Raw genomic sequence first — 104,222 nt, forward strand, 5'->3', positions numbered from 1 at the left:
CCGGAAACCAGGACCAGGCCTCTCACAGCCAGCCAAAACAACACCCCCTACCCGGCCAACAGGCACCAAAAGCCCGGAACCACCCAAAATACTTCAACCCCAGAAACCCCAACCCACAAAAGGAAGGCCTGGCCCGACAGCGAACGCCACGGACCAGCCCTACAAAGCACTTAGTTCAGCAGTCTCCTAGGCCATAACCGGCCTCATACCGTCGATGTCTTCATCGATTCCTACAAAGTCATTGTTGAATTTGATGGCTCTTACTCACATCGCGGCAAATCCCATGAACAACGTGACGCCGCAAAAACGAGAAAGCTTTGGGACGCAGGGTTCCGAGTGATTCGCATTCGGGAGGCGCCTCTTACTCTGATAGACGAGAAGCATGACATCGGCGTTATTCTCCAGCGGGTTCCGGACGCAAGAGGCATAACGATTGCGGTCCTCGAACACATGACCGGACTCGGCTGGATACGCCCAGAAATTACTACTGCCTATCTCAAGACACCGGCCGCTGACGTTGCCGAGAAGGCGAATCAAATCTATGACTCTCTTCCTGCATCCGAGAAGTTCGTGCCCTTGAGCGCTAGGGCCGCCAGGAAGCGCAAAGAAACTGGTGGCACTTACTCGCCGGCGCTGTTCTAACTCGAGAGACCAAATCACAAAACTGCTCGCATTTGGGCTCTTTTCATAACGAGGCCCCACCATGTGGGCGGCGACGACGCTCGGGCCAGCACGCCCTGAACCGAAGGCGGCACTAGTTGGGGCGGCTGAGCCTTAGCCAGCTCCTGCCACTCCTGACGGACCGCTCGACTCTTAAGGAAAGAACCGGCGGAGGTATTCGCGTAGTGCTTTGTCATGCACATACACGTAGGTCCCACGCATGCCCCTAGTCATGAGGACGGCATATATATTGGTTATGTACCTAAGCAAGTCGTTGTCGCTGTACACCAGCCCAAGTTTGGGGTTGTTTTCTTTGCCTTTCTTATCGTAGTAGCTCGCTCGATCGACAACGATAGATTGAGTGTCCAGATCAAAACGAAGATCAGGACCAATGATGACACCCGCGTAGTTCAGATCGTATCCCTGAACTGTATGAATAGAGCCAACCTCATCTAGAGATGTCTTTGAGTTGATCCAGTCAGTTTGGGTCTGGTTCCAGCGAAGACGATATCCGTCAATGTCAATATCAAAAGCACTGGGATCCGCTTTTGTTTTCCAGGGCCATGCAAAGCCTGCCACAAGTCGAGCAAGCTGGACCTCCGATTCCCTTCTACGTATGGCCTCATGCATGTCCTTGACATCATGAAAAAGTCTAAAATCGTAATTATCGATCCTCGTATCGAGCGGGGGATCTGATGAAAGAATTGTCCGAACGTACTTGATGTAGTCCGCGCCGCCTTGTACGCGCATCTGCGAATGCAACCGGTAAAACCTCTTCTCGGCTTGCGAGTTGACGATGAGGGATCGAAGCAAGTCCTCCGGCCTAACACTCTGTTCAGAATCCACTAGCAGGATCTGGTGCCTGCTGCTCGCACGGACCCAGTCAAGCTGGGTGATCGAAAGGTCATCTTTGCCAAATAGGGCTTCCGTGATCTCGCGATATTTCTTGTTCTGAGGACCGGATGGCTGGTTTGCGCGCTGGCTTAGCCTATGCGCTTCGTCCACTATTAGCAGATCGTATGGCTCCTCGGAGGGTGCGAGATCAAACGGACTTAAAACCATACCTGGTTGAAGGGAAGGCGTCTTGCTGAAGACTTTTCTAATGGTTGATCGTAGCGACTGCTGTGGGATTACTAGGCCAATCTTAATATCAGCAATGAGATCGCGATTTCCTTCTACAAAGTAATCCGCAAAGATTGAATCGCTATCAAAGCTTTCGCCTTCTTGGGAGAGCTGGATGTCACGCAGCAGCTTCATGAGGTAAACTGCGATAATGGACTTTCCGGTGCCGGGATCTCCTTGAATTACGCTAGTACTTAATTCCCCACTGTCGATATCCTCAAGAAGGCCGTCTAAGATCTCCCCTACCGCCCCCGCTTGGTCATGGTTCAGAGCTTTGAAAGGCGAAAACTTAAAGAGATCACTGTTTTCGATTTGAGGAATTGTGCGTTCAAACATTCCTTCGGCACGCAGTTCTTCAAATATTTTCTCAAATGAAGCTGCGTACTTTGCGCGGTCGTAATAATCCGAGTCGCTTACGCCGGCGTTCCCGTTTAGCACCTGATAGCGCCCTTCGCCCGCAAAGAGCCTAATCAGGAACGACTCGAGGTCCAGGCACGCAGACTTATGAAACGTACTGTCAATGACAAGGTGCATCCGGTGTAAGCCGGCTTTTTCAGGCGACTTCAAATGTTGTCGCATTCTAGAGGCGACGCTTCTCGACTCACCCACGTAGACATCGCTTGAATTATTTAGGGTATATACGACGGGCCAGTTAGTGAAGTGGTCACCGCTCTGGCTCAACAGCTCAATCTCCTGTGGCGAGAAGTTCCGTCGTTCGATCCTAAAGCTCGTCATACTTAGAACTCCGCCCGCGAGCCTTTTCAACCGGGTATTTCGTCCGAGACTCCTCGAGCTTCTCGGCTACGATCGCGTCCGGGTCAAGGCCCAGGCTGTCGGCCAAGAGGTAGGCATACGTCAAGACGTCAGCAAGTTCAGACTGAACCCTCAGGAGTTCCGCTTCGTCGTCCCACTGATAACATTCCAGGAGCTCGCCCGACTCGATCGATATAGATTTGGCCAAGTTGACCCCGCTGTGAAATTGTCCCCACTCTCGTTCGGCAACAAACTCACGAAGCGACTGTATTACGGCTCTATGCGACACGAAATCACCGTAACATGCACCAGGAAGAACAGGTCCAAACAACTACGTGTTCACAGGCGATGTTTGCTGCGGCGGAAGCCAGCACCTTCCTGGTGGGTAAGCAGCATTGGGTGACAGTTCCGGAATTTTCAATTCACCGCCCAAATAGGTTGATGCCCTGCATCTTTTCTCGGGCAGATGGCATTTGAGAACTTATTGAGTCCCCTGTGGCCGCAATATTGAACATGCAAATTGGGTCTGGCTTCCGTCAACACTATTGCGCCACCGCAGCAGCCGTCGCAAACACATCCGCCGGCATCGGACGGTGCAGCTTCCAGGTGATCGCAATGGGCTTCTCGCCCGAGTGCTGGACGTAGTCCACTTGGCCGAGGCAGGTGTACGGGACCGTCAACCCGGTCTCGTCGTCCGCTGTGTCCCTGGTGAAGATCAGAACCTTCGAACCGTGCGAAGTCCGGTCAAGATAGCGGCGACCCGTCGGGCTCGTCGGCGACGTTGAATTCTGAGATTCCCAGTGAAACAGCTCTGGACTGGTCGCGTAGTCCTTATACATTGTGGTCGCCGAGTGCTTCTTGTCGTCCTTGTTCAGGGTGACAAAGAAGGCGTCGGTAGAAGTTGCAGGACACCACGCGACGCCCTCGCGGTGCTGGACGTTCTTTCCCTGCTCCAATGAGCCGTACTGCAGCGCCGCCAGCGCCTCCTCGCGCCGGTACGTTGCGTGCGAAAGCAGCGGAATGTGCTGCAGTCCCGCACCTAGGCTCTTGGCTGCATGCTTGGACGTTGCCACTCCCAGCTTCACGACCTGGCGAATTTCGCGGCAGACAAACTGGTAGCCGCGCAGATGGTCCAGTCCGTCGTCGTACGTCATGAATCCGCCGCCGTCATCCCACAACGTGTAAAAGAGCATGCGCGCGAAAGCCTGCTCGCGCATACCAAGCTCCGCATAGCGGGGCGCGTCGGGAGCAACCAGCATGGAATAGGCCTCGGCGCGCTCCGGATCGTCCACGTGAATCAGCGCAGCCATGCGATTCTGCAGCTTCCTTTCCTCTGCGCCCGACAGCTCCTCGATCTTCCCGCGGAGCACGGTCTCCAGGGGCGAGTACCCTTCGATCAGCCCTGCCTGCCGGAGGTAACCGGTCCACGAGTCTTTTGTGGACCGGTAGATCGTCTTCACGTCGTTTCCCGACCGCTCCAGATAGGCCTCCAGCTCGGTCTCCGCGTACGAAGCGATGTCCCGGACCAGCTGTGCCCGGTTGAACCGCAACTGTGCCTTGATGTTGTCCAGCACCACTTTCTGCGCCACCCGGTCCAGCACGATCTGCGAGCCGGAGGGCAGGTACGGGAATTCGTCCTCGACAGCCTTCTCCAGCTCCTTGCGCCCGTAGCCGGTCAGCGCCCGGTAGCGCAGGTCAAAGCGGAACTCACGGCGCTGCTGGCCGATGAAGTCCAGGACCGTCAGCACCGCCTTGCCCTCCGCACGGCGCAGCCCGCGCCCCAGCTGCTGAAGGAAGACCGTGGCGCTCTGCGTGGGCCGGAGCAGCAGGATGGTGTCGACCTGCGGTAGGTCCAGGCCTTCATTGAATAGGTCGACGGCGAAGATGCAGTTGATCTCCCGCTGCCCCAGGCGCCTGAGGGCTTCCTCGCGGTCAGCATTGTCAGTGGTGCCGTCGACGGCAACGGAGGCAATGCCGGCCCTGTTGAACACTTCGGCCATGTAATGGGCATGCTGGACCGAGACGCAAAAGCCGATGGCCCGCATCTCATCGGTGCTGGTGACCTTGTCCCTGAGCTCGCGGATTATCTTAGCGGCCCGGGCGTCGTTTCCGGTGTAGAGGGCGCTGAGCTGCGTGGTGTCGTAGTTGCCGCGCTTCCACTCCAACTGGCTCAGGTCGACGTCGTCCGAGACGCCGAAATAGTGGAAGGGAACCAGCAGGTCGGCGTCGAGGGCATCCCAGAGCCGCAGTTCGCTGGCGGTGCGCCCGTCGAAGAACTGTTTGGCGACGTCGACGCCGTCGCCGCGCTCCGGTGTCGCCGTGAGTCCGAGGAGCTGCTGCGGTTTCAGATAGTCCAGCAGGCGGCGGTACGTGGACGCCATGGCATGGTGGAACTCATCGATGACCACGACATCGAAGAAGTCAGGCTCCAGCTGCTCGATGCCCAGGGAAGACAGCGACTGGACGGACGCGAAGATGTGCTTCCACTCCTGCGGCTTGTGCTCCCCCACGTAGAGCTCACCGAAGGCGCCGTCCTGCATGACGTCGCGGTAGGTGCGCATCGCCTGCTTAAGAATCTCCTGGCGATGGGCGACGAAGAGCAGCTTTAGGTCTTTCCCGGCAGCTTCGGTTAGCCGTTTGTAGTCCAAAGCGGCAATGACTGTTTTGCCGGTGCCCGTGGCGGCGACCAGAAGGTTGTGGTTGTAGCCCTTGAGTCGCTCCGCCTCCAGGTCTTCCAGCATCTCTTCCTGGTGAAGGAATGGCTGAACCTCAAGCCCTGTGGCGGCGTCCGGAGCCGCAGTGCGGCGGCCGCCATTGCGTTCCAGCGCAGCGTCCAGCTTCTCGCCGTCACGTTCTGGATCGTAACTTTGGAAGGCTCGCTGCTCCCAGTAGCTGTCAAAGGTGATCTCGAACTTCTGCAGGAGTGCGGGGGTGGCGACAGAACTGAGCCGGACGTTCCATTCAAGCCCATCGAGGAGGGCAGCCTGGCTCAGGTTCGAACTGCCGACGTAGGCGGTGTCGAAGCCGGTGTTCCGGCGGAACAGCCAGGCCTTGGCGTGCAACCTTGTGGCCTGGGTTTCGTAGCTGATCTTTACCTCGGCCCCGTATCGGTTGACGAGCTCGTCAATGGCTCTACGTTCGGTGGCACCCATATATGTGGTGGTAATGACCCGGAGCTTGGCACCGCGTTCTTTCAATTGTTCAAGGGCCGGCTCCAAGAGCCTCAGCCCGGTCCAGCGCACGAAGGCGCAGAGAAGGTCCACCGTGTCAGCGGACTCCATCTCGGCTCGAAGCTCCGCGGCGAGGTTGGGGTCGTCCTTGCTGTTGGTAAGCAAAGCGGAATCGCTCAGTTTGGTGTTGGGGCGGCGCAGGTTGCGACGTTTGAGCTTACCCGGGCGATAGAGAGACTGGAGCTGGGTTGGACCCGGTGTGATGCTGTCTCGCGTGTCTAGTTCCTGGAGGAGCCTGTTCGCGAGGGCGACGCGATCGGTTGGTTTGGCTGAGACGAGGGCTCGCCGGACGGCGTCGGCGATGTGGCGGGCGAGTATGTCCGGAGCGTCTTCGTCAGCTATGTTCCCGAAGATTGGCTCGAGATCTCGCTCTTGGCTCAGACGCTTACCGAGGATGTCCGTCTTCAGAAGTTCGTACAGTCCCTCGGGCAGCTCCTCCGCTGCCACTCCCCCAATAAAATTAGTCACCGCGTCAGGGTATGGGGCTAAGCCCCAAAGACGAAACTATCCGCGCTGGTCCATGAGTTATTGAGGTTAGCCACCTCCTTACACAACACCTTGCTTCGCGCTCTCGGACGGCGTACAAACGGCGGGCTGACGTGGTCTAACGTAGACAGGGAAAAGATATAGGTCATCCTTCACGACTAAGGAAACCTTCGGAGGATAGCCGGCGAAAAGGCGGAAGAGTTGAATCTGGACCAGGTAAACGGACTCATTTCAGCGATCGCCAGCCTCTTCGGCGCCACTCTCTGGCCGCTTACCATATTTGCCTTAGCAATGAAGTTCGGGCCGACTCTCGTGCGTAGACTTATTGAGTCCGACTCCGTGACTATCAAGACGTCAGTTCTGGAGGCCTCCTTCCAGAAGCGGCAGGTCGAAGTAGCTGCCGCCCTCGGTGCCGCTGTTAATGCCAAGGGAGACGGGGTTGTTGAAAATGACGCCGTGGACGCAGTGCAAATCGCAGATAGCGTTGAAAAGGCGCTGCCTGACGCAGAGGCGCTTGCTCGAGCCACGCAGTCTGCCGTTTTATGGGTTGATGATCGGCCGGACAACAATTTCTACGAACGGCGCGCTCTGGAGGCGATGGGGCTGAGTATTGATCTCGCAACATCAACTTCTGATGCACTCCAACAGGTCCAACACCATTCGTATGACCTCATCATTTCCGATATGGGCCGCCCAGGCGATAGTAGGGCTGGATATACCCTCTTAGCCGAGCTTCGCAGGTCGCATGTCGATACCCCATATCTCATATACGCGGGGTCACGGAGCAGTAAGCATGTCGAAGAGGCTATTGAACAAGGCGCGCTGGGCTGTACAAACTCCCCTCAGGAGCTGCTCTTGATGGTTGCCGCGGGACTCAGGAAAGAAAGCCCGAGACGTCTGCTTGATCAGCCATAGGCAAGCGAGGGGAAGTTGCTGTTAGCGTTGCCCGCTCATAACGTCGACTAGAGGAATTCCACTGAGGGGATCGATCTCGGACCTCGCGAACGGGATGAGTTCGGCATTTGCGAAAGCCAAGTAAGCAAGAGGTTCCTCCAGTATTTTCTCATTCTGCCCAGGTGCGAGAACATTTTTGACAGCTTCTAGCCCCTCCTTAGTCTCTGGCAAAACGAACTTCAGAAGGCTAAAAATAGGGGAACGAAACACCCTACGTGCGCCTGCTTCTTCTAAATACGCAGATGCTTGGTTTGTGCGCTCTTCAACCTCATATGCGAAGCCGTCCAAGGCGCGCTGGAGGCGAACAGGGTCATCTATTTCAGATATCGCTTGAAGACGGGCCTCCATCTCATGACGGAATCGCGGAAGGAGGTCTCCATGCTTACGGCGAAAACGCACTAGATCGTCGACATTCATGGAGCTATCCGGGACGGCCAGGACGTTTTCCAGCACTATAGAACGAACGTTTGCAAGCTCAGCTTCCCCTATAGCACGGCGAAAAGAAGCCGGATTAGCTGGATTGAGGCGAAGCGGGTTCAAACCCGACCATAGTGCTTGAGCGGACGAAACGTCATCCGTAATGGGAACCCAACGTTCGTTAGTCGGTCGGTTTCCCCGACTCCATCCGTCCGGGCCGGCAGACTCGCAAAGGCTCAGAGCTAGCGCAGCCATGAATTGGGCGGCAGTTGCCTCCTCTACGAGGATCCATTGACTGCCGTCAGCGCGGGCAAGCCCGTGCTCTATAAGTGACGATAGACCAAGCCCGTACAACATCATCTTGTCAGCGTGTATCCGGGTTTGATTACCCATCCAAAAGCTATGCTGTCGTCGGGCAAGCTCGTGCTCGTCTTGAAGAGTTATAAAGCGTTCGAACGTGCGTGCAAAGTTCTGCTCAGCCTCGCTGGGCGTCACCTGATACACAAGTCCGTTGCGTACGAGTTCAAGAGTTTTTGGATCATGAAGTTCTGGCTCATCAATGAAATTTGTTGGAGTAATCGTCGCAACTGAGTCCCAGTAAAGGAGCGTTCTGGTCCACCAAGCCGACTGGGGAACTGCGATGTAGGGGAAGTAGAGTGCACCGTCCATGGCCCAAGGGTATGTGACTACGCCTCAGCCACACCTCCCGGCTTGTCCTAAGTTTCCGACTCTGCCCGATGTCCAGTCCCCAGGAGCTACTTTTCGAGGTCAGTCGACGCCCTCACCGTGGTCTCGCCACGCCTGAACAACAGGGGGATGGACGCGCGGCAGATATCGACGACAGCATCCAGAGCGGCAGCCGAAGCGTGGTTATGACAGTGTGCGAGTCCATCACCCTGATAGCGGACTCCTTGTCCATGCACAGTGGCGCACATCCCCGGAAGGCCGGAATTCCGGGCAATCAGTGTGCCTACCTGGCACAACTGCAGAGAGGCGCGCCCGGCCAAAGCCGGAAGCGGCCTTCCGGTGGCCCATCTGGTTCAGTCGACGAGTACGGGGGACTCGGCATTGTTGGCAGATTCGGAAAGGGGCGCAGTATGCCGCCGGCGGTGATTCACCCAGCACCCCGCCGCCAAAACCGCCACGAGTCCAAATGTACTCAGCAACTGGGGATGGGAATCCTCGCCGATGAAGCCCACAGTGAAGATCGCCGCGAGGATCAGCAGCCCGACGGAAGTGAGCCACGGGAAGCCGGGCATCCGCAGGGGAAGCGCCGTTCCGTCCCGGTCCGCGCGGAGGCGCAGCGCGAGCTGCGCCAGGAGTGCCGACGTCCACACCAGCAGGCAGGTCGAGCCCACGATGTTCAGCAGGACGGGAAGGACCATCTCAGGGAACACCAGCTCCAACACAACCGTGACAACACCGAAGGCAACGCTGGCCAGGACCGCGACCACAGGCACCCGGGCCTTGGACACCGCGGCAAGCACGCGCGGCGCTTCACCGCGCTCCGCCAGGGAGAACGCCATCCGCGAGGCACCGTAAAGGTTGGCGTTGAGCGCCGAGAGCAGTGCTGCGACGGCCACCAGGGTGATGGCTGTGGCTGCGCCGGGCATACCGGCGGCGTCCAGCACCGCGGCGAACGGGCTCTTCAGCCCCGCCGACCCCACGGGAACCACGGCCGCGATCACGAAGATGGCACCGATGTAGAACACCAGGATGCGCCACAGCACCGTCCTGACTGCCTTCTTCACGCTGCGCGCCGGCTCCGTAGTTTCAGCTGCTGCCACGGAGACGATTTCGGTGCCGCCGAACGCGAACGCGACTACGAACAGTGCCGTGGCAATCCCAGCGAAACCGCTGGGCGCGAAGCCAGCTCCGGTGAAGTTGGCCAGGCCCGGCGACTGGACGCCCGGCAGCCAGCCGAACAGCAGCGCGAGGCCGACCAGCAGGAACCCGACAATCGCAACCACCTTGAGCAGGGCGAACCAGAACTCGAACTCACCGAAGTTCTTCACGCTGGTCAGGTTCACGGCGGTGAGCACCACGATGAACACAAAGGCCATCAGCCACACGGGCAGTGCCGGGAAGATGGTCGCCAGCAGGCCCGCCGCACCCAGCGCCTCGGCCGCGATGACCACCACCAGCTGCAGCCACCACAGCCAGCCCACGGTGGCACCGGCCACCGGACCGTACGCCTTGGCGGTGTAGACGGAGAAGGCACCGCTGTCCGGGTTGGCCGCGGCCATCTCGCCAAGCGCCCACATCACCAGGATGATGAGGGTTCCGGCCACGAGGTAGGAGATCAGCACCGCGGGGCCGGCGGCCTGGATGCCGGCACCCGAGCCGATAAACAGGCCCGCACCGATGGCGCTGCCCAGGCCCATCATGGTCAGCTGCCGCGGTTTGAGGGCCGCGCCGAGGGCGCGGGCAGACGTCTTCGTCTGGTGTTCCATGGGGATTCCTCTTAGTTGTAGGTGGAACTGTTGGGGATAAAAAGTTCAGGCCGCGTGGGCTGCGAGGAGCCGGAGCACGCGGTCATTGGAAGCGGGGTCGGCCACGGTGATCCGCACGCCGTCGCCCTGGTACGCCCTGACCAGAATCCCGGCGGCATCGAACGCATCCACGAGCAAGGCCAAAAGCGGGCCATCGGCGCGGATCCACAGGAAATTGCCCTGGCTCGGCTGCAGCTTCCAGCCCTGGGCGGCCAGCTCAGCGGCCATCCGGGCGCGCTCCTGCTTCACCAAGGAAACTCGCGCTGCCATCTCCTCCCCCGCGTCCAGCGACGCGACGGCTGCCTTCTGCGCCAGCGCGCTTACGGCGAACGGCAGGGCGGTGCGGCGCAGACCTTCGGCGATTGCCGCCGTCGTAATCGCATACCCGACGCGCAGGCCGGCGAGTCCGTAGGCCTTCGAGAAGGTGCGCAGGATGCAGACGTTCGGGTACCGGCGGTAGAGCGCCAGGGAATCGGGGCCGCTGCCGGCGTCGGCGTACTCCACGTAGGCCTCGTCGATCACCACCAGGACGTCGGAGCGGACGGCATCCAGGAAGGTCTCGAGTCGCTCGTGACTGATCGGCACGCCGGTGGGATTGTTGGGCGTGCACAGCAGGATCACCTTGGTGCGGTCGGTGACGGCCGCGGCCATGGCGTCCAGGTCATGGCCCTCAAGGTGATCCAGCGGGACTCGGACCGCCCGGGCGCCCGCCAGCTCCACCAGGATGGGATAGGCCTCGAAGGAGCGCCACGCGAACACCACTTCATCCCCGGCGTCGCACAGTCCGGTGATGATCTGCTGCAGGACGCCCACGCTGCCGGGCCCCACCGCGACCTCCCCGGCAGTGACGCCCAGGTGCCGGGCCAACTGTTCGCGGAGTTCGACGGCGGCGCTGTCCGGGTAGCGGTTCATGGCACCGGCCGCGTGGGCCACCGCAGCCACGGCTGCGGGCAGGGGGTCGTAATGGCTTTCGTTGCTGGCGAGGGCGGCGATGTCTGCACCGGCACCGCGCCTGCCGGGGACGTAGGCCGGAAGGCCGGCCACGGCGCCCCGAAGGGTGGGGAGCGCGGTGTCCGGAAGGACAGGGGCCGGGTTGGCCGCGATCTGGTCAAGGGTCATGAGCACCGATCATGATTGTGACCCCAACCACAATGCAAGATACCCTCAACCCATTGGGACTTCTGCTCAACTTCTAGTACCCCTGGTGAAAATATGACCATCGCAACCTCCCGCGCCCTCGATTCCCTGGACGGCAGGATCATCCTGGCCCTGGACAAGGACCCCGAAGCCAGCGCCCTGGCACTCTCCCGGACACTCGGCGTCGCCCGCAACACCGTCCACGCCCGGCTGGCGCGGCTGGAGCGCAGCGGCGCGCTCCGCACCTTCAGCCGCAGGCTGGACCCCGCCGCGCTGGGCTACGAACTCACGGCGTTCCTCTCCCTGCACATCAGCCAGACCCGCGCCGGCTCGGTGGAAAACGGCCTCGCCGCGATCCCGGAGGTCATCGAGGTGCACGCCACCGCCGGCGACGCGGACCTCATGGCCAAGGTGGTGGCCCGCGGCACCAGCGACCTCTACCGCATCACCAACCAGATCCTGGAGATCGACGGCATCCAACGCACCAGCACGGCCATCTCCGTCCTGGAACTCATGCCGCCACGCTTCGACGGCCTCCTGGCCCGGCTGACCGAGCAGGAATCCCGCGCCGCCGACTAAACCCGGGTGACCCGCACCACAACTGCGCAGATTCTCAGTTTCTCCTGCTTCTGCTGCCAAAAGTCCCAGCTGAATGTTCGGGTGTTGCCGATCTGAATGCCGGGGCGCACGATTCCTGCATGACTTCACTTACCGTCTCGGGCCGCGTGGCTCAGGTTCTCAGCAGCTATGTCAGCGATGTCTTCGGCGTCATGGGCAACGGCAACGTCTACTTCCTGGACGCCGCGGAGCAGCTGGGCCTGCGCTTCACCGCCGTCCGGCACGAAGGCGCCGCCATCGCCGCCGCCGACGCCTACTACCGGACCTCCGGACGGCTCGCCGCGGGCACCACCACCTACGGCCCCGGCTACACCAACGCGCTCACCGCCCTGGCCGAGGCCGTCCAGGCGCAGATCCCCGTGGTGCTGGTCACCGGCGACGCCCCCACCAGCGGCGCGCGGCCCTGGGACGTGGACCAGGCCGCCATCGCCGCCGGCCTCGGCGCGGCCACCTTCACCGTCACCCGCGACGCCGCGGGCGCCATCACCCGGCAGGCGGTGGAGTACGCACTCACCCGGCGCACCGCCGTCGTGCTTGCCATCCCCTACGACCTCGCCGCACTCGAGGCAGGGGACGAGGACCTTCCGGCGCCGGCAGCGTTGGAGGTGACGGACGACGGCGGCACGGACCTTGGGCAGGTGGCCCGCCTGCTCGCCGGGGCCAGGCGGCCGCTGATCCTGGCCGGACGCGGCGCGCACCTGGCCGGCGCCGGCCCGGAACTCCGCGAACTCGCCGACCGGCTCGGCGCACTGACCGCCGGAACCGCCCTGGCGCTCAACCTCCTCAATGGCGAGGGGTACCTGGGCGTGGCCGGCGGTTTCGGCACCGACACCGCGGCCGGGCTCATGGGCGAGGCGGACGTGGTCCTGGTGGCCGGGGCGAGCCTGAGCCCGTTCACCATCCGGTTCGGGCACCTGCTGGGGCCGGACAGCACGGTAATCCAGATCGATACCGCGGTGGAGCCGACCAATCCGCGGGTGGATGTGTTCGTACAGGGGGATGTGAAGGCTGCTGCTTCGCAGCTGTTGTCTCTGGTTGATGTGGAGGCTGCTGTGGGGGCGTGGCGGGCGGAAGCTGCCGGGCGTCTTGCTTCCGGACCGGGGCACGCTGCTGGTTCTGCCGACACTCCGGACGGCCGGCTGGACCCGCGCGCCCTCGCCACCGCACTCGACGCCGTGCTGCCGGAGCGCCGCACGGTGGTCCAGGACGGCGGCCACTTCATCGGCTGGGCACCCATGTACTGGAATATCCCGCGGCCGCAGGACCTGGTGATGGTGGGGACCGCCTTCCAGTCCATCGGGTTGGGACTCGCGAGCGCCGTCGGGGCAGCCCGTGCGGTGGAGGACGGCCGCACCTTGGTGCTGGCCTCCGGCGACGGCGGGTTCCTGATGGGCCTGGCCGACCTCGAATCACTGATCGGCGCCGCCAACAGCGCAATCGTGGTGATCTACAACGACGCCGCCTACGGGGCCGAGATCCACCAGTACGGCTCCCAAGGGCTGACCGAGAAGCCGATGCTGATCCCAGAGGTGGACTTCAGCGGCGTTGCCCTGGCTTTGGGAGCTGAGTCCGCTGTGATCCGCTCTCTGTCTGATCTGACTGCTTTGGAGGACTGGATCGACGTCGGCGCCCAGGGAACCTTCGTGGCGGACTGCCGGATCACCTCCACCGTCCGCGCCCCGTGGCTGAGCGAGTGGATGAACGCCACGCAGGCTGCGAAGGCGGCGGTGGCTGGTTAATCAACGGATCCCATCCGCGCATCCGATATCGGCACTCCTAGGCAGCGACTGCAGGAAATACCACGAGGGATCCGTCCCCGCTTCGTTCGATGTCGATTGCTACGTCAGATTGATTAGAGGGCATATTCAGCCCTTCGCCAAAAGCGCGAAGGCGATATACGGCCCTTAGTAAGTCATCGACCTCGCCCTGCATAAAGACCGGGCTGCGAAAACCCCCTTGGCGCTTCAGCTCCAAAGTCGACAGCCGATGCAGGACTGCACTGATACCCGACTCCAGCTCGTCGATGCTCCGTTCATCGTCACGCAAGGTACCAATAAAGCTCTTAAAAGTGTTGTTAGTATCCTGCTGGGCGTGGTCCACGGCCTGAAGCACGATCACCCTGCGTTTGAGTGCAATGGCCAAGCGGGCGAGCTCCAAGTGGGCACGGAAAGTGCCGCCATCCTCGTTGATTCCGGGGAAGGCCTTGGTCAACGCCCCAAGTTCAACCGGGCCGTCGGGCAGCGAAGCTAGAGCTTCTTTCCATTTATCGAGCCGACGCTGCGTTCGAGCTATGGCAGTGCTGATCGCGTACGAGGAAGAATCCAAGCCCAATGACAGACCGATTCTGCCCTGATCCAAGAGAACCGATGTCGCCTTGTTAATAGCGTCCCGGCAACCGTCCAGCTCGCTGCGTTCGGCCTCGAGGTTGTCTTCGTGAAGCTGCTCAAGCAGCTCGGTAATCCGTTCGATCGCCTCCTGCCTCTGGTGGTCGGCGTAGGCGCTAACACCGACGGCTACGGCCATCAGCACGAGTGGGGCAGCAACAGTCAGCGCTCCGGCCGATGCGACGGCCACGCCTGCAGTGGCAGCTGAGCCAGTCGCAGCGCCTGCAACTGCGGCCTGCCCAGCAACGGGTACGAACGTTGCTTGGGCGGCGATGCCGCTCGAATTGACCAAGGCGCCATAGATTCCTCCCGTAGCGCCTTTGGCCGCCATGGGCTTTACCAACCCTTTGCCGACCTCTGCGGCCACCTTGGCGGGCACCACCATTCTGTACAGAACCTCACCGGAGGCGGAGACATCTACTTTTGAGGAAGCTGACTTGGCCGTATCAGCTACAAGCTGCGACAACTGGCGGGCGAGGGGGCTAGCCGCATGAAGAGCAATTCCTCCTTCACGATCGCGCTTGGGTGATAGAGGATGTGCTTCGAGCGTGGCGATGGGCGCACCCGCGAGCGTAGCCAGGACTGTCCGGATTTCCGCAAGCCGCTCGGGTGTCATGCCCTCGTCAGCGAAAATTGCAGGCACACTTACGGGCTCTGTGGCAAGTGTCCACACTGGCACGACTGCCTGGGTATCAGCGGTCACGTTTTATCCCTCCACCAACTGAACGTCGAAATTTAGGCGCAGCAGCGGCGACACCCGGAACGAGCCATGATCCTCCCGAATCGTCGCGCTAGTTGGTTATCGTCCCATAGCTGACTCGACTTGTTTGTCTACGCCACCCACGGGAAGGCCTCTTGAGGAGCCCCAGCCCGGGGTCTCATTCTCGTGGAGTCTCTTTTGCCCAGTGCTAACCTCGCATGGACACATCTAGACGGAGGACATTCCCATGGCGGGCAACGGGGACAAGGCTTATAAACTCCTTAGGAACAGCGGGACCAAGGTGAAGGCCAGCGGAACAAAGCTTTATGCGCTGGCCAAAGACCCTGCCGTCCAAGCTAAAGCGAAACAGCTAGCTCAAGACGGCCAGAAGCTATATCGGCTTGCGACCAGCCCAGAGGCAAAGCGCGCTTACAGGCAAGCAGCCGACGTTCTCAAAAAGGCGCGAAGGAAGTAGCGGATGTGTGTCTGACAGCGGGAGTCGTCGTGGAGCGGTAGGCTCCAAAAGTACTGTTACTTTCACCGAAGGACACCATTGCCTCTAGAAATAGGCCTCTGGCGCGTGACCGACAAAGCTGTCGCATTGTCGCCGGCAAAGATGCCTCTAGAATCACGTCTCGAACAGCTCATCTTGGACGACCCTGCCATCCTTGAAACTGAGCTTCTGGTTATAGGCCACCAAGTTCTAACCGCTCATGGGAAATTCATCGACATCCTGGGAATCGACGTTGATGGAGTCGTCCACATCGTAGAGCTCAAGAGGGACAGAACTCCCCGCGATATCGTGGCACAGGCACTGGATTACGCCTCTTGGGTGCAGACACTTTCCAATGATGATGTGCGGGACATCTTCAGCAAGCACAATCCGGGCACTGATTTTGATATCGCTTTTGCCGAACGATTCGGTGGAACTCCCACTCCGGACGACATAAACGAGAGCCATTCGATCACAGTCGTAGCTAGCGACCTCGACGACAGCACCGAGCGTATCGTCCAATACCTCAGCGCCGCGTACTCGGTTCCCATCAACGTGATGCTGTTCCGCTACTTCTCCGATCAGGGCAATGATTACCTCGCACGTACATGGCTGATACCCGCGGGGCAGCAAACGACATCTTTAACGGGAGGAGTGAACCAGCGGTCCACCAAGGCAGCCTGGAACGGTTTGGACTGGTATGTCTCGTTTGGAATGGAAGATGCGACGCGCAGTTGGGACGACGCACGTAGGTATGGCTTCGTCTCGGCCGGCGGCGGGGAGTGGTACTCCCGATCTTTGCGTAAGCTTCCCGTCGGTGCCCGAATCTTCGTCTACGTTCCCGGCCACGGCTACGTTGGCGTCGGAACAGTGACCGGTACTGCGCAGCCAGCGTTCGAGGCTGTACTTACTGAGAACGGCGAAGCGCGTTCTTTCAGTCAACTGGACCTAACTGGCCACTACGGCCTGGGTCAGGCTGCCGTTGCGCAGGACGGAGCTGATATGAACGAATACATCATTCCGGTTTCATGGCAGCGCACAACGGACCTTCCGGCCGCATTTTGGCTCAAGGGACTTTTCGCCAACCAAAACAGCGCCTGCAAGCTCCGTCATGAACTCACAATTTCGGAAGTGTCAAAAGCGTTTAATTTGACGACGGAGTAGAGGCCGGAGGGAAAGATCAGACCGTTCCCGTGTACATGGGCAATGAAAGGAAGCCAGCATGCCAAACAGGAAGGACCCCGGAAAGATTTGGCACGATAGCCTACTAAAAGTAGATGCACGCAAGTTGCCGATTCCATCCCGCGAGGTGCCTGCTGAGCCCGGAGTGTACGTCTGGTTCCGGGAGGGTCAGCCTCTTTATGTAGGCAAAGCGTTAGGCACCAATGGGCTGCGAGGCCGACTGAGGTCCCATTTCGATCAGGGCACCGACTTCAGCCGCAGCACTCTCAGGGCAAGCATTGCTGCCGCTGAATTGGGTATTCCCCGATCTGTCGTGCGCCAGCGCCCGAGTGTGATGACCCCGGAGCAAACTGCCGTAGCCAACGAGTGGCTTGCGGGATGCGAAGTGGGATGGCTCGTCTGCGGTAGCGCCAGAGAAGCTCATGATTTAGAGGATGCGCTGCGCGCTGAATGGTTGCCACCGCTAAATCTCATCTGACAATGTTTGTTGGTTGGGCACTCCGCACGGCAGGGCTCAAGCATGCCAAGCGATCGCGTTCCGTATGAATGAAGCAACGCGCTGTACGGAAGCGTGGGCAGAATAGTGCCCCGCGTCGTACTTGACTGCCGCTTCGCGAACGCGTTCATCCAGGTCCGGCCAGGATATCCAGCAAAAGACCTCCTGAATCCGCTCCATAAGTTCCGATTCGGAAGGAAGCGCTGGGTCACCAAGGCGCTCTAGGACGGGGCCAAGGAACCGACCAACAGCTTCCGCAATTCCGAGTTGGCCATTCCCCTTGACACGGATGGGCGGTGCGACACCCAAAAGCAGGAGCAGTGGGACAGCACCTTCGGCTCGAGACATGAGAGTGATGTACTCGCGGGCCAGTTGTTCGGGCTGAAAACTGCCATATCGAATCCGTTTGGCTTCAACCAAGGTGTATGTGCTCGGAGTCTTGAAGATGGCGTCGGGCTGAACCACCAGCTTTGGCTTACCGCCGCTTGCACTGGGGCTGAAGTCACCCGGCAGGAAGTGCATTTGCAGTTCCTCCACCTCTGCGGCAAGTTTGCTGCGCGCGGCGTCGGCCCCGGACGCCGCGCCGACAACGGCAGCGAGGAATTCGGTTCTGGGCAAGAAATCCCGTCCGATCAGCACTTCCGCGGTGAGGACATTTTCGCGACCTTGCCCGCCGGCGCGATAGTCTTTGGCTTTCTCCCAAGATATTTCTTCGAGAAGCTTTCCCACGATTGAACTGGACGCGGTGGATGAAGTTTCCAAGAGTTCTCCTTCGAGGCCAAAGTGATGTTTCCGGAGACACGAAATCGGCCAGTCGCAGTAGCCGGACGGGAACGCTATTCGCAGACCTCAATTTGAGGGCAGTTTTCGGTGACCCATTTGGCCATCCGGCGTCCGCGCCCTGCGATGAAATTCAGCGAGGCCTCCCGGTACGTGACATATTCCGCCGTTGTCGCCGGAGTTCCTGGTCGCCTGAAGTTGTCGAACGGAAGGAAGAACTCGACCTCGTCGAAGCCAGGAGTAACCAGGTCCTGGAAATGGAAGAACTCCACAAACTCCTGAAACCCGTCGAAAAGTTCGAAAAAATCAGCGTAGGCAGCGATGACATCTGCGAGCGGGCTGTCCGACTCCCCCGCGTAGTGACGCCGAATGCATTCAAGGGTGAGGTCGATGCGGTCAGCGATGCGCGGGCGCAACCCCCGTGCCGTGTTCATCGTGGGAAGGTCCCTCGACCTGACAGGCCAAATCATCGCACTGCCGATGCTGTACTCCGGGTGCAGATAACGAGACTTCTGTTCCGAGTCCAGACCGGCGACAGCGCTAACCAGAGCCTTCGGACGTAGCCAGGTGCTGTAGGAGTTCGTGATGGCGTCGCTGCCGTACCAGTGGCTGACCCCGGAAGGATCGGTAAAGATTAGGTAGCCGTTCCGACGCACGGACGGTGCTATCGGGGCGAACAGGATGCCGGAGTTCAACTTCTTCGTCCACAGCAGCTGATGATGCATCCGGAGGCTAGGGCTATCCCTGTCGGCGTCCGGCTTGGTCTTCGCTGGCTTGTCGGATTTGTAGTCGAAGGAAGTGTCAAAGTGACCCATACTGGGAGTCCTCATCTAAGCAGCCGCTTGGCACGTGCTTCATCGAGCCACTCCGGGAACTCTTGCAACATCTTCTTGAACAGCAGGCTGTCGCTGATTGCATCAACGTCTCCGATGGGCTCGTAGTTGGCGTTATCCACGAAGCGTTGCTTCATGTCATCCAGTTTTTCGAGGAATGCGATCGACCTCCTGCCAATTGACAGGAACTTCCAAAAGATCGGTGCCGTGGAAACTTCCGTCAGGGCCTGGATGGCAGCATCCTTGCTGTCTGGGGCACCATCTGTCAGGAACAGCGCGAAGACAGGGATGTCGGAAGGTGAAGCTGTTGGGTTTCCTACCGCGGCCGGTCCTTTGAGCAGACCGAACAAACCCCTTTTCGGAAGGGGCTGGGGCGCGAAACCAAAATGCTCCCTGACAGTGAGGAACGCATGCGCGTAGTTGGTACTACCCATGCTCCGACCGCGGGTGAGGCGGTCAACCGAACCAGGAAAATCACCGATGCTGATCTCACCCAAGTAGGAGGCCTTGGTGTCGAAAACGAAGAAATCGATGGCCCCGTCGTCGTCGAACTGTGTGGCCAAGGCCAGCACTTTTTCTACCAGGCGTTGCATGGCACCGGACCTGTAAACCGCTGCCATTGAGCCCGAGAAGTCGAGAACTACCGCAACCTTTGCTTTCTGCCCGTTGAGACCGGAGGTATCGACAGCTTCATACGCTGTCTTAGCCAGAGAAAGAAGACCGGGCGCCTCGGTGCTGATTTTTTCGAGGGAAAGGGCCATGACAAATCCTTTTTTTGATTCGGAAACACCGCTGCGGTCATTCCCGGCATGATCAAAGCTTTATGAGTGGATGCAACCGGAATCTATCTCATCCGTGCAAGTAGCCAACTCAAGATGCACGTTCGTTCCCGGCAGCACGATTTGACATTACACGCTAAATATTCTCGTGGTCGCCCCAAACACAAATTTTTTTCGGCAACAGCGAGACTTAGTAAGTAGCCTGATATTGATCCTCAAGTTTCCATCAAGGACCACCAAAGATTGTCCCAGTTCTAACAAAGGAAGCGGAAATCAGCATGACTGGGAAGCGAACCGTTGGCTACGATCGTGATTCAAGTCGGGGGGACTTACTCACTCCCGTAAGTCCGTGGTCATTTCGCTAACGAATAGACCCACAAATGGGGAGTTAGACAACCTTGCTGGTACGTACTTTTGGATGGTCATTTGGGGTGACCGCAACCGCCTTGGTTGTAGCCTTCGTTTATGGAGGTCCCCACGCTCTTGTTCTCTGCCTGATCCTCGGCATTCTGGAAATCAGCCTTAGCTTCGACAACGCCGTCGTAAATGCACGGATTCTTGAGCGGATGAATCCTTTTTGGCAGCGGATGTTCCTGACCGTAGGTATCGTGATTGCAGTCTTCGGTATGCGGGTGCTTTTCCCTCTTCTGATTGTCGGTGTCACAGCGCACCTGAATCCCGTTGAAGCCGTAAACCTCGCCCTCCAGAAGGGTGATCCGCAGACGCCCGGCACTTACGGGTACCTGCTGCATGAGGCACACCCTCAAATCGCGGCTTTCGGAGGCCTGTTCCTGCTGATGATCTTCCTTGATTTCATTTTCGAGGAGCGGGACCTGAAATGGATCAAGGTGCTGGAAGTCCCCCTGGCGCGGTTCGGCAAGCTGGAGGGGGCATCGATGGTCACAGCACTGGCCGTCCTCACCATCGCCGGCTTCCTTGCTGGAGACAAACAAGGAATCGTGCTGCTGGCGGGACTTCTCGGCATCATCACCTACATGCTCGTGAACGGGCTTGGCAATCTCTTCGACGTCGACGAGGACGAAGCTGAGGATGCGTCAGCAGCGGCCCGGCCGCGTGGCGTCGCGGGACGGGTCGCCGGCAAGGCAGCGCTGATGCTCTTCCTATACCTCGAGGTCATCGACGCTTCCTTCTCCTTCGATGGCGTTATCGGTGCTTTTGCCATAACGGCCGACCCCGTAATCATTGCCCTCGGGCTGGGGCTCATCGGAGCAATGTTCGTGCGCTCGCTGACTGTGTACCTAGTCCGGGAAGGAACCTTGGACGAGTTTGAATTCCTGGATCATGGTGCGCACTGGGCAATCGGCGCCTTGGCCATCATTCTGATGGTTACCATTACCGCCCCGGTCAATGAAGTGATCACAGGTCTAATTGGGGTCGTCTTTATCGGAGCGGCTTTTGCCGGCTCGGTCCTTCGGAATCGAAAGGTCCCGACATCCGATTCCGCACCCGAAACACTTTCATCCACATCTGTTTAGAAGGAAATGACAGGAGTACAACAATGGGGTTGAGCTTGCAAAAGGGGCAGACACTGTCGCTCATCAAGCAAAATGGCGAGTCCCTAACTCATATCCGCCTTGGGCTTGGATGGGACGCGGCAGCACCTGCCAAACGCGGCTTTTTCGGTCGATCTAAAACCACGGAAATCGATTTGGACGCTTCAGCAATCCTTTACGACGCCGACAGGAAACCACTGGACGTGGTCTACTTCCAGCAACTCAAGAGCAAAGATGGCTCCATACAGCACACTGGGGACAACCTGACGGGTGAAGGCGAAGGAGACGACGAATCCATTCTCGTGAATCTTCCCGCGGTATCTCCGACTGTCCAACACATCGTGTTCGTCATTACCAGCTACAGTCAGCAGACCTTCGACATGATCCAGAATGCCTTCTGCAGGGTCATCGACGATTCGGTTGCCGGCAGCCCGGAAGTGGCTCACTACCGGCTCAACGAGTCTGGCCACTTCACCGCCATGGTCATGGCTAAAGTTTCCCGCTCCCAGGGCGCATGGGTTTTTCAGGCCATCGGTAGCCCAGCCAATGGCAAGACAGCATTCGACGTCGTTCGGCCCGCAGCCGCAACGCTTTAGTATCCGGAACAGATTAAGGAGACAAAATTGGCAACTCTGACCCTGAGTAAAGGAAGCAACCTCTCGCTAACCAAGGCCGACCCGCAGCTTCGCCGCGCAATGATCGGCCTCGGGTGGGACCCACGGACCACTGCTGGGGAGCAATTCGACCTGGACGCGTCGGCATTGCTGGTCACCGCGAGCGGGAAAGTCCGCTCAAACGATGACTTCATCTTCTACAACCAGCTGTCCTCAAAGGACGGCTCCGTTGTCCATCAAGGCGATAACCGCACCGGCGAGGGAGAAGGCGACGACGAGCAGATACTGATCGACCTGAGCCTGGTACCAGCCGAGATCGAAAAGATTGTCATCGTTGTGTCGATTGACCAAGCGGACGTTCGCCGCCAGAACTTTGGCCAGGTCCGGGACGCATTCTGCCGTGTGGTCAACGAGGACACGAATAGCGAGATCGTCCGCTACGACCTGACCGAGGATGCCGCAGCCGAGACGTGCATGATTTTTGCCGAGCTGTACCGCAACAGCGGCGATTGGAAGTTCAGGGCCGTGGGCCAGGGCTACGCCACAGGCCTTCGTGGAATCGCAACAGATTTCGGCATCGGTCTGGACTGAGTTTCTTGGGTTCCCCGGCAGCCGCTGTGGCTGTCGGGGAGCCACAGCACGTCATCTTTCATAGGCCTCTCCTTCGGCTTCTTCAACTCACAAAGGATCATCATGAGTATTCAACTCACCCCGCCGGACGCCGCAGACGATGCCCTTCTTCTGAAGGCTCCGAAGGAACCGGAAATAGTCAGGGAAGACGCCGCCGCGGCCATGATCCCGGTCGCACCCGAGCGGCAGGCTGAGATCAACATTCAGGCGAAGGCATTCATCGCCGAAGTTGCTGCGCTAAATCCAGCCAGCCCCGAATACACCAGCAAGATCGACGGAATCGACCGCCTTGGCGGACAGCAATTGGTCGCTTCCGCCAACACGTCCAATCGGCTTTTGGAACGTTCATCAACGTCTGTGGCGGGTGCCAAGAAGACAGGCAACAGCGCCCAACTGTATGTGGCGACCACATTGGGTGAGTTGCGGAGCACCGTAGAGGATCTGACGCCGAACCGAGCTGACCTCAGCACAGGTCGCAAGATCCTTGGAATCCTCCCCGGCGGAAACAAGTTGGTTAAGTACTTTCAGAGGTACCAATCCTCCCAGCAGCAGATCAACAACATCACAAAGGCCCTGCTGGCCGGGCAAGATGAACTTCGAAAGGACAACGCAAGCCTCGCCCAGGAGAAAACCCTTCTGTGGGAGACGATGCAAGGCCTCAGTGAATATGCTGTGTTCGCAAAAGCGTTGGACGACGCAACAGTGGCGAAGCTAGAAACCATGAGGAACAACGGCCAGGTCGAGGACTCCGTCAAACTGGAGTCCGACGTACTCTTCCCGATTCGTCAGCGTCACCAGGACATCCTGACCCAGCTGGCAGTTTCCGTTCAGGCCTACCTGGCGATCGACATGATCCGCAAGAACAACGCAGAACTCATCAAGGGCGTCGAACGAGCCCGGACTACTACTCTGTCCGCACTTCGCACTGCCGTTATCGTTGCGGAGGCGCTGGCGAATCAAAAGCTCGTACTGGACCAAATTGATGCCCTGAATACAACGACTAACAATATGATCCTGAGAACCAGCGAGATGCTAAAGGAACAGACCGGCCGGATTCACCAGCAGGCCGCCAGCTCCGGAGTCAGCGTCGAGACCCTTCAGCGGGCTTTTGACAATGTCTTCCAGACGATCGACGCAATCGACACCTTCCGCTCGGAGGCAAACAAGAGCATGGAAGGAACCGTACGCGCTCTTGAGTCCGGCATCGAACGGGCCAAGCCTTACCTCGAACGCGTAAGGCAGCAAGAGGGGAACTGATGCTCCAGTCCAGCAATACCTATCTCCAAAATGGCTAGCAGGCTCTTCGGTTCACTGTTCGGCTTTGGCTCCGCACAGGACCCGAGGCCGGAACACTTGCTCATCAGCGACGAGAAAGAGGACGAGTTGAGTGCCGCCGAGGAGGCGCTCAACTCGTTGGCCACCGAGCTGCGGAGAAGCGGTGCTGAGTTACCAACTGTGGCTTACTCGCAATTTGCCCAGATCACAGATCTACTGCGTGCACTCGTCGAGCATGCCGGGAAGATCGGATCCACAGTTGAACAGCGAGTCCTCTTGGCCGCGATGTTGACTGATTACTTGCCCACCTCCATGCGAACGTATCTAACCCTTCCGACTTTCAGCCGGGCTCTGGATTCCTCCGAAACCGGACTGCTGCTTGAACAATTGGCAACGTTGCATGCGGCAGCCTCCACTCTTGAAAGTGAGATACGCAGCGGTTCCTCTACCGAATTAGCAATTCATGGCCGGTTCCTGCAAGATAAATTCGATATAGGCAGTCTGCTCCTGGAGGGTGATTAGATGGCCTCCATGGCTCCCGGCAGTAACGCAGCACTGACTGCAGAAAATCCAAACGTTCAAAAGGCGCTGGTCGGATTCGGGTGGTCGTTGGTCCCGAGCCGCGGCCCGCAGCCGGAACTCGTCCCACTTGCGATAATGTGCGGCCCCGACGGACGAGCCATTTCGGACGAACACCTTGTGTTTTTCAACCAGCTGTCGACGCCGGACGACGGCCTCCACTTCGTCGGTTCTGATGACGTTGAACAAATCGACGTTGACCTCCAAAAGGTACCCGAGCCGGTGAGAAAGATTGTCTTCATCGTCTACGTCGATCCAGAGGTTAGAGGGCTCGGGACATTTGCCGCCGTGAAGAGCGCGTATATTCGAGTCGCGGACCAGGAAAGCCGAGAACTCGTACGCTTTGATATTCCTTTGGCTGACCAATCACAGGTCCGGGCGATGTTGTTCGGTGAGCTCTATCGGCATGGAGGCGGCTGGAAATTTCGTGCCGTTGGGCAGGGCTACCTGAATGGGCTGTCGGGCCTCGCGACGGACTTCAAAGTGACTCTTTAGCATGGCACCTCCGTCGAGGGCTCCTCGCCCGGACATCACCTACATCACTCGGCGCAAGCGGCGCATGCCGTCTGTACCGGCTGCAGGGACGAACCAAACTACTGCGCCAAGACCTGACAACAATATGGTTAGTCGCTCCTCTCTTCATTTGGAGAGGGAACCGCAGGGTGAACCGACAACCGAAGCCTCAAAGCATGCCGGCCAACCTCCCAAAACCCTGGCTTCTCGGCTGTTTTCTGCACCTGCCATCGAGGAAGTCGGCCATCTCTCGGCGAAAAACCCGGTGGTGCGGCTCAATTCACGCCAGTCCGGCATCGGAACGCTTCAGGTAGCTGGTGCAGGTGCCGTGGCCTGGGAAGACAATGACCTGATAACTGGCGCTGAGACTCTCCGCGGAGCTATTGTCGGGAGCCGTCTCGAAACAGCAGGAAACCGGCCCTTGGCTGGGTTCCATGGGGGCTCCGTAGCCATCGCCCTACGCCACGTTAGGCATCTCAGGCGTATCCTCGTCATACCTGCGGAGGGGCCCCTGGTTGTCACGACATTTGGAGGGTCCGGCATCGCAGTCCATCCCCTCAGCTCGACCGGACAACGAGGCCTCTTGTACATCTCGCAGATAGACGGCCTGCTTGAGCTACGCGCGGAGTACACGGCACACGAGAACCACGACGACATTTGGGCGGAGTTCGGTTTCCAGATGACGCTGCCAGTGTCCGCACCTGCAGGTGCCGGAGGCTACCCGCCAGGGCGCGGTACCTATTAGGGCGCATGGACGCCGACCTGCGCAGGTTATCTGCATGCACCTAGCCAAGCATCCTGCGCCGAGCTCTCCCCGCGAAGCCAAACGGGCCGCTTCCTAATCCCCGATCTTTTGTCGTAGGTCCGGCTTAGGATTTCTTCCATGAGGATTGCCGTTGCAGGGGGAACCGGTACAGTGGGCCGCCACGTTGTGGCCATCGCCAGGGAGCGTGGGCACCACGTGGTCAGCCTCAGCCGCGCGGAGGGCGTGGACCTGGTCAACGGGCGCGGCCTGGATCAGGCACTCCAAAATGTCGAGACCGTCATCGATGTCTCCGGCATCCAGGCCATGTCCACCAAGAAAGCCGTGGATTACTTCACCAACGCCACCCAGAACCTGCTGGCGGCCGGGAAGAAAGCTGGCGTAACGCACCATGTGGCGCTGTCCATTGTGGGCATCGACAAAGCCAATTCAGGACTGTACGCCGGGAAGCTGGTGCAGGAGGACGAAGTCAGGCACGGCGGCATTCCCTGGACCCTCCTCCGGTCCACCCAGTTCCACGAGTTCGTACCGATGTCCATCAAGACCGCATCAGTGGGCCCGCTGGTCTTCGTTCCCACGATGATTACACAGCCGGTGGCGGCAAAGGAGGTGGCCGCGGCCCTGGTGGACGCTGCCGAGGCCGGCCCGCAGGGACGCCTTCCGGACCTCGGCGGCCCGCGGACCGAACAGCTGAAAAGCCTGGTCGCGGCCTACCTCGCCAAGACGCAGCAGAAGAAACGAATCGTTCCGCTGCCCCTTCCCGGCCCCATGGGCAAGGCCATGCGCAACGGCTCCCTGATCCCGGCGCCGGGATCCGCCGTCGGACGCCAAACGTTTCTGGAGTGGCTCGACGCCATCGACGGCGCCTAAGAGCCGGCGCTCCCCCGGCCTACCCGTCCTCCAACTCCCAGTCCTTGACGTCCGCCAAAGGAGCGAAGACGGCGGGGTCGAGCTCCCCGAATTCCAGGTTGTTGCGGACAAGGTGCGGCCAGTTCCGGTTGGCCAAGGCCCCCTTGCCCAACGCCACAACGTCCGCTGAACCGTCCGCCAGCATGGACACCGCGGTATCCGGATCGTCGAGCTTGCCGTTGGCGATCACCGGCACCCCGGAGTACCGCTTGGCCAGCCCAGCCAGGGTCTCCTCCGCATCCGCGAACGCCGGCTCGGCGGCCCGGTACTCAGTGGTGTGGACAAAATCGATCCCCGTGGCGCCCAGGGTGCCGAAAATGACCTCCGCTTCCGCCACTCCCCCGCTCCACTTGTGCTCGGTGTCGCTGACCTTGGACTGGGAGACGCGGATCCCCACCGTCATGCCCGGGCCAACCGCCTCGCGGACGTCGTGGCAGATTTCAGCGGCAAGCCGCACCCTGTTTTCCGCTGACCCGCCGTAGCGGTCGTCGCGCTGGTTCAGGTAGTCCGTGAGGAACTGGTCCAGCAGGTAACCGTTGGCACCGTGGATCTCCACGCCGTCGAACCCGGCCTGCTGCGCCCGCAGCGCCGCCGTGACGAACCCGTCCCGGACCTCTTTCATCTGGGACAATGTGATCGCGGAAGGAACAGGATACGGACCTTCGCCGCGGTAAAACCCCAGCTGCTCCCCCTTCGGTGCCACCGCCGATGGCCCCACCGAGGAAGTCACATACCGGTTCCCCTGGCTCTGCGCCCCCGCATGCATCAGCTGCGCGAAGATCTTCGAGCCCGCCGCGTGCACGCCGTCCACCACGTCCGCCCAGGACCGGGCCTGCTCCTCCGTGGCGATGCCCGGCTGGAAGTGGTAGCCCTGGCTGTGGGCGGTGTCCGGGTAGATGCCTTCCGTGATCAGCAGCCCGAAACCCCCGCGGGCGAACGTCCGGTAGTAGGACGCCATCCTCTCCGTGGCATGCCCGTCCTCGGTGGCGCTGATCCGCGTCATGGGAGCCAACGCCACCCGGTTCTCAAGCTCGGTGGTACCGATCCGGATGGGTGACCAGAGCGGGGTGTATTCAGTCATGCAGAATCTCCTTGTGTTTGGGGTACGGCAGCAGCCCGGGCCGCCCGGGCGGGCAGGCCCGCGTTGGCCGGGTCCGCCGCGTACGCCTGCCGGCGCCTTCGCAGCCGGTCCAGAACGGACGCGTCGGTGAAACAGCCGAGCACGGCGCTCCACAGTTCTTCGACGGTCTGGCACTGTTTGGAGGCCCCGGCGGGGCCGGTCATCAGCCAGCCGTCCTTAAGTGCGGTGACTTTCGGGGCGCCCGGGAGGCCGGTGCAGACGGCGTTGACCGTGGCTGCCACGATCAGGTGTTGCCGCATGGTCCGCACCGGTCCCAGGGCAGGGTCCGCCACGGTGGTCCTTCCGCAGGCACCGCACATGTTGTTCCCTTTCCTTACGGCATCACGTCGCCGGAGTTAGGCCCCAGCGTCTGTCCGACGAACAGGTTTCCGCCGGGGTCGCTGGCGAGCAGGACGGCGGCGGGGGCGACTTCCGCCGGCGTCCCGAAGCGGCCCAGCGGAAGCTCGGCGCGCTTTGCGGCTTTCCAGCTTTCCGAGATGCCCTCCACCAGCGGCGTCTCGATGGGGCCCGGGGCGATGCAATTGACCAGCACGTTGTCCGCCGCCGTTTCCAGGGCAAGTGCTTTGGAAAGGCCCACGACGCCGGCTTTGGCCGCACTGTAATGCGTCAGCCCAACACCGCCCTTGATGGCCAGCTGGGAGGCGATGTTGATGATGCGGCCCCACTTGCGCTGCCGCATCTCCCCCACCACCTCCCGGCAGCACAGGAACACGCCGGTCAGGTCCACCGTGAGGGTCTCGTTCCACATGGCCAGGGACATGTCCTCCAGCGGCGACTCCGTCAGCAGGCCCGCACTGTTGACCAGGACGTCGATGCCGCCCAGCGTCTCGCGGGCCTCGGAGAAGGCCGCCCGCACGCTGGCTTCATCAGCCACGTCCACGCGGATGGCACCGTCCCCGCCGGCGCGGTCCAGCACCGCCACCCGGTCCCCGTTGGCCAGGAAGGCCTCGGCGATGGCTTTCCCGATCCCGCTGGAACCGCCGGTGACCACCACCCGGCGGCCGTCCCGGGCGCGGCCGTTCCCGGCTTGGGTGTTCCCGGGGCCCTGGTCAGCGGCTTGGGTCGATGTGTTCATGGTGTCTTTTCCTTCTTCAGGTGGGCTGTCAGGCGCGCATCTTCACGGTGAGGCCGCCGTCAACCACCAGCGCCTGCCCTGTGATGTACCGGGAGTCATCGGAGGTGAGGAACCCGATCACGCTGGCCACTTCCTCCGGTTTGCCCACCCGGCCCCAGGGGATGTCGTTCCCGGCCCGCTTCAGGCCCTCGGGCCCCAGCGAGTTCACCGGGTCCAGGGACTGCGGGGTTTCGATGAGGCCCGGGATCACGGCGTTGGCGCGGATCTGCCGCGGGCCGAGCTCCACGGCCACGCTGCGGACCAGGCCAAGCACGCCTGCCTTTGCGGCGGCATAGTGGGCGTGTTCCTCCCACCCGTACACCCCGCCGGCGATGGACGAGACCGCAACCAGTGCGCCGCCGTCGGTCATTCTCTCTGCCCCGGCACGCAGCGTGCGCAGCACGCCGGTGAGGTCCACGTTGAGCATGTCGTGCCAGCGCTCGTCCGTCATCTCCCCCAGCGGGGAATTCCGGAGAATCCCGGCGTTGGCGATGGCGTAGTCCAGCCGGCCGTACTCGTCCACGGCCCGCTGGGCCAGGGCATCCACGGAGGCGGTGGTGCGGACATCCACTTCATGGATCACCGCCTCGCCCCCGGCCTCCTTGACCAGCCGGAGGGTTTCCTCCGGATCGTGGGGGTCACCCGGGAAGGTGCCGATGACGGACACCACCCCCTGGCGGGCGTAGTGCACGGCGAGGGCACGGCCGATGCCGCTGGCGGCACCGGTGATGATGGCGGCTTTGTTAGGCGACGTCATGGGGGTGGTCCTCCATCAGGGCTTCAGCAGGGGGCTTGGCGGCGATCATCAGGAGCCCGGAGACCAGGGTGCCCAGGGCACCGACCCACAGGGCTGCAGTGCCGGTGCCGGCACCGGCGGCAATGGCCGTGAAGATGGCGCCGCCGATGATGGTTCCGGGCTGGCTCATGGCGCCGATGAACGCGGTTCCGGTGGCCCGGCAGCTGACCGGGTAGCACTCGGCCATGAAGTACTGGATGGCGGCGTACGGGCCCACCAGGAAGAACAGGCCGGCGCCGTAGGTCAGGATGATCATGAACGGGCTGGTGGCGATCGGGCTGAGCATGATGGAGAAGGAGATGCCGGAGAGGATCCAGCCGCCGATGATGGTGCGCTTCCGGCCGATCTTGTCACCGAGCCAGCCGTGGAAGACGTAGCCGAAGTAGGCAAGCAGGTTGATGACGATCAGCATCCAGAAGGCGTCCGAGAGTTCCACGCCCTTCGCGTTCTTCAGCACCGAGCTGCCCAGGACGCTGAAGATGGTGATGCCGAAGAAGTTCACAATCCAGGCGAGCGAGAAGACAAAGGTGTTCCGGCGCAGGTGCGGTTCCCAGATCCGCTTGAGCGGGGCCGCTGAGGAGTGCTCGACGCCGTAGGCGTGGGCGAGGGCGTGCGCGTCCTCCGGCTTTCCGTGCTTTTCGAGCTCTGTCAGCTTGTGGTGCAGTTCGAACTGGGGCGTTTCCTTGAGCTTGCGGGCGATGACCCACACGATGACGGCGGCCGGAATGGTGGCCATCAGGTACAGGGCGCGCCAGCCCAGGGAGGGCAGGAAGGCGAGGGCCAGTGCGCTGGCCAACAGGAACCCGAGCGGCCATCCGCCCTGGATGAAGGAGTAGTGGAACCCGGGGCGCTTGCGCTTATCGGCCACCTCCGTGACCTGGTAGACCTCGTTCATGTACGTCGCGTTCACGGCCTGCTCGGAGAATCCGAGGCCGCCGAAGGAACGGATCACCACCAGCATGGCATTGCTGAGGAACGGGATCCCCGTGGGGATCAGTGCCGTCAGGCCGGAGACGACGGCGGTCCCACCAATGGTGGTCATCATGCCTTTGCGCCGTCCCAGCCGGTCAATGACGGGGCCGATGCCGAAGCACACGATGGCGGTGCCAACGGCGATCCAGGTGTTGATGGCGTACGCCTCGGGGGCTGACCAGCCGAATTCCTGCTGCATCGCCGGCAGCAGGGTGCCGAACAGGCCGTAGTCGAAGACGGCCACGGTCCAGGCAAGCAGGGCAAGAACGGTAGCGGTGGTGGTGTGGCGCTTGGAAAAGACGGGGAAGCGGCGCTTCTCGTCCGGGCGGGGCTGCGTGAGGTCGACAGCCGGTTCTTGGATGGTCATGACTTGTCCTTACGGGGGCTGCGGGAAAGGAAGGAATCGGCGATCTGGTCGAAGGTGCACCAGCTGACGCCGTCATGGGAGTTGATGTGTTCGATCAGGCGCTCGAGCATGAGCAGCACCTGCGGGCGGCCGGAGACGTCCGGGTGGATGGTCATGGTGAAGACGGCCTGGTCCATTTCGCGGTAAACCCAGTCGAACTGGTCGCGCCACATCTCTTCGATGTCGCGGGGATTGACGAACCCGTGCGAGTTCGGCGAGGCCTTGATGAACATCATGGGAGGCAGGTCATCGAGGTACCAGTTGGCAGGGATCTCCACCAGGTCCGTTTCCTGCCCGCGCACCAGGGGCTCCATCCAGGTCTGGGCGTCCTTGGTGTAGTCGATCTTTTTCCACGAGTCGCCCACGCGGACGTAGTACGGCTCGAAGTCGCGGTGCATCAGGGAGTGGTCATACTTGATGCCCCGCTCAAGGAGAATCTCGTTGGTGACGGGCGAGAATTCCCACCACGGCGCAACGTAGCCGGTGGGCCTGCGGCCGGACACCTTTTCGATCAGTTCGATCGCGCGGTCAAGGATGGCTGTCTCCTGCTCCCGGGTCATGGCGATCGGGTTTTCGTGTGAATATCCGTGCACGCCGATCTCGTGCCCGGCATCCACGATCATCTGCGTCAGTTCGGGGAACGTTTCGATCGAGTGGCCCGGCACGAACCAGGTTGCCGGGAGATTGTATTTCTGGAACAAACGGATCAGCCGGGGTCCGCCGACTTCGCCGCTGAACAGGCCCCGGCTGATGTCGCACGGGGAGTCCTCGCCTCCATAGGAGCCGAGCATGCCCGCCACTGCGTCCACGTCCACGCCGAATGCGACTTGAATGTCCTTAGCCATGAGATTTTCCTTTCAATGTGTACAAACCGGGATGTTCTGGGGTGTCAGGCGGAAGGTTCAGGAGGCCTCCCCCGCTGCGTGAAGATGTCGGTGATCCGCGTCCGGTCGGGGTTGGTCCTGAGCAGGAGGCTGAGCAGGATCAACGATTGCGACGGCCGGAGGTGGCCTGAGCTGATGGCACCGGCCACGCGCAGGTCCTCGCCACCACCGCCGGCACCGTAGATCGGGACAACTGGACCCGCGTCCACGCGGGTGCTGGTGACCACCACGGCGCCGGACGCGACGGCGGCGGCGACCTCTGCGCAGAGGCTGGCATTTGCGTTGCCGCTTCCGGTTCCTTGCAGGACGATGCCTTCCGCTCCTGCTTCAAGGGCGGCATGCATCAGGGTGGCGTCGGCGCCGGGGTAGGCGGCAACGAGGTCCACCCGCGGGGAGCCGCCGCCCGGCTGGGGCAGGGGCAGGGCTTCGAGCCTGGTGCCGCCGCCGGCCAGGGCGACTTCTCCCTGGGCTGATACCTGGCCAAGTACCCCAAAATCGGGGTTTGCAAAGGCATCGAGCCGAAGAGTTTGGCTCTTCCGGACGCCGGCGGCGGGGAAGATCGTGCCCGCAAAGTGCACCATCACGCCCCTTCCCCGTCCCTCTTTCGAACCTGCGACGGCGATGGCCCGGGCCAGGTTGTCCGGCCCGTCAGGGGCGCCGGAGTCAGCCGCGCGTTGCGAGCCGGTGAAGACCACCGGCCGCTCGTCGCTGTGCGTCAGGTCGGCGAGGTACGCGGTCTCCTCCATGGTGTCCGTGCCGTGGGTTACCACCACGCCCAGGACGTTGGGGTCCATGAGGACCTCCTGGATGGTGGCGCAGATCCGAAGCATGTCGTCGAACGTCAGGAGGTAGGACCCCTTCTGGAAGACGTCCAGCACCCGCACGGGGTGGGAGACCCGCGAACCGAGGGCTTTGAACACCTGCTCGCCGGTATCGGAGGCGACCGCGCCGCCGGCCCGGGAAGAACGCGACGAGATGGTGCCTCCGGTAGCCAGCAGCACGACGTGGGAGTCGGTAACAGTCATTTCAGCTCCGGTGGTTTGCTGCGCAATCCGCAACCCAATCGATTGGGTAACTTTCCGCAGAACGGGCATTTGCGATGGAAACGAGGGGCGGCGCCGGGGGTGGAGGCGGCGGGGAACGTTTGGGTCGCGCACCTACCCAAACGTTTGGGTAGCGCTGATGAACGACTATAGGATGTGAAGCGGGTCACGTCAAGGGTTGCCTTGGCGCCCTTCCCGGCAGCGCGGGCGGACCTGGGCTACAGTGGCCCCGGTGGGCAGGAGAAGGACATGAAAGAAAAGGCCGACGGCGGCGGAACAGTCACGCTGAAGGATTTGGCTCGGGAGCTGGGCGTCCATCCGTCCACCGTCTCCAGGGTCCTGCACTCCGGTTCCGACGTGGCCAAGGGAGCGGCCTCGGCCGCCACCGCCGAGCGCGTCCGTGAGCTGGCCCGCAAGCTCGGCTACTCGCCCGATCCCCAGGCCGCCAGCCTCCGCACCCGCCGCACCAAACTGCTCGGCGTCATCGTCCCCCGCCTTTCGGACCTGGTCCTGGCCATCATGTACGAGGGTATCGACGAAGCCTCAGCCGAGGTGGGGTACTCCGCGTTCGTGATGAACTCGCGCGATAACCCGGACGAACAACGGCGCAAGATCGACCTCATGCTGGCCCGGCGGGTGGACGGCCTGATCATTGGCGACGCCCACCTTGACGGCGGCCTCCTGCAGGAACTGACCGACCGGAAGGTCCCGTTCGTGCTGATGAACCGCCGGGTGCCGGGCTACCCGTCCGCCACCTGCGACGACGTCGTCGGCGGCGAACTCGCGGCCAGCCACCTCTGGGAAATGGGCCACCGGCAGGTGGCAGTGATCGCAGGCGAGCCCTACGCAAGCACCGCCGTCGACCGCACCGCCGGCTTCCTGGACCGCTGGCGCTCCCTTGGCGGCACCATTTCCGACGACGACGTGGTGTGGTCCAAGTTCGATACCGCCGGCGGCCGGGAGGCCGGGGAAAAGATCCTCGCCAGCGGCAAGCCGCGCCCCACCGCCATCTTCGCGGTCAACGACTTCGCTGCCATCGGAGCGATGGGAGCCCTGCGCTCCCGCGGCCTCGCCGTAGGACAGGACGTGGCCGTGGTGGGCTACAACGACACCTCCCTGGCCGCCGAGCTTCCCATTCCACTGACCTCGGTCCACTCCCCGATGGCGGACATCGGACGGACGGCGGTGCAGCTCATCCAGGCCGTGCTCCGGGGCGAAAAGCCCGAAGCCGTACAGCTGGAACCCACCCTGTTCGTCCGCGAAAGCAGCGCCGCCAGGGCGCCCGCGGAAATGGCGGCCAACTAGGTTCCGGCGGCGACGATCCGCAGTGCCAGCAGGCAGGTTGCCCGCACTTCGCCGTCGTCCAGGTCCACCCGGAGAAGCTCCTCAATCTTGCGCAACCTGTACGTCAGGGTGTTGCGGTGGATGAAGAGCACCCTGCAGGTCTCGCGGGTATTCCCGCTGTACCGCAGGTACACCTCAAGCGTTTCGCGCAAGGCCGTACCGCCGTCGGACATCAACGGGGCCAGGAGCCGCCGGGACATGGCCACCAACCCGGCGCCGGGCAGGCCCTCCACTACGCCGGCCAGGTCGGCGACCGGCGCCTGATGGAGCCCCGGCTCGCCCACCCGGCGGCGGGCCAACTGGAGCACCAGCGGCAGTTCGTCCAGGTTCCCGCACCCGGAGACGACGGCGGACAGTTCCGGCCCGTCCTGGAAGGACTTTTGGACGGCGTCCATGAGCTCCATCCCCGCTTCCCCGCGCTGCACCAGCACCGTCGTCAGGCCGGCCTCCTCCATGAACCGCACGGTCCCGAATTCAGCCTGCAGGCCCACCCGCACCCGCCAGGCGATGGTCCGCAGCTTGGCCGGCGCAACCTCCCCCGCACCGCCGATCAGCACGACTCCCCACTCCCTGTCCGGCTCGAACCCGGCCTCCGCCGCGTAGCGCCGCAGGGCCGGCGCCGGAGTCCCCCGGGCCTCGTAGAGCGCCTCGATCAACCGGGCAGCTTCCCGCGAATGCAGGGGCGACCGGGACCCCAGGGTGTAGCTCAGCTGCATGGCAATCACCGCAGCCACCGGCCCCAGCAGCGGCTGCAGCACCAGGCTGCTCTTGATTCCCTCGATAGCCAGCCTGAACCGGAGGATTCCGCCGCTGGGCAGGCTCAGGATGGTCCGGGCCGTCCCGCCCCCGGCCGTACCTGCCGCCATGAGTTCAAACCCGTTGTGGTCCAGGACCGCCACCCGCGCCCGGATGGTGGTGGCCACCCGTTCCAGGACCTGCGCCAGCGAGTGGCCGCCCGCCGCCAGCCTGGTGCACTCATCCGCCAGGTCCCACCCCGCGCGCAGCTCGGCATAGCGTTCGGCGGCGATAAGTTGATCCACGTGCCGCATCACCTGGATGAACGGCACCTCCGGAGGCAGTTCAAGCAGCGGAAGGCCATGCGCTTCGCAGGCCTTCACCAGCCCCGGCGGCAGTTCCCGGTGCGCTGCGCCCAGGCCGAAGACCAGACCCGAGACGGGCACGGACATCAGCCGCTCCACGTAGGCATCCCAGATCCGGTAGTCCTTGACGTTCAGGCCCATCCCATTGGTCAGCAGCAGCGCGTTGACGCTGAGGAAGGGCGTGGGGTCCATGTGCTCCGTGGGGGCGCACCAGGCGATGGGCCGGGCCAGGCGTCCCGGACTTCCCGGCACGGCAAGGCGGATGTTCAGCGCGGAATCCGCGGCGAGATCGGCAACACGCATGGCAGGCCCTCCTGGTTAGTGCAAAAAGCATAATCCGCGTGGCCACATTCGGCGATCCGCCCAATTCCGGCCGGGTCCCCGCCTCTGTACCGTTGCCTGCATGCAAAAAAACGTGACGGAAACCACGCCTGCCCAGGTGCTCCTGAATTCGGACATGGGTGAAGGCTTCGGCTTGCACGAGTTCGGCAACGACGCCGCCCTCATGGAAATCATCGACGTCGCCAACGTCGCCTGCGGCTACCACGCCGGGGACCCGGACGTCATGAACCGGACGGTGGCCCTTGCCGCGGAACACGGCGTGGCCGTGGGCGCCCACCCCGGGCTCCCCGATCCCATGGGTTTTGGCCGCCGCCGCATGGTGCTCACCCCCGAGGAGGTCGAGTCCATCATCCTCTACCAGACCGGGGCGCTGACTGCCTTCCTGGCGAAGAACGGGCTGTCCCTGAACCACATCAAACCCCACGGCGCGCTCTACGGCATGCTCGCCGGCGACGAAGACCTCATGCAGGCAGCGGCCGGAACCGCCAAACAGTTCGGTGTTCCGTTCTACGGCCTGGCCGGGACCGCCCATGAATCCGTGTGCCGCGCCATGGGCGTGGACTTCGTTGCGGAGCTCTACGTGGACCTCAACTACGGCCCCGGCGGCGAGCTCCTCATCCAGCGACGCCCCGCACCCACCGACCCGGACGCCGCCGCGGAACGCGTCAGCCGGGCTGTGGCAGGCGGGCCCGTGCCCGCCGTCGACGGCACTCCGCTGAACATCGCCTTCCAGAGCATCTGCGTCCACTCGGATGCACCCAACGCCGTCGCCGTCGCCTCCGCCGTCCGCAAGGCACTCGACTCATCCCGATCCACCCACTCCTGAAAGCGAGCAGCACATGGCCACGATCGTTTCACCCCTTCCCGGAGTCTTCTACCGCAAGCCCGGGCCGGGCAAACCCCCGTTCGCCAACGAAGGCGACACCATCGAAGTCGGCCAGACCATCGGCATCGTGGAAATCATGAAGCAGTTCACCGAGATCCAGTCCGACGTCGCCGGGACCCTGGAATCCTTTGAAGTCAACGAAGGCGACATGGTCAACCCGGGCGACTCCATCGTCGTCATCCGGGAAGGATAAAGGCAGCCCATGAAACTGTTCATCGCAAACCGCGGCGAGATCGCCGTGCGGATCGCCCGGACCGCCCGCGAAATGGGCATCGAAACCGTCCTGGGGGTCAGCGAGCCCGACGCCGAATCGCTGGCTGCCCGGACAGCCGACCACTACGTGGTGGTGGGCCCCGCCCAGGCCGCCGCCAGCTACCTGAACCAGGACGCCCTGGTCGCCGCGGCCCTCGAGCAGGGGTGCGACGCCGTGCACCCGGGCTACGGTTTCCTCTCGGAGAACGCCGGCTTCGCCCGGAAGGTGGCCGAGGCCGGCCTAATCTGGGTGGGCCCGAACGCGGACACCATCGCCATGATGGGCAACAAATCCCTGGCCCGGGAAGCGGCAGCCAAGGCCGGCGTACCCGTGCTCAAGGGGTCTGACGGCCCGCTGGATCCGGAAGCCGACGCCGTCGACGTCGCGCGGGCCATCGGTTACCCGCTGGTCGTGAAGGCCTCCGCCGGCGGCGGCGGCCGGGGCATCCGGTTCGTGCACGACGAAAGCGAGCTCGTGGAAACCATCGAAATGGCCCGGGGCGAGGCCGCCGCCGTCTTCGGCGACCCCACCGTCTACCTGGAACGGTTCGTGGAGCATGCCCGCCACGTGGAGGTGCAGGTCCTGGGCGACGGGACCAACTTCATCCACCTCGGAGACCGCGACTGTTCCATGCAGCGCCGATCCCAGAAAGTACTCGAGGAAGCCCCCGCCCCCAACCTCCCGGACACCGTCCGCGCCACCATCAGGGAATCCTCCGTGGCCCTTGCCCGCCAGTGCGGCTACCACGGAGCGGGCACCGTGGAGTTCCTGTACGACCCCGTCAACCACGAAGCCGCATTCATTGAAATGAACACGCGCATCCAGGTGGAGCACCCCATCACCGAGCAGATTACCGGCGTGGACCTGGTCCGCGAGCAGCTCCTGATTGCCTCCACCGGAGCCATGACCCTTTCCCAGGACGACGTGCACTTCAGCGGCCACGCCATCGAATGCCGCATCAACGCGGAAGACCCCAACCACCACTTCTTCCCCAGCCCGGGAACCATCCGGTCCCTGGACTGGCCATCGGGTGAGGGCATCCGGGTGGACACCGGGGTGGAAGCAGGCTCGGTGGTGAGCCCCTACTACGACTCCCTCCTGGCCAAACTGGCAGTCCACGCACCGGACCGGGATGCCGCCATCGCGGCCACCGTGGCGGCTTTGGAGGCAACACACATCGAAGGGGTCAAGACCACGGTCCCCGTGCACCTGGCACTACTGGCCCGGCCCGAATTCGCCGAGGTCAGCCACCACTCCAAGTTCATTGAAACCGCAGCCGACCTCATGGGGGCAAAATGACCACCGAAGCCGCCGTCCTCCCGGGTGCGCGCTACACCTGGGGCGGGGACGAATTCCTGTTCGTGGAAGTCTCCGAGGCCATGAGCCTGCCCGCGAACTTCAAGGTCATGTCCATCGCCGGCAGGCTCTCCGACGCCGGGCTCCCGGGAATCGTGGACATCTGCCCGGCCAACGCATCCCTGCTGGTGCGCTTCGATCCGGACGTCCTGCCTCCTGAGCAGCTGGAAACTGCCGTGCGCGACATCGAGCGGGACCTGACGTCCCACCAGGAACGGGCACTGGAGACCCGGATCGTTGAAGTCCCCGTCTGGTACGAGGACCCGTTCACCGCGGAAGTGGCACAGCGGTTCCGCGAAGGGTTCCACCAGGAGCCCGAAGGCAGCGACATCGACTACGCGGCCAAGGTCAACCACCTCAAGGACGCCGCGGAGTTCATCCAGCGGCACCACGAACAGCCGTGGCTGGTGTCCATGGTCGGTTTCGTGGCCGGGCTGCCGTTCCTGTTCCAGCTGGTGGACCGCGAGAAGCAGCTGGAGGTCCCGAAGTACCTGAGCCCGCGGACTGACACCCCCAAGCTGACCGTGGGGCACGGCGGATGCTTCGGCTGCATCTATTCCGTCCGGGGTGCCGGCGGGTACCAGATGTTCGGCGTGGCCGCTGCGCCCATCTTCGACCCCGACCAGGCCCTGGCGGACTTCAAGGACTTCATGGTGTTCTTCCGCCCCGGGGACATCGTGAAGTTCAAACCGGTCACGGAGGCGGAATACAACGCCATCCAGGCGGAGATCGCCGCCGGCACCTTCCGCTACCGGCAGGCGCCGGTGACGTTCGAGCTGTCCAAGGCGCTGGCCGACCCGGAAGGCTACAACCGTGAACTCATGGAGGCCCTCAATGGCATTTGAAATTGGAAACCCGGGCCTGGCCACCACGGTCCAGGACCAGGGGCGCACGGGCCACTACAACGTGGGCATCCCGCAGAGCGGCTCCATGGACCAGTACTCCGCGGAGCTGGGAAACGCCCTGGTGGGCAACACGGCACGCGAAGCGGTTCTTGAGTGCACCTACCTGGGCCCGGTGCTGACCACCGACAGCGACGCCGTCATCGCCGTCACCGGAGCCCCTGTGGACGTGAAGGTCAACGGGGAGCCGCGGCCGCAGTGGAGCCGCCTGCTGCTGAAGGCCGGGGACCAGCTTTCCTTCGGCGTCATCCAGGGCGGCACCCGCTACTACATCGCTGTCCAGGGCGGCATCGACGTCCCGGAGGTGCTCGGCAGCCGGTCCACGTACAGCCTGGGCGCCATCGGCGGGTTCAAGGGCCGCAAGCTCGAGGCGGGCGACGTTGTCCCCGTGGGCGCTCCCCTCAATGGCGGAAAACTCCCCCAGGCCGAAAGCGTCCCGGATGAATTCCGGCCTGTTTTCGCCAAGGAGCAGGAAGTCCGGATCGTGCTGGGGTTGTACGACCACCGCCTGACCGAGGAAGGCCTGGGCAATCTCCTCGACGAGGAGTGGAAGGTGACTCCCGTGGCTGACCGGATGGGTCTTCGCTACTCCGGACCGGGGGTGAAATGGAAGGAGCGCGAACAGCCGTTCGGCGCAGGCTCGGACCCTTCCAACATCGTGGACGCGGGGTATGCCGTGGGATCCATCCAGATTCCCGGTGGCACCCAGCCGATCATCCTGCACCGCGATGCCGTCTCCGGCGGCGGCTACGCGATGGTGGGCACCGTGATCAGCGCGGACATGGACCTGGTGGCCCGGGCTGCGCCGGGAACGGCGACCCGGTTTGCCGCTGTCAGCCTGGCTGATGCACTGGCGGCCCGCCGGGACCTTGCCGAACGCCGGAACAAGGCCTGGGCGGCGCTGGGCGCAAACCGCTGACGGGCAGCGGCGGGTCCTCTGCAAGGGGGCCCGCCGCTCCTGGCTATTAGGAGCTGGGCCGCCCCTCCCGAACTGAGCACCCCTGGCGTCAGGCAGCTAAGGGGCAGGAGGCGGCGGGTCTGCAGGCTGGTCAGCGCGCCAGGGTGTCCGCCACTCCGCAGCATCCCAGCCGTCCATGATGTAGATGCGCTCATGCGCGAACCGGTTGTCCCGGAATTCCAGAAGGTTGACGGTGTACATCCAAGGACCACCGTCGTAGCTGATCAGGTTTTCGAAAACCACCAGGTCATCGCGATGGGTGATTCGTCGGGTATGGAACTTGAGTTTGGCCGGATACTGACGCCGCCATTCGCGGAAATTCTGCACCCCTTCGAACCGTTCTCCGGACTGCGGAAATTCAAGCACCGCGTCGTCGTGATAGATCTCGTGGGCCACATCCTCATCGATACCGGAGTGGTCCCAGTGACGCCGCAGCGCGTCCATAAGGTCTGCATCGTCGAGCATCTGCACCTCCCGGGCCGGAATCAGATGCTAACTCCGGACGCCGGGCATGACAATGGACCATTGGTCCCGGCGCCGGGATCCGCCGTCGGCCGCCAGACGTTCCAGGAGTGGCTCGAAGCCAACGACGCCGCCCAAAGCTGATACCCGCCGCCCCGGTAGGGTTTCCCGGCATCCGCCCTTGACTACCTAAAGTCCTCCCCCATTGGCTCCCCTTTCTGGCAACCCTGCAATCCTTGCGTGGCCTGCGGACGTATGGTGATCCCGCCGGGAGGCGTTGAAACGGCCCCGGTACCACTGACATAGGTCAAAGGGGACTGACTGTTATGCGCCCGCTCCGCCTCTTCATCGCCCTCCTCCTCGCCGCCACCAGCGCAGTGGCGCTGCCTGTCTCCGCCCAGGCAGCCGACGTCGGAATCCCGGGCCCCTCATTTGCTGCCGACGGCATCCGGACGCCGACGGCGGACAAGGCGCAGAGCAAGCTTTGGTTCCAGGATGGGAGTTGGTGGGGGCTGCTCTGGAGCGAGTCCGCACATGCGACAACGATCCACCGGCTTGATGCCGCTTCCCAGACGTGGCAGGAGACGGCGACAGTCGTCGACCCGCGGCAGACGGCGCGCGGTGACGTCCTCTGGGACGCAACGGAAGGCAAGCTCTACGTCGTGTCCAGCACTACGGTGCGCTCGGAATGGAACTCGCCACCGTCCCAGCAAGCCGTGACGTCCGGGTCCGCTGAGCTGCACCGGTTCAGCTATGACACCTCGGCCAAGACCTATTCAGAGGACGCAGGATTCCCCGTCACGCTGCACCGTGGCAGCACGGAATCGATAACGGTGGCCAAGGACTCCCTCGGCAAGCTGTGGGTCACCTACACCGCGGTGTCCGCCGACAACAGCAACCGCGTCTACGTCAACCACTCAACCACCGGCGACACGGCGTGGGGCACCCCGTTCGTCCTGCCGACCACCAACGCCCAGGTGCACTACGACGACATCTCCGCCGTCACGTCATTCCAGGGCGACAAGATGGGCATCATGTGGAGCAACCAGCGGCCGGGGCAAAAGAAGTTCTACTTCGCCATCCACCAGGACGGCCAGCCGGAGGACTCGTGGCAGACAGAGGTGGCCTACGGCGGGGGCAAGAACTGCACCGGAGGCTGCGCCAACGATCACCTCAATCTCAGGCAACTGGCCAGCGACGGCAGCGGCCGCCTCTTCGCGGCGATCAAGACCGCCAACAGGAAGGTGGGCCAAACGCTGGTGGCGCTCCTGGTACGCGATGCCCGGGGCAACTGGAGCAGCGCCGAGTTTGGCGCCGTGGACGACCTCCACACCAGGCCGATGGTCATGATTGATGAAGAGCACGGCGAAATCTGGATGTTTGCGGTGGCCCCCGAAGAGGGTGGAACCATCTATTACAAGAAGTCGCCGATCGACAACGTTTCCTTCGCACCCGGTGCCGGCACTCCCAATATCAGCAGCGGTACCGACACGGACATCAACGACCCGACGTCAACCAAACAAAACGTCAGCAGCCAGACGGGCCTGGTGGTTTTGGCCTCGTCGAGGCAGAACGCCAGGTATTGGCACGCCTACGTCGATCTTGCGCAGTAGCCCCGATCCCCTGCACTTAGGTAGCCAGGTCCCTCAGAGAAGGGTGGCGCGTTTCATCCTTTAGGTAGAGCGGTCGCAATCCGTTAGCAGTACCCTCTTCTCAAGGCGAGGACAGTCATTGGCGGGCATCAGAAAAGCCCGGATCGCCTGCCGCAAAGGGTGCGGGTTCTGGGCTGCACCACCGTACTGCGACCCAGCTCGTAACTACCGAAACGGGCCGTCATCTACCGACAACCCGACGTCCCGTGCACCAAAAAATGTGGGTATTCCGGTGGTGCGGATCTTGACCCCGGGTGGTCGGCTCGCCCATGTGGGCACCTATCGGACAAGCCCGGCCAGCCCGCGCCTCTCCGGTAGCCATTTGCAGCCCGAAGAGGCTGCCGCACCCCGGAGATTTTGATGAAAGTCTTGTCACGCATTGCCGCACTCGCAGTTGCCTTGATCGCTGGTTCTTCGTCAGCCGTTGCCGCTCCTCCACCGGTTCGTTCAGACCTCCTTCCGACCGTGATCAAGGCCGGGGAGGGCTGCGACTTCAAGTTAAGAGTTGAAGGAACTGACGCCAATGCGCGCGTCAAGACCTTCAAGAACGGCAGACAGATCACTTCCGGCAAGGGTTACCTTGTGACGTATACAAACGTGAAGTCAGGCGAGTCCCTGACTTTCGAAACGAACGGATCAGCCGAGATCATATCGGCCCCGGACGCGAACAATGTTGTCACTGTTACTGCCACCGGGAGTTACGGCCTGATCTTGTTTCCCAGTGACCTCCCCCAGGAACTGACTCCCTCCGCGATCCAGTACACGGGTCGGATTGTCTACACCGTCGACCTTGATACCGGCGTCTTTACCTTGATCAGCTCGTCCGGCCAGCAACAGGACATCTGCGCCGGGTTGTCGTAAGGCCGCGCCGAACCCTGGAAGAGTCCGAACTGGGCTTAGCTACCGGAAAGCTCAGGCGTGCCAGCTGATAGCGTTCAGTACGAAAGCGGCCATCCGCTGAACAGATGCATCCCCGGAAGAATCCGAAGCGGGGTAGGTGGCTACGGCGTCGCGGACACTATCGTCCAGCTCGGGCCAGGAAATCCAGCAAAAGACCTCCGGATGCGCTCCATGAGCTCGGGCTTCGAAGGAAGAAGTGGGTCAGCGACACGGTCCAGCACCGGACCCAGGAACCTGCCCACAGCTTCCTCGATCTCAAGTAGCCCCGTGCCTTTGAATCGGACGGGCGGGGCCAACCCAGAAGCAATAGCAGGGGCACAGCTGGGCCTGTCCTCGACATCAGGGGATGTATTCACGCGCCAGCTGTTCGGGCTGGAAACTGCCATACCTGATGCGTTTGGCCTCGACCAGGGTGTATGTGTTGGGAGTCTCGAATATGGCGTCGGGTTGGACTACCAGCCGGGATTTCACATCAACTCCACCGGAGCTGAAATCGCCGGGAAGAAATTGCATCTGCAACTCCTCAACTTTGCGTGCGAGGCTGCCACGGGCTTCGTTGGCACCGTGCGCCGCCCTTAGCACGCGTCCGAGGAAGGCCTCCCTGGGCAGAAAATCCAGGCCTATCAGCACCTCTGCCGTCAAAACATTTTCACGCCCCTGGCCTCCAGCCCGGTAGTCACGTGCTTTCTCCCAGGAGATCTCTTCCAGAAGCTTTCCCACGATGGAACTGGCAGCGGCGGTTGAGATGTCCAAAGGTTCTCCTTCGAGTTGCAGGACAATGTGGTGGCGACGGTAACTTGTTGGGCGCCTCCCGGCCGATTTTCGTGCGAGGGGACAGGACCTACTGCCGGACCTCTATTTCGGGGTGGCTGTCTGTAACCCACTTGGCCATGCGATGGCTTCGCCTCTCGATGAACTCCAGGGTCGCTTCACGGTATGTCACGTACTCCCCCGTTGTGGCCGGAACACCGGAACCTGTGAAGCCGGTGAAGGGCAGATGGAAGAGCACCTCGTCATAGGCGGGCGTGACGAGATCCTGAAGATGGAAGAAGTCCACAAACTCCACAAAACCGTCAAAGAGCGCGAAGAAGTCCGCGTAAGCGTTGATGACTCCGGTGAGGGGGCTTTCGAGCTCTCCTCCGTAGTGGCGCCGGATGCACTCAAGGGTCAGGTCCATTCGGTCGCCGATCAGCCACCCTGAAGGGCCAAACCCTCGTGCGGTGTTCATGGTGGGCCTGTCTTTCGTCCTGACGGGCCAAATCATTGAACTGCCGATGGTGTACGGCGGGTTGAGGTAGCGGGATTTCTGTTCGTCGGTCAGCCCTGAAATGGCTTGAACCAGAGTCATCGGACGGGACCAGCGCGTATAGGAGTTGGTGATGGCATCGCTGCCGTACCAGTGCCTGCTCCCGGTGGCGTCAGTGAAGATGAGGTAGCCGGTGCGCCGGGCAGGCGGCGCGGTTGGAGCGAAAAGGACGCCCGACCCAAGGGTCTTGGTCCACAGCAATTCGTGGTCTGAGCGAAGCCGTGGACTGTCCCTGTCCGCGTCGGGCCCGGTCTTTGCAGGTTTGTCGGACTTGTAGTCGTAGGTGGTGTCAAAGACGCGCATGGTGGGAGTGTATGTGCGGGTCGATGCCGAAATCCCCAGCGTTGCCACAGGATTCAAGAAATTCCGGCGCAGCTAACGCCAGCCCGCCGTCGCACCCGCCGTCCCTGAGGACCAGTGGATCCCCCACCCCCGCGTGGCCGCTCGGCAACGACGGCGACAGACGCCGTCGTCCCCCGTGCGCCACGCCACTTCCCGGCCCAATACGGAATAGCCCCGGGCGCCCAACGGGTTGTCGCAACCATGAAGGCAATCACTTACAGCGAATACGGAAACCCTGACGTCCTCGAATACGGCGAGCAGCCGATGCCGAAGGTCGGGCCCGGGATGGTCAAGGTCAAGGTCAAGGCCGCCGCGGTGAACCCGGTGGACTGGAAGATCATGGCCGGCGGACTGGACGCCGTCATGGACCTGCAGTTCCCCGCCGTCCCCGGGTGGGACGTCGCAGGCGTTGTCGAGTCGGTAGGCATCGACTCCCGGCAGTTCCAGCCCGGCGATGAGGTCATCGCCTACGGCCGCAAGGACTACGTCCACGGCGGCAGCTTCGCCGAATACATCGCACTGCCGGAGCGTGTCCTCGCCAAGAAGCCCGCCGCTCTTGACTGGAACGAAGCCTCCGGCCTGCCGCTGGCCGGCCTCACCGCCTACCAGGTGCTCAACCGGCTGGGCCTGGAGGCCGGCGAAACTGTCCTGATCCACGGCGGCTCCGGCGGCGTGGGCTCCCTCGGCATCCAGATCGCCGTGGCCCAGGGCGCCAGCGTCATTGCCACCGCTTCGGAGAAGAACCACGAATTCCTCCGCTCCCTCGGCGCCGAGCCGGTTACCTACGGCGACGGGCTCGCAGATCGCGTCCGCGCCCTGCGCCCCGACGGTGTGGAGGTTGTTGCAGACTTCGCCGGCGGAAACCTGCAAGCCGCGCTGGCCGCCCTGGCCGAAAACGGCCGGCACGCCTCCATCGCCGACAGCGACGTGGAAGAGCACGGCGGCCAGTGGATGTGGGTCACCCCGGTCGGTTCCGATTTGCAGGCGCTCGCTGACCTGGCGGACAACGGAAAGCTCCGCGTGGAAGTTGCCGAGGTGTTCCCGCTGGACAAGGCCGCCGACGCGTTCCGCTCAAACATGGAAGGCCACACCCGCGGCAAGATCGTAATCGCCGTGAACCAGGATTCCTGATCCGGCACTGATTCACGAAGGCTCCGTCCCCCAGGGACGAAGCCTTCGTCGTGCGGGCAGCATTCATGAGAGGCTGGGAAAAACTCACATTGGGGGAACACTGTGAACATTGGATGGATGCTGCTTAACGCAGCTGTGCTGATCGTGCCTATCGCCTTGGGCGCCACGCTGCTGTACTGGATCATCCGGCTGGGCGTAAAGCACGGCATGCGCTCGTACTACGCGGACCGAAACCGGGAAACGGCCGTTAATGTGCCCCGGGGCGTGGGATAGCCCGCACCCGCACCTGGCCGGAAGCAGCTGCGCATGCGCCGTCGTCGTAAAACCTGCTACTCCCCTTTCCGCCGCACCATCTCGCCGATCCATGCCGGGGCGAACGGCGACGTACACCCCGGGGGCGTCGGGTAATCCTTCAGCACTTCAAGCCGCTCACCGATCGCGGTGGCACGCTTCCGGTAGGCCGCGTGCTCGATCCCGATCTGCGCCAGGCACGTGTTCATTGCCCACTGCAGCCTGTCCGGGGCGTCCCTCATCTCCGCTTCGATGTTGTCCAGCAGGGCCGGAAGGTCCAGGCCCTCGGGTTTCCTGACCACGCGGTCCGAGGTCAATGCCCATCCGGCGGCAGCCACCACAGGATCCGTGTCAGCAAGCCACGCGGTGCGCAATTCCTCGCAGTGCGGGCTCTTCTTGACCACATAGTTCACCAGCCAGTCCTGCAGCTTGGGGGCGCGGGCGTCGCGCAGCATCGCATCCAGCTCATCCCGCCGGAACGCCTTGGGGCGGCAAACCAGCAGCGCCAAAAGCCGGGCTGCCGTATCGCCGGTCTCCCACAACCGGACCGACAGGTCCTGCTGGGTTTTCAGCCGCTTCGCGAGCGCGCGCAGCTGGCTGAGGTTCACCCCGTGGTCATCCCCGCGCTTTTCGTTCGCCCCGCGAACCTTTGCATCCTCGAGCTCAGCCAGTTGGGCCATCGCTTCGTCAACGGTCGTGTGCGCCGCAGTGTCCGCCACAACTTCCTCCCCTTGTTGCCTCTTGATTCAGGGTACGACGACGGCACGGCCTTCCATGGAAAAGGTTCAATCCAGCGCCTTGAAACAGGGCGCCGGCGCCGAACGGAGACCGGTGGCCGGGAGCCGCCCCGTGGACACCGGCAAACTAGGGCACTTCTCCCCTGTGCGCAGGCCGCCGACGGGTTTACCGTCGTGCGCATCAGCATCCATCACCGCCGAGGAGCCATCATGGCCGGATTTGTGCAGATCATCGAATTCACGTCCTCCCGCATCAAGGAGATCGAGGAACTGGGCCGCCCCTCCCGGACCGAGGGAACCACCCGGCCCACCTTCCGCCGCATCATGGCCACGGCGGACAGGGACCACCCGAACCACTACTTCACCATTGTGGACTTCGATTCCTTCGACTCGGCCATGGAAAATTCCGGCCGGCCGGAAACGTCCGAGTTCGCGGCCCGGATGGCCGAGCTGTGCGACGGGCCTGTGACCTTCCACAACCTGGATGTCCTGTGGCAGGACACCGGAGAAGGCGCGGACAACGCCTAGCCAACGGGACCGGGGTCGTCTTGGCTCAAGATTCCGGCAATTATTCTCCCTGATGGACAAAACCCCTTCCGTACGCCGGCGCGGCTTTCTACAGTGTCCACACACGCCGGACCGGGGGACATCATGAAAAGCCAGGACGCATCACCAGCCCGCACCAATGAACGGACGACGCCGGAGCCTCCGGGCGCCGCGCACCGGCCCGTTCCCGCTCCCCCACCAACACGCCGCGCGCCTTCCCAGGCGCCGGTCCCCCGGACCACAGGCCGCGAGCGCGAAGTCCAGCAACTGATCTACGATCTCGCTCTCCTCGCTGCCAGGCAGTGTCCGCAGTAAAGCACCCAAGCCGGGTACCCCCCGTCGTCATTCCCGACGGCGGGCTGCCGGCCAACGCACGCCACTCCCCTACTGTCCCGGTGCCCGGTAGGACGGGGTCTTCTTCACGGCTTCGTCCAGGTCCGCCACCGTCAGGAGCGGCTTCAGCCGGACGTTGACGGTCCCTGACGAGTTGATCAGCAGAGATAAGGCTGCGGCACTGGCGTCGTCCGGCGCGTCGAAGACGCCCAGGACGTCGTAGTAACCGAAGGCGTAGTAGAAGCTTTCCAGCGTCGCGCCCACCGACTTCAGGGCCTCCGTCAGGGCATCGCGCCGCGCGGTGCCGCCTTCCTGCATGAGCCCCTTGATGCCCTGGCCCACGTACGTTGCTTCGAACAGATACTTCGGCATGGTCTTCCTCCTGGCCTGTCTAAGGCGGCGCCCCACTCTCGGGATTGCGGGTCCTGGCGCCGTTAAGGCGGAAGCTATGCCCCTGCAAAACGGCAGTCAATATCCCGGGATACCCAATGCCGGAAGTAGGGGGACAGCACGCTGTCCCCCACCCGGCCCCCAAGGCCGTTCGGCCCTTGCGGCACCAGGGCGGCCGGGATCAGGCTGGAACAGGTAGGCGCGAGGGCCAACGCCCGCGGGTCCTGCGCCGCGCCCCTTGCTGGACCGCGGGCTCTGAGGACAACCGGACATGTCAGTTGCAGGAGGGCGGCTCCCCGAACACGGGCGCGCCCTGCCGTTCGAAGGGCGGCACACCGGCGCCCTGCGCACCACCCTGCTCGCCGCCGGGCCGTTGTCGTCACTTCTCTATGTCGTGTTCACCGACGGGATCGCGGCCTCCCAATGGGCCGGCTACCGCCGCACCGAACAGATGGTCAGCGAACTGTTCGCCGTGGGCTCCCCCGGCTACCAGGTCCTGGTCCCGTTCACGTGGCTCTACACGGTGCTGTTCACCGCGTTTGGGGTGGGCGCCTGGATCTCTGTCCGCGGGAACCGGGCCCTGCGCATCGGCGCCGGGCTGCTCACCGCCTACGGGCTTTGGAACATCATCGGCGCACTCTTCCCGCTGCGCCTGGGCGACGACTCCTCCATCCCCGCGCATATCGTGGCCACCAACGTGCAACTGGCCCTCATGGTCGCAGCAATGTGCTTCGTCGCGGCAGGATTCCACGGCCGGATGCGCGCCTACTCGATCGTCTCGCTCGCCCTGTCAGCCCTCATGGGTATGGTCGCGTTCATGGCAGCACCGGGACCGAACCTCGTCTTGGGCGTCGGCGAGCGCATCAGCATCGGGGCGTTCCTGCTCTGGGTTGCGGTCCTGGCGGCAGTGCTTTGGAAACGGCCGACGGCGGCGGACAGTATGTGGGCATCGTCATGACCTACGTCATGGACCTGGGCGACGTGGACCGGAGCGACATCGCAGGGGCGGGTGGCAAGGCCGTGGGCCTGGCCGGCCTCATCCGGGCCGGGCTGCCGGTCCCGCCGGGGGTGGTCCTCACCACCGCCGCATACGCGGACTTCGTCACCGAAAACAACCTTGGGGCAGCCATCCAGGAGTTGGCTGCGCTCCCACCCGAAGCGGCGGAGGACGACTATGAGCACGCCTCCGCGCTCATCAGGACCCTGTTCCGCAAGGGCTCCATGCCTGCCGCCATCCAAGCCGAACTTGAGTCAGCGTATGAACGCCTCAGCGGCGGGGACACCGCCGTGTCGGTCCGCTCCTCCGCCACCGCCGAGGACCTCGCGTCCGCCAGCTTCGCCGGGCAGCAGGAAAGCTACCTCAACGTCCGTGGCCTGGACGCCCTGGCCACGGCCGTCATCAACTGCTGGGCCTCCCTCTGGACGGCGCGTGCCATGGCGTACCGTGCCCGCGAAGGCGTGCTGCCCGGCCAGGTGCGTCTCGCCGTCGTGATCCAGCAGATGGTGGAGGCCGAGGCAGCCGGGGTGATGTTCACCGCCAACCCTTCGAACGGCCGCCGCGACCAGACGGTGATCAGCGCTGCGTGGGGCCTGGGCGAGTCCGTGGTCAGCGGGCAGGTGACCACCGACGACCTGACCGTGGACACCCGCACGGGCAAGATCCTCGCGCGGCAGACCGCCGACAAGGAGGTCATGACAGTCTTGGCGGAGGACGGCACGGCTGAGGAAAAGGTGGCGGAAGCCCGCCGTCGTGCGCCGGTCCTGGACGATGCCGCGGCGGCTGAGCTCGCCGCCCACGGCCAGCGGATCACCGAGCATTTCGGATCCCCGCAGGACATCGAGTGGGCGCGGGCAGACGCCAGGTTCTTCCTGCTCCAGTCCCGGCCCATCACCGCGCTGCCCGAACCCGCGGCGGACGTCCCCAAGGAATGGCCCGTCCCCTACCCCAAGGGCCTCTACTTCCGGGCGAGCATCGTGGAGCAGATGCCCGAGCCGCTCTCCCCGCTCTTCGCCGACCTCATCGACGGCTCAGTGTCCCGCTCGCTGTCCGCCCTGATGAACCAGGCGCTGGGGCCGGGCTCCCTCCGCGAGGGAGACGTCCGCTTCCCCACCGTCAACGGCTACGCGTATTACTACTACCGCACCTGGCCCATGCTGCGGATGACGGGCAGGACGGTGCCGGCCATGGGCGCACTGTTCGGCGGCAAGGCGCACATGGGCATCGCCGGATGGCGCGACTACTCGCATCCGCGCTACGAACGCATCATCAAGGACTGGTCCGCGAAGCCCCCGGCCGGGCTTTCGGGAGCGGAGCTGCTGGCCGGCGTGCAGGCGCTCCTGGATGCCGGAACCGTGTATTACACCGCTGTGCAGTCCATCATCCCGCTGGCCGACATGAGCGAACTCTCCTTCCGGGCCTGCTACAAGGCCGTTCGGCGCGACGCCGATCCACCGGCCCAGGAGTTCCTGCTGGGCTTCGACAGCGAACCCATCCGGGCCGAAAAGTCGCTGTGCGACCTCGCAGGCTGGGCGCGCAGCGACCCTTCGCTGGTGAAGGCATTGCTGGAACGGCCGACGCCGGAACTCGCCGAGTGCCTGCGGACAGGTTCCGCACCGGAGGGCGTGGAGGACGTCTTGTGGCAGGAATGGCGGTTCACCTTCCAGGAGCATCTGGACCTCTACGGGCACGCGGTCTACAACCTGGACTTCGCCACCCCGGTGCCGGCGGACAACCCGTCCGCGCAGCTGGAAACGGTGAAGTTCTACCTGCGCGGGCAGGGCACCGACCCGCATGAACGGCAGCGGCTGCTGACCGAGCGCCGGGAGGCACTGACCCGGGAGGTGGCGTCGCGCCTGGGCCCGCGGCGCCGGGCACTCTTTCTCCGGGTGCTGAAGTGGGCGCAGGAGACGGCCCCGGTGCGCGAGGACGCGCTGGCCGACGTCGGACTCGCCTGGCCCCTGCTGCGGCGGATACTGCGGGAACTCGGCCGGCGCCTGGTGCGGTCGGGTGTCATCGCCGTACCCGACGACGTGTTCTGGCTGCGCTTCCAGGAACTTCAGGGTGCGGTGGAGTTTGGGCTGGCGGACGGGGAGCCGGGTGTGGCCCTGGCCGGAGCGTCCCGGCCGGTCCGGGCGGCCGCCGTCGAGGAGCGCAGGATGCTGTGGCGCGGCCAGGCCAAGGCTGCCGCGCCGCAGATGCTCCCGCGAAAAGCGTGGATGGAGAAGGCGTTCGGCTCGATGATGCCGGGGGGCCCGCAACAACAGTCCGGCAGCGTTATCAAGGGCACCGGCGCAAGCTCCGGCCACGTGAAGGCGGCCGCCCGCGTCCTCCGGGGCCCCGAGGACTTCGGCCTGATGCAGCCCGGCGAGGTGCTGGTGGCCCGCATGACCACTCCCGCCTGGACGCCGCTGTTCGCCATGGCGTCCGCGGTGGTGACCGATGTGGGCGGCCCGCTGAGCCACAGCTCCATCGTGGCCCGCGAGTACGGCATCCCGGCCGTCCTGGGCACCGGGGTGGCGACCCAGCGGCTGGCCGGCGGGCAGAAAGTGCGCGTGGACGGCGACGCGGGCACGGTGACCATCATTTAGCGGACGGTCCTCTGCTAACGCCCGGTCCCCTGCGGCACCCGGCGCGCGTGCCGCCTTCAGGCGGGGTCGAGTTGTCCTCGGAGTTGTTTTAGGCCATCCCGGATCCGCGACTTGATGGTGGGCAGCGGTTTTGAAAGTCTTTCGGCGACCTCCCGGTAGGTGAGCGAGCCGAAGTATGCGAGGAGAATCGCTTCGCGTTGCAGCGGTGACAGTGCTGCCAGCGAGTCCCTCAGGTGCAGGGCATCCATCCGATCCAGGGCGGAAGTTGTGACCTCGTCGTAGGGACGGGACCAGGAGGCACTTGCCCATCGCGCGTCACGGTTGGTACTGCTTTGGTGTGAGCGGACCTTGTCCACTGCCTTGCGGTGGGCGATTGTCAACAACCAGGTGGTCGGGCTACCCAGTGCAGGATCGTAGGCGCCGGCGTCTCGCCAAACCACAATAAAGACTTCCTGGGTCACCTCCTCGCTGAGGCCGGGATCCACGACCACCCGGCGCACCATCCCGAACACCCGGCGTGAAGTACGCCGGTAGAACTCCTCAAAAGCCTGGTGACTTCCCTGACCGGTTTCCCGGAGCAACCCGGCCAGACCACCGGAATCAACGGCTGCAGGAATGGAACTCCCCGCCTCCGTGCCCATGGCCGGCGTTACGGGCTGCATGGAAGTTCCGCTGTGGGCCGCCCGTCCGCCCTGCGGCGCTGTGGTGCCGTCCAGGGTGGGTGGGGTGAGGCCTGCGTTGCCCTCCAAAAAATCGGTGCGCTGGCTCGGGATGACGGCGGCCAGGCGGGGATCAGGCGCTGACACTTCGGCGAAAGTAACCAAGAACTCACGACTCCATTAGGAAGCAACATAAGGAACATTCGTAAGCCTACATATAACTAGACTATCTAGCTAGCCTGTCTAGTGAAATGAATTCGTTAAGTTCCGGACAGCTGCCTCGAAAACACCACGATCAGCAAAGTTCGCACTTCAGCCGTTGGCTAGAGTGAGCCAGGTGACGCCCGAGAAGAAGCTGTCCTTGAGCCGATCGTTGGTATGGCTGGCCTGCATGGCCGGTACCGCCCATGCCGGGTTCAGCTTGTACTGGGCCTTGGGCGGGAAGTGGCTCCTGGCCACGGTGGGCCAATGGGCAGTCCAGCTATCAGTTGAGGCTCCCCTCGAGGGAGGACTCGTGCTTGGCATGGTTGCGGCGGGAAAGTTGCTGGCAGCGACAATCCCGGTCGTGCTCACGTATGAACGAATGCCTTGGCATAGGTTCTGGCGTACGGTGAGCTGGGCCGGAGGCCTGCTCCTTGTCGTCTATGGGGGTGTGAACACGCTAGTCAGCGGCGCCGTTCTTGGCGGAGTAATTCGTCCTGAAGGTGGGTATGAGCTCGACGCGATGATCGGCCACGCATTGCTATGGGATCCGCTGTTCTTCCTTTGGGGTACAGCCCTTGTGTTATCGCTCTGGTGCTCTCGCAGGAACTCAACGGTCGCCGAGTAATCTCTTTCCGTGAGTCTCTGCACGCGTTGCGGGACGTCTTCAAAGCCCCGTGGACGCCGGCTCCGCGGCTTTCGGTGCATGATATTCGGGTGAACAAGAACCGGCTTGAAGCCTTCAGTGACGGCGTCCTGGCCATCATCATCACCATCATGGTGCTGGAACTGCATACCCCGGAGGAACCAACGTGGGCAGGCGTCGCCGCCATCCTGCCCACCCTCTTTACGTACCTCCTGAGCTTTGTGTATGTGGGGATCTACTGGAACAACCACCACCACATGATCCAACTCGCCAGCCGGGTGAACGGCACCATCCTCTGGGCCAACCTCCACCTGTTGTTCTGGCTGTCCCTGTTCCCGTTCACCACGCGGTGGATGGACGAGTCCGGCTTCCTGCAGGTCCCCGTGCTGCTGTACGGCATCAACCTGCTGTGCGCCGCGATCGCCTACTTCATCCTGGAGCGGCGGCTGATCGCGGTGCAGGGAAAGGATGGTGCCCTGGCGCAGGCCGTGGGGAGGGACTGGAAGGGCAAAGCCTCCCCGCTCATCTACCTCAGCGGCATCGCCCTCACCCTGGTCCAGCCGCTGCTGGGAGTCGCCGTCTTCACCATCGTCGCGCTGATCTGGCTGGTTCCGGACCGGCGCGTGGAACAGTTCGTCGTCAGGGCCCACCAGGACAGCGGCCAGAGTTAGTTACAGGCTGCATTTCCACCCTTGCCGGACCCACGTGGCGCGAGTAGCTTGACGCCATGAGTGGGCGCGATGTCTTTATCCAATGGATCCGTACTGTGCTGCGTGACGCGGAGGTCGCCCTGCACAACGGCGATGCGGACCCCCGGCGCGCCATCTGGTCGCAGGTTGAGCCGGTAAGCATCCTCGGAGCCTTCCGCAACGCTTACGGACAGGATGAGGTGGAGCGCACCTTCAGGTTCCTGGAAGACAGCTTTTCGGACTGCACATCGTACGAATTCGAGTTGCAGGCAGTCGACGTCGTCGGGGACATGGCCTACACCGCGGGCATCGAACGGATCTCCTTCCGCCGGGACGGCAAACCCACCGACCTCACCCTCCGGGCCACCCAGGTGTACCGACTCGAGGGCGGCCAGTGGCGCGTGGCCCACCGGCACGCCGACGAAGTATCCGTGTGATCACCCAGCAACACCGGGCTCCGGATTTGCGGCTACTCCCCCATGCCCGGATGCACGGGAACAAAATCCACCTTGTTGCCGGAGTTGGTCCGCCCGGCCGGGGCCCGGTTGAACCCCCGGGCGTCGAGGCCGTTCTTGGCGCGGAACTCGGCGACCGCAGCGTCGTAGGCGTTATTGAGGATGCGGCCGGCGAAGTCGCCGGTGCTGCCGTCGTTGAAGGCAATCCGGATACGGACACTGGCCGGGTAGTGCCGGTTCATGCGGACGAAGCCGTCAGCGTCCTGCTGGAGGGTAATCACGGAATCCTGCTTTCGTTCGTAAGGGCACTCCCAAGTCTGCCGCAGAAACCCGGACCGGCGGCACCCACCCCGGGCGCCGCCGTCGTAATTCCGCTTTGGGGTCAGCAGTGAACCGGGCTGTAGAACGCAGCGCCCCAACTGGATTTGTCGGTCGAGTTCGGGCCGAAACTGGCGTCCAGCGTGATGCACTGGCCACCGGCAGTCTGCGTGTCGGTATAGACCGGGCCGGCGTAATAGGAGTAGTAATCGCTTGAAACGTCGTCCGGGCCGTACGACGGGTAGTTGCCGATCATGTTCTGGCGGTACATCTTGATCCCGTACGTGGGTCCATAGGCGTAGGCCACGGAGCAGTTCTTGCGGGCCGTGGAGTTCCAGTACACGTCGATGGAGCCGGTTTTGGTGCCCGGCTTTCCGTAGCGGTAGTCCTTGCTGTAGGTCGGCACGGTGATGGGATGCGAACCAATGTACGTGTATCCGGTACCGCACGGGCCCGCCGCGGTGGCGGGGACCGCCGCCACCAGGGACGCGCCGGCCGCGACCCCGGCAGCGACCAGCAGCGAGATACCTTTTGATTTCAGTGTGCCCTGCGAGGACTTCATGATGACTCCAACGTGATGGGTGGCTGGTGCAGCGAAGGTGCTGCAGCGCAGGCCCATGTAAGCACACCGATTGGACTAAAAGACAGGGCGCGGCATGGGGAGACCTCCCCACCGCCTCAAAATTGCCGCAAGGACCTTGATACGGCCGTGCCCGGCATCGCCATACTGGGCAATGGGGATGACTCGGCGCGGAACATGGCTGCGGTTTGGACTGGTCTCGGTGCTCTTGATCGGGATTCATTTGGGCAGCCTGTGGTTCTATTCCGACGGCGTCTACCAGGGCCGCGCAAACGTCCCGCTCCTAAAATTTCCGGCAGAGGTGGACGTCGTCTTCCTCCTGGCCTTCACGCCGACCTTCATCGGGCTCAAGTATCTGGCCTACGACTCGGCGGTGCGCGCCGTCACCAGGAATTACCGGCCGCCGGTGCTCATCGCCTGTTTCATCGCCAGCTACCTGGTGACCCTGGCCATGGACATCGCGTGCCTCATCGCCGCTTCGAAACCGATGGTAGATTCGGGGCTCGCGATTCTGGGCCCGGTGGTCCAGACGCCTGTGGTACTCCTCGTGTCCGGCGCGCTCATCGCCGGAGGCGCCCTGCAGAAAGGCACTCCGCCCATAGCCGGACCGGGCACGCCAAATTAGAACGAATGCCCGTTGTCCCACCAGTCCAGCACCCTGGTTGCATGGAACGTCACCCACTTGGACGGCTCTCCCGCCGGAACGTCCACTTCGAACCAGACCCGGCCCGGATGGCGGCGCTCCTGGACCCAGGTGCCGTCCTCTTGCCGGGCTGACCGCAGCCGTTCGATGGCGTCGGCCAACCGGGAATCGGGCGAAGCGCCGTCGTGCAGGGCTGCCGCCCGGAAATAGTCCAGCGCATTCAGCGCACTGTAGAACCACCGGAACGGGTAGGCCTGCCGGGCCACCCACGGCGCCACCGGCTCCCCCGTGGACTTCCGGTAGAGCAGCCGCCGCTCCAGCAGGTACTCGCCGCCGCGGTGCCGCACGCTACGGAGCTCCTCCGATCCACCCGTGGCGGCCTCGTAGTACAGGAGGCCCTTCAGCGAGTTGATGGTGGAGTGGACCGAGGACCGGGTGGATCCGTCCACCCATTCGCAGTTCCAGCCGCCGTCGGGCAGTTGGCGCTCAACAAACCATTGCGCGATGCCCGCCACGTCCGCCCCGAGCCATGCGCCGTTGGCCAGGGTGAACGCATTGATGCAGCAATCCACCTCGCCGCCCCAGTACGGGAGGTCCCGGTACTCCCACCTGCTGCTGGCTGCGAGCTTTTCGGCGGTGCCGGCCAGGGCGGCCGCGTCCAGGCCCCATTCCCGCAGCGCATTCAGGGACCAGGTGGTGGCGGTCCAGGGCTGCCCGGCGTCCTCCGCAGCCTCGGGTCCGTGGAAGTCGAAGTCGGCGGGAAAGTAGGGGCCGCCGGCCCACTGCCCGTCGGGATCCTGGCGCGCCAGCAGCCCGGCACCGAACCCCTCCGTCCGGACCCGTGCGCGGGTTCGCTCCCACTGCTCGGGCGGCGCGCCGGCCAGGTCACGCTCCACCTGCCATTTCAGGGCGGGGTCGGAGTCGAGCAGCCAGTTGAGCAGTGCAGGGTCCACGGCCATAGCGGGGAGACTACCACCGGGTCCCTGTTGCAGGACAGCGCCGGTTCAACGGCTGGTTCGTGTGAAATGTTGGTGCGTCAGCCCCCATGATCGCTGGCGCCACGGAAGAGCCTAGCGGCTGCAAACCGCCCAGGTTGCCGGTTCCGCCCGTGGTGTGACAATCCTTCCGGACTCCTGCGCCAAACCTGTGGCCGCAGCGGTTTCCGGTGCAACACGTCCCGCGATAATTGGCCGGTGGTCACAATATACAAAGTCCTTCACAACACTCTTTTCTTTGCTGGTTATCTGTCCATAGTGGTGATCTCCGCCGTTATCAGCCATTTCGGCCGTTCAGACCTTGGATTTGGAATCTTTGCGGTTGCCACGTCAATGCTTTTGCTGCTGCTCATCATTTCCGTTGTGATCAACCGCAACAACAAGCAAGCAATCCGATCGGCAGCAGAGATCAGTGCAACCGCGGCCGGTGCCCCCGCGGAAGTGCACAGCTTCCACGCATCTGCTTCCTACCAGCACGATGCCCACACTGTCTGGTCCCTCATACGGCCAGCTGAGAGCGCTGTGTTGTTATCGGATGCCAAGCACGGATTCACTGTTCCGGGAACGCCAAAAGGTGTCGGGGAACAGCAGTGCTTCATCGGGCAGGACGGATCCGCCTCAATCATTGAGGTTATCGGGGAAGAAAGCCCTTGGTGGGCAACGACCAGGCCAATTAACCAGGACAGGATAAATCAGCGCTTCACCTATCGCCTTGAGCCGACACCGTCGGGATGTATTCTCACCATGGGAGCTGTCCTTGAACTTCCTGGCGGCGCTGCATTCGCATCCAGCCCACACGAGTGGTGGGAAAGCTATTCGCGGCCTTACCTGAACCGGATTCAGGAAGTGCTTTCGATGCGGCAACGCTAGGCGGCGGCAGGCACCGCATCAAATCGCTATTGGGGGAAAAATGACGCAGGACGTGGCAACTGCCCAGCCAGAATTAACGGCGGCATGGGATAAGCGGTGCAGAAGACTGGCCGGCAAGTGCTGGCTCTTTATGGCCCTTGGCTTTCCCTTGCCGGCAGCGTTGGGCGGGACGGTTGTCTGGCTCAAAGAGCTTGTCATGCCACTGGTGACGGGCGATCTGGTGTACGGGCAGGCGGGCTACCTGGAATACCAGGAAGGCAAGGATGTCCTCGTGGTCATTGTGGCTGTACTGCTTGTGCTGAACGTTGCCTTCATGGGCTTGCTGCACGTTTGGTACAAGAAACGAATACGCGCCCTGGGCCCCAGGCCGGGCGGAATGCCCGGCAAATGGAGGCGCTGGGCGTTTTCCCTCTAGCAGGGATCCCGCGACGGCGGCACCCAACCCCGGGAGCCGCCGTCGTCCGTCTTGTCTGCATAGCCGGCCCGGGACTACGGCCGGGTGCCCGCCGCAGTGTCCGCTTCCTCGCCTGCGTGCGCACCCTGGGCCGCATGCCCACCGCGGGTTTTGGCCAGGCTGGCCGCCGTGGCCGCCAGGACGGTGGCGCCGATGAAAACCAGGGAGAACCAGATGGGGATTTCCGGGACCCACAGGAGCGGCTGGCCGCCGTTGATGAAGGTGAGCTCGTTGACGTGCAGTGCATGGAAGACCAGCTTGACGCCGATGAACGCAAGGATGACGGCCAGTCCCTGCGCCAGGTAGACCAGGCGTTCCAGCAGGCCGCCGATCAGGAAGAACAGCTGCCGGAGGCCCATCAGGGCAAAGGCGTTGGCGGTGAAGACGATGTAGGCCTCGCTGGTCAGGCCGTAGATCGCGGGGATCGAGTCGACGGCGAAGACCAGGTCCACGAACCCGATGGCGATGATGGTGAGCAGCATGGGCGTCACGAACCGCTTGCCGTCCAGCTTCACGGTGAGCTGGTCACGGTGGTACTCAGGGGTGACCGGAAGGACCCGGCGCACCAGCTTCATGAAACGGCCGTCAGCGGGGTTGGAGTCGTGCCCGCCGAACGCCTGCCGGTACGCGAGGAAAAGCAGCAGGGCGCCGAAGATGTAGAACACCCAGGAGAAGTTTTGGATCAGCGTGGCGCCGACGGCGATGAACCCGCCGCGCAGGATGAGGGCGATGATGATGCCCACCATCAGCACCTTCTGCTGGTACATCTTGGGGACGGCGAACCCAGTCATCACAATGAGGAAGACAAAGAGGTTGTCCACCGACAGGGCCTTTTCGGTGAGGTAGCCGGCGAAGTACTCGCCGCCGTACGTCCAGCCCGAGACCGTCCCGATCCCGACGCCGAACACCAGCGCAAGCCCGATGTAGAACGCCGACCAGCGTGCCGACTCGCCAATGGACGGTTCGTGGGGTTTGCGGACGTGCGCAAAGAACTCGTAAACGAAGAACAGGACCGTCACGCCAATGGTGATGATCCAGATGAGCGGTGTGACCTGCATGGGGTACTCCAAGGGTTGGCGCTGACAGTTACGCCAAGGTCTCCTCCGCCCGGTTCTACCGGAGCCGGTGGCCCGGGATGCTTCGCTGCATCCGTATTGACGGGCCACTCACAGACGGGAGTACTCCCCTTGATGGGTTAAATGGTAGCTGATTAACGGACGACGGCGGCACCCGGGCTGGGTGCCGCCGCCTGCTTCGGTGTCAGGTCATGGGGCGGGCCGCACGACGATCGCCGTTCCGCACTGGTTGATCACCGTGCCGGAGCTTGACGATGCGGTTGCCACCTTGGCGCCGGTGGCGGACGTATCGGTCAGGGCCAGCGAGTCCACTTCCAGGGCCGCGTTCGACTTCGACGCGATGTTCGACGTCGAGTCGCCCAGCTCACCCATCCCCGCCGGCGGCGAGAATGACGTGGTTGCCGAGTTGGTGCCGTTCCGCACGCCATGGGCTGTCAGCAGCAGCGCTCCGGGGGTCACCGGCGTGATGGACGGTGCCCGTACGTCCGGGTAGGCCACTCCGCTGTTGGTGTCAGTGGCAGGGGTGACGTCCAGTGGCGTGGTGGTGCTGGCACCCTGCACGGCCACCGTCGACCACGCATACCTGGAGGCGGGTTCCGGCACGCTCGGCGCGCTATCGCCGGACTGCATCACTCGGTACCAGACGGCCTGGTGGGCCGACGTGGAGCTTGCGCTCGTGAAGTCACCGACCGCCCGCGTCCACCCTGCCGGGGCAGTGGTGTTCGCCGACCCGGAGACGGTGACCTGCGAGAACAGGAAGACCGTGTCGCCCGGTTGCCAGCCCGCCGGCAGGCCCGGCGTGTACGAGCCCGCCGCGGTCAACTCCCCCGCTCCGCTGGCCGTGGACCGGACCGCGATGGCGGACGGGGCCGGCGTCGTGGTGGTGGGAGTCGGTGTAGGAGTGGGAGTCGGCGTTGGGGTCGGTGTGGGGGTTGGGGTCGGTGTGGGGGTTGGGGTTGGGGTCGGTGTGGGGGTTGGGGTCGGTGTGGGGGTCGGCGTGGGCGTGGGGAAGGGCCCGGACCTGGTGACAGTGAAGCTATCTGTGTAGGTCCCACCGGAGGCGCGGACGAATGAACCGGTCAGCGTGGTACTGGTCACCGATACCTTCAGGAAGCCATAGGTGGGGTTGTTGTTGCTGCCCATGAAGCTTTGGAAGTACGGCGCAGTGGTGGTGTTGTTCTCGCTGTTGATCGACCTGCCGCCCGAACCAACCGTGGCCAGGATCGTCCCGGTACCGGCCGCGAACTGGCCATTCGGATCAGTGGACGCCACGCAGTCAGGGTTGAAGCTGCTGACTGGGATGGCGGTGCAGCTGCCCTTGAGCGCGAGCGGATAGCTGCGCGCGTACGCGTGGTCGTGGGCCTGCAGGTACAGATCTACCTTTTTGGAGACCAGCATGTTCATCAGATCCGGGCTGGCGGCGCAGGGATAGTTGACCATGGACAGGCAATACATGTGCATGCCCACCACAATGAACGGGATCCCGGCAGCGCGCGCTGAATCAATTGCCGACGTCACGAACTTGTAGCCCTGGGTGCCAGACTTGTAGGACCAGTCGAGGCCCGAACCGCTGTAGGTCAGCTTCGGGGAAACCATGATCATCCGAACCAAGGGGCTGCTTGCGGGGTAATCCGTGTAGAACTGCTGGGCATAGTTCCCCACCGAGCCGAGCTGGTCCGGCAGGCACGATGCGAAGTTGGTCCACACTCCATCAGGTCCGTCGTCCTCGTGGTTTCCAGTTATGAATTCATAAGGCATCGTCCCGGCGTGCTGCTTGACGAACGAGCACCAGGCCGATTCCGGAGTGATCTGGGAGTAGGACAGGTCTCCAAGGTTGAACATGGCTGCGACGCCGCCGTTGTGCGCGGCATCGATGACCTTGCCGGTCACCGTGTTTCCCCCGGTGTCACCAGCGAATCCAAGGCTCACGGTGGTAGCGGCGCTGGCTTCCGAGTCTCTCGAACCTGACAGGTAGTAGAAGTTGGCAAGAATCAGCGCAATGCCCAGGAGGAGGGCCAGCACCCATCTCAGCGGGTGGCTCACAAGCCGGGCGGCGTTCACTTGCAGCTCCATTCAGTGGCGCGGCGCAGGCCGTTGTCGGCTGCTGAGTAACCGATGACAACGGTGTTCGCTCCCTGGCGGGACACCGAGCTCGCAGATCCGGACACGCCGGTGAACTGTCCATCAGAGCCTGGCGGCAGGATCCGTGCGCTCTTGCCGATCCAGATCACCGCCTGGGGCCGCTCCCCGCGGAAGGACGGCGAGCTTCCCGCTCCCACGGTGACGCCCGCAATGCCTGACGATGCGCTCGATTTGGGACCGGCAGCGGCTGCGCCCACATCGGCTACTGCACCGGCAGCAGCCCACGTCACGGCATGCGTTCCGTCGGCCACCGAACTCTGTCCCAGCGCCTGCCCGGTCGAATCGATCCCCAGGACGACGCCGCCCTTCCCGCTTAGGGTGGGGAGTGCTTTCGGAGCGCCGTTTGGCGACCACAGGACCGGAGTTGCGTCGTCGGCAAGGGCCACCCCGCCGGCGGTCCCGTCTGGCCCGATCGCGAAGGCGTGTCCGCCCCGCGCTCCGGCAGGCAACGCGAGTTCGTGCGGCGTCGTGGTCACGGAGGGCCAGACGGCGGGGCGTTCGTCCTCGTCGGCGCCGGGGCCGTCCGAATGCTCTTCATCGGCCACCAGGGCCCCGGCCACGATGCCGCTGTCCGATATTGCCGACGGTATTGCGATGTCGCCGGGCTTCACTGGCAGCGGATGGTACTGCCCGTCCTGCCACCACCATCCGACCAAGACCTCGTTTGCGGCGTCATATCCCGTACCGACAACAACTCCGGACGCATTCACCGCGGCCGGGGCTACGGCGTCGAGCGGGATTGTCAGCTGCGTGGGCTGGCCGCCCCGCCACAGCACTGGTGCGGACCCGCCCACGGCGGTGTCGGCGATGCCGATGACCAGGCCGTTGCTGCTGGACCCTATCGCATTGCTGCCGGGGCCGCCAAGGCCCGGGAAGATCCGCACCGAGCAGTTCGTGGCCTGGGGCAGGTCGGGGCCGGCCGCCGTCGCGGCAACGGGAAGCATCACCATGCCGCCTTCCAGCGCCAGGAGGGCTGCTGTCAGCAGCGCCTGGGGCCGGATGTCCCGGGGCCTGTCGTGATGACGGACCGCCGGGCCGCCACCGCCCGTGTCCCCACGCAGGAAAGTCTTTCGGTTGCCGCCGCGGCCGCCGCTGCCAAAAAATCCGATATTTCGCAATGTCGCTCCCTGGAGTTGAGACTCCATGCCCCAGCAGCACGCGCAGCGCACCCGGCCCCTGCATGACCGCGCTGTCCTCGAAGACTAGGGGTACCCCTGGTACATGTCACGAGTACCCGGTACCTGCTTCCGGGTGGGCACCGTACTTCCCTAACACGGCCGATTGGAAGGTCCCTCAACTCCCCAGCGGCCGGCGCGACGGCCGCACCCACCCGGGTGCCGCCGTCGGCCGTCCTTCCGGGACAAGCCTTACTTGAGCTTTGGCACCAGCACCGGGGTGGTCTTCTTGTACTCCTCGTAGTCGGCCTGGCCGCCCCACTTCTTGTCCGCCTTCTTCTCCAGGGGCGGTACGCCGCTGCCCTTGGTTAGCAGCAGCGCCACGAACACCGGGGAGACCAGGGCCGCCCACTGCCAGCCCTGCAGGACGGGCAGCGCGATGATGGCCACGCCCACCCACAGCGTGATCTCGCCGAAGTAGTTGGGGTGGCGGGACCGGGACCACAGGCCGGTGCTGATGAAGCGGCCCTTGTTGGCGGGATCATCCTTGAACCGGTTTTTCTGGACATCGGCAGCCGTCTCGATACTGATGCCCGCGAGCCACACCAGCAGGCCCACCCAGAAGAACCAGTCCAGGCCCACCTTCTTGTCCGATGTGATGGCCACCCATGCGAGCGCAGCGGTGAGCACCACCCAGAGGCCCTGGATGGTCCAGGTGTTCAGGAAGCGGAAGAAGTCCGGCTTGAGCTCATCGAAGCGGTCGTCCTTGCCGTGCTTGCTGATCCGAAGGAAGAGGAAGCTGCCCAGGCGTGCAGCCCAGAGCACCACCATGGCCGCCAGCAGCATGCCGCGGGCATCCACGCCCGGGGACGCCAGGACCAGGAACACCGTGATGGAGATATACGTCAGGGCGCCGGTAAGGTCATAGAACTTCTCTGTCTGCGCCTTGTAGGACGGGATGAACACCAGCCACTGGATCACGAAGGCGATGGCCACCCCCAGCGCGAACACCGGGAAGCCGCCAATCCTGGACCCGCCCTGGCTTCCGGCAAGGGCGATCAGCACGGCCACCACCACGGCAATGACGGTGCTGATGAGCGCCTTGCGACTCTTTTGGTTCACAGACAGCTTCCTTTCCCCTGGCCCGCCGCGCGCTGCTGCACAGCCGGTCCCGTCCGCACCCTGCGGACACCGTTGCATCCAACAACAACTCAGCCGTGGTGGCCTTGTCCACTGTTTGTTCGGAGCGGGCGCGGGATTGTATGGGTGGAGGTGTACTGCTTTCGGGTTCAGGCAGTCCACCCCCGGCCGCGGCTGCGAACCACTCCCGAACCGCACCCGAACGGCAGCCGATGCAAGGAGTCCCCCATGAGCCCCCGAACCAAGAACTGGTTGACTGCGTACGTTGTCAGCGCCCTGATTTTCGCCGTCCTGGACGTGGCGTGGATCCTGCTGGTGGCCAACCCGCTGTACCAGAGCCAGATCGGCCACCTGCTGGCACCCAAGGCCAACCTGCCCGGCGCGGTGCTGTTCTACGCCGTGTTCGTGGCTGGCATGGTGCACTACGGCGTCCGGCCCAACAACTCCGGGGCCTCGCTGCGGCAGCGGGTCTCCGGGGCGGCCCTCTTCGGCTTCTTCACCTATGCCACCTGGGCGCTGACCGGGTTCGCGGTACTGAAGGACTTCACCGCGCTGGTGGCCGTGACGGACATCCTCTGGGGAGCCGCTGCCTGCAGCCTGGTGACGTGGGTGACCGCAACCGTCCTGCGCCGACGGCTCATGAAACCGGCCGTGGCCTGAATCTGCGTGGCGCCTGCGTCACGGACGGCACGCTTTAGGCCCGGGAACAACGGCGGAACCCCGGAAACACGGGACGCGCCGTCGTCCGCCCCTGCAAAAGCTTGCTCTGCGTGACGCCCGGCGCACAGGCTGGCCCAGCTTTCGGGGCGGAACGGCGAAAACCCCACGATTTCGCGGGCGTTAGTGCCTGAAAACTGGGCCAGTGTGGCGCAGCAGGCTCAACCGAACAGCGCGGCGACCTGGGTGAGGGTCTGGAAAACGCCGTAAGCCAGTGGGATTCCCACCAGGACCCAGGCCAGGACCAGCCTGCCGGTGGACTTGTTGACCGGCTCCTGCGCGCCGTGGGTGTGTGCAGTGCTGCTCATTTCAGGCCTCCTTCGTGGACATGTGCTGCTCGGGGCGGGATTCGTGAAACCGTGCGTCCACGGGTTTGACCAGCAGGTTGGCCACGAAACCAATCACCAGCAGCCCCACCATGGTCAGCAGCGCGGGCTGGTAGGACGCGGCGTTCAGCTGGCCCGGCTTGCCCTGCGCGTCCAGGATGCTGTTGACGATCAGCGGCCCGGCCACACCGGCAGCGGACCAGGCGGTGAGGAGCCGGCCATGGATGGCGCCCACCTGGTAGGTCCCGAAGAGGTCCCGCAGATACGCCGGGACGGTGGCAAAGCCGCCCCCGTAGAACGAGATGATGATGAAGGCGAGCACCACGTAGAGGGCCGTAGCGCTCGACCCGGCCAGCGCCAGTACCGTGTACAGCACGGCACCCACGCCCAGGTACACCATGTAGATCCGCTTGCGGCCGGTGACGTCGGAGGTGGCGGACCAGGCGAAGCGGCCGGACATGTTGCCGATGGAGAGCAGCCCCACGAAGCCGGCGGCGACGCCGGCACTGACCAGGGACTTGCCGTCGGCCTGCCGGAAGAAGTCCTGGATCATGGGCGCTGCCTGCTCCAGGATTCCGATGCCCGCCGTGACGTTGCAGAACAGCGCCACCCACACGAGCCAGAACTGCCGGGTCTTGATGGCGTTCTTCGCCGAGACGTTCTCGGTGGTCACCAGTTTGGCCGCCTTGACCTTGGAGGGGTCGAACCCGGCGGGCCGCCACCCGTCGGCGGGCACCCGGACGGTAAACGCGCCGAACAGCATGTAGGCGAGATAGACGACGGCGAGGGTCAGGAAGAGCTTGCCCACGGCATCGCCGCTGGCAACCCAGCCCTGCGCGCCGGAGTTGGGGTCGTACGCCTTGAGCAGGGCCTGGGACACGGGGCTGGCGATCAGCGCGCCGCCGCCGAAGCCCATGATCGCCATGCCGGTGGCCAGGCCTGGCCGGTCCGGGAACCACTTGATCAGGGTGGACACGGGCGAGATGTAGCCGATGCCCAGCCCGATGCCGCCTACCACGCCGTAGCCCAGGTAGACCAGCCATAGCTGGCGGGTGAAGATGCCCACCGAGCCAATGAGGAAGCCGCCGGCCCAGAACATGGCGGACGTGAACATCGCCTTGCGCGGGCCGTTGGTGTCCACCCAGGTCCCCATGACCGCGGCGGAAAGGCCCAGCATCACGATGGCGATGGAGAAGATGACGCCAACCTCGGTCAGGCTGGCGCCGAAATGCTTGACCAGTGCGGTCTTGTACACGCTGGTGGCGTAGGCCTGCCCGATGCACAGGTGGACGGCGAGCGCCGCCGGCGGGACCAGCCAGCGGTTGAAGCCCGGCGGGGCGATGGAGTGGTCACGGTCCAGGAAGCCCATGGTTGTTTCCCTTTGCTTGTCGATGACGTCGATGTCTGATCGATCCAGAGGCGAAAGACCTGAGTGAGCCCGGCCCCTTGCCTTGGGCAATCATCATGCAAATCATCAGCAAACGTACTGTTGGCGCGCCGAACGGCGTGGATTTCACGGCGAGTGGCGCTCAGGCTCCCGTCAGCGACCCGCCGGACGGCTTCGAAAACGTTCGGTGAACTCTCCGTGAACGGACCCGGTTTCCTACCCCGGCCGTAACCTCTCCGTGATCTACTGGTGAACGCAAAAAACCTTACCGACCAGTAACTTACGGTCCGGCGACCGGCCCAGGGTGGGGCGTGCCCGCGTCGCCGTCCATCTGACCTGCAAGGAATCAGACGTGAATCTTTCAAGACGCCACTTCCTGGGGGCCGCGGGAACGGCTGCCGCCACCACCCTGGCCGCCGGCAGCACCTTCCGGCCGGCCTCAGCCACAGCCCCCGCGCTTCCCGCGCCCGGCGACTCCGGCATAGAACACATCATCGTGGTGATGATGGAGAACCGTTCCTTCGACCACTTCCTGGGCTGGATGCCGGGGGCGGACGGGAAGCAGTCCGGGCTCAGCTACACCGACCGCTACGGCATCCCGCACTCCACCTACCACCTGGCCGACTTCCAAGGCTGCGGCCACCCGGACCCGGACCACTCCTACGAGGGCGGCCGGATCCAATACAACAACGGCAAGAACGACGGCTGGCTGCGGGCCGGCGAAAACGACGAGTTCGCGGTGGGCTACTACGGCGAAGCCGATCTGGACTTCTGGCGCCAGGCCGGGCCTGACTGGACCGTATGCGACCGCTACTTCGCCGCCACCATGGCCGAAACCTACCCGAACCGCTTCTACCAGCACGCTGCGGCCACGGACCGGATCCATAACTCCTCTGCCACCTCTGCCCTGCCCACCATCTGGGACCGGCTGGCCGCGGCAGGCGTTCCGGGCAAGTACTACTACGGGGACATCCCGTTCACGGCACTGTGGGGCACCAAGTACCAGGGCATCTCCCGCCCGTACGCGGAGTTCCTTTCGGACTGCTCCGCCGGGGCCCTGCCAGCCGTCTCCTTCGTGGATCCGCGGTTCACCGATGAGGGCTCCGGAACGTCCGGGGACGATCATCCCCACGCCGACATCCGTTCCGGCGAAACGTTCCTCGCCGAGGTCTACAACGCCGTCACGTCCGGCCCGGGCTGGGCCAACACCATGCTGGTGGTCAACTACGACGAGTGGGGCGGCTTTTATGACCACGTGCCGCCCACCACGGCGCCGGACAGCAGCCCCGAAACAGCACTCCGCGGGTTCCGGGTGCCGTCCCTGGTGGTCTCGCCCCGGGCACGCCGCCGCTACGTGGCCCACGACGTCTACGACCACACCTCGGTCCTGAAGGCCATTGAATGGCGCTGGAACCTTGCTCCCCTGACCCCCCGCGACCAGGCGGCCCGCAACATCGCCGAGGTCCTGGACTTCGGAACGCCAGCCAACCTTGCAGCACCCACCTACCTGGTCCCGCCCTTCGAGGCCGGTCCCGCCTGTACACCGGTGGGACCGCCGCCGGCCGAGGAATGGTCCGGATTGAAAGAAAAAGCCCTCGCCGACGGATGGAAGCTCCCGTGAAAATGAAACTCCGCACCGCCCTGGCCGCCATGGCCGTGCTTGCCGCCGCCATCGGCGGGACCGCGGCCACCCTCAACCCGGCCGCCGCCACCAGCGCAGCCCCCGCCTCGTCCCCAAGCCAGGGCTACCTTCCCGGCGCCAACCACGTCTTCGTGATCAACCTCGAAAACAAGGGCTACGACGAAACCTGGGGCCCGGCGTCGGCCGCTCCCTACCTCTCCAAGACCCTGCGCAGCCAGGGCGTCCTGCTGAACCAGTACTACGGCACCGCCCACAATTCCCAGCCCAACTATGTTGCCCAGATCTCCGGGCAGGGACCCAACGCGCAGATGCAGGCTGACTGCCAGACCTATTCCCCGTTCGTGGGCACCGGCACGGCGAGCCCCGGCCAGGCTGTGGGCGACGGGTGCGTCTTCCCCGACACCGTCCCCACGGTCGCCGGCCAGCTGAAAGAAGCCGGCAAAACCTGGAAGGGCTACATGGAGGACATGGGCACTCCGTGCCGGCACCCTGCCCCGGGCGCTGTTGACGACACGCAGAAGGCACGGGTTGGTGACCAATACGCGGCGCGGCACAACCCGTTCGTGTACTTCGCCGGGATCACCGGATCGCCCGACTGTGCAGCGAATGACGTGGACCTGTCCGCCCTGAAGACTGATCTCGGTTCGGCCGCCACCACCCCCAACCTGTCGATGATCACCCCCAACCTGTGCCACGACGGCCACGACTCCCCTTGCGTTGACGGCCAGCCGGGCGGCCTGGCGAGCGCCGACGAATGGCTCAAGCAGTGGGTGCCGGCCATTACGTCCTCGCCCGCGTTCAAGCAGGACGGCGTCCTGGTCATTACCTTCGACGAGTCCGACGGGCCGCAGTCCGACGCCAGCGCCTGCTGCGGCGAAGGTCCCGGACCCAACGCTGCGCTGCCCGGCATCACCGGGATGGGCGGCGGCAGGGTGGGAGCCCTGGTGCTGTCCCCGTTCACCAAGGGCGGCACCTGGTCAACCACCCCCTACAACCACTACAGCCTGCTGGCCAGCATCGAGGACACGTTTGGCCTGCCCTACCTGGGTTACGCCGGGACGCCCGGGCTTAACCGGTTTGGACTGGACGTGTACAACGCCGGCGCCTGAGCCCGTCGATCGCCCTCACCCGACGTGGATGGACCCGGCACCGGACCGCATTGCACCGGCCGCCGGGCCCATTGCCCTTCTGCGGCTGATGCGCCAGGGCAACGTTAGGAAAGAGTGGCGGCCGGGCGCATAGTTAGGAGATGACAAGCCCTTACACCCGCGGCGACTCCTTCAGCAGCGAAGCTTCCCGGAAACACATCAGGCAGGCGCTCACGGACTACGGGGCAACCGACATCCTGTTCACACAGCGGGGGGAGCGGAGCGCCGTGGCCTTCAGGGGCGGCGGAAGGCAATTCAGGATTGTCATGCCGTTGCTGCAGTCGGATGGCGCCCTGGCCATACGCGGGGACATCGCGGACAGCCGGATCCAGGAAGCCAACGCGAAAGTCCTCGAACGGGCCAACCGCAAATCCTGGCGAGCCCTTGCCATGGCCATCGACGGCAAGCTCGGTGCGGCGGCCGCGGGAATTGCAACCCTTGAATCGGAATTCCTGGCCCATGTGGTCCTCCCCGGAAACCAAACAGTGCTCGACGAAATCGAATCCGTCATTGATTCCGCCTACAGTTCCGGCCAGCGCACTCCCTTCGGCGATCCGGTCCCCGATCCGGGCCCTGCGGACCCGCTTGTGGGCGTAGACTAAAAGTATCTCGGGACATCGTGACAGGACATCCGTTGCCCCGGAAATGAGCCCGATTCTCCGGCAGCCTTGACCGGCCGCCGGCGCGCGCCGTACCGAGCATGTTCGACGTCGGCGCGGCAAGGAATCGGTACAACGAGGGCGGCCGCAAGTGATTCACGGGCCAGACCGGCATAACCCGTTCCCCTCCCCTGCAGACGATCCGGCCCGGGTCCCCTGCGCAGCCACTCCGACCCGCGTCCCGGGACCCGGCAGTGCACCCTCAGAAGGCTGGTAGACCCCCATGACCACCATTCAAGACTCTGCCGTTCGCGCCGACTCGGCGCTATCGGTCAGCGGCGTCCTCGCATCCGCGTTGCCCCACGACCTGGGCACTGCCCAGGGCCCCACGCGGTATACCGTGCCGGCTGTCTTTTCCCGCCGGCCCCAGCCCCGTGAGGTCGACCTGCTGCACGGATCCGGTACCCGGCAGCGCCTGGCCGATGCCGGGTACAGCGACGTGGAGCTCCGCGTCTCCGACCGCCGCCTCCTGATCACCAACACCAATTTGGTGGACCTCAAGGCGGGGTTGGCCCACCTCGTGGGCATGATCCTTCGTGATATCTCGAACCAGGCGGCCCAGGAACGAACTGACCGCAGCGACGAGCTGGATGCGTTGGGCCTGGTCGAGGAAGAGCGCCTCGAATCCCTTCGCAGGGCCGCCGCCGAGGTCCACTTCGACTAAGCCATTCCGCCCTGTGCCGGCTGCGTCCACCGTGGCCGGCACCATGGCATCCCGGGCGTGGCAGCGTCCTGCATTCACCACGAAAGGCACCCCATGACAGACATCCGAATTCGAGACCAGTGGAACCGGCTTCCCGGCCCGGTGACGCAGTGGTTGCTGGCCAACCCCGGCTGCATGATCCTTCCGCGGACAATTTCCGCGGAAATCAGCGCAGCCACAGGCCAAGGCACCAACGACGATGCCCACGGCGAGACCACGCTTTGCCAGCAGGACGTGGATTTTATTCGCATGAAATCCCATGAAGCCGAGCTCGGCCGGCCGGACCCGGAATACAGATTCTTCGACTCCGTGCAGCCCTAGCCACGCTCCAGAACGGTCGGGCTCGTCATCGCCGCATTCCGGCGGCTGTCCGGGCGGCCAGAGGTTTCAGACAGTGGCCAGGGCGCCCGGTGCACTTTCAACCAGGACATGGGTTCCCGCCTCAACGTAGACCACCTCACCGTCGATCTGGCAGGGAACAGCCTCCCGGGTTGAGAAGGCGTAACTGCTGACGCTCGGCTGATGTCCAAGCCCAAGGGTGACTGCGCGGAGCGTCATCAACGCCATTTTCACCAGCCCGGCGTGTGGCAGCGTCACCACCTCGAACCGGCCGTCGTCCGGATAGTGCGACTCACTGACGGTCCCATACTTTGCCATGCGCGAAATGTTGGCCAGGATCAGGCTGTCGAACCGCGCTGTGGCCCCGTCGTCCCGCACAAGCTCAAAGGGCCTCAGGCCCGAGAGGGTGCGGGCAACGGAGATGAGCTCCAGGATCTTCCCTTTGCCGCCCTGTTCGATTCCGATGGCCATCAAGGGAGTCAGCCCGAACCCGACGTATGAGTGTGCGTACCGGACTTGCTCCCCCACCGGGGTGCTGAACGTGACCCGCAACAGGTCGATCCGCCGGACCCGGCCCGCTGACACGGCTTCTCGGAGGGTCCGCACCGGCATGCTCCGGTAGTGGTCGTTGGCGTTTCCCGCAGGAAGGACGGTGCAGACTGCCGCGCTGGCGGCCACATCCATCACGCCGTTTACCACCTCGTTGTACCCGCCGTCCCCGCTGACCGAAACGATGAGCGGCGTACCGCGGCCCGCTTCGATTCTCGCAAGCTCACGGGCGTGCCCGGCGAAGTCCGTCGGCAGCAGGTCGACGTTCAGGTCCGGCAGGTCGATGGCAAAATCCCGCTGCAATTCTTCGAGCCGCTGGCCCATTCCGGGCCGGCCGGGGTTGAAAATCAGGACGGCACGGTCAAAAGGTGTGGTGGGTGCTCCGTCATCAGCCATGGCGTACGTGTTCTCCAGGTTCCTGGTGCGGGTGGCTCCAGCTTAACCCTAGGCGACCTCCCGCCCAATCACCCCTGCAGCCGCTGCCGATAGTTCCGGGGCGTCACACCGGCGTCGTTGAGGAAGTGCCGGTTGAAGTTGGACAGGTTGGAGAAGCCCACCTCATAGCAGATCTCGGACACGGGCTTGTCGCTGCGTTCGAGCAGGCGCCGTGCGTGGGCCAGCCGCAGCTTACGGACCAGGTCACTGAAATTCTGCCCTGTGGCCCGCTTGAAGTACTTCGAAAAAGTGGGCTCCGGCATCCCTACCAGTGCAGCGGCCTCGGACATCCGGATGCTGCCGGCGTGGTTGCTGAACACGTACTCCAGGACAAGGTCGACGACGGCGGCAGCCTGGCCGTCCAGTTGCGGCCTGAACCAGGCTTCGGCGAGGTAGCGGCGGTCGCCTTCCGGCGCCCCGGCAAGGAGCGCGAACATATCAAACAGGTGCTGCAGCCGTTGCAGGCCGGTGGTTTGACCCATGTCTTCGATGGCCGCTGCTGCCGAGACGGCGGTGTGGCCCAGGAATTCGATGCCCCTCGCCGACTGCTCCAGCAGGGGCTTCACCTCGGCCAGTTCCGGGACCAGGGCCGAGGCCTGCTCCACCCGCTTGCCGTCGAACTGGATCACCGTGGTTTATCCGGGCCGCTGACTACGGCACCACATCCCCACCAGCACCCTGCAAGGAAGCAGCCAGGCCAACATCCATCACCGCAACGGATTTCGCGGCCGGCGGTCCCCTGGTCACCGTGATCGGCGAGTCACTGGTAGACATCATCGATGACCCGCGGCCGGGGCGCCGGCCGCCATGCCCATCCCGGCGGCAGCCCTCTGGACGTTGCAGTGGCAACTGCACGGCTGGGCCTTCCGACAAGCCTGGTGACGCATTACGACGACGACGCCTACGGGCTGCTGGTTGAGCAGCACTTCCAGTCCAACGGCGTTGCCCCGGTCCGGGGCGGCGCGGCACCCACCTCCACGGCGACGGCAACACTCGGCCCGGACGGCGCCGCAACGTATGCCTTCGATATCACCTGGGACATTAACGGCGCGTCACTTCCTGCCTTTGCCGCCGTCGAGGCCTCCACGCATGTGCACACCGGGTCCATCGCCACGGTCCTTCCGCCCGGCAACCACGCCACCCGGGCCCTAGTGGATGCGGCCCGGCACCGTGCGACCGTCAGCTACGACCCCAATTGCAGGCCCGGCATCAGTCCTGACGTTGCCGCCGCCCGCGCCCAGGTCGAGGATTTCGTCGCCGCGAGCGACGTCGTTAAGGCAAGTGATGAGGACCTGCTGTGGCTCTATCCCGACCTGGCGCCGGAGGACTCCCTTGCGGCCTGGCTGAAGCTCGGCCCGGCAGTGGTGGCCCTGACCCGGGGCGCGGACGGGCCGGTGGTCATGAACCGGCAGGGCCGCGTGGAACTGCCGGGCGAAACCATCGACGTGGCGGATACCGTCGGGGCGGGTGACTCGTTCATGGCCGCCCTCATCGCCGGCCTGTCCCAGCTGGACCTCCTCGGGGCGGCCGCCAGGCCACGCCTGGCGGCGCTCACCGCCGCCAAGCTGCGTGTGTTGGCCGCCTACGCCAACAGGGCGGCGGCCATGACCTGCTCCCGCCCGGGCGCCAATCCACCCACGTCCGCAGAACTGGGCGCCCTGGCACCTCCCCTTCCAGTCTGACCTGCCCTGCTTTCGGCGCGCCGCGGCGGGTGGCAGAGTGGGACGATGAGTGAGCAACCAGCCGGCCTGGTCCTGAACCTCGAGTGCACGGTGCCGTCCGCGCCGGAGGCAACGTTCCGGCTGCTGACGGAGCCGGCCGGGCTTGCGAAATGGTGGGGCCCGCACGGCTTCAGCATCCCGGAAGTGGACGTCAACCTGGTGGTGGGCGGCCGCTACCGGTTCCGCATGGCCCCGCCGGAGGGCGAGCCGTTCCACCTCTCGGGCGAGTTCCTGGAGATCGATCCGCCCTGGCGCCTGGTCTACACCTTCGCCTGGGAGGAACCGGCGCCGGACGACCGGGAGACCGTGGTGGACCTCTCCTTGGCGAGTACCGGAACCGGGACCCGGGTGGTGCTCTCGCAGGGACCGTTCCTGACCGAGGAGCGGCTTGCCCTGCACCGGAACGGGTGGAGCGACTCGTTCGACAAGCTGGGTATGGCCGCCCGGGGCGCTGGCGTGGAGCCGCGTCATGCAGAGCAGACTTTGAACCCGCCCACGGTGACGAACCCCCGGAAACCCAAGGCTCGCCGTCGTCCGCTGCCGTGAAAGCATGCCCAGCGTGACGTCAGGAGGACAGACTGGCCCAGTTTTCACAGCGAAAGCTCGAAAATCCGCGGTCCCCACCGCCGTTTCTCCCTGAAACCTGGGCCAGTGTGACACGCGGCCGGACGCCCCATGCCGTGGCGGCTACGCGGCGGACACGGAAAACCGGATCACAAGCACAGGCGTGCGATAGCTTGGCCAGTATTCACAGCAGATTTCGAACCCGGGGCAGGTACGGCATGGACGCGGACGTCATCATCATCGGCGGTGGCCTGGCCGGGCTGGTGGCCAGCAACGAACTGGTCCGCGCCGGAAAACGCGTAGCCATCGTGGACCAGGAGAACGCCGCCAACCTGGGCGGCCAAGCGTTCTGGTCGCTGGGCGGCCTGTTCCTGGTGGATACCCCGATGCAGCGGCGGCTGGGCGTCAGGGACTCCTTTGAACTGGCGTGGCAGGACTGGCAGGGCTCGGCGCAGTGGGACCGGCTCTCCGGCCCCCACCCGGACGACGAGTGGGCACAGCAGTGGGGGCGCGCCTACGTGGAGTTCGCCACTGGCGAGAAACGCTCCTGGCTGCATGCGCAGGGCATCCGGTTCACCCCGCTGGTGGGCTGGGCCGAGCGCGGCGACGGCAGGGCCGGCGGCCACGGCAACTCGGTCCCCCGCTTCCACGTCCCGTGGGGCACCGGCACCGGGGTGTCCGAACCGTTCGCGGACAAGGCCCGCGACGCTGCTGCCGCGGGCAGCGTCAGGTTCTACTTCAGGCACCGGGTGGACGGTCTAACGTACGACGGCGGCACGGTCACCGGGGTGCGGGGCGCGGTGCTGGCACCCGATGCTTCCCCGCGCGGCGTATCGTCAACCCGGGACACCGTTGGGGAGTTCGACCTGCGGGCGCAGGCCGTGGTGGTCGCGTCCGGCGGGATCGGCGGCAACCATGACCAGGTGCGGCGCTGGTGGCCGGACCGGCTGGGGACGCCGCCGTCGAAGCTGGTCACCGGGGTGCCGCAGCACGTGGACGGCCGGATGCTGGACATCGCGGACCAGTCCGGCGTGCGGTTGGTGAACCGGGACCGCATGTGGCACTACACCGAGGGCATCCAGAACTGGAACCCCATCTGGCCCGGCCACGCCATCCGCATCCTTCCCGGGCCGTCCTCCCTGTGGTTCGATGCGCTGGGAAGGCGGCTCCCCTCCCCCGGCCTGCCCGGCTACGACACCCTGGGTACCCTCCGCCACCTGCGGAGCGCGCCGGACATCCAGCAGTTCAGCCACTCCTGGTTCATCCTCAACCAGCGCATCATCGAGAAGGAGTTCGCCCTCTCCGGATCGGAGCAGAACCCGGACATCACCAACCGGGACCTCAAGCTGCTGCTGAAGACCCGGCTGGGCCGCGGCGCGTCCGGCCCCATCGAGGCGTTCAAGGAGCACGGCTCGGACTTCGTGGTGGCGGACAGCCTGGCGGACCTGGTCCGCGGGATGAACGCCTTGACGGACCAGCCACTGCTGGACCACGGCCAACTGCTGCGGCAGATCGAGGAGCGGGACGCGGAAATACGGAACCCCTATTCCAAGGACGCCCAGGTGACGGGCATCCGCAACAGCCGCCGTTTCCTGGGCGACCGGCTGTTCCGCACGGTGAAGCCGCACCGGATCCTGGACCCCGCCGCCGGCCCGCTGATCGCGGTGCGGCTGCATGTGGTGACGCGCAAAACGCTGGGCGGCATCCAGACCAACCTCTCGGGCCAGGCCCTGGGGCACAGCGGCTCCCCCATCCCCGGCCTCTACGCCGCGGGCGAGGCGGCCGGGTTCGGCGGCGGCGGCGCGCACGGGTACAACGCGCTCGAAGGCACCTTCCTGGGTGGCTGCATCTTTACCGGCCTGACCGTGGGACGGTCCCTGGCGCGGGCGCTGTAAGCCGCGCCCGCACCAGCCGGAATTCGGGCAGCGTCTCCCACTCGGGCGGCAGGGTGTTGCGCTTTCCGTCCGGCAGGAAGCCCTGCTTCCGGTAGAAGGCCAGGGCGCGGGGATTGTTTTCCAGCACCCACAGGTAGGCCGGGCCGGAGCCGACGGCGGCGTTCACCAGGGGTGCCCCCAGCCCTGTCCCGTAGGTGCGCCGGAACGTGTAAATGGAGTAGAGCTCCAGCGCTTCGGGGGCGTCGTCCTCCCGGCCGGGGCCGGCGTCCGCGTAGCCAACCAGCTGGTTCTCGGCGTCGAAGGCGAGGATCCGCGGGTCGCTGGTGTCCAGGAACGCCCGCCGCCGTTCCACCCGTTCAGGGATGGCCGCCCTGCGCCGCTGGAAAAACACCGGCGAGAGCAGGTGCGGGTAGCACTCCTCGTGCGCGAGCGTCTGCATGAGCACCACTGCCTCGGCGTCCTCCGGCGTGGCCTGGCGAAGTCGAAAGTCCATGGCGCCAGCCTAGCCAGCAGGCCGGCATTCACATGCCATCCCCCGCACTTAAGATGAGGCATGGACTTCGAAGGCGTGCTTTTCACAGCGGTGGGCGCAGCGCTGATCCTGCTGATGATCGCCGACGTCTTCCTGACGCTGCTGTACCCGCATGGCTCGGGTCCAGTGGGCCGGACCATCATGCGGGCGTTCTGGCGGATATCGAGGAAAGTCCAGGGCGGGGCGTCCTCCGTCGCCGCGCCGCTGGCCATGGCTGCCGTCATCGCCGCGTGGGCTGCCCTGGCTGCCGTGGGTTGGGCCCTGCTGTACCTTCCGCACCTGCCGGGCGGCTTCTCCTACGCGGCGGACATTCCCCGGCATGGCGACTTTGCCGAGGCGCTCTACATTTCCCTGGTGTCGCTTTCCACTGCGGGGTTCGGCGAAATCGTGGCCATCCATCCGGTCCTTCGACTCGTGATGGCTTTCCAGGCCGTTGCCGGGTTTGGCCTGTTGACCGCCACAGTTTCCTGGATCCTGCAGACCTACCCGGCGCTGAGCAGGCGCCGTGCCCTGGCCCACCAGCTGAACCTGTTCCGCCAGGCGGCGGGACCGTCCGGTATTGCCTCGTTGGAGGCCCGGCATGCGGCGGGACTGCTGGAATCGATGGCGGACAACGTGGCCTCCGTGAGCATCGACCTGTTGTCCTTCAACGAGACCTACTACTTCCATGAGGTGGAGCAGCGGGGTGCCCTGCCGGCCACCCTTGCCTACGCCCACCAACTGGCGTCAGACGCCAAGGGCAGCGACAATCCCGAGCTTCGGTTCGCCGGCCGGATGCTCTACGCGGCCTTGGATGACCTGGCCGAGGTACTTCGCGGAAAGTTCGGCCATCAGGGAAGCACGTCCTCCGACGTGTTCGAGCACTACGAACTCCACCACCGGCACCGGAGGCCTCCGGAAGAACGCCGCTAGGCCGCCGCGCGTACGCCCGGTGATGACGGAGAAGCTACAGAACCTTGGACAGGAACTCCTTGGTCCGCCCGTGTTGGGGATTGCTGAGAACCGCCCTTGGCGGCCCGGCCTCCACCACCACGCCTTCATCCATGAAGACCAGCGTGTCCGCGACCTCACGGGCGAACCCCATCTCGTGGGTCACCACCACCATGGTCATGCCGCTCCTGGCCAGTTCCTTCATGACCTCGAGCACCTCCCCCACCAGCTCCGGATCGAGGGCACTCGTGGGCTCGTCAAAGAGCATCAGCTTGGGGTCCATGGCAAGGGCACGGGCGATGGCCACGCGTTGCTGCTGCCCGCCGGACAGGTGGGCCGGGTAGGCGTCCCCCTTGTCCCCCAGCCCCACACGCTCCAGAAGCTCCTTTGCCCGGGCGGTGGCTTTGGCCTTGGAGAGGCCTTTCACCCGGATGGGGGCCAAAGTTATGTTCTCCAGGGCCGTCAGGTGGGGAAAGAGATTGAAACGCTGGAACACCATCCCGATTTCACGGCGTTGAAAGGCCGCTTCCGAGAGCTTGAGCTCGTATAGCTTGCCGCCCTTCTGGCGGTAGCCCACCAGCTCGCCGTCGATCGAAAGCCGGCCGCCGTCCACCCTTTCCAGATGGTTAATGCAGCGCAGGAACGTCGACTTACCCGATCCGCTCGGCCCCACAATGCACAGCACCTGTCCGCGGCCCACTTCCAGGCTGATACCCCGCAGGACCTTGTTGGTACCGAAATTCTTGGAAACCTTCTCGGCAAGCACCATCGGCACGCCCGTCATCCCTTACCTCCAAAGTCATTGCCAAGCGGCGCGCCTGTTTCTCCCGGAAGCACTGCCCCGGGGGCCGCCGGGCCTGCCGGCGCTGCCGTGTCCGACGTCGGCGATTGCCTGCCCGAATCCGCACGGCCGGTGCCGCGGGAGAACCGCTTTTCAATGAAGTGCTGGCCCACCATCAGGACCGAGGTGAAGAGCAGGTACCACAGGGACGCCACGATCAGCAGCGGAACGGGAGTGAATGTCACCGCCGAAATGCCGCGGGACACGCCGTACAGGTCGATGCTCAACGGGATCGCCGCCACCAGCGAGGTGGTCTTCAGCATCGAGATCACCTCGTTGCCCGTGGGCGGAATGATGATCTTCATGGCCTGCGGCACCACCACGAACCGCATGGTCTGGCCCCAGGACAGGGCCAGTGCCGTGGCGGCCTCCTCCTGGCCCCGGTCCACGGAGAGCAGCCCGGCGCGTACGATCTCGGACATGTAGGCGGCCTCGTTCAGGCCCAGCCCGATCACGGCGGTGATAAAGAGGTTGGTGAAGATCGAATTGGGGATCGTCACCCACGGCTGCATGAACGGGATGCCCAGCGTGAACACCGGATAGATCAGGGACACCAGGCCCCAGAAGACCAGCTGCACGTACACGGGGGTTCCCCGGAAGATCCAGATGTACAGCCAGGCGATGTTCTTCAGCACCGGATTGGGCGACAGGCGCATAATGGCCAGCACCAGGCCGATGACGATCGCGCCGATCATGGCGTAGATGGTCAGCGACAATGTCACCCACGCTGCCTGGCTGATCCGGCGGTCAAAGATGTATTTGCCCACCTCCGGCCAGCCGTAGTCCGGGCGCTGTGCGGCGTCCAGCACAAACACCGCCAGCCCGAGCACCAGGACAACGGCAATCAAGATCCGCCAGGGGTGGCGGAGCGGAATCGCGACGATGGCCTCGGGCGGAGCATCGTCCGCGGCGCGCCCGCTGCCGCTGCGCGGGCCTCTGCCGTGGCCCGCCTCAATCATTCCGTCGGATTCCGCCCTGCTCATGTTCTGCTACCCCTTGGATGCCACGTTGAGTGCAGCCGTCTTTACTCCACCGGCTTCCACTCCCCACTTGGACAGGATCTTGGTGTAGGTGCCGTCGTCGATCAGCGACTGGAGCGCCTTCTGGAGGACCGGAGTGAAGTCGCTGCCCCTGGCGACGGGGATGCCGTAAGGAGCCACCTCAAATGCGTCGCCGGCGGTCTGCAGCTTGTCCTTGGTCTTGGAGATCGCATAGAGGGTGACGGGCGAGTCAGCGCTCATGGCATCCACCTGCCCCACCGCCAGTGCATTGGTCGCCTGGTCCTGCGCGTCGAACTTGAAGATCTGGATTGCAGGCTTGCCTGCGTCGGTGCAGGCTTTTGACTTCTTGGGCACTTCGTCGGTGTCCTCATAAGTGGTTGCCTGGACAGCCACCTTCAGTCCGCAGGCGTTGTTAGGGTCCACGGTCTTACCCTTCGGGGCTGCCCACTGGATGCCGGCGGAGTAGTAATTGAGGAAGTCCACCTGCTTCTCCCGTTCTTTGGTGTCCGTGAACGAGGACATGCCCATGTCGTCCTTGCCTGCACGCACCGCGGGCAGGATGTTGTCGAAGGTGCCGATATCGAAGTTGACCTTCAGGCCCATCACCTTGCCCAGTGCATTCGTGAGGTCAACGGACCAGCCTGCCGGCGCCCCGTTGTCATCCTTGAACTCGTTGGGCGGGTAGTTGTTGGCCATGCCGACGTTCAGGACCCCGGCACTCTTGATTTTGTCCGGCAGGGACGCCGCGATGGAGTCGTTCTTTTTGACGTCGACGGCGGCGGCGGTGCCGCTCGCCGAGGCGGGCCCGGTGGCGGCCGGCTGGCTGTTGTCCACGCATCCGGAGAGCGCGAGTGCCGAGGCTACGGCAAGGACGGGGAGTACGTATCTGGTGCGCATGGCTTCCTTAGCTTTCAGGGATCTTCTTTAGTTGTTGCCTGACTTCGTTGTCTCAAGAATTTCGCCGGAAGAACGGAGGTCCCTGAGGATCTCCCCACCCCTGGCTTTCAGCTCAGGGACGCTGGAAACACCTACCAGCGTCATGGTACGCCTGAGTTCGTCCGCGAGGATGTCAATGATGCGGCCTACGCCAGGAGATCCGGCAGCGACCAGACCGTAGAGGTAGGCCCGGCCGATGGAGCAGGCGTCTGCTCCGAGCGCCAGCGCCTTGAGGATGTCGCTGCCCCGCCGGATTCCGGAGTCCACGTAGATCTCCAGCGAGTCACCTACCCGCTGCCGCGATTCCTGGAGGACGTCCATGGGACTCAGCATGTGGTCCAGCTGGCGACCGCCGTGGTTGCTCAACTGCACGGCGTCCAGCCCGATCCGGGCTGCCTTGTCGACATCGGATGGGTTGACGCAGCCTTTGAGTACGATCTTGCCCTGCCAGGCCTGACGCAGTGCTTCGAGTTCCTTCCAGCCGCTGGATGCGTCCGAATGGCCCAGGATGTGCTGCCACATGGAGGGGGTGACCATCGAGGTGGCAGCGGCATTGTGTGGATCCAGGTTGGGGAAGCTGATGCCCTCCGACTTCAGGAAGTTGACCCACCATGATGGGCGGCGGGCAATGTCAGCGATAGTCGAAAGCGTCAAGGCGGGCGGAGCGGTAAAGCCGTTGTGGAGGTCGCGTTCCCTTGCGCCGAGCGCACGGGTGTCGACGCCGACAATCAGTGTGGTGAATCCCGCGGCTTGACAGCGTGCCAGTTTGTCCTTCGCGGCCTTCGGCTCCGAGCCGAGCCCGAAGTTGAACCAGCGGTCCAGGCCTGGGTGGCTCCGGGCAATGGTCTCCATAGCCACTGTGCTTAGCCCTGCAAGTCCATAAGGGACGCGGGCGCGGTCGGCTGCCGCCGCGACGGCTACCTCCCCCTCGGGGTGGAACAACCGGGTGGCGCCGGTAGGGGTCAGTGTCAATGGCAGGGCGCTGGTCCTGCCAAGCAGGACTGTGCTGGCATCAGGTCCATCGACGGGCCCCCAGCTGGGCATGAGGGCCCAGGAGTCGAAGACAGCCCGATTGCGGCGTAGCGTCACCTCGTCCTCTGACCCGCCGTCGAGGTAGTCGAAGATTCCTGCGGGCAGGACTTTGCGCGCGGACTTCCGGTATTCCTCCACGTTGTACGCGTTGGCCAGCACACGGCGCTGCCGGGAGAATACGGGTGCTTTGACCTGGATGAGCTCCTTGGCTTCGCTGATCTTCAATGCCGGCCTTCCCCTGCATACTTTTGCTTCGTTGACTTCAGCGTAGGAAGCCGCGGGCTGTGCGACTATGGAGAAACCCATAAGTCAGGAGGTTCCGAATTAGCGCAAACTACCAAAGTGCCGATTTCGGCGCTGCCGGGGTGACCGCCGTCGAGCCCCTCTCCCTGCCCACCCTCTTGGATGTGGCACACTCCACGGGTTCGGAGATCGTGAGCCTGGTCGAGATGCCTGCCAATGGCCAGCAGGCGGTGGCTGGCTCGGTCCTGTACGACTCCATGGCGCCGCCTGCCAAGTATCCCGGTGCCGTTGCCCTGGCCGTCGGCCTCTCCTTGTCCGGGAAGCGTCTGCGGGCCAAGGTCCAGGACCTCGCGGATGCCGGCTATGTGGGAATCGTCTACAAGACCAATGGAAAACCGGACACCGCGCTCCGGGCGGCCGCCCGCGAAACAGGAATGGCGCTCTTTCGCGCCTCGGACTCAGTGCCGTGGAACCAGTTGGCAGAGATCATGGATGCGGCCGTCATACCGCACCGCCAGTCGGGACGCACGCTGGTGGACATCCGCCCCGGCGACCTGTTCGACCTCGCCAACACAGTGGCCGCGCAGGCCGGGGGCGCCGTGGCGATTGTTGATCCCGATCAAACCATCCTTGCCTACTCAACGCTCCCGGACCAGCCCATTGATGAGACCCGGCGCAGTTCCATCCTGCGCCTGCAGGTACCGCGGTCGGCGGAGACAGACAAGGACTACCGGCGCGTCCATGCTGCATCCGATGTAGTGGACGTGAAGACGGAAGACCCGGAATTGCGCCGCACCGCCATATCCATCCGCGCGGGAGCGGGGGTGCTGGGGTCTCTCTGGCTCCTGGAACGGGCCGGTCACCAGAATAAGGAGGCAGACCGGATCCTGCGGGAAGCGGCGAACGTCGCCGCACTCCACATCCTGCACAAGCGCACCACTTATGTTTCGAACCTCACGCGGCAGCTGGACATGGTCCAGCCCCTGCTGTTCGAACCGAAACGCGCCGAGCTGGCAGCTATCCGGCTCGGTATCTCCGCGGACGCCATCCGGGTGGCGGCGCTCACGGCGTGGCCACCGGACGCCGTGGCTGCCCAAACCCTGCAGTCACGCCTCCGCCTCTTCGACACCATCCGAACCGCCTGTGCGATACGGCTGCCCTCTGCGGTCTGCGGACTTTCAGACAACATTGTGTATGTCGTACTGCCACAGTCAAACGATTCGGACTGGCATTTCCAGCGCGGCGCCATCCTGGCAATTGTCAGGAATGCGCGACGGGCCCTCGGCCGCCCCGTCCTGGCCGCGCTGGGCACCGCGGTTACTGTAAACCGGCTTGCAGAGTCCCGGATCAATGCCGAGACGGTCCTGTCCGAATTGATCCGCACCGTCACGGAAGGACAGATCGACCAAGACTCGGACCAAGTGGTGGCCGACGATGAATCGCTGGGCTCGCGCCTGCAGCTGCGCCGAATTGTGTCGTCGTTGACCGCGGCCGGGCAGCTCCCCGGATTGCACGCCACGAGGATCGCAGACTACGACGAACAGCACAGGAAATCCTTTGAGGAGACCATCCGGGCGTACCTGAGCTGCGGCGGCAACGCCATGGAAACGGCCAGTGCACTGAAGGTGCACGTCAACACAGTCCGCTACCGGTTGTCCAGGGTGAAGACGCTCTTCGGCATTGACCTTGACGATCCCGAGACGCGGCTGCTCCTGTGGCTGCAGCTATGGGCGAGGCATAACTAGCGTGCAGGCTAGTCGGTCGCCTGCACGATGGCAGAGTCCCGACAATCACGACGGCGGGGGTGACGGTCCGCTTGCTAGGGTCTGCGTATGGTCTCCCACTCCCACTCCATGGACGACGTCATCAACGAGCCTGAGCGCGTCCAGTTCGAGTTCTTCCTGGACGAGCACCGGGCCGCGCTGGACGCGTGCCTGGACGGACTGACCGAGGAGCAGGCACGGCGCCGGCTGGTCCCGTCCCGCACCACCCTGCTGGGCCTGGTGAAGCATGCCACCTTCGTGGAAAAGGTCTGGTTCGATGAGGCCTTCACGGGACGCCCGCGCCGCGAGATCGGCATTCCCGCCACGCCGGACGAGTCATTCATCCTGGACGACGGCGACACCATCGGCTCAGTCCGGGCAGCCCACCGGGATGCCTGCGCCGCGTCCCGTGCCGCTGCCGCTCCCCTTGGCCTGGATGACGTGGTGACCGGGAACCGGCGCGGACCCGTCCCGCTGCGCTGGCTGTACCTGCACATGCTGCGCGAACTGGCGCAGCACTGCGGCCACGCGGACATCCTGCGCGAACAGATCCTGGCGGACTAACCGCCGGACCCTGGGCGATCACCAGTCGGTGGGCGCAGCACTGGCGATCTCCTTTGCCACCTCGAGGACCACGTCAACGCGGCGCGGACGGCGTCCACCGGGCGGGACGGCTGCCACCACGCCGTTGGAGGGCACGTCGTCCGCTACCGGAACCACGGAAACGCCGAACTCCGGGTAGAGGTGTTCCATGCCAGGCCACACGTTGCTGATGCTGTAGGCCTGACCGCTTGCAACGATGCCGCGGATCGTCTCAGACACCGCGCTCCTCCACCGGACGCGCGGCTCGACACCGGCGGACTGGAACATTGCCATCAGGCGCTCGGCGCTGGGCGGCACATTCAACAGGACAGCGTCCTGGTCCGCGAGATCCGCGAAGTGCAACGACTGGCGGGCCGCAAAGGGGTGGTTGGCGGCAAGCAAGAAATGCAATCGGGACTTGGCAATGGGTATGAGGTCCACGCCGGCAACAGCCTGGAGCGAGTAAACAAAAGCCGCGTCCAGGGAACCACCCGCCGCGGCCTGCTGCAGTTCTTCTGCGGCGCCTTCGGTGAAGTCCACTTCGATGTCGGGCCACCGCCGACCCACTTCGGCCAGAAGCCGCGGCATCAGCCGGGGGCTGATTGCCACCATGCATCCAATCGACACCCGTCCACGGGGTTCCTCCCAGCCAGAACGGACGGCATCCGGAATTTCGGCCGCCTCCCCCAGGACCCGCCGGGCCCGGGCACCGAGCGCTTCGCCGGCAGCAGTTGGCACAACGCGCTTGGAGCGGGTCCTCAGCAGGAGTTCAACACCGAGGGCACGTTCCAACTGCGCGATGGCCATCGACGCTGCGGCCTGGGTGATGTTGCTGTTCCTGGCCGCGTCGGTAACGGATCCCGCATCGAGCACCGCAACGAAGTATTGGAGCTGGCGCAGTGTGAATTCGGCTGGCATAAGTTTTCCTGATCATAGTTCTCAAATTGATTGATTATACAAATGAAGTGTGCCAGACCACACTTGAAACCAGCCTCGAACCAAAGGAGATTCATATGGCAACCCCACCCTTTGTCATCACGCTCGGCACTGCCGGAGGTCCCCGTTGGTGGGCCGCGGCTGACTCCGGCGAACGGACAGGGATCGCCACCGCCGTCGTGGTCGGCGACGCGTTCTACCTTGTCGACTGCGGCCAGGGAGCGGGCAGGCGGCTCGCGCAGGCCGGCCTGGACCTGAAAGACCTGCGGGCCCTGTTTATCACCCACCTCCACTCCGACCATGTCTATGACCTCGCAGGCCTGGGCATCTTCGGCCTTTACGCCCTCCAGCACCGCACCAGTGACCCCGTGCGCATCATCGGCCCCGGAGACCGCGGCGCGCTGCCCCCGGTGTCCCCGCGTGCCGCCGTCGCCCCCGCGCCCCTCGCCCCCTCAAATCCCACCCCGGGCACCCGGGACATGTTCAAAATGCTGATGGCTGCACACGCAACGGACCTCAACGACCGCATCCTCGACAGCCTCAAGCCCAGCCCCCTCGACGTCTTCCAGGCCGAGGACATCCGTATTCCGGACGGGACCGGATACCACCCCAACACCAACCCGTGCCCGCAGATGGACCCCTTCGAGGTCTACCGCGACGAACTCGTGACCGTGACCGCCATCCTCGTGGAGCACCCACCCGTTGCTCCCGCGTTCGCGTTCCGGTTCGACACCGCAGAAGGTTCGGTGACCATTTCCGGCGATACATGTTTCACGCAGAATCTGGTCACCCTTGCACAGGACACCGATCTTCTGCTGCACGAGGCAATCGACTTCGACTGGGTCGAGCAACTGTACGGCGACAAGACAGACAGCGCCTCGCGTGCTGCCCGCGACCACCACTACAAATCACATACGAGCGTGCGTGACGCCGCCAAGGCTGCGGAGGCCGCCGGCGCCGGCCAACTTGCCCTGCACCACCTCGTCCCCGGCCACGCACCCCATCGGGTATGGCTGGAGGCAGCCGAACACTTCTCCGGCCGCTTCATCCTGCCCACCGACCTCGACACCATCCCTCTCCGCCCCAGCGCTGAGAACTAGACGTCAGGAACAGACATGGCCTCAACAACCCCGCTCATCAACGGCACGCAGGACGTCTCGCTCAATACAAGGGACATGCGCCGCATCCTCGGATCGTCCTTCATCGGCAGCGCGATCGAGTACTACGACTTCATGCTCTATGCGACGGCAGCGTCGCTGGTGTTCGACAAGGTGTTCTTTGCTGACCTGGGCCCGGGCTTTGCGCTCTTCGCTTCGTTCGCAACGCTCGCGGTGGGTTACCTGGCGCGGCCACTCGGCGGCGTTGTATTCGGTCACTTCGGTGACCTGCTCGGGCGCAAGAAAATGCTGGTGATCTCGATGCTGATCATGGGCTTCGGCACCGTCGCGATCGGCCTCCTCCCGACGGCGGAGCAGGCCGGCCTGGCAGGCCCGGTCGCCCTGGTGCTCCTGCGCTTGATCCAGGGCATCGCTGTCGGCGGCGAATGGGGAGGTGCCGCCCTCATGGCGATTGAGCACGCCCCGGCCAAGCACCGGGGATTCGCGGCGGCATTCGCTAACGCGGGCGGCCCCGCCGGTGCGATTCTTGGCACGCTTGCACTCTCATTGTTCGCGGCCGTGTCCGGTAAGGACTTCCTCGTTTGGGGTTGGCGCATCCCGTTCCTGCTAAGTGCTGCGCTCATCGTCATCGGGCTCGTGATCCGGCTCAAGGTGTCCGAAACTCCCGCATTCCAACGGCTTCAGCTGGAGGGGGAACAGCGGAGGGTGCCGCTGTTCGATGTCCTGCGCAACAACTCCCGCGCGGTAGTCCTTGGCCTCGCTGCCGCCACGGCCTTCTATGTCTGCCAGGCGATGACCACAGTCTGGGGTGTATCCGTCGCCGTAGGGAACGGCGCGGACAAGAACGGCGTACTGAACATCAAAGCTGCCGCCGCAGTCCTGACCCTCATCATCTGTTTCTACTCTGCCCGAATGAGCGACCGGATCGGCCGGAACCGTGTTCTTATCGGCGCCTCTGTCCTTGGCATCATCCTCGCCTACCCCGTCCTGATCCTGATGACCAACGGGACGCTTTGGGGCTTTGGCGTGGCGATAATCCTCGGGAATGGACTTGTCCAAGGGTTCCTCTATGGACCAATCGCCGCCTACGTCGCCGAACAGTTCCCCACCCGCAACCGCTACACCGGAGCCTCACTCGCCTACCAGGGAGCCTCGATGCTGGGGGCAGGCTTTACGCCCATGATCGTCACGGGCCTGAGCCTGGCCGGCGGCGGAAGCATCTGGCTTATCGGGGTTTTCTGGATTGCCGTCTTGGCGGCCGCCGTGGCCGCAGTCCGCCTCACCCCGGAGGGCACGCGCCAATCGATTCAGTGAGCCGCCGGCCTGGAGTGCCTCCGCCAGGGCACTCCAGGCCGTTGAAGCCGTGCGGGGCCGGGCGTAAACTCAGCCCACATCCATGCGGAGGCGGCAAGCCATGAAGACCATCCGGACACGGGCCCTCGAAGCTGAACACCACGCCACGCTCACCCCTGGAGACGACGAGCGGTTCTCCGGATACGGCGTGATGGGCCTGACCTTTAGCACCGGCCACGTCCTGGCCATGCGGCGGTTCCCCGTGACCAGCGTGGGGCCCGGCTACACCTCTGTCTGGCTGCGCCGGCCCTCCGGTTCCTGGAGCATCTACGCAACAGCAGCACCCGACGTTTCCTGCGCCCGCTATTTCAGCGCCGGACTCACCGAAGCCGTCCAGTCCGACGTCAGCGTCGAATGGACCGGCGACACGTCCTTCACCGTGACCGTCGGCCAGGACCTGGACCTCGCCTGGGACGTGGAACTGGTGTCAACGCCCGTCACCGCGGCCATGAGCGCTGTCATGTCGGTCCTGCCCAACAAGCTCCTGTCCAGCGCGGCATTCCTGAAAACCATGGGCTCCGCCGCCGGCCCCATGCTCAGCGCCGGACGCCTCGGGCTGGCGGGCAGCGTACCCAACAAGCAGGGTTTCCGGGCCAAACCCCGGAGGATGTGGTTCATCTCCCGCAGCACGGCAACCCTCGGCGGCGAGGACCTCGGCACCCCGCAGCCACTCACCGTCCAGACCCGCCTCGGTGACTTCTGGATCCCCCAGCGCGGCATCTTTGTGATCGGTGCGTCGTCGTTCGAGCGGTTCGATCCCGCCCTGCATCTCCCGGCCACCGCCCGCAGGACGGCGTAGGAAACTACGCCACCAGCCGTGCCACCAGCTCGCCCCGGCTGCCGACCCCCACCTTCCCGAAGACCGATTTGAGGTGGTCATGGACGGTGTGCGGTGAAATAAACAGGTGCCGGGCGATTTCCGCCGTCGAACTGCCCGTCAGCACCTCGAGGCACACGTCGCGTTCCCGCGCTGTGACGCCGTACGCCATCAGCAGCAGGCTGGCGAGTTCATGGGTAGTGGCCGGTTCCACGGTAACCACCATCTGCTCGGGGTCATCTCCGGTGATCAGCCTGCAGGCCTGCAGCACCACCCAGTTGTTCCCGGCGTCCCGCATCCTTGCCCGGGCGGTCCCGGACACTGCCGCGTGGGCCTGTGCCACCACAGCATAGAGCGTCTGGCTGAACCGGCCCGGCGCCGCGTCCTCCACGGCGGCGAGCCAGGAAGCGGCCGCGGGAGTAGCCGCGCGCAGGTCGCCGTGCAGGCCGGCCAGCACAATGACGGGCCCGACGGCGGCCGGTCCGGCGGCCCGCGCCACGCGGACCACGGCGCGGGTCGCCGCAGCCAGGGTGGCGGTGATGGCGGAGAGGAACTCCACCTCCCGGTCGGAAAAATCCCGGCCCGCCTCCCGGAAGATGCTGCCCACTCCCCAGCACGCCTCATCCACCCGGAACGCTGCGCGGAGCTCGTGTTCCAGGCCCAGCGGCCTGAGCAGGTCGTTGATCCGTACGCTGCCGGCCACCTCACGGTGCGGCGCGTCCGAGATCCTGGCCACTGGCCGTGGACGCCGCAGGAGCTCCACGAACGTGTTTGGCTCCCGGCCCGTGTACTCCGACTGGGCAAACCGCAGGAAATACTCCTCGAACTGGTGGCTGGCCACCGGCCACCGCTGCCAGTTGGAAATGGAGGTCATCGCCATCGAATCGGGGTCGACGCCGGCCCAGCAGCCCTGCTCGAACGGCACCTCCCGCTGCACGACGGCGAGCGCCGACGCGTAGAGGTCGGCCAGGTCCATCCCGGCGGCGGCCATGGCCGCGATCTCCCGCCGGGCACGCTCCGCGCGCTCCTCCCACATACCTCCAGTATGGTCCCGGCGGCCAGCGCGGCAATCCCCCAATTTGGGGGTTCCGGTGTGCCCCGAAACCCCCGGCGAGGGGATCGCAACGGTGCGTTCCGGCGTCGTACGTTCCTTCTATGACGCCGGGCACCCGGGCCCGGCGCCGGCACTCAGCGGAGGCAAACATGGGACAGGCACGCGATGCCATGGACCGCCTGATGGCGGCCATGGACGCAAAGGACAGGGACGCCTTGGCCGGCTGCTACGCCGGGGACGCGGTCATCCGGACTCCGGACCAGGCCGGAATCAGCGGACGGACGGCGATCGCGGACTATTACGCACACTTCTGGGAGGCGATGCCTGACGTCAGGTACGAACGGACAGCCACGCATGAGGCCGGGGACGTGGCCATTACCGAAGGCTTTGTGGTGGGGACCAACACCGGGCAGCTGGGCCTGCCTGCCGGCGTTACGCTGCCGCCCACCGGAAGGCAGGTCCGGGTCAGGAGCTGCGATGTCGCTGCGGTGGAGGACGGTGTAATCACCTCGCACCGCGCCTACTTTGACCAACTGGAACTCCTGGGCCAGCTCGGGCTGCTGCCCGAACCGGCCCAGGGGTAAGTGGCTGGGCGCTATACGCCGGCAGCCGCGGCAACGTTCGGCGTTTCCTCCGACGCGCCGGCGAGCCTGAGCCAGGTGTCCACGACGGTGTCCGGGTTCAGGGAGACGGAGTTGACGCCCTCCTTCACCAGCCACTCGGCGAAGTCAGCGTGGTCGCTGGGGCCCTGGCCGCAGATGCCCACGTACTTTCCGCGGGCGCGGCAGGCCTTGATGGCCATGCTGAGCAGCTTCTTCACGGCGGCGTCCCGCTCGTCGAAGCTGTTGGCAACGATGGCCGAGTCGCGGTCCAGCCCCAGGGTCAGCTGGGTCATGTCGTTGGAGCCGATGGAGAAGCCGTCGAAGTGTTCCAGGAACTCATCGGCCAGGAGCGCGTTGGAGGGCAGCTCGCACATCATGATCACTTCGAGGCCGTTTTCGCCGCGGCGCAGGCCGTTCTCGGCGAGCAGTTCGATGACGCCCTGTGCCTCGTCCAGGGTCCGCACGAACGGGATCATCAGCTTGACGTTGGTCAGGCCCATTTCGTTGCGGACGAAGGACAGGGCCTCGCACTCAAGGTCGAAGCAGTCCCGGAAGGACGGCTCCAGGTAGCGGGACGCGCCGCGGAACCCGATCATCGGGTTCTCTTCGTGCGGCTCATACGCCGGTCCGCCGATGAGGTTGGCGTACTCGTTGGACTTGAAGTCGGACATGCGCACGATCACCGGCTCCGGCGCGAAGGCCGCGGCGATGGTGGCCACGCCTTCGGCAAGCCGCTTGATGTAGTACTCGCGGGGGCTGTCGTAGGCGCTGATCCGCTGCCGGATTTCGGCGGCCACGTCCTCGGGCTGGCTGTCCAGGTTCAGCAGGGCCTTGGGGTGGATGCCGATCTGCCGGTTGATGATGAACTCGAGCCGGGCCAGGCCCACGCCGTGGTTGGGCAGCTGCGCAAACGTGAACGCCTGCTCCGGCGTGCCCACGTTCATCATGACCTTCACCGGCGCCTCGGGCAGTTGGGTGATGCCGGTTTCCTCAACACTGAAGTCCAGCAGGCCCTGGTAGATGGTGCCGGTCTCGCCGTCGGCGCAGGACACGGTGACTTCCTGGCCGTCGGACAGGGTGTCCGTTGCGTTGCCGGTGCCGACGACGGCGGGGATCCCGAGTTCGCGGGCGATGATGGCTGCGTGGCAGGTGCGTCCGCCGCGGTTGGTGACGATCGCGGAGGCCCGCTTCATGATGGGTTCCCAGTCGGGATCGGTCATGTCCGCCACCAGGACGTCGCCGGTCTGGAAGGAGGCCATCTGGTCGATGGAGGTGAGGATACGGACCTTGCCGGCGCCGATCCGCTGGCCGATGGCACGGCCCTCAACCAGCACGGAGCCGCTTTCGTTCAGGCGGAACCGGCTCATGCTGCCGGGGGCGCGGCGTGACTGCACGGTTTCCGGGCGTGCCTGCAGGATGTAGAGGCCGCCGTCGGTCCCGTCCTTGCCCCACTCAATGTCCATGGGACGGCCGTAGTGCTTCTCAATGGCGACGGCGTGCCGTGCAAGCTGCTCCACGTCGTCGTCCGTCAGGCTGAAGCGCGCACGCAGGGAGTCCTCCACCGGCACGAAATCGATGGTGCGGCCGATCTCGCTGCTGTTGGTGTACGTCATCTGCAGGGCCTTCTCGCCCAGGCCGCGCTTGAGGATCGCCGGGCGGCCGGCCTCCAGGGCGGGCTTGTACACGTAGAACTCATCCGGGTTCACGGCACCCTGCACCACGGCTTCGCCCAGCCCGTAGGAGGAGGTAACGAACACGGCGTCCTGGAAGCCGGACTCGGTGTCCATGGTGAACATGACGCCGGAAGCGCCGACGTCGGAACGCACCATGCGCTGGATGCCGGCGGAGAGCGCCACCTCAGCGTGCTCGAACTTGTGGTGCACGCGGTAGGCGATGGCGCGGTCGTTGTAGAGCGAGGCGAAGACGTCCTTGATGGCCTGCAGGATGTTACCGATTCCGCGGACGTTCAGGAAGGTTTCCTGCTGCCCGGCGAAGGAGGCATCGGGGAGGTCCTCCGCGGTGGCGCTGGACCGGACGGCCCAGGACAGGTCGGCGGAGCCGGCGTGCTTGTCCACCAGCTGCTGGTAGGCCTCGCGGACCTGCGCCTCGAAGTCCGGCAGGAAGGGCGTGTCACGGACCAGTGAGCGGATTTCCTGGCCGGCCGCGGCCAGGGCGGTCACGTCATCGGTGTCCAGCCCCACCAGGCGGTCGGCAATCTTCTGGTCCAGGCCGGAATCGGAGAGGAACCTGCGGTACGCGTCCGCGGTGGTTGCGAACCCGTCCGGAACCTGGACGCCGGCGGAGGTCAGGTTCTGGACCATCTCGCCCAGGGAGGCGTTCTTGCCGCCCACCTTGTCCAGGTCCTTGAGTCCAAGTTCAGAGAACCACAGAACGTCTGTCGTCATGATTGCTGCTCCTTTGCAGTGGGGTGGCGTAGGCAGGGCCGGCCACCCACGGTAGTGCCGGCCGGAAGAAAAACCCTGTCCACAGTTTCAGGTCTGCCGCTTAGTTTCCACATGATGTGCGACACACCACGTTTGTGAATATTTTCGTCAGTGCTTCAGGTTCATCCGTTGCAGGATGGTGGCTGCCATTTCCTCGACGGATACGGTGGCGGAGTTGAGGTACGGAATCCGGTGGGAGACATACAGTTGCTCGGCGCTGCGCAGCTCAAAACCGCATTGCCGCAGCGATGCATAGGGCGAACTGGGCCGCCGCTCGGTCCGGATCTGGCTGAGCCTCAGCGGGTTGGAGGACAGGCCGAAACACTTCGACACGAACGGCTGCAGCGGCTTGGGCAGACCGTCGCGCTGGAAGTCTTCGTCCACCAGCGGGAAGTTCGCGGCGAAGATCCCGTGCTGCAGCGCCAGGTACATGGTGGTGGGCGTCTTTCCGCACCGGGACGGGGCCACCAAAATCACCTGGGCCTTTTCCAGCGCCCGCAGGCTCTGGCCGTCGTCGTGCTCCATGGCATACTCCACCGCCGCCATCCGGGACTGGTAGCGCGCGGCGTTCCCCAGGCCGTGCGCCCTGCCCGGCTCCCCGCTGGCCGGCGCACCCAGGGCCTCTTCCAGGACGCCCACATGCGTGCCGATCAGGTCCACGATCACACCCTTGCAGCCAGCCAGGATTTGCCTGATCTCGCTGCTGACGGCGGTGGAAAAGACCAGCGGCTGCGGCCCGCTGGCAGCCAGGCCGTCGATGGTCCGCACCACGGACCGCGCCTGTTCCTCGGTGGTGATGAAAGGGATGGTGACGCGGTCGAAATTGTCCACGGGAAACTGCGTCAGCAGCGTATTCCCCAAGGTTTCCGCGGTGATGCCGGTGCTGTCCGAGAGAAAGTAGACAGGCCGTAGAGCAGCAGTGGTCATGCCATGACTTTAGCGTCCGGCGGAGTCCGGGAACGAAAGGGCCGGACCGCCTCGGTTCACGGGGCCGCGGCGTTGATTGTCCGTGCGCTGGTCAGGCCGCTTTGACAGGCGACTTGCTGCCGGAGGACGCCGACTGGCTTTCGCGGGCCAGGAAGGCGGACAGTTCACCGATGGTGCTCATGAGCGGAGCGGGGAAGACCACCGTGGTGTTCTTGTCCACGCCGATCTCCACCAGGGACTGCAGGTTGCGGAGCTGCAGCGCCAACGGATGGGCCATCATCGTGTCCGAGGCGTCGCCCAGGGCCGTTGCGGCGATGGCCTCACCTTCGGCGGCAATGATCTTCGCCCTCTTTTCCCGTTCCGCCTCGGCCTGCCGGGCCATGGCGCGCTTCATGCTTTCGGGCAGTTGGATGTCCTTCAGTTCGACCAGCGTGACTTCGACGCCCCACTCGACCGTGAGCACATCGAGGATTTCCCGGATATCGGCGTTGATCCGTGCAGTTTCGGACAGGGTCTGGTCCAGCGTGTGCTGGCCCACCACTTTGCGCAGAGTGGTCTGGGCGATCTGGTCGATGGCCGCGGCCACGTTCTCGATCGCGATGACGGACTTTACGGCGTCCACGACGCGGTAGTAGGCCACCGCCGACACATCGACGCTCACGTTGTCCTGCGTGATGATGCCCTGGGACTGGATGGGCATGGTAACGATCCGCAGGCTCACCAGCGGCAGCCGGTCAACCACCGGGATAATCAGCCGCAGCCCGGGCTCCCGCACTCCCATGACCCGGCCGAGCCGGAAGAGCACGCCCTTCTCGAACTGGCGCACGATCCGCACGGACATCCTTGCCACAATGAGGAGCAGGACGACGAGGACAATGACAACGACTGTGGTGGGGTCCATCAGGATCCCCTCCTGTTTTGCTGGGCGGGACCTGCCGTTGCCGGGCCGGCGCCGTGACAAGTGCCCTGCCTCTATTTTCCCACCAAAGGATGAAAAGGAGCCCTGGGGCCGTCATTTCCGGGAAGACCAGGCAGGGCCGGAGGCTAGACTGGCGCAGGTAAGGACGGATTGGGGGATCCAGGGTGGCCATTGCCGCCGTTCCGCTGGTCGGTCACCGCCAGCGCACCCAAGGACCGCTGATGACCTTTTTCCAGGACTTTCCCGTCCCTCCCCTGCCGCCCCGGCCGCGGTCAACCAGGCACGTCCCGCCCCCTTGGGTGGCTGCACCCGCCTATGAACTGCCTGCCGTTGTCCATCTGGGCAGGTTCGTGAGCCGGACACCGGGAATGGTGGTGGCGGTCAAAGGCGCCGAAGTCTTCTCTACCGGGTGCCTGTTCAGTCTGTCCTGGCTCTTCCGCCGGACCGATCAATCCGATAGGGACTGGGACGATTTGCAGCCGCTGTTCTTCCAGCCCGGCAGGGGCTTTCGCGGGCGCAGCGAACGGCAGACCGGGCTGATGTTCGGCGTCGAATTCCCTGACGGTTCAAAAGCGAGCACCGGCAGCCAAATTCCCTACGGGCTGGTGGAACCGGGCACCAACCCGGAGCCTCCGGTCCTCGCCCTGAACGGCGGCGGTGGCGGCGGGGGCGATGAGGAGTTCTCCGGCAGCGGCACCCTCTGGCTGTGGCCGCTTCCGCCTGCCGGTGACGTCCGGCTGGTTTGCCAATGGACCGACTTCGGGTTGGAGGAAACGTCCCTGATGCTCGACGGCGGGGCGTTGCGTCAGGCGGCGGCGTCCGTTCAGCAGTACTGGCCGGAGGAGGAAAACAATGGGTGACCTTACCGGGCTGGTCCTGTTTGTCCTCGTCGGAGCCGTCTTCTTCTACATCCTGTACGGCGTGATCCGCGCCGCGGTCCGCGATGGCATCCTCCAGGCCGAGGAGCGGCGGGTCAGGCGTCGCGAGCAACGGGACCGACCCGTCCCCTGAGTGGCCCGCTCCGCCGCTGCCACGACAGAAGCGGCGCATACTGGTCATATGAACGCGACTGGTGCCACTTTGTTGCTGCCTTGGCTGGCGCTCATTCCGTGCCTTGCCATCTGGGGCTACAGCCTGGTCGACTTCAGCCAGACCGACGAGCGGGACATCCGGACCTTCACCAGGGACACCTGGCTGGTATTTCTCGTTTTAGGAAGCGTGCTGGGCGGAGTTGCCTGGCTCGTGGCCGGACGTCCCCGGCCGTTCGGCGTCGGACCTAAACCGCGCTGACGATGCTTCCATAGCCCTGCAGGAACATCCGGCGGCCCTGGCCTTGGTCCGTCCAGATCCAGATGACGGAGTAATCCGATGTCACAGCGTCCACCACGCCAGTGCCTGCTACGGTTCCTTCGGCGAACCGGACACGGCGGCCAACCGGGGATGCCGGGTCCGCTTCCGCCGGGGCTTGAGCGTGATGACTTCCCCTGCTGCGGCGGAAACTGGCGGGCAGGTACCGTTCTGGTTGCGGTGCATCGGCTTTTCCTTGGGCTCGCGGGCGGTGGCCAGCTCATTACGATCCTGCCCGCTGCTCCCAGGTCACGCTCCACGCGCGGTGAGGAAAGACTAGCGCGCGGCACACCCCGGACGCACCACCGGAGCCTACCGCACAGATTGTGACTGTGGCCGGCGGCTTACACTCAAGGCATGAAACCGGGGTGGGGGATCCTGAACATGGCGGTGCTGCTGGTGGCGGCGGTGCCTGCCGCAGGATGCAGCACAGTCTGCCCGGCCGTGGGATACGCCAGCATCATTACCGTCACCGTTGCCGGGGATAATTCGGCCGTCGACGAGGTCCAACTGTGCAGCAACCTGGGGTGTTCCGAACGGCAGGCGGACTACGGACTGCCGGTGCCTATAAAGACCGTGGCGCCCGACACCCCGACTCCCACCGAAACTGCTCCAGGTTCTACCCACACCCCTGCTCCGTTCCTCGGCACCAGGACGGCTCCCGACACGTGGGCTTTCACTGTCTCGTCGGCTCCGCTTCCGCAGCACGTGGCACTCCGGGCCCTCAGCGCCGGCCGCACCCTACTGGCCCAGCAGGAGACTGACCTGGTGTGGACCAGGGTGGGTGGTTCCGAACAGTGCGGCGGGCCTGTGACCACGCCCCCGATCATCCTGCGCGTTCCGTGATGCGGGCGGCCGCGGCCCAGGCAGCTCAGTCCAGGGCCCGCACTGAGCCCCAGGCATCCCAGGCGAAGCTGGCCAGCCAGTGCGTGGACATGAAGTCGCCGCTCTCCAGCCCGCGGAGCCCGGCCTTCAACAGCGGGTCCAGGGCCTCGTTGAGCACAGCTGCCGAGGCGGAGGCCTCCGATGTGGAGGATTCGCGGAGCGTGGCGATGATCCGGGCCACCTGCCCGGCGCGGGTCAGGTTGAGCCCGTGGAGGTGCACCAGGTAGCCGTCGGTTTCGTCCGTGACGCTGACAGGCTGCAGGATCCGCGACTCCGCGGAAAGGCCGGGGAGGAACGCCGCGAACCAGGCGGCGAACTCGTCGGCGGACAGGACACGGCGCATCAGGTCCGCCTCGCTCAGCCCGGCGGAGAGGAAGTCCTGGCCGCTGAGCTCCCAGTCGCCCGGCCAGCCCCGGTCATTGGCGAACCAGGTGCGGGCCGCTTCCTCGCATGCCGCGGCAGCATCGGCCCGGCCGAGTGACCGGAAGGCATCCAGCATGTAGCCGACGCCGAACGCGGCGTTGGTGTGCAGCCCGTGCCGCACCGGGTACTGGGCCTTGGCCATCCACGCCACACTGAGCTCCGCCACGGCGTCCACCAGCGGCTCCAGGGCCGCGCCCCATTCCCGGAGCTGCGCATCGGAGGAGCCAGCACATGTGGCGGCCAGCCGCATCAGCCACGCCCACCCGTAGGGCCGCTCCCAGGACGGGTTGGCCACCAGGTAGTCCCGTTCCACCGCCAGCTTGGCCTGCGTCAGGTTGGCGCCCAGCGCTGCCCGGAGCGACGCCTCGGTGGAGCTGTCCACCCAGGCCGCCGTGCCGCCGTCGGACGCTCCTTCCGAAGCAGCCGCAACAGCAGGCGAGCCCAGGAGGCTGGCGCCCAGCCAGTGCATGTGCACGCAGGAGTGCCAGTCGAAGGAGGTGTAGAAGGCGGGATGGATCTGCTCCGGGGTGGGCCGGTCGTCAGCAGACGCCTGGGTGTGGTGCGCCGAGTGCGGGTAGGGCTCGGCGAGGTTGCCCAGCACCACGGCCGCGTAATCCGGTGCCGCCTGTGCGCGAAGATCGTTGTCCATGGTGCTCCTTTGCGAAGGGGTTTAGTGGAAGGCCAGGAAGTACATCAGTCCGATGTTGACCGCCAGCAGCGGGATGGCCGTGCCCACCTGGGCCGTGATGACGCCGTACTTGTTCTTCATTTCCAGCAGCGCGGACGGCACCAGGTTGAAGTTGGCGGCCATGGGGGTGCAGAGCGTGCCGCAGAAGCCGGCGAGCATGCCGATGGCGAAGACGATGGCGGGGTCGCCGTGGAAGGTCTGCACCAGCACGGGCCAGCCGATGGCCGCCGTCATGATCGGGAACGCCGCGAAGCCGTTGCCCATCAGCACGGTGAAGAGGAACATGCCCACGCAGTAAACGATCACGCCGGCGATCAGCGAGCCTTTGGGCAGCAGGCCCGATGCCAGCGTGCCCACGGCGGTGCCCACCCCGGCCTTGGTGAAGAGGATGCCCAGCGTGGTGAGCATCTGCGGCAGCAGCGCTGCCCAGCCGATGGATTCGAGGATGCGGCGGCTTTCGAAGATGGGGGTCGCCGGGTTTTTCGGCTTGAGGATGATGAGGGCGACGACGACGGCGGCCACGGCGCCGATGGCCAGGGCTACCAGCGTGGTGTTCTTGGGGTCCAGCAGCGGGGTGCCGCCGATGTTCAGCACAGGCGCTGCAAGGACCAGGATGACGGTGACCAGGGGCAGCGTCAGGGCCGGGATGAAGAGCTTGTTGCCGAAGCGCTTCGCGAAGGCCTCACGTTCCGGGCCGCTGGAGGTGCGGTGCTTGCCGTGGCCCAGCAGCCCGGTGGAGGCGAGGACGACCAGGACGAGGACCGCGACGCCCAGGATCCAGCCGGGTGCGGTTCCGGCCTGGACCCATGTGCTGTAGAAGAAGCACAGGCCCAGGATGCCCCAGAAGGCGGAGCTGCCCCAGCGGCGGGGGTGGTTGGTATCGGCGGCAATCAGCGATGCCCAGGCGACGAACAGCAGTCCGATCAGCCAGTAGACGGCTTCAACGTTGATCATTTGGCTTCTCCTGCGGTTTCCTTCTGGGCGGTGAGCTCAAATTCGCGGTATTCCTTGTCCAGCTGCTTGTCCAGGCGCAGGAGCCGGAAACCGTGGATGAGGAAGGCTGCGATGGCGGTGGGGATGGCCCAGAGGGCCAGCTGGAGCGGTTCCAGGTGCAGGTGGTACGTGGTGTCCACGAATGTGGTGATCAGGAGGATGGAGCCCACGGCCACGAACACGTCTTCACCGAAGAACACGCCCACGTTGTCGGCGCCGGCGGAGTGTCCCTTGATCTTCTCGCTGATCTTTTCCGGAACGTGCCCGTAGCGGCGCAGCGCGGCGCCTTCGGCCATGGGGAACACCAGCGGGCGGACGGTCTGGGCGTGGCCGCCGATGCTGTTCAGGCCCACGGCGGCGGTGATCTGGCGGACGGCCAGATAGCCGATCAGGACGCGGCCCGCCGTCAGCTTGGCCAGCCGGCCGATGAGGACCTTGGCCTGCTCCTGCAGTCCGAAGTACTCGATGATGCCCACCGCCGGCAGCACGGCCACGAAGATGGTGACCGAACGGCTGCTGGCGAAGCCGGTGCCGAACGAGTCGAGGATCTGTGCGGGGTTCATCCCGCCCAGCAGCGCGGTGACGATGCCGGCGACGGTGACGACGATCAGGGGGTTCAGGCGGATGGCGAAACCAACGATCACCAGCAGCACCCCGATGAGTACAAGCATGATTATCCCTTCCCAGGGGACCCGTGACGGGTCTGCGAAAAGTGGGGGCCGGCGCGTCCGTGCCCCCGGTTGAATGGTTGGGCGGCGCCGGGGGGCGGGAGCCCCGGTTACGTCAGAGCTGCAGGATTTTGTGAGCTGCAGGACAACGGTGTGATCCACAGCATATCGTTTTGTTCAACAATCCCGCAACCCCTCCCCGGGAAGGGTTTTTGGGTTAGCGTTCGACGGCGGCGAGCAGCTGGGCCTCGGCGCGGTCCAGGTAAGTGGAGAGGAAGTCCGCTGCCGCGGCCCGGTCCCCGGCCTCCAGGAGTTCCACGATCCTGGCGTTGTCCTGCACGTACGGCTCATGGAAGGCAGGGTTGGCGGCCATCGAGTGGAATACCAGGCGCATCTCGGCCAAAACCTGCTCCATGAGGCTGTTGAGCCGCTCACTGCCTGCACGGTTTACCAGGGCGCGGTGGAAGTCCTGGTTGGCGCCGGCCATGCCGGGAATGTCCCCGTCCGCGGCGGCGGCCCGGGCCGTTTTCACGATCGCCGCCAGGGGCTCCAGCGGGGCCTCTCCGGCCCAAAGCACGGCTGCGGGTTCCAGGAACCGCCGGACGCGGTAGATTTCGCGGATGTCGTCCGCGGTGGGGTGTGCGACGAACACGCCCCGGTTGGGGATGCGGGTGACGATGTGCTCGGCATGGAGCGCGGTGAACGCCTCCCGCAGGGTATTGCGGGACACACCCAGGGCCTCGCGGAGGGCTTCCTCCGCGAGCTTGGAACCGGGCTTGAGCTTGCCGGCCTCGATGCGGCTGCGCAGCTGGGCGGCCACCCAAAGGCCCGTTTCGGCGTGCTTAGTGGTCCTGGCCTGGGCCTGGAGATCGGCCAGCACCTCGTCAAACGTCATGGCACCACGATATCGGCCCCTGCCCGCGCCACTGCGCCGGCATCCCGCCTACCCGATACTGGTAAGCACCTGGCCGGGCGCGACGGCCTCCCCCGCCGCAGCGAACTGCTCGCCGAGCGTGCCGGTACGGTGGGCGGCGACGGCCGTTTCCATCTTCATGGCCTCGAGCACCAGCACCGTCTCACCCTCCTCGACGCTGGACCCGGGCTCAGCCAGCCACTTGACCACGGTGCCGGCCATGGTGGCCAGCAGGTCGCCGTCGTTCCTTTCCGCTTCTTCCCCTGCCTTCTGCTGCGGAGCGTCCGCGTCATCCCGGCCGGCGGCTCCCCGGCGGCCGCCGTCCAGCAGCGAATCCAGGAGCGCCTTGGGCAGCCCCAGTTCCATGCGCTTGCCGTCCACCTCGATGCCGATGGTGCGGCGGGGCTCCTCCGGGGCGGCGGGGCTGAAGGCAGGGTCCGCCGCCAGTGCCGCGGCGAATTCGCTCTCGATCCAGGTGGTGTAGATGTCCAGCCCACCGTCGCGGGTGAAATCAGGGGCCTCCACCACGGCCCGGTGGAACGGCAGCACGGTGGCCAGACCGCCGATGCGGAACTCGCGCAGGGCGCGGCGGGCGCGGCGCAGGGCCTGCTGCCGGTCCGCGCCGGTGACCACCAGCTTGGCCAGCAGGGAGTCGAACTGCCCCGGCACCACGGAGCCGGCGCGGACACCGGTGTCCACGCGGATCCCGGACCCGGTCGGCACTTCGAACTCCGTGACGGCACCCGGGGACGGCAGGAAGCCGCGGCCCGGATCCTCGGCATTGATCCGGAACTCGAACGCGTGGCCCCGCGCTTCCGGGTCCTCCAGGATGGGCAGCTTCTCCCCCGCCGCGATGGCCAGCTGGGCTGCCACCAGGTCCACGCCCGAGGTCTCCTCCGTGATGGGATGCTCCACCTGCAGCCGGGTGTTCACCTCCAGGAAGCTCAGGAAGCCGCTGCCGTCCAGCAGGTACTCCACAGTGCCGGCGCCCACATAGCCGGCCTCGCGGCAAATGGCCTTGGCCGAGGCGTGGATGGCCGCCCGCTGGTCGGGGGTGAGGAACGGCGCGGGAGCCTCCTCGACGAGTTTCTGGTGCCGGCGCTGGAGCGAGCAGTCGCGGGTGCCCACCACCACCACGTTGCCGTGGGTATCGGCGATGACCTGGGCTTCCACGTGGCGGGGCCGGTCCAGGAATTTCTCCACGTAGCACTCGCTGCGGCCGAAGGCGGCCAGGGATTCACGGACGGCGGAGTCGAAGCTTTCCTCGATATCGGCCTGGTTCCGGACCACCTTCAGGCCGCGGCCGCCGCCGCCGAAGGCAGCCTTGATGGCGACGGGGAGCCCGACCTGCTCGGCGAACGCGCGGACCTCGGCGGCGCTGGCCACCGGGCCGTCGCTTCCCGGGGCAAGGGGGGCGCCGGCGCGGACGGCCACTTCGCGGGCGCTGACCTTGTCGCCCAGGAGCCGGATGGTTTCCGGGGACGGGCCGATCCAGGTCAGGCCGGCGTCGATGACTGCCTGGGCGAAGCCGGCGTTTTCGGACAGGAAGCCGTAGCCGGGGTGGACGGCGTCGGCGCCGCTTTTCGCCGCGATGGCGAGGATCTTCTCGATGTCCAGGTAAGTGTCCTGGGGCCTGGAACCGGGCAGCGCGTACGCCTCGGTGGCGGCGGAAACGTGCAGTGCATCGGCGTCGGGATCGGCGTAGACGGCCACGCTTTCCAGGCCTGCATCGTCGCAGGCCCGGGCGATCCGGACGGCAATCTCGCCGCGGTTGGCAATGAGGACTTTACGCATGGGGGCTTTCCTTAGGTGTTTCGGGCAGTTCTGCCGGGAGCATGGCGGCGAACCGCACGGTGGTGCCCGGGGGAAGTTGGGCGGCTTTGTCCAGGTCTGCGTGGACGACGACGGCAATCACCGGATACCCGCCGGTCACCGGGTGGTCGGAGAGGAACAGGACGGGCTGGCCTTCCGGGGGTACCTGCACGGCGCCGCGGACGGTTCCTTCGCTGGCCAGTTCGCCGTCCCGGCTGCGGGTGAGGGCGTGGCCGTTCAGCCTGAGTCCGATCCGGTTCGACTGTGGCGTGACGGTCCATTCCCGTCGAAGGAACTCCTGCAGGGTTTCGCCGCTGAACCAGTCCTGCCGGGGTCCGGGGACCACGCGCAGCACGGTGGCTTTTTCCCGGTCCGGGAGGGGCGAGACCTCGGGGTGGCCCACGATGCTCCCGGGCTTGGGAGTCCGTACGGGCAGGACGGCGCCCGCCTGAAGCGGTTCAGGGCCGATGCCGGACATGGTGTCGGTGGAACGGCTGCCGAGGGCTGCGGGTCCGCCGAGTCCGCCCCGGACCCCTACGTAGGAGCGCAGCCCTGCCGTGGGGGTGCCGACGGTCAGTCGCTCCCCTGCCAGGAGGGCAAAGGGGGCGTCGCACGCGGGGTGGCGTACTACCGTCGTCCGCTTTTCTTCCCCAGCCCTCTGCTCGTCTGGGGGCGTGATCTCCAGCGGAACGGCTGCGCCGGTGACGGCAAGGACCTGGTCGCTGCGGGCCACGAGTTCCAGTCCGCCGAAGAGGAGTTCGATGCCGGCGTCACCTTCGCCGTTGCCCACGAGGCGATTGGCGCGGCGGAGGGCTCCACGGTCCATGGCGCCGGCGCTGCTGACGCCAAGGGACGCGTAGCCGGGGCGGCCGAGGTCCTGGATGGTGGACTGAAGGCCGGGTTTGCGGACGACGAGGCCTTCGGTGGCGTGTTCTTCTGTTGATGTCGCGCCGGTAATGGATTGTTGGTGGTTCGTCACGGTCGCCTGGGCACGGATCGCGTTGAACCGGACGGTGTCCCCGGGCCGGACCAGCGCGGGCCTTTCCCGGCCCAGGTCCCACATGGCTGCAGCGGTCCGGCCGATCAGTTGCCAGCCGCCCGGGGACTGCCGGGGGTAGACGGCCGAGTAGGCGCCGCCCAGGGCAACGGCTCCCGCGGGGACGGCGGTGCGCGGCGAGCGGCGGCGGGGAACCTCGAGGGTGGAATCCTGGCCGGTGAGGTAGGCGAATCCCGGGGCGAAGCCGGCGAAAGCCGCGGTCCACAGCTGGCCCGTGTGCGCTGCCACCACTCCCCCGCGGTCGAGCCCGGTGAGGGCTGCCACCTCATCCAGGTCCTCGCCGTCGTACACCATATCGATGGTGACCAGCGTGCTCTCGGCCTCCGCGGGCGCCTCCAGGTCCAGGCCGCGGACGTGCGCGGCCAGGGCCTGCGCCGCTTGCGGCGAATCAGCGGTGACCATCACAGTTCCTGCGGCGGCAATGACGTCGATCTGGCCCGGCTGCGGATGTGCGGTGAGCTGCGCCTGGAGGCTGAGGACAGCGTCCAGGGACGGCAGCTCCACCAGGATGGCCCGGTCCCCTGCGGGGCGGATCCCGGTCAGGGCGGCATGTGGGGTTGCTTGAGCCTCGTGCTGCTGAGCGGTCATGGCTAAGCGAAGCTTTGGATCTGGATGCCGGCGTCCACCAGTGCGGCGCGGACGGCAGCGGCCATGGCCACGGACCCGGGAGTGTCACCGTGCAGGCAGATGCTGTCGGCCTTGACGGGGACGAGGGATCCGTCGATGGCACGGACCACGCCGTCGGTTGCCAGGCGCAGGACGTGCTCGACGACGTCCGCCACCTCGTGCAGCACGGCGCCCGGTTCACGGCGGGAGACCAGGGTGCCGTCCGGATTGTAGGCCCGGTCGGCGAAGGCCTCGGCCACGGTCCGCAGTCCGGCAGCTTCGGCCTGGCGCTGGATCTCGGAGTTCGGGAGCACCATCAGGGGCAGCGTGGGGTCCACGGCGAGGATCGCAGCGACCACGGCGCCGGCCTGCTTGGGGTGGTTCACGATGGTGTTGTAGAGGGCACCGTGGGGCTTGACGTAGCGGACGGCGGTTCCTGCCGCGAGGGCCACCGCCTGGACGGCGCCGATCTGGTAGACGACGTCAGCGGTCAGCTCTTCCGGGGTCATGTCCACGAAGCGGCGGCCGAATCCGGCCAGATCCCGGTAACCGGGGTGGGCGCCAACGGTGACGCCGGCCTTCACAGCAGCCTGGCAGGTGGCCATGATGCCAACGGGATCGCCCGCGTGGAAACCGCAGGCGACGTTGGCGCTGGATACACTTTCGAAAATGGCGGCGTCATCGCCGAACGACCAGTTCCCAAAGGACTCGCCGACGTCGCTGTTCAGGTCGATGCTGGGCATTGTGATCTCCGTCTCGGATGGGTGTCCTTCAAGAATGCCCTAAAAAGACTGATTGTTCAACAATCCATCATCGTCGTTACGAAACTCTCCGCGACGCGGCATCATGTCCTGCCCCTTTTCCCCCAACGCGGTATCACATCCTGCCCCTTTTCCCCCAACGCGGTATCACATCCTGCCCCTTCTCCCCGAACAGCATCACATGCTGTCGGGTAGTGGGCGGGAAGTGATGGCGGGTCCGAGGAATCCGGGCAGGATGTGATGGCGCGTTGGGGCACTGGCCTGAGGGTTTCCCTGGGACGGGGTTCCGCTCGCTGCGGCGTGGGGAGGGGTTAAATGTCGAAGGGCCCTGACATTCCTTGTCAGGGCCCTTCTGTAATGATGTTCCGGCGGTGACCTACTCTCCCACACCCTCCCGGGTGCAGTACCATCGGCGCTGTGGGTCTTAGCTTCCGGGTTCGGAATGGGACCGGGCGTTTCCCCCACGCTATGACCGCCGTAACC

Annotated in this window: 105 protein-coding genes, 1 rRNA gene and 1 pseudogene; 52 read left to right on the forward strand and 55 right to left on the reverse strand. The window is 64.6% G+C overall.

All coding sequences use genetic code 11. From position 1 onward, the window contains the following. Positions 1 to 219: 219 nt before the first annotated feature. Positions 220 to 642 (forward strand): annotated as a pseudogene (locus AC1DIP_RS16415) (DUF559 domain-containing protein); the annotation flags it as partial. A gap of 171 nt (positions 643 to 813) precedes the next feature. Here AC1DIP_RS16415 and AC1DIP_RS16420 read toward each other — a convergent pair. The 3 genes from AC1DIP_RS16420 to AC1DIP_RS16430 all read right to left on the reverse strand — a co-directional run bounded on the left by AC1DIP_RS16420 (position 814) and on the right by AC1DIP_RS16430 (position 6,197). Continuing rightward, positions 814 to 2,463 carry a DNA/RNA helicase domain-containing protein gene (locus AC1DIP_RS16420; RefSeq protein WP_477734362.1) on the reverse strand — a complete coding sequence of 550 codons (1,650 nt, stop codon included), beginning with the start codon at positions 2,461 to 2,463 and terminating at the stop codon, positions 814 to 816. A 40-nt stretch (positions 2,464 to 2,503) separates the two neighbouring features. After that, positions 2,504 to 2,824: a nucleotide pyrophosphohydrolase gene (locus tag AC1DIP_RS16425; protein ID WP_477734363.1), complete on the reverse strand. Its 321-nt coding sequence runs from the start codon at positions 2,822 to 2,824 to the stop codon at positions 2,504 to 2,506. A gap of 253 nt (positions 2,825 to 3,077) precedes the next feature. Beyond that, the gene (locus AC1DIP_RS16430) at positions 3,078 to 6,197 is read right to left on the reverse strand and encodes a DEAD/DEAH box helicase (RefSeq protein WP_477734431.1); all 3,120 of its coding nucleotides are present in this window, start codon (positions 6,195 to 6,197) and stop codon (positions 3,078 to 3,080) included. A gap of 255 nt (positions 6,198 to 6,452) precedes the next feature. Between AC1DIP_RS16430 and AC1DIP_RS16435 the strand changes: the two genes are divergently transcribed. Further along, positions 6,453 to 7,166 (forward strand): response regulator, encoded by a 714-nt coding sequence (locus tag AC1DIP_RS16435; RefSeq protein WP_477734364.1) that lies wholly within the window; start codon positions 6,453 to 6,455, stop codon positions 7,164 to 7,166. Positions 7,167 to 7,187: 21 nt separating this feature from the next. Here AC1DIP_RS16435 and AC1DIP_RS16440 read toward each other — a convergent pair whose 3' ends face one another. The 3 genes from AC1DIP_RS16440 to hisC form a co-directional block, all read right to left on the reverse strand. Continuing rightward, positions 7,188 to 8,291: a hypothetical protein gene (locus AC1DIP_RS16440; protein ID WP_477734365.1), complete on the reverse strand. Its 1,104-nt coding sequence runs from the start codon at positions 8,289 to 8,291 to the stop codon at positions 7,188 to 7,190. 371 nt (positions 8,292 to 8,662) lie between these two features. Beyond that, positions 8,663 to 10,075 carry an amino acid permease gene (locus AC1DIP_RS16445; RefSeq protein ID WP_477734366.1) on the reverse strand — a complete coding sequence of 471 codons (1,413 nt, stop codon included), beginning with the start codon at positions 10,073 to 10,075 and terminating at the stop codon, positions 8,663 to 8,665. A 45-nt stretch (positions 10,076 to 10,120) separates the two neighbouring features. Beyond that, complete coding sequence (gene hisC, locus AC1DIP_RS16450) at positions 10,121 to 11,233, reverse strand: histidinol-phosphate transaminase (RefSeq protein WP_477734367.1); 1,113 nt, start codon at positions 11,231 to 11,233, stop codon at positions 10,121 to 10,123. Between the two features lie 93 nt (positions 11,234 to 11,326). On the opposite strand from hisC, the gene AC1DIP_RS16455 reads away from it, so the two are divergent. Both AC1DIP_RS16455 and AC1DIP_RS16460 read left to right on the forward strand, forming a co-directional pair. After that, positions 11,327 to 11,830, forward strand: coding sequence for an Lrp/AsnC family transcriptional regulator (locus AC1DIP_RS16455; protein WP_477734368.1), 504 nt, complete (start codon positions 11,327 to 11,329; stop codon positions 11,828 to 11,830). A gap of 119 nt (positions 11,831 to 11,949) precedes the next feature. Beyond that, positions 11,950 to 13,608, forward strand: a complete 1,659-nt coding sequence (locus tag AC1DIP_RS16460) for a thiamine pyrophosphate-binding protein (protein WP_477734369.1) — start codon at positions 11,950 to 11,952, stop codon at positions 13,606 to 13,608. Positions 13,609 to 13,645: 37 nt separating this feature from the next. Here AC1DIP_RS16460 and AC1DIP_RS16465 read toward each other — a convergent pair whose 3' ends face one another. Continuing rightward, the gene (locus AC1DIP_RS16465) at positions 13,646 to 14,956 is read right to left on the reverse strand and encodes a hypothetical protein (RefSeq protein WP_477734370.1); all 1,311 of its coding nucleotides are present in this window, start codon (positions 14,954 to 14,956) and stop codon (positions 13,646 to 13,648) included. 577 nt (positions 14,957 to 15,533) lie between these two features. Here AC1DIP_RS16465 and AC1DIP_RS16470 point away from each other — a divergent pair. Further along, complete coding sequence (locus AC1DIP_RS16470; RefSeq protein WP_476209765.1) at positions 15,534 to 16,610, forward strand: endonuclease NucS domain-containing protein; 1,077 nt, start codon at positions 15,534 to 15,536, stop codon at positions 16,608 to 16,610. Between the two features lie 58 nt (positions 16,611 to 16,668). Further along, positions 16,669 to 17,106, forward strand: a complete 438-nt coding sequence (locus AC1DIP_RS16475) for a GIY-YIG nuclease family protein (RefSeq protein ID WP_476209763.1) — start codon at positions 16,669 to 16,671, stop codon at positions 17,104 to 17,106. A gap of 36 nt (positions 17,107 to 17,142) precedes the next feature. On the opposite strand, the gene AC1DIP_RS16480 is transcribed toward AC1DIP_RS16475, so the two are convergent. From AC1DIP_RS16480 to AC1DIP_RS16490, 3 genes are all read right to left on the reverse strand, one after another. After that, complete coding sequence (locus AC1DIP_RS16480) at positions 17,143 to 17,886, reverse strand: hypothetical protein (RefSeq protein WP_477734371.1); 744 nt, start codon at positions 17,884 to 17,886, stop codon at positions 17,143 to 17,145. Positions 17,887 to 17,960: 74 nt separating this feature from the next. Further along, a complete protein-coding gene (locus AC1DIP_RS16485; protein WP_476209760.1) occupies positions 17,961 to 18,719 on the reverse strand; it encodes a DUF6994 family protein in 759 nt (252 codons plus the stop codon). Positions 18,720 to 18,730: 11 nt separating this feature from the next. Further along, on the reverse strand, positions 18,731 to 19,498 hold the full coding sequence (locus AC1DIP_RS16490; protein WP_476209758.1) for a VWA domain-containing protein: 768 nt from the start codon (positions 19,496 to 19,498) through the stop codon (positions 18,731 to 18,733). Positions 19,499 to 19,914: 416 nt separating this feature from the next. Here AC1DIP_RS16490 and AC1DIP_RS16495 point away from each other — a divergent pair, with 416 nt between their 5' ends. The 7 genes from AC1DIP_RS16495 to AC1DIP_RS16525 all read left to right on the forward strand — a co-directional run bounded on the left by AC1DIP_RS16495 (position 19,915) and on the right by AC1DIP_RS16525 (position 26,274). Further along, on the forward strand, positions 19,915 to 21,012 hold the full coding sequence (locus AC1DIP_RS16495; protein ID WP_476209756.1) for a DUF475 domain-containing protein: 1,098 nt from the start codon (positions 19,915 to 19,917) through the stop codon (positions 21,010 to 21,012). 23 nt (positions 21,013 to 21,035) lie between these two features. Beyond that, complete coding sequence (locus tag AC1DIP_RS16500; RefSeq protein ID WP_476209754.1) at positions 21,036 to 21,626, forward strand: TerD family protein; 591 nt, start codon at positions 21,036 to 21,038, stop codon at positions 21,624 to 21,626. A gap of 27 nt (positions 21,627 to 21,653) precedes the next feature. After that, positions 21,654 to 22,235 carry a TerD family protein gene (locus AC1DIP_RS16505; RefSeq protein ID WP_255174704.1) on the forward strand — a complete coding sequence of 194 codons (582 nt, stop codon included), beginning with the start codon at positions 21,654 to 21,656 and terminating at the stop codon, positions 22,233 to 22,235. Between the two features lie 102 nt (positions 22,236 to 22,337). Further along, positions 22,338 to 23,531, forward strand: a complete 1,194-nt coding sequence (locus AC1DIP_RS16510; RefSeq protein WP_476209751.1) for a toxic anion resistance protein — start codon at positions 22,338 to 22,340, stop codon at positions 23,529 to 23,531. 30 nt (positions 23,532 to 23,561) lie between these two features. Further along, on the forward strand, positions 23,562 to 24,071 hold the full coding sequence (locus AC1DIP_RS16515; RefSeq protein ID WP_477734372.1) for a hypothetical protein: 510 nt from the start codon (positions 23,562 to 23,564) through the stop codon (positions 24,069 to 24,071). Further along, positions 24,072 to 24,623 carry a TerD family protein gene (locus AC1DIP_RS16520; RefSeq protein WP_476209747.1) on the forward strand — a complete coding sequence of 184 codons (552 nt, stop codon included), beginning with the start codon at positions 24,072 to 24,074 and terminating at the stop codon, positions 24,621 to 24,623. A gap of 901 nt (positions 24,624 to 25,524) precedes the next feature. Beyond that, positions 25,525 to 26,274: an NAD(P)H-binding protein gene (locus tag AC1DIP_RS16525; RefSeq protein WP_476209745.1), complete on the forward strand. Its 750-nt coding sequence runs from the start codon at positions 25,525 to 25,527 to the stop codon at positions 26,272 to 26,274. 19 nt (positions 26,275 to 26,293) lie between these two features. Here AC1DIP_RS16525 and AC1DIP_RS16530 read toward each other — a convergent pair whose 3' ends face one another. Genes AC1DIP_RS16530 through AC1DIP_RS16560 form a run of 7 tightly spaced genes read right to left on the reverse strand, consistent with a single transcriptional unit; the run spans position 26,294 to position 32,651 of the window. Continuing rightward, complete coding sequence (locus AC1DIP_RS16530; protein ID WP_159632689.1) at positions 26,294 to 27,394, reverse strand: oxidoreductase; 1,101 nt, start codon at positions 27,392 to 27,394, stop codon at positions 26,294 to 26,296. Then, on the reverse strand, positions 27,391 to 27,726 hold the full coding sequence (locus AC1DIP_RS16535; RefSeq protein ID WP_477734373.1) for a hypothetical protein: 336 nt from the start codon (positions 27,724 to 27,726) through the stop codon (positions 27,391 to 27,393). The genes AC1DIP_RS16530 and AC1DIP_RS16535 overlap by 4 nt, the downstream gene beginning before the upstream one ends. 41 nt (positions 27,727 to 27,767) lie before the next feature. After that, a complete protein-coding gene (locus AC1DIP_RS16540) occupies positions 27,768 to 28,529 on the reverse strand; it encodes an SDR family NAD(P)-dependent oxidoreductase (protein WP_477734374.1) in 762 nt (253 codons plus the stop codon). A 28-nt stretch (positions 28,530 to 28,557) separates the two neighbouring features. Next, positions 28,558 to 29,325: an SDR family NAD(P)-dependent oxidoreductase gene (locus tag AC1DIP_RS16545; protein WP_477734375.1), complete on the reverse strand. Its 768-nt coding sequence runs from the start codon at positions 29,323 to 29,325 to the stop codon at positions 28,558 to 28,560. Continuing rightward, positions 29,312 to 30,703 carry an MFS transporter gene (locus AC1DIP_RS16550; protein WP_477734376.1) on the reverse strand — a complete coding sequence of 464 codons (1,392 nt, stop codon included), beginning with the start codon at positions 30,701 to 30,703 and terminating at the stop codon, positions 29,312 to 29,314. The genes AC1DIP_RS16545 and AC1DIP_RS16550 overlap by 14 nt, the downstream gene beginning before the upstream one ends. Beyond that, complete coding sequence (locus AC1DIP_RS16555) at positions 30,700 to 31,587, reverse strand: polysaccharide deacetylase family protein (RefSeq protein WP_477734377.1); 888 nt, start codon at positions 31,585 to 31,587, stop codon at positions 30,700 to 30,702. Before AC1DIP_RS16555 ends, AC1DIP_RS16550 begins: the two co-directional genes overlap by 4 nt. 44 nt (positions 31,588 to 31,631) lie before the next feature. Further along, entirely contained in the window at positions 31,632 to 32,651 is a 1,020-nt protein-coding gene (locus AC1DIP_RS16560) for an asparaginase (RefSeq protein ID WP_477734378.1), read from the reverse strand. A gap of 267 nt (positions 32,652 to 32,918) precedes the next feature. Between AC1DIP_RS16560 and AC1DIP_RS16565 the strand changes: the two genes are divergently transcribed. Next, on the forward strand, positions 32,919 to 33,974 hold the full coding sequence (locus AC1DIP_RS16565; RefSeq protein ID WP_477734379.1) for a LacI family DNA-binding transcriptional regulator: 1,056 nt from the start codon (positions 32,919 to 32,921) through the stop codon (positions 33,972 to 33,974). Here the strand turns inward: AC1DIP_RS16565 and AC1DIP_RS16570 are convergent. Beyond that, a complete protein-coding gene (locus AC1DIP_RS16570) occupies positions 33,971 to 35,416 on the reverse strand; it encodes a PucR family transcriptional regulator (protein WP_477734380.1) in 1,446 nt (481 codons plus the stop codon). The genes AC1DIP_RS16565 and AC1DIP_RS16570 overlap by 4 nt on opposite strands. Before the next feature lie 100 nt (positions 35,417 to 35,516). Between AC1DIP_RS16570 and pxpA the strand changes: the two genes are divergently transcribed. Genes pxpA through AC1DIP_RS16595 form a run of 5 tightly spaced genes read left to right on the forward strand, consistent with a single transcriptional unit; the run spans position 35,517 to position 39,771 of the window. Further along, positions 35,517 to 36,281, forward strand: coding sequence for a 5-oxoprolinase subunit PxpA (gene pxpA / locus AC1DIP_RS16575; protein ID WP_476209730.1), 765 nt, complete (start codon positions 35,517 to 35,519; stop codon positions 36,279 to 36,281). 13 nt (positions 36,282 to 36,294) lie between these two features. Beyond that, positions 36,295 to 36,534, forward strand: a complete 240-nt coding sequence (locus AC1DIP_RS16580; RefSeq protein WP_018770516.1) for an acetyl-CoA carboxylase — start codon at positions 36,295 to 36,297, stop codon at positions 36,532 to 36,534. 9 nt (positions 36,535 to 36,543) lie between these two features. Then, entirely contained in the window at positions 36,544 to 37,893 is a 1,350-nt protein-coding gene (locus tag AC1DIP_RS16585; RefSeq protein ID WP_477734381.1) for an acetyl-CoA carboxylase biotin carboxylase subunit, read from the forward strand. Then, positions 37,890 to 38,795 (forward strand): 5-oxoprolinase subunit B family protein, encoded by a 906-nt coding sequence (locus AC1DIP_RS16590; protein WP_477734382.1) that lies wholly within the window; start codon positions 37,890 to 37,892, stop codon positions 38,793 to 38,795. The genes AC1DIP_RS16585 and AC1DIP_RS16590 overlap by 4 nt, the downstream gene beginning before the upstream one ends. Further along, entirely contained in the window at positions 38,785 to 39,771 is a 987-nt protein-coding gene (locus tag AC1DIP_RS16595; protein WP_477734383.1) for a 5-oxoprolinase subunit C family protein, read from the forward strand. Before AC1DIP_RS16590 ends, AC1DIP_RS16595 begins: the two co-directional genes overlap by 11 nt. A 96-nt stretch (positions 39,772 to 39,867) precedes the next feature. On the opposite strand, the gene AC1DIP_RS16600 is transcribed toward AC1DIP_RS16595, so the two are convergent. Beyond that, the gene (locus tag AC1DIP_RS16600; protein ID WP_477734384.1) at positions 39,868 to 40,275 is read right to left on the reverse strand and encodes a nuclear transport factor 2 family protein; all 408 of its coding nucleotides are present in this window, start codon (positions 40,273 to 40,275) and stop codon (positions 39,868 to 39,870) included. A gap of 323 nt (positions 40,276 to 40,598) precedes the next feature. Here AC1DIP_RS16600 and AC1DIP_RS16605 point away from each other — a divergent pair, with 323 nt between their 5' ends. Beyond that, complete coding sequence (locus AC1DIP_RS16605) at positions 40,599 to 41,885, forward strand: hypothetical protein (protein ID WP_477734385.1); 1,287 nt, start codon at positions 40,599 to 40,601, stop codon at positions 41,883 to 41,885. Between the two features lie 399 nt (positions 41,886 to 42,284). Further along, positions 42,285 to 42,785 carry a hypothetical protein gene (locus AC1DIP_RS16610; protein WP_476209718.1) on the forward strand — a complete coding sequence of 167 codons (501 nt, stop codon included), beginning with the start codon at positions 42,285 to 42,287 and terminating at the stop codon, positions 42,783 to 42,785. A gap of 378 nt (positions 42,786 to 43,163) precedes the next feature. Here the strand turns inward: AC1DIP_RS16610 and AC1DIP_RS16615 are convergent, their stop codons facing one another. Both AC1DIP_RS16615 and AC1DIP_RS16620 read right to left on the reverse strand, forming a co-directional pair. After that, complete coding sequence (locus AC1DIP_RS16615; RefSeq protein WP_477734386.1) at positions 43,164 to 43,577, reverse strand: hypothetical protein; 414 nt, start codon at positions 43,575 to 43,577, stop codon at positions 43,164 to 43,166. Positions 43,578 to 43,665: 88 nt separating this feature from the next. Beyond that, positions 43,666 to 44,433, reverse strand: a complete 768-nt coding sequence (locus AC1DIP_RS16620) for a DUF6994 family protein (protein ID WP_477734387.1) — start codon at positions 44,431 to 44,433, stop codon at positions 43,666 to 43,668. A gap of 240 nt (positions 44,434 to 44,673) precedes the next feature. On the opposite strand from AC1DIP_RS16620, the gene AC1DIP_RS16625 reads away from it, so the two are divergent. Together AC1DIP_RS16625 and AC1DIP_RS16630 are read left to right on the forward strand one after the other, a co-directional pair. After that, positions 44,674 to 45,603: an NADP-dependent oxidoreductase gene (locus tag AC1DIP_RS16625; RefSeq protein ID WP_477734388.1), complete on the forward strand. Its 930-nt coding sequence runs from the start codon at positions 44,674 to 44,676 to the stop codon at positions 45,601 to 45,603. 117 nt (positions 45,604 to 45,720) lie between these two features. Then, entirely contained in the window at positions 45,721 to 45,876 is a 156-nt protein-coding gene (locus tag AC1DIP_RS16630; RefSeq protein WP_477734389.1) for a hypothetical protein, read from the forward strand. 56 nt (positions 45,877 to 45,932) lie between these two features. On the opposite strand, the gene AC1DIP_RS16635 is transcribed toward AC1DIP_RS16630, so the two are convergent. After that, a complete protein-coding gene (locus tag AC1DIP_RS16635) occupies positions 45,933 to 46,574 on the reverse strand; it encodes a DNA alkylation repair protein (protein WP_477734432.1) in 642 nt (213 codons plus the stop codon). Between the two features lie 267 nt (positions 46,575 to 46,841). On the opposite strand from AC1DIP_RS16635, the gene AC1DIP_RS16640 reads away from it, so the two are divergent. Further along, a complete protein-coding gene (locus AC1DIP_RS16640) occupies positions 46,842 to 47,159 on the forward strand; it encodes a hypothetical protein (RefSeq protein ID WP_477734390.1) in 318 nt (105 codons plus the stop codon). A 402-nt stretch (positions 47,160 to 47,561) separates the two neighbouring features. Here the strand turns inward: AC1DIP_RS16640 and AC1DIP_RS16645 are convergent, their stop codons facing one another. After that, positions 47,562 to 47,882: a GYD domain-containing protein gene (locus tag AC1DIP_RS16645; protein ID WP_476209708.1), complete on the reverse strand. Its 321-nt coding sequence runs from the start codon at positions 47,880 to 47,882 to the stop codon at positions 47,562 to 47,564. A 289-nt stretch (positions 47,883 to 48,171) separates the two neighbouring features. Between AC1DIP_RS16645 and AC1DIP_RS16650 the strand changes: the two genes are divergently transcribed. Both AC1DIP_RS16650 and AC1DIP_RS16655 read left to right on the forward strand, forming a co-directional pair. Further along, entirely contained in the window at positions 48,172 to 48,858 is a 687-nt protein-coding gene (locus AC1DIP_RS16650) for a DUF998 domain-containing protein (protein ID WP_477734391.1), read from the forward strand. Next, the gene (locus tag AC1DIP_RS16655; protein WP_477734433.1) at positions 48,855 to 51,488 is read left to right on the forward strand and encodes a PEP/pyruvate-binding domain-containing protein; all 2,634 of its coding nucleotides are present in this window, start codon (positions 48,855 to 48,857) and stop codon (positions 51,486 to 51,488) included. Before AC1DIP_RS16650 ends, AC1DIP_RS16655 begins: the two co-directional genes overlap by 4 nt. A gap of 56 nt (positions 51,489 to 51,544) precedes the next feature. Here AC1DIP_RS16655 and sigK read toward each other — a convergent pair whose 3' ends face one another. Next, positions 51,545 to 52,312, reverse strand: coding sequence for an ECF RNA polymerase sigma factor SigK (gene sigK / locus AC1DIP_RS16660; protein WP_477734392.1), 768 nt, complete (start codon positions 52,310 to 52,312; stop codon positions 51,545 to 51,547). A gap of 147 nt (positions 52,313 to 52,459) precedes the next feature. Beyond that, entirely contained in the window at positions 52,460 to 52,720 is a 261-nt protein-coding gene (locus AC1DIP_RS16665; RefSeq protein ID WP_477734436.1) for a hypothetical protein, read from the reverse strand. Here AC1DIP_RS16665 and AC1DIP_RS16670 point away from each other — a divergent pair. The 3 genes from AC1DIP_RS16670 to AC1DIP_RS16680 all read left to right on the forward strand — a co-directional run bounded on the left by AC1DIP_RS16670 (position 52,608) and on the right by AC1DIP_RS16680 (position 54,120). Next, entirely contained in the window at positions 52,608 to 52,976 is a 369-nt protein-coding gene (locus AC1DIP_RS16670) for a DUF3995 domain-containing protein (protein ID WP_477734434.1), read from the forward strand. The genes AC1DIP_RS16665 and AC1DIP_RS16670 overlap by 113 nt on opposite strands. Positions 52,977 to 53,065: 89 nt before the next feature. Further along, entirely contained in the window at positions 53,066 to 53,665 is a 600-nt protein-coding gene (locus tag AC1DIP_RS16675) for a TMEM175 family protein (RefSeq protein ID WP_477734393.1), read from the forward strand. Positions 53,666 to 53,721: 56 nt separating this feature from the next. Further along, entirely contained in the window at positions 53,722 to 54,120 is a 399-nt protein-coding gene (locus tag AC1DIP_RS16680) for a YybH family protein (protein WP_477734394.1), read from the forward strand. Between the two features lie 32 nt (positions 54,121 to 54,152). On the opposite strand, the gene AC1DIP_RS16685 is transcribed toward AC1DIP_RS16680, so the two are convergent. Together AC1DIP_RS16685 and AC1DIP_RS16690 are read right to left on the reverse strand one after the other, a co-directional pair. Then, positions 54,153 to 54,419: a hypothetical protein gene (locus AC1DIP_RS16685; protein WP_477734395.1), complete on the reverse strand. Its 267-nt coding sequence runs from the start codon at positions 54,417 to 54,419 to the stop codon at positions 54,153 to 54,155. A 101-nt stretch (positions 54,420 to 54,520) separates the two neighbouring features. Beyond that, positions 54,521 to 55,018 (reverse strand): hypothetical protein, encoded by a 498-nt coding sequence (locus AC1DIP_RS16690; protein WP_476209696.1) that lies wholly within the window; start codon positions 55,016 to 55,018, stop codon positions 54,521 to 54,523. A 178-nt stretch (positions 55,019 to 55,196) separates the two neighbouring features. Between AC1DIP_RS16690 and AC1DIP_RS16695 the strand changes: the two genes are divergently transcribed. After that, positions 55,197 to 55,661, forward strand: a complete 465-nt coding sequence (locus tag AC1DIP_RS16695; RefSeq protein WP_476209694.1) for a hypothetical protein — start codon at positions 55,197 to 55,199, stop codon at positions 55,659 to 55,661. Here AC1DIP_RS16695 and AC1DIP_RS16700 read toward each other — a convergent pair. Then, positions 55,658 to 56,638 (reverse strand): squalene cyclase, encoded by a 981-nt coding sequence (locus AC1DIP_RS16700; protein ID WP_476209692.1) that lies wholly within the window; start codon positions 56,636 to 56,638, stop codon positions 55,658 to 55,660. The genes AC1DIP_RS16695 and AC1DIP_RS16700 overlap by 4 nt on opposite strands. A gap of 234 nt (positions 56,639 to 56,872) precedes the next feature. Between AC1DIP_RS16700 and AC1DIP_RS16705 the strand changes: the two genes are divergently transcribed. Both AC1DIP_RS16705 and AC1DIP_RS16710 read left to right on the forward strand, forming a co-directional pair. Further along, on the forward strand, positions 56,873 to 57,544 hold the full coding sequence (locus AC1DIP_RS16705) for a hypothetical protein (RefSeq protein ID WP_476209690.1): 672 nt from the start codon (positions 56,873 to 56,875) through the stop codon (positions 57,542 to 57,544). Between the two features lie 40 nt (positions 57,545 to 57,584). Then, positions 57,585 to 57,959, forward strand: coding sequence for a hypothetical protein (locus AC1DIP_RS16710; protein WP_476209688.1), 375 nt, complete (start codon positions 57,585 to 57,587; stop codon positions 57,957 to 57,959). A gap of 74 nt (positions 57,960 to 58,033) precedes the next feature. Here AC1DIP_RS16710 and AC1DIP_RS16715 read toward each other — a convergent pair whose 3' ends face one another. The 4 genes from AC1DIP_RS16715 to AC1DIP_RS16730 form a co-directional block, all read right to left on the reverse strand. Further along, positions 58,034 to 59,056: a TerC family protein gene (locus AC1DIP_RS16715; protein ID WP_477734396.1), complete on the reverse strand. Its 1,023-nt coding sequence runs from the start codon at positions 59,054 to 59,056 to the stop codon at positions 58,034 to 58,036. A 207-nt stretch (positions 59,057 to 59,263) separates the two neighbouring features. Continuing rightward, complete coding sequence (locus AC1DIP_RS16720; RefSeq protein WP_477734397.1) at positions 59,264 to 61,135, reverse strand: metallophosphoesterase family protein; 1,872 nt, start codon at positions 61,133 to 61,135, stop codon at positions 59,264 to 59,266. After that, complete coding sequence (locus AC1DIP_RS16725) at positions 61,132 to 62,334, reverse strand: hypothetical protein (protein WP_476209682.1); 1,203 nt, start codon at positions 62,332 to 62,334, stop codon at positions 61,132 to 61,134. The genes AC1DIP_RS16720 and AC1DIP_RS16725 overlap by 4 nt, the downstream gene beginning before the upstream one ends. Positions 62,335 to 62,583: 249 nt before the next feature. Next, positions 62,584 to 63,453 (reverse strand): DUF1295 domain-containing protein, encoded by an 870-nt coding sequence (locus tag AC1DIP_RS16730; RefSeq protein ID WP_476209680.1) that lies wholly within the window; start codon positions 63,451 to 63,453, stop codon positions 62,584 to 62,586. 246 nt (positions 63,454 to 63,699) lie between these two features. Here AC1DIP_RS16730 and AC1DIP_RS16735 point away from each other — a divergent pair, with 246 nt between their 5' ends. After that, on the forward strand, positions 63,700 to 64,131 hold the full coding sequence (locus AC1DIP_RS16735; protein ID WP_476209678.1) for a DUF2177 family protein: 432 nt from the start codon (positions 63,700 to 63,702) through the stop codon (positions 64,129 to 64,131). 218 nt (positions 64,132 to 64,349) lie between these two features. Here AC1DIP_RS16735 and AC1DIP_RS16740 read toward each other — a convergent pair whose 3' ends face one another. Continuing rightward, positions 64,350 to 64,496 carry an MFS transporter small subunit gene (locus AC1DIP_RS16740; protein WP_477734398.1) on the reverse strand — a complete coding sequence of 49 codons (147 nt, stop codon included), beginning with the start codon at positions 64,494 to 64,496 and terminating at the stop codon, positions 64,350 to 64,352. A gap of 1 nt (position 64,497) precedes the next feature. After that, the gene (locus AC1DIP_RS16745) at positions 64,498 to 65,883 is read right to left on the reverse strand and encodes an OFA family MFS transporter (protein ID WP_477734399.1); all 1,386 of its coding nucleotides are present in this window, start codon (positions 65,881 to 65,883) and stop codon (positions 64,498 to 64,500) included. A gap of 370 nt (positions 65,884 to 66,253) precedes the next feature. On the opposite strand from AC1DIP_RS16745, the gene AC1DIP_RS16750 reads away from it, so the two are divergent. From AC1DIP_RS16750 to AC1DIP_RS16770, 5 genes are all read left to right on the forward strand, one after another. Further along, a complete protein-coding gene (locus AC1DIP_RS16750; RefSeq protein WP_477734400.1) occupies positions 66,254 to 67,522 on the forward strand; it encodes an alkaline phosphatase family protein in 1,269 nt (422 codons plus the stop codon). 2 nt (positions 67,523 to 67,524) lie between these two features. Next, on the forward strand, positions 67,525 to 68,652 hold the full coding sequence (locus AC1DIP_RS16755; protein WP_477734435.1) for an alkaline phosphatase family protein: 1,128 nt from the start codon (positions 67,525 to 67,527) through the stop codon (positions 68,650 to 68,652). Positions 68,653 to 68,792: 140 nt separating this feature from the next. Beyond that, entirely contained in the window at positions 68,793 to 69,293 is a 501-nt protein-coding gene (locus AC1DIP_RS16760; protein ID WP_477734401.1) for a hypothetical protein, read from the forward strand. Between the two features lie 280 nt (positions 69,294 to 69,573). Then, positions 69,574 to 70,014, forward strand: coding sequence for a hypothetical protein (locus tag AC1DIP_RS16765; RefSeq protein WP_477734402.1), 441 nt, complete (start codon positions 69,574 to 69,576; stop codon positions 70,012 to 70,014). A gap of 93 nt (positions 70,015 to 70,107) precedes the next feature. Continuing rightward, positions 70,108 to 70,374: a hypothetical protein gene (locus tag AC1DIP_RS16770; RefSeq protein WP_476209669.1), complete on the forward strand. Its 267-nt coding sequence runs from the start codon at positions 70,108 to 70,110 to the stop codon at positions 70,372 to 70,374. A 66-nt stretch (positions 70,375 to 70,440) separates the two neighbouring features. Here the strand turns inward: AC1DIP_RS16770 and AC1DIP_RS16775 are convergent, their stop codons facing one another. Together AC1DIP_RS16775 and AC1DIP_RS16780 are read right to left on the reverse strand one after the other, a co-directional pair. After that, positions 70,441 to 71,337, reverse strand: a complete 897-nt coding sequence (locus AC1DIP_RS16775) for a diacylglycerol/lipid kinase family protein (RefSeq protein ID WP_477734403.1) — start codon at positions 71,335 to 71,337, stop codon at positions 70,441 to 70,443. A gap of 68 nt (positions 71,338 to 71,405) precedes the next feature. Beyond that, complete coding sequence (locus tag AC1DIP_RS16780; protein WP_477734404.1) at positions 71,406 to 72,005, reverse strand: helix-turn-helix domain-containing protein; 600 nt, start codon at positions 72,003 to 72,005, stop codon at positions 71,406 to 71,408. Between the two features lie 150 nt (positions 72,006 to 72,155). On the opposite strand from AC1DIP_RS16780, the gene AC1DIP_RS16785 reads away from it, so the two are divergent. From AC1DIP_RS16785 to AC1DIP_RS16795, 3 genes are all read left to right on the forward strand, one after another. Continuing rightward, on the forward strand, positions 72,156 to 73,058 hold the full coding sequence (locus AC1DIP_RS16785; protein ID WP_477734405.1) for a PfkB family carbohydrate kinase: 903 nt from the start codon (positions 72,156 to 72,158) through the stop codon (positions 73,056 to 73,058). 45 nt (positions 73,059 to 73,103) lie between these two features. Continuing rightward, positions 73,104 to 73,643, forward strand: a complete 540-nt coding sequence (locus tag AC1DIP_RS16790; RefSeq protein WP_476209662.1) for an SRPBCC domain-containing protein — start codon at positions 73,104 to 73,106, stop codon at positions 73,641 to 73,643. A gap of 236 nt (positions 73,644 to 73,879) precedes the next feature. Then, the gene (locus AC1DIP_RS16795) at positions 73,880 to 75,556 is read left to right on the forward strand and encodes an FAD-binding dehydrogenase (RefSeq protein ID WP_477734406.1); all 1,677 of its coding nucleotides are present in this window, start codon (positions 73,880 to 73,882) and stop codon (positions 75,554 to 75,556) included. Here the strand turns inward: AC1DIP_RS16795 and AC1DIP_RS16800 are convergent. Continuing rightward, positions 75,513 to 76,049 carry an N-acetyltransferase family protein gene (locus AC1DIP_RS16800; protein ID WP_477734407.1) on the reverse strand — a complete coding sequence of 179 codons (537 nt, stop codon included), beginning with the start codon at positions 76,047 to 76,049 and terminating at the stop codon, positions 75,513 to 75,515. The genes AC1DIP_RS16795 and AC1DIP_RS16800 overlap by 44 nt on opposite strands. 60 nt (positions 76,050 to 76,109) lie before the next feature. Between AC1DIP_RS16800 and AC1DIP_RS16805 the strand changes: the two genes are divergently transcribed. Further along, positions 76,110 to 77,000: a potassium channel family protein gene (locus tag AC1DIP_RS16805; protein ID WP_477734408.1), complete on the forward strand. Its 891-nt coding sequence runs from the start codon at positions 76,110 to 76,112 to the stop codon at positions 76,998 to 77,000. A gap of 34 nt (positions 77,001 to 77,034) precedes the next feature. Here AC1DIP_RS16805 and AC1DIP_RS16810 read toward each other — a convergent pair whose 3' ends face one another. Genes AC1DIP_RS16810 through AC1DIP_RS16825 form a run of 4 tightly spaced genes read right to left on the reverse strand, consistent with a single transcriptional unit; the run spans position 77,035 to position 81,053 of the window. Further along, positions 77,035 to 77,802, reverse strand: coding sequence for an amino acid ABC transporter ATP-binding protein (locus AC1DIP_RS16810; protein ID WP_477734409.1), 768 nt, complete (start codon positions 77,800 to 77,802; stop codon positions 77,035 to 77,037). After that, positions 77,799 to 78,842: an amino acid ABC transporter permease gene (locus AC1DIP_RS16815; protein ID WP_477734410.1), complete on the reverse strand. Its 1,044-nt coding sequence runs from the start codon at positions 78,840 to 78,842 to the stop codon at positions 77,799 to 77,801. Before AC1DIP_RS16815 ends, AC1DIP_RS16810 begins: the two co-directional genes overlap by 4 nt. Before the next feature lie 6 nt (positions 78,843 to 78,848). Continuing rightward, positions 78,849 to 79,757 (reverse strand): ABC transporter substrate-binding protein, encoded by a 909-nt coding sequence (locus AC1DIP_RS16820; RefSeq protein WP_477734411.1) that lies wholly within the window; start codon positions 79,755 to 79,757, stop codon positions 78,849 to 78,851. 27 nt (positions 79,758 to 79,784) lie between these two features. Further along, a complete protein-coding gene (locus tag AC1DIP_RS16825; protein ID WP_477734412.1) occupies positions 79,785 to 81,053 on the reverse strand; it encodes an alpha-hydroxy acid oxidase in 1,269 nt (422 codons plus the stop codon). Between the two features lie 140 nt (positions 81,054 to 81,193). Here AC1DIP_RS16825 and AC1DIP_RS16830 point away from each other — a divergent pair, with 140 nt between their 5' ends. Together AC1DIP_RS16830 and AC1DIP_RS16835 are read left to right on the forward strand one after the other, a co-directional pair. Next, the gene (locus AC1DIP_RS16830) at positions 81,194 to 82,816 is read left to right on the forward strand and encodes a PucR family transcriptional regulator (protein WP_477734413.1); all 1,623 of its coding nucleotides are present in this window, start codon (positions 81,194 to 81,196) and stop codon (positions 82,814 to 82,816) included. 87 nt (positions 82,817 to 82,903) lie between these two features. Further along, the gene (locus tag AC1DIP_RS16835; RefSeq protein WP_477734414.1) at positions 82,904 to 83,398 is read left to right on the forward strand and encodes a DinB family protein; all 495 of its coding nucleotides are present in this window, start codon (positions 82,904 to 82,906) and stop codon (positions 83,396 to 83,398) included. A gap of 18 nt (positions 83,399 to 83,416) precedes the next feature. Here AC1DIP_RS16835 and AC1DIP_RS16840 read toward each other — a convergent pair whose 3' ends face one another. Beyond that, a complete protein-coding gene (locus tag AC1DIP_RS16840; RefSeq protein WP_477734415.1) occupies positions 83,417 to 84,334 on the reverse strand; it encodes a LysR family transcriptional regulator in 918 nt (305 codons plus the stop codon). 95 nt (positions 84,335 to 84,429) lie between these two features. Here AC1DIP_RS16840 and AC1DIP_RS16845 point away from each other — a divergent pair, with 95 nt between their 5' ends. From AC1DIP_RS16845 to AC1DIP_RS16855, 3 genes are all read left to right on the forward strand, one after another. Beyond that, positions 84,430 to 85,452: an MBL fold metallo-hydrolase gene (locus AC1DIP_RS16845; RefSeq protein ID WP_477734416.1), complete on the forward strand. Its 1,023-nt coding sequence runs from the start codon at positions 84,430 to 84,432 to the stop codon at positions 85,450 to 85,452. A gap of 15 nt (positions 85,453 to 85,467) precedes the next feature. Beyond that, positions 85,468 to 86,784 (forward strand): MFS transporter, encoded by a 1,317-nt coding sequence (locus tag AC1DIP_RS16850; RefSeq protein WP_476209641.1) that lies wholly within the window; start codon positions 85,468 to 85,470, stop codon positions 86,782 to 86,784. A gap of 100 nt (positions 86,785 to 86,884) precedes the next feature. Further along, positions 86,885 to 87,622 (forward strand): hypothetical protein, encoded by a 738-nt coding sequence (locus tag AC1DIP_RS16855; RefSeq protein WP_477734417.1) that lies wholly within the window; start codon positions 86,885 to 86,887, stop codon positions 87,620 to 87,622. Positions 87,623 to 87,626: 4 nt separating this feature from the next. On the opposite strand, the gene AC1DIP_RS16860 is transcribed toward AC1DIP_RS16855, so the two are convergent. Beyond that, positions 87,627 to 88,676 carry a LuxR C-terminal-related transcriptional regulator gene (locus tag AC1DIP_RS16860; protein ID WP_476209639.1) on the reverse strand — a complete coding sequence of 350 codons (1,050 nt, stop codon included), beginning with the start codon at positions 88,674 to 88,676 and terminating at the stop codon, positions 87,627 to 87,629. 119 nt (positions 88,677 to 88,795) lie between these two features. Here AC1DIP_RS16860 and AC1DIP_RS16865 point away from each other — a divergent pair, with 119 nt between their 5' ends. Further along, positions 88,796 to 89,278: a nuclear transport factor 2 family protein gene (locus AC1DIP_RS16865; RefSeq protein WP_477734418.1), complete on the forward strand. Its 483-nt coding sequence runs from the start codon at positions 88,796 to 88,798 to the stop codon at positions 89,276 to 89,278. 11 nt (positions 89,279 to 89,289) lie between these two features. On the opposite strand, the gene ppsA is transcribed toward AC1DIP_RS16865, so the two are convergent. From ppsA to AC1DIP_RS16880, 3 genes are all read right to left on the reverse strand, one after another. Further along, a complete protein-coding gene (gene ppsA, locus AC1DIP_RS16870; protein ID WP_476209636.1) occupies positions 89,290 to 91,701 on the reverse strand; it encodes a phosphoenolpyruvate synthase in 2,412 nt (803 codons plus the stop codon). 147 nt (positions 91,702 to 91,848) lie between these two features. Further along, positions 91,849 to 92,667 (reverse strand): pyruvate, phosphate dikinase/phosphoenolpyruvate synthase regulator, encoded by an 819-nt coding sequence (locus AC1DIP_RS16875; RefSeq protein WP_476209635.1) that lies wholly within the window; start codon positions 92,665 to 92,667, stop codon positions 91,849 to 91,851. A gap of 91 nt (positions 92,668 to 92,758) precedes the next feature. Then, positions 92,759 to 93,568 (reverse strand): SPFH domain-containing protein, encoded by an 810-nt coding sequence (locus tag AC1DIP_RS16880; RefSeq protein ID WP_476209633.1) that lies wholly within the window; start codon positions 93,566 to 93,568, stop codon positions 92,759 to 92,761. 239 nt (positions 93,569 to 93,807) lie between these two features. Between AC1DIP_RS16880 and AC1DIP_RS16885 the strand changes: the two genes are divergently transcribed. The 3 genes from AC1DIP_RS16885 to AC1DIP_RS16895 are packed head-to-tail and all read left to right on the forward strand — an operon-like array spanning position 93,808 to position 94,876. After that, the gene (locus AC1DIP_RS16885) at positions 93,808 to 94,446 is read left to right on the forward strand and encodes a hypothetical protein (protein WP_477734419.1); all 639 of its coding nucleotides are present in this window, start codon (positions 93,808 to 93,810) and stop codon (positions 94,444 to 94,446) included. Further along, the gene (locus tag AC1DIP_RS16890; RefSeq protein WP_477734420.1) at positions 94,439 to 94,597 is read left to right on the forward strand and encodes a hypothetical protein; all 159 of its coding nucleotides are present in this window, start codon (positions 94,439 to 94,441) and stop codon (positions 94,595 to 94,597) included. The genes AC1DIP_RS16885 and AC1DIP_RS16890 overlap by 8 nt, the downstream gene beginning before the upstream one ends. Before the next feature lie 48 nt (positions 94,598 to 94,645). After that, positions 94,646 to 94,876, forward strand: coding sequence for a hypothetical protein (locus tag AC1DIP_RS16895; protein WP_477734421.1), 231 nt, complete (start codon positions 94,646 to 94,648; stop codon positions 94,874 to 94,876). 108 nt (positions 94,877 to 94,984) lie between these two features. Here the strand turns inward: AC1DIP_RS16895 and AC1DIP_RS16900 are convergent, their stop codons facing one another. Continuing rightward, positions 94,985 to 95,119 (reverse strand): hypothetical protein, encoded by a 135-nt coding sequence (locus tag AC1DIP_RS16900; RefSeq protein ID WP_477734422.1) that lies wholly within the window; start codon positions 95,117 to 95,119, stop codon positions 94,985 to 94,987. Between the two features lie 171 nt (positions 95,120 to 95,290). Between AC1DIP_RS16900 and AC1DIP_RS16905 the strand changes: the two genes are divergently transcribed. After that, the gene (locus AC1DIP_RS16905; RefSeq protein ID WP_477734423.1) at positions 95,291 to 95,779 is read left to right on the forward strand and encodes a hypothetical protein; all 489 of its coding nucleotides are present in this window, start codon (positions 95,291 to 95,293) and stop codon (positions 95,777 to 95,779) included. A gap of 25 nt (positions 95,780 to 95,804) precedes the next feature. Here the strand turns inward: AC1DIP_RS16905 and AC1DIP_RS16910 are convergent, their stop codons facing one another. From AC1DIP_RS16910 to rrf, 8 genes are all read right to left on the reverse strand, one after another. Continuing rightward, the gene (locus tag AC1DIP_RS16910; RefSeq protein ID WP_477734424.1) at positions 95,805 to 96,890 is read right to left on the reverse strand and encodes a DUF2891 family protein; all 1,086 of its coding nucleotides are present in this window, start codon (positions 96,888 to 96,890) and stop codon (positions 95,805 to 95,807) included. A gap of 21 nt (positions 96,891 to 96,911) precedes the next feature. Continuing rightward, complete coding sequence (locus AC1DIP_RS16915; RefSeq protein WP_477734425.1) at positions 96,912 to 97,883, reverse strand: DUF979 domain-containing protein; 972 nt, start codon at positions 97,881 to 97,883, stop codon at positions 96,912 to 96,914. Continuing rightward, on the reverse strand, positions 97,880 to 98,593 hold the full coding sequence (locus tag AC1DIP_RS16920) for a DUF969 domain-containing protein (RefSeq protein WP_477734426.1): 714 nt from the start codon (positions 98,591 to 98,593) through the stop codon (positions 97,880 to 97,882). Before AC1DIP_RS16920 ends, AC1DIP_RS16915 begins: the two co-directional genes overlap by 4 nt. Before the next feature lie 214 nt (positions 98,594 to 98,807). Continuing rightward, positions 98,808 to 99,485 carry a GntR family transcriptional regulator gene (locus tag AC1DIP_RS16925; RefSeq protein ID WP_477734427.1) on the reverse strand — a complete coding sequence of 226 codons (678 nt, stop codon included), beginning with the start codon at positions 99,483 to 99,485 and terminating at the stop codon, positions 98,808 to 98,810. A 48-nt stretch (positions 99,486 to 99,533) separates the two neighbouring features. Next, positions 99,534 to 101,297, reverse strand: coding sequence for an acetyl/propionyl/methylcrotonyl-CoA carboxylase subunit alpha (locus tag AC1DIP_RS16930; RefSeq protein WP_477734428.1), 1,764 nt, complete (start codon positions 101,295 to 101,297; stop codon positions 99,534 to 99,536). Next, positions 101,290 to 102,960 (reverse strand): 5-oxoprolinase subunit B/C family protein, encoded by a 1,671-nt coding sequence (locus AC1DIP_RS16935; protein ID WP_477734429.1) that lies wholly within the window; start codon positions 102,958 to 102,960, stop codon positions 101,290 to 101,292. Before AC1DIP_RS16935 ends, AC1DIP_RS16930 begins: the two co-directional genes overlap by 8 nt. A gap of 2 nt (positions 102,961 to 102,962) precedes the next feature. Continuing rightward, positions 102,963 to 103,721: a LamB/YcsF family protein gene (locus tag AC1DIP_RS16940; protein WP_477734430.1), complete on the reverse strand. Its 759-nt coding sequence runs from the start codon at positions 103,719 to 103,721 to the stop codon at positions 102,963 to 102,965. A gap of 381 nt (positions 103,722 to 104,102) precedes the next feature. After that, a 5S ribosomal RNA gene (gene rrf / locus AC1DIP_RS16945) occupies positions 104,103 to 104,219 on the reverse strand. Positions 104,220 to 104,222: the final 3 nt, after the last annotated feature.

It is taken from the genome of Pseudarthrobacter sp. 05T312, assembly GCF_056396685.1.

What these genes read in the sequence shown, in the direction of transcription:
- AC1DIP_RS16500 (WP_476209754.1), top strand. Translation starts at nt 21,036, where the DNA reads ATGGGGTTGAGCTTGCAAAAGGGGCAGACACTGTCGCTCATCAAGCAA.
- AC1DIP_RS16580 (WP_018770516.1), top strand. Translation starts at nt 36,295, where the DNA reads ATGGCCACGATCGTTTCACCCCTTCCCGGAGTCTTCTACCGCAAGCCC.
- AC1DIP_RS16515 (WP_477734372.1), top strand. Translation starts at nt 23,562, where the DNA reads ATGGCTAGCAGGCTCTTCGGTTCACTGTTCGGCTTTGGCTCCGCACAG.
- AC1DIP_RS16620 (WP_477734387.1), bottom strand. Translation starts at nt 44,433, where the DNA reads ATGCGCGTCTTTGACACCACCTACGACTACAAGTCCGACAAACCTGCA.
- AC1DIP_RS16695 (WP_476209694.1), top strand. Translation starts at nt 55,197, where the DNA reads ATGACTCGGCGCGGAACATGGCTGCGGTTTGGACTGGTCTCGGTGCTC.
- AC1DIP_RS16460 (WP_477734369.1), top strand. Translation starts at nt 11,950, where the DNA reads ATGACTTCACTTACCGTCTCGGGCCGCGTGGCTCAGGTTCTCAGCAGC.
- AC1DIP_RS16520 (WP_476209747.1), top strand. Translation starts at nt 24,072, where the DNA reads ATGGCCTCCATGGCTCCCGGCAGTAACGCAGCACTGACTGCAGAAAAT.
- AC1DIP_RS16745 (WP_477734399.1), bottom strand. Translation starts at nt 65,883, where the DNA reads ATGGGCTTCCTGGACCGTGACCACTCCATCGCCCCGCCGGGCTTCAAC.
- AC1DIP_RS16800 (WP_477734407.1), bottom strand. Translation starts at nt 76,049, where the DNA reads ATGGACTTTCGACTTCGCCAGGCCACGCCGGAGGACGCCGAGGCAGTG.
- AC1DIP_RS16570 (WP_477734380.1), bottom strand. Translation starts at nt 35,416, where the DNA reads ATGCGTGTTGCCGATCTCGCCGCGGATTCCGCGCTGAACATCCGCCTT.
- AC1DIP_RS16850 (WP_476209641.1), top strand. Translation starts at nt 85,468, where the DNA reads ATGGCCTCAACAACCCCGCTCATCAACGGCACGCAGGACGTCTCGCTC.
- AC1DIP_RS16840 (WP_477734415.1), bottom strand. Translation starts at nt 84,334, where the DNA reads ATGCCAGCCGAATTCACACTGCGCCAGCTCCAATACTTCGTTGCGGTG.
- AC1DIP_RS16930 (WP_477734428.1), bottom strand. Translation starts at nt 101,297, where the DNA reads ATGCGTAAAGTCCTCATTGCCAACCGCGGCGAGATTGCCGTCCGGATC.
- AC1DIP_RS16655 (WP_477734433.1), top strand. Translation starts at nt 48,855, where the DNA reads ATGACCTACGTCATGGACCTGGGCGACGTGGACCGGAGCGACATCGCA.
- AC1DIP_RS16585 (WP_477734381.1), top strand. Translation starts at nt 36,544, where the DNA reads ATGAAACTGTTCATCGCAAACCGCGGCGAGATCGCCGTGCGGATCGCC.
- AC1DIP_RS16635 (WP_477734432.1), bottom strand. Translation starts at nt 46,574, where the DNA reads ATGGCCCAACTGGCTGAGCTCGAGGATGCAAAGGTTCGCGGGGCGAAC.
- AC1DIP_RS16905 (WP_477734423.1), top strand. Translation starts at nt 95,291, where the DNA reads ATGAAACCGGGGTGGGGGATCCTGAACATGGCGGTGCTGCTGGTGGCG.
- AC1DIP_RS16820 (WP_477734411.1), bottom strand. Translation starts at nt 79,757, where the DNA reads ATGCGCACCAGATACGTACTCCCCGTCCTTGCCGTAGCCTCGGCACTC.
- AC1DIP_RS16805 (WP_477734408.1), top strand. Translation starts at nt 76,110, where the DNA reads ATGGACTTCGAAGGCGTGCTTTTCACAGCGGTGGGCGCAGCGCTGATC.
- AC1DIP_RS16815 (WP_477734410.1), bottom strand. Translation starts at nt 78,842, where the DNA reads ATGAGCAGGGCGGAATCCGACGGAATGATTGAGGCGGGCCACGGCAGA.
- AC1DIP_RS16740 (WP_477734398.1), bottom strand. Translation starts at nt 64,496, where the DNA reads ATGAGCAGCACTGCACACACCCACGGCGCGCAGGAGCCGGTCAACAAG.
- AC1DIP_RS16940 (WP_477734430.1), bottom strand. Translation starts at nt 103,721, where the DNA reads ATGCCCAGCATCGACCTGAACAGCGACGTCGGCGAGTCCTTTGGGAAC.
- AC1DIP_RS16775 (WP_477734403.1), bottom strand. Translation starts at nt 71,337, where the DNA reads ATGGCTGATGACGGAGCACCCACCACACCTTTTGACCGTGCCGTCCTG.
- AC1DIP_RS16645 (WP_476209708.1), bottom strand. Translation starts at nt 47,882, where the DNA reads ATGCCGAAGTATCTGTTCGAAGCAACGTACGTGGGCCAGGGCATCAAG.
- AC1DIP_RS16700 (WP_476209692.1), bottom strand. Translation starts at nt 56,638, where the DNA reads ATGGCCGTGGACCCTGCACTGCTCAACTGGCTGCTCGACTCCGACCCC.
- AC1DIP_RS16680 (WP_477734394.1), top strand. Translation starts at nt 53,722, where the DNA reads ATGAGTGGGCGCGATGTCTTTATCCAATGGATCCGTACTGTGCTGCGT.
- AC1DIP_RS16550 (WP_477734376.1), bottom strand. Translation starts at nt 30,703, where the DNA reads ATGACCATCCAAGAACCGGCTGTCGACCTCACGCAGCCCCGCCCGGAC.
- AC1DIP_RS16900 (WP_477734422.1), bottom strand. Translation starts at nt 95,119, where the DNA reads ATGCACCGCAACCAGAACGGTACCTGCCCGCCAGTTTCCGCCGCAGCA.
- AC1DIP_RS16530 (WP_159632689.1), bottom strand. Translation starts at nt 27,394, where the DNA reads ATGACTGAATACACCCCGCTCTGGTCACCCATCCGGATCGGTACCACC.
- AC1DIP_RS16440 (WP_477734365.1), bottom strand. Translation starts at nt 8,291, where the DNA reads ATGGACGGTGCACTCTACTTCCCCTACATCGCAGTTCCCCAGTCGGCT.
- AC1DIP_RS16810 (WP_477734409.1), bottom strand. Translation starts at nt 77,802, where the DNA reads ATGACGGGCGTGCCGATGGTGCTTGCCGAGAAGGTTTCCAAGAATTTC.
- AC1DIP_RS16845 (WP_477734416.1), top strand. Translation starts at nt 84,430, where the DNA reads ATGGCAACCCCACCCTTTGTCATCACGCTCGGCACTGCCGGAGGTCCC.
- AC1DIP_RS16920 (WP_477734426.1), bottom strand. Translation starts at nt 98,593, where the DNA reads ATGCTTGTACTCATCGGGGTGCTGCTGGTGATCGTTGGTTTCGCCATC.
- AC1DIP_RS16475 (WP_476209763.1), top strand. Translation starts at nt 16,669, where the DNA reads ATGCCAAACAGGAAGGACCCCGGAAAGATTTGGCACGATAGCCTACTA.
- AC1DIP_RS16915 (WP_477734425.1), bottom strand. Translation starts at nt 97,883, where the DNA reads ATGATCAACGTTGAAGCCGTCTACTGGCTGATCGGACTGCTGTTCGTC.
- AC1DIP_RS16925 (WP_477734427.1), bottom strand. Translation starts at nt 99,485, where the DNA reads ATGACGTTTGACGAGGTGCTGGCCGATCTCCAGGCCCAGGCCAGGACC.
- AC1DIP_RS16510 (WP_476209751.1), top strand. Translation starts at nt 22,338, where the DNA reads ATGAGTATTCAACTCACCCCGCCGGACGCCGCAGACGATGCCCTTCTT.
- AC1DIP_RS16765 (WP_477734402.1), top strand. Translation starts at nt 69,574, where the DNA reads ATGACCACCATTCAAGACTCTGCCGTTCGCGCCGACTCGGCGCTATCG.
- AC1DIP_RS16690 (WP_476209696.1), bottom strand. Translation starts at nt 55,018, where the DNA reads ATGAAGTCCTCGCAGGGCACACTGAAATCAAAAGGTATCTCGCTGCTG.
- AC1DIP_RS16865 (WP_477734418.1), top strand. Translation starts at nt 88,796, where the DNA reads ATGACGCCGGGCACCCGGGCCCGGCGCCGGCACTCAGCGGAGGCAAAC.
- AC1DIP_RS16935 (WP_477734429.1), bottom strand. Translation starts at nt 102,960, where the DNA reads ATGACCGCTCAGCAGCACGAGGCTCAAGCAACCCCACATGCCGCCCTG.
- AC1DIP_RS16790 (WP_476209662.1), top strand. Translation starts at nt 73,104, where the DNA reads ATGAGTGAGCAACCAGCCGGCCTGGTCCTGAACCTCGAGTGCACGGTG.
- AC1DIP_RS16490 (WP_476209758.1), bottom strand. Translation starts at nt 19,498, where the DNA reads ATGGCCCTTTCCCTCGAAAAAATCAGCACCGAGGCGCCCGGTCTTCTT.
- AC1DIP_RS16895 (WP_477734421.1), top strand. Translation starts at nt 94,646, where the DNA reads ATGAACGCGACTGGTGCCACTTTGTTGCTGCCTTGGCTGGCGCTCATT.
- AC1DIP_RS16525 (WP_476209745.1), top strand. Translation starts at nt 25,525, where the DNA reads ATGAGGATTGCCGTTGCAGGGGGAACCGGTACAGTGGGCCGCCACGTT.
- ppsA (WP_476209636.1), bottom strand. Translation starts at nt 91,701, where the DNA reads ATGACGACAGACGTTCTGTGGTTCTCTGAACTTGGACTCAAGGACCTG.
- pxpA (WP_476209730.1), top strand. Translation starts at nt 35,517, where the DNA reads ATGCAAAAAAACGTGACGGAAACCACGCCTGCCCAGGTGCTCCTGAAT.
- AC1DIP_RS16735 (WP_476209678.1), top strand. Translation starts at nt 63,700, where the DNA reads ATGAGCCCCCGAACCAAGAACTGGTTGACTGCGTACGTTGTCAGCGCC.
- AC1DIP_RS16860 (WP_476209639.1), bottom strand. Translation starts at nt 88,676, where the DNA reads ATGTGGGAGGAGCGCGCGGAGCGTGCCCGGCGGGAGATCGCGGCCATG.
- AC1DIP_RS16715 (WP_477734396.1), bottom strand. Translation starts at nt 59,056, where the DNA reads ATGCAGGTCACACCGCTCATCTGGATCATCACCATTGGCGTGACGGTC.
- AC1DIP_RS16455 (WP_477734368.1), top strand. Translation starts at nt 11,327, where the DNA reads ATGACCATCGCAACCTCCCGCGCCCTCGATTCCCTGGACGGCAGGATC.
- AC1DIP_RS16910 (WP_477734424.1), bottom strand. Translation starts at nt 96,890, where the DNA reads ATGGACAACGATCTTCGCGCACAGGCGGCACCGGATTACGCGGCCGTG.
- AC1DIP_RS16555 (WP_477734377.1), bottom strand. Translation starts at nt 31,587, where the DNA reads ATGGCTAAGGACATTCAAGTCGCATTCGGCGTGGACGTGGACGCAGTG.
- AC1DIP_RS16795 (WP_477734406.1), top strand. Translation starts at nt 73,880, where the DNA reads ATGGACGCGGACGTCATCATCATCGGCGGTGGCCTGGCCGGGCTGGTG.
- AC1DIP_RS16770 (WP_476209669.1), top strand. Translation starts at nt 70,108, where the DNA reads ATGACAGACATCCGAATTCGAGACCAGTGGAACCGGCTTCCCGGCCCG.
- AC1DIP_RS16625 (WP_477734388.1), top strand. Translation starts at nt 44,674, where the DNA reads ATGAAGGCAATCACTTACAGCGAATACGGAAACCCTGACGTCCTCGAA.
- AC1DIP_RS16890 (WP_477734420.1), top strand. Translation starts at nt 94,439, where the DNA reads ATGGGTGACCTTACCGGGCTGGTCCTGTTTGTCCTCGTCGGAGCCGTC.
- AC1DIP_RS16545 (WP_477734375.1), bottom strand. Translation starts at nt 29,325, where the DNA reads ATGACGTCGCCTAACAAAGCCGCCATCATCACCGGTGCCGCCAGCGGC.
- AC1DIP_RS16710 (WP_476209688.1), top strand. Translation starts at nt 57,585, where the DNA reads ATGACGCAGGACGTGGCAACTGCCCAGCCAGAATTAACGGCGGCATGG.
- AC1DIP_RS16875 (WP_476209635.1), bottom strand. Translation starts at nt 92,667, where the DNA reads ATGACCACTGCTGCTCTACGGCCTGTCTACTTTCTCTCGGACAGCACC.
- AC1DIP_RS16755 (WP_477734435.1), top strand. Translation starts at nt 67,525, where the DNA reads ATGAAACTCCGCACCGCCCTGGCCGCCATGGCCGTGCTTGCCGCCGCC.
- AC1DIP_RS16885 (WP_477734419.1), top strand. Translation starts at nt 93,808, where the DNA reads ATGACCTTTTTCCAGGACTTTCCCGTCCCTCCCCTGCCGCCCCGGCCG.
- AC1DIP_RS16560 (WP_477734378.1), bottom strand. Translation starts at nt 32,651, where the DNA reads ATGACTGTTACCGACTCCCACGTCGTGCTGCTGGCTACCGGAGGCACC.
- AC1DIP_RS16880 (WP_476209633.1), bottom strand. Translation starts at nt 93,568, where the DNA reads ATGGACCCCACCACAGTCGTTGTCATTGTCCTCGTCGTCCTGCTCCTC.
- AC1DIP_RS16590 (WP_477734382.1), top strand. Translation starts at nt 37,890, where the DNA reads ATGACCACCGAAGCCGCCGTCCTCCCGGGTGCGCGCTACACCTGGGGC.
- AC1DIP_RS16605 (WP_477734385.1), top strand. Translation starts at nt 40,599, where the DNA reads ATGCGCCCGCTCCGCCTCTTCATCGCCCTCCTCCTCGCCGCCACCAGC.
- AC1DIP_RS16855 (WP_477734417.1), top strand. Translation starts at nt 86,885, where the DNA reads ATGAAGACCATCCGGACACGGGCCCTCGAAGCTGAACACCACGCCACG.
- AC1DIP_RS16610 (WP_476209718.1), top strand. Translation starts at nt 42,285, where the DNA reads ATGAAAGTCTTGTCACGCATTGCCGCACTCGCAGTTGCCTTGATCGCT.
- AC1DIP_RS16650 (WP_477734391.1), top strand. Translation starts at nt 48,172, where the DNA reads ATGTCAGTTGCAGGAGGGCGGCTCCCCGAACACGGGCGCGCCCTGCCG.
- AC1DIP_RS16760 (WP_477734401.1), top strand. Translation starts at nt 68,793, where the DNA reads ATGACAAGCCCTTACACCCGCGGCGACTCCTTCAGCAGCGAAGCTTCC.
- AC1DIP_RS16445 (WP_477734366.1), bottom strand. Translation starts at nt 10,075, where the DNA reads ATGGAACACCAGACGAAGACGTCTGCCCGCGCCCTCGGCGCGGCCCTC.
- AC1DIP_RS16600 (WP_477734384.1), bottom strand. Translation starts at nt 40,275, where the DNA reads ATGCTCGACGATGCAGACCTTATGGACGCGCTGCGGCGTCACTGGGAC.
- AC1DIP_RS16785 (WP_477734405.1), top strand. Translation starts at nt 72,156, where the DNA reads ATGACCCGCGGCCGGGGCGCCGGCCGCCATGCCCATCCCGGCGGCAGC.
- AC1DIP_RS16630 (WP_477734389.1), top strand. Translation starts at nt 45,721, where the DNA reads ATGCTGCTTAACGCAGCTGTGCTGATCGTGCCTATCGCCTTGGGCGCC.
- AC1DIP_RS16485 (WP_476209760.1), bottom strand. Translation starts at nt 18,719, where the DNA reads ATGGGTCACTTTGACACTTCCTTCGACTACAAATCCGACAAGCCAGCG.
- AC1DIP_RS16540 (WP_477734374.1), bottom strand. Translation starts at nt 28,529, where the DNA reads ATGAACACATCGACCCAAGCCGCTGACCAGGGCCCCGGGAACACCCAA.
- AC1DIP_RS16595 (WP_477734383.1), top strand. Translation starts at nt 38,785, where the DNA reads ATGGCATTTGAAATTGGAAACCCGGGCCTGGCCACCACGGTCCAGGAC.
- AC1DIP_RS16565 (WP_477734379.1), top strand. Translation starts at nt 32,919, where the DNA reads ATGAAAGAAAAGGCCGACGGCGGCGGAACAGTCACGCTGAAGGATTTG.
- AC1DIP_RS16640 (WP_477734390.1), top strand. Translation starts at nt 46,842, where the DNA reads ATGGCCGGATTTGTGCAGATCATCGAATTCACGTCCTCCCGCATCAAG.
- AC1DIP_RS16835 (WP_477734414.1), top strand. Translation starts at nt 82,904, where the DNA reads ATGGTCTCCCACTCCCACTCCATGGACGACGTCATCAACGAGCCTGAG.
- hisC (WP_477734367.1), bottom strand. Translation starts at nt 11,233, where the DNA reads ATGACCCTTGACCAGATCGCGGCCAACCCGGCCCCTGTCCTTCCGGAC.